We start from the raw sequence: 113,597 nt of genomic DNA, 5'->3' as shown, positions 1-113,597 counted from the left end.
GGCGATCGCCACCGAATCCGACGGCCGTGCCGAAACCTTGATGTCACGATCGAAGATGAGGTCGGCGTAGAACGTGCCTTCCTGCAGATCGACGATCCGAACTTCCTTCAGCGAATGGCCAAGGGCCGTAATCAAATCCCGAATCAAGTCGTGGGTGAGCGGACGGGCCGGCTCGACCCCCTGTTGCTCCAGCGCGATCGCCTGCGCCTCCGTCTGACCGATCCAGATCGGAAGATACCGGTCGCCATTGGACTCTCGCAGCAGCAGAACCGGCTGGTTCTGAGGCTGTTCCACGCGAATGCCGATCACTCGAACCTCGCCCATCTGTGTCTGCCCTCCGCGCCTGAAAGCCGGTCGTCAAACCGTCGAGCCGAGTCTAATCCTCAGCGATCGAGAACGTCGCGCACGGCGGACTTGATCAGCGAGGTATGCAATGTAATCGCCAGCGCGGCGACCTCCCGCGCGAGGTCGTCGGCGCGATCTCGCGCGCCCGCCTTCACCACCGGCCCGGCGATCTGGGCGATCAAATCCGACTGCCGATCCGCCGCCGACCGGAACGCCCGCAGGTGCCGGGGTTCGACGCCGTAGTCGGCCAGCGCCTTGGCGCACTGCGCGGTGACCACCATGTGCTCGTCGAAGAAACCACCGGGGCCGGACGTCACGACGCCGGCCTTGATGAGGGCGCCGAGCAGTTCCTCGTCGACGCCCGACCGCGTCAACAAATCCTCGCGGCTCAGCCTGACCTGTGCAGGCGCCACCGCGGCAGTGTCGTACGCGCCGTGGTCGCCGTCCGACACCTGAACCAATCGCGGTACGCCGTAACTGGATCCGGTCTCGGGCAGTGCCCCGTCAGACTGCGAGTCGAGCTGCGCCTTGATGACCTTGAGCGGCAGGTAGTGATCCCGCTGCGCGGTCAGGATGAACCTGAGGCGCGCACAGTCGTAGGCGGTGAAACGTCGGTATCCCGACCCCGAGCGCTGCGGCGTGACCAGTCCTTCGGCCTCCAGGAATCGAATCTTGGAGATGGTCACGTCCGGAAAGTCGGGTCGCAGCGATTCCAGGACCGCTCCGATCGACATCCCGGCGAGCGCTGGGGTGTCGGGGGCGGTCATCAGCTACCGGAACCGCCGTCGTCGTCGCCCTTGGGTCCGGTGAGGAAGACCAGTCGGAACTTGCCGATCTGGACCTCGTCGCCGTTGGCCAGCACCGCGGAATCCACGGGCTCGCGGTTGACGTAGGTGCCGTTGAGGCTGCCGACGTCGACGACCTGGAATTCGCCGCTCTCGAGGCGGAACTCCGCGTGCCGGCGACTCACCGTCACGTCGTCGAGGAAGATGTCGCTGTCGGGGTGCCGACCGGCCGACGTCCTGGCCTGGTCGAGCAGGAATCGCGACCCCGCGTTGGGGCCGCGCTTGACGACGAGAAGTGCCGAGCCAGCGGGAAGTCCCTCGACTCCCGACACGGCGCCTTCACCGCTGGTGGCTGGCGGTGCGTCCAATTCGTTGAGGAAGTCCGACCGGAAGACCGAGGTCGTCTCGACCGTCACTTCCCCTTCGGATTGATCCGCTCCCGAACTGGTGTCGTTGTCCGTCACGCGGTGCTCCTTACTGGCTGCTGTGGCGATGGTTTGCAGACGCGCCGGCGTAACGCCAGCCGTCATGCATCTCGATACGACCGTACCGCGGACCGGCGGCATCCGTGACAACCACCACCGGATCACCGGCCGCACTTCTCATTCGTCGAGCGTCGCACCATAGGCGTCGGCGTCGAGCAAACCGTCGAGGGCCAACGACAGCTCTGCGGCGTCAACCTGCAGGTCGATGAGCCATCCGGCGCCGTACGGGTCGGAGTTCACCAACTCCGGGGAGTCGGCCACTTCGCCGTTGACGGCAACCACTTTGGCGGTGATCGGCGCGAACAAGTCCGAGTTCGACTTGGTCGACTCGACGGTGCCGAACTCGCCGCCCGCGGTGACCTCGGCGTCGACGTCGGGCAGTTCGACGAAGACGACGTCACCGAGCGCCGCTTGGGCGAAGTCGGTGATGCCGACGCGGACGGTGTCGTCACCGGTCCGACGCACCCACTCGTGGTCTTCGGTGTAGTACAGGTCGGACGGAATCTCGCTCACTGGGCTCCTCGTGTGCTCACTTGTCTGGCTGAGCGTATTGGCGGGGTTTCGGTTGCCGCAAGGCGGTCACGTTGACCACGTCCGCCTGCTGCACCGACATTGTGCCGCCGACGCGTTCGACGCTGTCCACGGCCCCACCCGGGATGTTCATCGCCGCGGACAACGTGGCCGGATCGCCAATGGCGAGAACCGAATAGGGCGGGGACAGCGTGGTGCCGTCGACGACGAGCGCACCGGGTGATCCGACCACCCAGGTGTCGACGCCGAGGCGGACCGGCGGTTGGCCGGCCGAGCTGATCTGCATGGCCTCAGCACCGGCCGCCCGCAACTCGTTGACGACGTCGAGCATGGTCTCCGGCGACACCCCCGGCGCGGTGTCGTCGACGACGATTGTCACACCGGGCCCCGTCGCGGCGACGGTTCCGATCAGAATCGACAGTGCGGCCAGCCGATCGCGGGCGTTCTCGATCGCCGCCTGGTCGTTGCTCCCGGAGGACCTCAGCGACTCGAGCGTCCGCTGAAGGTCGGCCACCTCGGTGTTGAGCGCGGCTTCGCGTTGTTGCAGCGAATCGAGCAGGACCAGGAGGTCGGCCGGCCGGGCCGTTTCCAGCGAGTCACCGGATTCGGTCTGCCGGGCCTGTGTGACGATCGCGACCCCGAGCAGCAGGCACAGCACGACGGCGAGCGCACCGAAGCCGATCTGCCCGCGGCGCGGGCGCGGGCGCGGGCGGGGTGCGTCGTCGGGCAGTTCGTGCCTGCCGTGCTCGGGGGCCGGGTCTGGTTCGGTCACGTCTCACGCCCCGAAGAGTCTGCGCCGCAGGGCGGCGGCGTTGCCGAAGATCCGGATCCCGAGGACGACGATGATCGCGGTGGAGAGCTGCGTGCCCACCCCGAGCTGATCTCCGACGAAGACGATGAGCGTGGCGACGAGCACGTTGAAGACGAACGACACCACGAACACCTTGGCGTCGAAGATGCGCTCGAGGTACGCGCGCAGTCCGCCGAACACCGCGTCGAGCGCGGCGACGACCGCGATCGGCAGGTACGGCTGGATCACCTCGGGCACGCTGGGGTGAAACACCAAACCGAGCACGATGCCGACGACGAGTGCGGCTATTCCGATCATTTCGGCCCAATCTGCTTGGCGAAGTTGACCTCTCGTACCGAACCGGCGGGCAGCGCGAGGTCGTCGGCTTCGCTGACGTTGACGGCGACGCCGTACGTTGCCTCGAGGAGCCGGAGTCGATGAAGCGCCGGGCTCTGGTCGAACGCGTCGTGCATGGCGTGCGGAGGACCGACGGCACGCACCTCGTACGGGTTGCCGACGGGTTGGTTGTCGACCAGAAGGCCACCGCCCGCCTGGCGGATCGTCACGTTGGGCCCGATGCGGACTCCTCCGATGGCGACGGCCTCCGCGCCGCTGTCCCACAGCGAGTTGACGACCAGTTGGAGGTCGCGGTCGAGGATCACCTGCGGGCTGCCTGCGACGCGTTGCTTGGTCACGTCGCTCAGGTCGCGGGCGGCACTGGGTTCGGTGACGGTGACGTTCAAGCCCGGTCCGCGGACGGCGGTGGCCCCGGCGGCGAACTCGGCGACGTCGAGGTCGGCAAGCAGTTGCCGACCCGTTTGGTCGCCCGCGAGCCGGGCGCGCCGTTCGGATTCGACCTCACCGGCGAGCGCGTCGCGCCGGGCCGTGCCCCGATCGGTCGCCTGTTGGGCGTTGTGGACGCCGGTGGCGAGTACTTGCCTGGTCTCCTGGGTGGCGGGGGCGACGGACGTCGCCTGGGCGACCGCCGCGGCGAACACCGCGGTCACGAGCAGTCCCGCCAGGATCTGCCAGGCCAGGTTCGCCGCCGGACGGGTGGTGGTGCCCGTCGTGGCGCGACGCTCGGCTGCGGCGGCGTAGCCGGGGTCGAGGTGGTCGGACAGCAGCGATCGCAGCAGCGACGGCACCGGGATCGTCGTCGGCGCACCCGCGAGGTGAGCGTTGCGTCCGGCGTCCGGGCTGTAGCCGCCGAGCGCGCGCTCGCCGTCAGCCACTTCTCCCGGCAACTCGGCGGGGCACTTGCCCGACCACCATCGCGGTTTGCACGAGGTACAGCACCCCCGACCAGAGGTACATGGCCATCCCCCACCCGAGGAAGGCCCATCCGATGGCCAGGATGACCCTGCTCCAGAGAGCGTCCCACTGCCCGAGGAGCACCAGCGGGAAGCCCGACATCAACGCGAACGTGGCGGCCTTGCCGATGTAGGTGACGGTCAGGGCGGTCAGCCCACGGCTGCGCAGGACCGGCAGCGTCAGCGCCAGGACGACGTCGCGGCCGATCAACGTCCCCACGAACCACCACGGCACGATGCCGTCGACGGCCATCACGACCGGGATGACCAGCATGTAGATGCGGTCGACCGCGGGGTCGAGCAGCGCGCCGAGGCGTGAGGACTGGTTGTCGAAGAGGCGGGCGATCTTGCCGTCGGCCCAGTCGGAGAAGCCACTGAACATCAGGACGGCGACGGCCCATGCGTTCGCGTCGACGACCAGCAGGAGGTAGATGAAGACGGGGACGAGGAGCAGCCGCAACACGCTGAGCGCGTTGGGGATGGTCAGGACGCGGTCGCCGGCATCTTCCGGAGGCTCCATGCAGATGAACCTAGCGGAATACTCCCGGCAAGCTCAGTGCAGACATGGAGTCCTCGGACAACGGGTTGTCGTGGATCATGTACGTCCACGTCGAGGTCGGCCGCGCGAGTTTCGACAGATCGAGGCCCTGCTCGTCCTCGGCGACGTTGGCGGTCTCGAAGGTCTGCTGCGCCGCCTCGATGGCGTCGGCGGCCAGTGAGCCGAACGCGTCGACTGCCAGGCGGTGGAACTCGTCGAGCGGGTTCTGCCTGCCGAGCGCCCGCAGGTGGATGCTCTCGCGGATGTCGGACAGGTAGGCCTGGTGGTCGGCCCACCCGCGGTCGAGGTGGTAGAGCATGATCTTGCGGCTGATGACCTCCAGCCGCTCCTCGTCGAGCTTCTCGAGCAGTTCCTCGTAGCGTTCCGGCGACCGTTCGGCCAGCTCCTCGCGGGCGGTCGCGGTGCGCAGCAGCGTGTTTCGCCGTTCCACCAGAATGGCGCGCTGCTGGGCGACCAGTTGGTTGTAACGCCAGGTGTTGGCGTGCACGTCGAGCAGCCTGCCCTCGGCGATGCGCTGGGCGTGTTCCAGGAGGAGGCCCGCCTTGTCGCCGACGATGCGGCCGTCCTCGTCGGTGGCCAACGGGAGCTTCTCGGGATCGAGGTGGGAGACGACGACGTCGTCCTCCCAGCTGGAGAAGAACAGCGACGAGCCGGGATCACCCTGGCGGCCCGCGCGGCCGCGCAGCTGGTTGTCGAGGCGTTCGGTGTGGTGCCGGCCGGTGCCGATGACGTGCAGTCCGCCGAGCTTGGCGACGTCGTCATGGCTGCTTTCGTCGGAACCGCCGAGCCGGATGTCGGTACCGCGACCGGCGATCTGGGTCGACACGGTCACCGAGTTCAGCGTCCCCGCCTCGGCGATGACGCGCGCTTCCTCTTCGTCGTTCTTGGCGTTCAGTACGACGGCCGGGATGCCCGCCTTGACGAGCCGCTCGTGGAGTTCCTCGGATTCGGCGACGTCGCGGGTGCCGACGAGCACGGGCTGACCGGTCGCGTGCACCGTCTTGATGTGGTCGATGACGGCGTCGATCTTGGCGGCGGCGGTGATGTAGACGCGATCGGCGTCGTCCTCGCGGATGTTCGGCGTGTTCGGGGGTATCGGCGAGACGCCGAGCTTGTAGAACTGTCGCAGCTGCTCGCCGGCGGCCAGCGCGGTTCCGGTCATCCCGCACACCCTCGGGTAGCGGTTGATCAGCGCCTGGACGGTGATGGTGTCGAGCACTTCACCGGTCTCGGTCGTCTCGATGCCCTCCTTGGCCTCGACGGCGGCCTGCAGCCCGTCGGGCCAGCGCTGCAGCTGCGCGATGCGGCCGCGGGAGGCGTTGATGAGCTGCACCCGGCCATCGCGGACGATGTAGTGCACGTCGCGCTGCAGCAGCACGTGGGCGTGCAGGGCGACGTTGATCTCGGTCAGCGTGGTGCTGACGTTCTCCTCGGAGTAGATGTCGACGCCACCGAGCGCCTTCTCGAGCTTGCGGGCGCCCGCGTCGGTGAGGTGCACGTTGCGGCGGTCGGCGTCGGCCTCATAGTCCTTGCCAGACACCAACTCCCCGACCATCCGGATGATCTCGAGCCGCGGCTGCTCGCGGTGGGTGGTGCCTGCCAGCACCAGCGGGACGAGGGCCTCGTCGACGAGCACCGAGTCGGCCTCGTCGATGAGCGCGACGTCGGGGTCGGGCGAGACCAGGTCGGCGACGTCGGTCACCAGCTGGTCGCGCAGCACGTCGAAGCCGATCTCGTTGACCGAGGCATAGGTGACGTTGCAGCCGTACGCGGCGCGACGCTCGTCGGCGGTCGACTCGGCGGTGATCCAGCCGACGGTCAGGCCCATCGCCTCGAGCAGCGGCCCCATCCACTCGGCATCGCGTCGAGCGAGGTAGTCGTTGACGGAGATGACGTGCACGCTGCGACCCGCAATGGCGTAGCCGGCGGCGGCGATGGCGCCGGCCAGGGTCTTGCCCTCACCGGTGGCCATCTCGACGACGTCGCCGGCCAGCATGCGCAGCGCGCCGAGCAGCTGAACGTCGAATGGACGCAACGTCGTCGCGCGCTCGGAGGCCTCACGGGCGATGGCGAGGAACTGAGGGATGTCCGACGACTCTGCGAGGCCGGCGAGGTTGAGCAGCTTCGCGGCCTGCTTCAGCTTGTCGTCGTCGAGGGCGGCGGCCTTCTCGTCGAACTCGGCCGAGGCGTGCACCAGGTCCATCGACTGGGCCTGGTTCTTGTCCGTACTGGCGCCGAGCAGCTTCCAGAATCGGTTGCTCAGGCGACCAGAGTTTCGGTCTTTCGTCTTCGGCGCGATCTTTGGCACGCGTTCACGGTACGCGGTAACTTGCCGCACACAGCGGTGCCGCCGAACGCCCGCAGAGGAGTGGCGATGAATTCGGACGGGTTCGCCCCCTCCGTCGACTGGAGCAACGAACTCCTCGCATCGACGTTGTGGGTAGCCAAGACGTTCGGCGTCACCGCCGTCTGCCTCGCCGTGATCCTCGTCCTCCTAGGCCGTTACACCGAGTGGGGCCGCCAGTTCTGGCGCATCAACGGCCCGTACTTCACCGCGTCGGCATCGCGGGTGACTGTGTGGCTGATGCTGGCGGGGTTGTTGGCGTCGGCCGTCGTGTCCGTTCGGATCGCGGTGTTGCTCAGCTATTACGCCAACGACCTGTTCTCGTCGTTGCAGGTGGCCTTCGAAGGGGCCGGGCAGCCCGACGGCTCACGCAAGGGCACCGGGGTCGACGGGTTCTGGCAGTCGATGCGGATCTTCGCGGTGCTGGCGACGGTCGCGACCGTGCGTTCCCTCTGCGACTTGTATCTGCTGCAGCGCTTCACCATCCGGTGGCGGGTGTGGTTGACCCACCGACTGCTCGACGACTGGCTCGGGGGTTACGCCTACTACCGCGGGCAGCTGACGAGCACCCCGATCGACAACCCGGACCAACGCATCCAGCAGGACGTCGACGTCGTCACCACCGGAACGGGGGAACCCAACACCCCGTCGCACGGGTCGGGCAACACCCTGCTGTTCGGTGCTGTCGAGTCGGTGCTGAGCGTCGCGTCCTTCGGCGTGATCATGTGGCAGCTGTCCGGTCCGCTGACCGTCGCGGACGTGACGCTGCCGCGGGCCTTGTTCTGGATCGTGATCGTCTACGTGCTGGTCGCCACGGTCCTGGCGTTCTGGATCGGCCGTCCGCTGATCCGGCTGAGCTTCCTCAACGAGTTCCGCAACGCCAGCCTCCGCTACGCGATGATCCGGCTGAAGGAGGCCGCCAGCGCCGTCGGCCTCTACCGCGGCGAAGGCGCCGAACGACGCCAGCTCACCACCCGCCTCGACGCGGTGATCCTCAACTACCGACACTGGCTCAACCGCATGGTGATGTTCCTCGGCTTCAACCTCTCGGTGAGTCAGGCCATCAACCCGCTGCCGTACATCGTTCAGGCCCAACGGCTCTTCGCGGGTCAGATCTCCTTCGGTGACGTCATGCAGTCGGCGACGGCCTTTCACGCCATTCACGACGCGCTGTCGTTCTTCCGCAACGCCTACGACGCGTTCGCCAGCTACCGTGCCGCGCTGATCCGCCTCGACGGCCTGCTCACCGCCAACGCGGGCACCAGGATCGTTCCGCAGCTGACGGTCGGGCAGTCCTCCGACGGCGCGGTTCAACTGGAGGACGTCGACGTCCGCACCCCCGACGGGCGGGTTCTGGTGAAGGCACTCGACGTACGACTCGACGCCGGGGAGAGCGTGGTGATCACCGGACCGTCGGGCAGCGGCAAGACCACCCTGCTGGAGAGCCTCGCGGGTTTGTGGCCGCACGCCTCCGGCCAGGTGCGGTTCCCGGTCGACGACCGCGAGGTCATGTTCGTCTCGCAGCTCCCCTACATCCCGCTCGGTGACCTGTGCGCCGCCGCGTCCTACCCCCGGCCCCCCGGCGAGGTCGACGCCACCCGAGTGCAGGAGGCCTTGGTCAAGGTGGCGTTGCCCCACCTCGTCATTCGAATCAACGAAATCAAGGACTGGGCCAAGGTGCTGTCGGTCGGTGAACAGCAGCGCGTCGCCTTCGCCCGGATTCTGCTCAACGCGCCACGGGTGGTGTTCCTCGACGAGTCCACCTCGGCGATGGACGAGGGCCTCGAATTGATGCTCTACCGGCTACTTCGGGACGAATTGCCCGCCACGATCATGGTCAGCGTCAGCCACCGAGACACCGTCGAACAGCATCACGACCGCCAGCTCGCGTTGCTCGGTGCGGGCGGCTGGCGACTCGATCCGGTCTCCACGGCGAGTTGACCCCGCGGACCAGCTGTCACCAGCCGGTCAAGGTACGTTCTCGGGATGACCGGAATGGACATGTGGACTCCGACGCTGGATTGGAGCAACGAGTGGCTCACGTCCCTGTGGTGGATCGTCAAGGCGTGGGCGATGGCAGCGGTGTCCACGATGATCATCTTGACGCTGATCGGCCGCTTCACCACGTGGGGCCGCCAGTTCTGGAAAGTCACCGGCGCGTACTTCACCGGCCGCTCGAGCATCATCGTCTGGGCCTGGTTGGCCGGGCTGCTGTTGTCGGTCATCCTCGGCGTTCGGCTGTCTGTTCTGCTCAGTTACTACGGCAACGACCTGTCGACCAGCTTCCAGGTGGTTGCCGCCGGACTGGCGAGCGGCGACGAGGCGGTCAAGAACTCCGGTAAGCACGGCTTCTGGTTCTCCATCGCGGTCTTCTGCGTCTTGGCGACCATCTACGTCGCGCGCGTCATGCTGGACCTGTTCCTCATGCAGCGGTTCGTCCTCCGCTGGCGTGCGTGGCTGACCGATCGCCTCACCGGCGACTGGCTCGACGGCAAGGCCTACTACCGCGCCCGCTTCATCGACGACACGATCGACAACCCGGATCAGCGCATCCAGACCGACATCGACATCTTCACCACCGGCGTCGGCCCGACACCCAACACCCCGAACATCACCACCGGCTCGACGCTGCTGTTCGGTGCGATCAACGCCATCGCCTCGATGATCTCGTTTACCGCGATCCTCTGGAGCCTGTCGGGGCCGCTGACGCTGTTCAACGTCACCCTCCCCAAGGCGATGTTCTGGATCGGGCTGGCCTACGTCCTGTTCGCCTCGGTGATCGCCTTCTGGATCGGCAAGCCGATCATCTGGTTCGCCTTCGACAACGAGAAGTACAACGCCGCGTTCCGCTATGCGCTGGTCCGGTTGCGCGACGCCTCGGAGGCCGTCGCCTTCTACCGCGGCGAGATCGCCGAGCGCACCGGGCTTCGGCAGCGCTTCGCGTCCGTCGTCGCCAACTACAAGCGGTACATCAACCGGATGATCGGGTTCTACGGATGGAACCTCTCGCTGAGCCAGGTGATCCAGCCACTTCCCTACGTGCTGCAGTTCCCGCGGTTCTTCTCCGGTGAGATCCAGCTGGGTGACATGACGCAGTCGGCGTCGGCCTTCGGCAGCATTCAGGACGGACTGTCGTTCTTCCGCAACGCCTACGACCAGTTCGCCGGCTACCGTGCCGCCATCATCCGACTCGAGGGTCTGGTCGTCGCCAACGAGGAGGGCAGGGACCTGCCCACCGTCACGACCGCGGCCTGCCAGGACGGCACCGTGCACCTCGAGCAGATCGAGGTCCGCACCCCCGACGGCAAGCAGCTCATCAACCCACTCGACCTGCAGTTGGACATCGGCGACACCCTGGTGATCACCGGCAAGTCGGGCAGCGGCAAGACCACGCTGCTGCGCAGCCTCGCCGAACTGTGGCCCTTCACCTCCGGCACGCTGACCCGGCCGTGTGGACCCAACGAGACGATGTTCCTGTCGCAAATGCCGTACGTGCCGCTCGGTGACCTACGGGCCGTCGTCTCCTACCCGGGTGAAGAAGGCAAGATCCCGGACTCCGAGCTGCAGTCGGTCCTGACGCGCGTCGCACTGCCCCATCTCAACGACCGGCTCGACGAGGTCCAGGACTGGGCGAAGGTGCTCTCTCCCGGTGAGCAGCAGCGGATTGCCTTCGCACGCATCCTGCTGACCAAGCCGAAGGCCGTCTTCCTCGACGAGTCGACGTCGGCCCTCGACGAGGGTCTGGAGATGACGCTGTACCAGCTCGTCAGGAGCGAACTGCCCGACATGATTCTGGTGAGCGTGAGCCACCGCAAGACCGTCGAGCAGCACCACGACAAGGAACTGAAGCTGCTCGGCGGCGGCGAATGGCAGCTCACCGACATCGGCGAGGAGCCCGCGCCCGTTCCGGTCTAACCCTTGCGTGTCCGGGGGTAGCTTCCCCGCATGGAGATGTTCACTCCGTCGCTCGACTGGGGCAACGAGGTCGTCGCGTCGCTGATCTGGGTGGCCAAGGCGTGGGTGATCAGCGCAGCAGTGCTGCTCGCGGCGCTCGCGGGGCTGGCGCGCTTCACCACCTGGGGGCGGCAGTACTGGCGCATCACCGGCCCGTACTTCATTGGGCGACAGAGCGTTCCGGTCTGGGCGATGGTCGGCGTCCTGCTGCTGTCGGTGATGGTCTCGGTGCGGATGGACGTCCTGTTCAGCTACTACGGCAACGACCAGTACTCCGCGTTGCAGGTCGCATTCGAGGGTGCCAGCGCGGGCGACGACGCCATCCGCGACTCGGGCATCCGCGGCTTCTGGTTCTCGATCGTGGTCTTCGGCCTGCTGGTCGTCGCGTACCTGGCGCAGACGCTCTTGGACGTTTATCTGATGCAGTTCTTCATCATTCGGTGGCGGGTGTGGCTCACCGACCGGTTGACGAGTGACTGGCTCGACGGGCGCGCGTACTACCGGGGGCGGTTCTTGGACGGCGAGCCGGTCGACAACCCCGATCAACGCATTCAGCAGGACGTCGACGTGTTCACCACGGGGACGGGACCCGAGACGAACACTCCGACCGTTGGCACGTCCACCACCCTGTTGTTCGGGGCGGTGTATTCGATCGTATCGGTGGTGGCGTTCACGCCGATCCTGTGGAATCTGGCCGGTCCGTTGACCTTCTTCGGGGTGACGGTGCCCAAGGCCCTGTTCTGGATCGTGCTGCTGTTCGTGGCGGGTGCGACGGCGGTCTCGTTCTGGATCGGCCGGCCGATCATCCGGTTGAGCTTCCGCAACGAGCTGACCAACGCCGCCTTCCGGTATGCGTTGGTTCGGGTGCGGGACGCGGCGGAGGCGGTCGGCTTCTCGCGCGGCGAGCCGGTTGAACGACGCGGCTTGGCCGAGCGGTTCGGCAGGATCATCGTCAACTATCGGGCGTTGGTCTGGCGTGGGGTGGCGTTCCTCGGCTGGAACAAGGCCATGTCCCAGATCGTCGACCCGCTGCCGCTGATCGTTCAGGCTCCCCGTCTCTTCGCGGGCCAGATCACCTTCGGTGACGTCAGCCAGTCCTCGAGTGCGTTCCGTTCGGTGCAGGCGTCGCTGTCGTTCTTCCGCGCCGTGTACGACTCGTTCGCCAGCTACCGCGCGACGATCATCCGCCTCGACGGCCTTCTCACGGCCAACGAAAGGGCAAGGGCGCTCGGCACTCTCGCGGTGGGCGTCAGCGCGGGCGGCGGCGTGGAGATCGACGACGTCGCCGTGCTCTCGCCGACCGGTGAGTCGCTGGTCGACGGGCTCGCGGTGCGGCTCGCCGCGGGTGGTTCGCTTGTCATCACGGGCCGCTCGGGGACCGGCAAGACCACCCTGCTGCGGAGCCTCGCCGAGCTGTGGCCGTACGCGTCGGGCACCGTGCGCTACCCGACCGCCGCCGGCGCCATGTTCCTGCCGCAGCTTCCCTACGCCCCGTTGGGCGACCTGCGAACCGTCGTCTGCTATCCCTCGGCGTCGGAGTCGTTGGGCGACAGCGAGATTCGCTCCGCGCTGGATGACGTGACGCTCGGGCACCTCGGGCTCCGTCTCGACGAGGTCGCCGACTGGTCGAAGGTGTTGTCCCCCGGCGAGCAGCAGCGCGTCGCCTTTGCGAGGGTGCTGCTCAACGCTCCGAGTGCGGTGTTCCTCGACGAGTCCACCTCCGCCCTCGACGAAGGCCAGGAGTTCGCGCTGTACCGGCGGCTACGCGAACGCCTCCCCGACTGCGTCGTGGTCAGCGTCAGCCACCGCAGCACCGTCGAGCAGCACCACGACGACCGGCTCGAGCTACTCGGCGCCGGCGAATGGCGGCTGGCCGCAACGGCTTAGCTAGCACTCGCCTCCGACAATTTCGGTGATCCATGCGAGGTTGTCCACAGGCTGGCAAGTTATCCACAGAACGCTTGCAGCGGAATGACTTTCGTCGGTCCACGTCTTAAAATCGAAACTATGTTCGACAGCTTGGTGGACGCGACGGCCAGCACCTCCGGTGCCGGTGCAGTGGAGTCGTGGTCGCGGGTGGAGTCCGCGTCGTATGCCCGCAAGGTGGCGGCGATGGCAGCTATGTTCGCGACCGCCCATGCCGCCGACGGGGCGGATGAGCGGGACCTGTGGTGCACCGACACCTGGGACGCCGTCGCCGCCCACATCGGTGCCGCGCTGCGCATCACCCATGGCGCCGCGTCCAACCAACTCCTGATCGCCGTCGCGCTGCACGAGCGCTTTCCCCAGGTGGCCGCGGTGTTCGCTCAAGGTTTGGTCACCTACCAACTGGTGCGGATCGTGGTGCAACGCGGCGCCCTGGTCGTCGACCCCTTGGCGCTGCACGAGCTGGACGCGTTGTTGGCCGAGGCGCTGAGCAATCGGGAGCCAATGTCGGTGGCGACGGCTGAGAAGACCGTGGACGCGTTCGTCGCCCAGGTCGACCCGCAGGCTGTGCACCGGACCGAGACTCGGGCGCGGGGCCGGTCGGTGGACGTCGGGGAGGACGACGGCAGCGGGATGGCGACGGTGTTTGCGACTTTGTTCGCCACCGACGCGAAGGCCTTCGACGCCCGCGTGGACGCCCTGGCCCGCACCGTCTGCCCCGCCGATCCCCGGACCAAGGACCAACGCCGCGCCGACGCCATCGGAGCCATATCTCACGGGGCTGATCGTCTCGCCTGCCTTTGCGAAAGCGACGACTGCCCCGCGGGTGAGAACCCACCCTCGACCGGAGTGGTGGTCTACGTGATCACGAGCACGGACACCCTCCGTGAACCCGAGGCACCGGCCCCACCGCCACCTGCACCCGAGCCCACCGTTCCGGATGTTCCGCCGCCTGATGGACCGGTTAAAGGGCCTGGCGATGCCCCCGAGGGCGCGGAAGACGTCGTGTCGGGCAGCGCGATCCACCCGAGTGATGCTGCGGCACAATCTGAGTCGCGCGTTGGCATCCCCGCCGACGAACGCACCGCCCTCGACGGCGAACCCCCGGCCATGTTCACCAAGCCCCTGCGCGAGCTGACACTCGCCGAAGCCCTCACCCCCACCCCGGGGCGGCTGGCCCAGCTTCGGCCCGCCGCGTTGATGGGTGGACAGTTCCTCCCCGGCGCGATCGCGTGCCGCGCCACGGTCGGGGCCACGATCACCCGCATCGTGCATCCCGGGCAAGCCCCACCGGAACCCCGCTACCGACCCTCCAAGAAGCTCGCCGACTTCGTCCGCTGCCGAGACATGACCTGCCGCTTCCCCGGCTGCAAAGTGCCGGCCACGAATTGTGACGTAGACCATACGATTCCATGGCCACACGGGCCGACCGCGGCATCCAACCTGAAATGTCTATGCCGCCGACATCATTTGCTGAAGACGTTCTGGGGCGGCCAAAGTGGTTGGCGGGATGAGCAACTCGACGACGGGACCGTCGTGTGGACCGCACCCGACGGCCTTAGGTACATCACGACACCGGGCAGTCGCCTGCTCTTCCCCGAGCTGTCCACACCCACCGCCACAGTGGTCGCGACCCGGGTGCCCACAGGGCAAACGTCGGGGCTGACCATGCCGCGGCGCAAGACCACCCGCGCCCAGGACCGCGCCAGACGCAACGCGCAGTCGGGCCTAGGACCTTAGCGTGCGGCGGCGTGCTCACCGGCGCGGCGGCCGAAGAACGACCCCTCGCCGAGCTGGGTGCCGCTGCAGTACCCCTTACCGTCCTGGGCGATGTTGGACGCGCAGGCGCCTGCGGCGTACAGACCGGTGACCACGCTGCCGTCCTCGCGGAGCACCTCGCCGTCGAGTGACGTGGCGAGACCGCCGACGGTGAACCCGGCGTACATCGCCTTGCCAAGCGACAGGTCGAAGGCGCCCCACGGCCCGGTGTCCTGGGCGGCGAGGAATTCCGGCTGCTTGTGGAAGTCGGGATCCTCACCCTTGGCCGCGAATTCGTTGTAGCGGTTCAACGTTCGCACCAGGTTGCCCTCCGGAATGCCGAGCGCCGCCTCCATCTCCTCCACGGTCTCCCATCCGTCGATCAGCGGAATCAGCGGCACTTCCGGCCGCTCCAAATGGTTTTCGTCGACGATGAGGAAGGCCGCGCTGTCGGGTTGGTCCATCACGAAGGCCGACGTCCGCGAGTGATAGGAATCCTCGGTGACGAACCGCTCGCCGTCCTTGTTCACGATGATCCCGGTGAGCAGAATCTCCGGCGGGTACGGCGGCGCGGTGATGAAGATCTGGTCCATGTGCTTGGTGGCACCGCCCACCGATTCGCCGAGGCGGATGCCGAGGCCGTCGTCGTAAGTGCTGCCGAGGACGAAGGGCTTCTCCGCGAGCTTCGGCGTGAACACGGCCACCATCTCGGGGTTCATCACGAACCCGCCTGCCGCGACGACGACGCCCTTCGCGCGGATGACCCCGGTGTCCTCGAAGTGCTTCCAGGACAGTCCGACGACGGCACCATCGTCGACGACCAACGCGGTGGCGCCGGTCTCGTAGCGGACGTCCACCCCGAGTTCGGCGGCGCGCTTGACCAGGAGGTCGATCACCATCGCCGCGCCGCCCAGTTCACCGGGCATCGGGACGGAGTGTCCGCGCGGTGCGGGTGCCGCCTGCTCGAAGTAGGGCCACACCTTCTCGTTGCCGGTGTACGACAGCCCCTCGGTGCCGGGTGGCACGACGACCTTCCCCGGGTAGTAGCTTCGCTCGAACTGGAACCCCAGCTCCTCGAGCCAGTCGAAGTGCTCGACGCTGCCGTCGCAATAGGCGCGGATCTTGTCCAGCTCTGGCTCGCGCGCGGTCGCGACGAGGTAGTCGTACATGGCGTCGGCGGTGTCGTCGTGGCCGGTCGCCTTCTGGACGGCGGTACCGCCGCCGAGGTAGAAGTGGCCGCCGGCCATCGACGTGGTTCCGCCTGCCGCAGCGGCGCGCTCGAGCAGCACGACCCGCGCACCGGCCGCGGCCGCGCTGACCGCCGCACAGCCACCGGCGATGCCGAAACCGACGACGACGACGTCGACCTCGTCGGACCAGTCCGCGACGTCTGCTGCGCTGACGGAGTCTGGAATCTGCATGCTCACACTTGCTCCTGTTTTACGTAGTCGAAGAAGGCTCGAATCTCGGACGGAATGTGCGCGACCTCGAGGTAGGGAATGCCCGCCTGCTCAGCGGACAGATACGCGAAGCGCATCCCGCCGGGCATGACCCCGCGGCACACCACCGAGCCACCGTCCCGTTCGGCGTCGACGAGCATCTCGTCGAAGCGCTCGGGGCTGGCGGCCTCGATCGCGACGTGATGCAGTCCTGGCCCCGAACTGTCGAGGAATTCGGAGTAGATGCTCTCGCCCCTGACGGGCTCGATCAGTTCGAGCTGGGTGTCCCCGGCGTAGGACAGTGACACGTGGGCGACGAAGTCGGCGGGCTGCCCGCGGTAGGTGCAGGTGTCGGGGCCGAAGTGGACGTCGGGCATGCGGACCCACTTCTTGGCGCCGAGCAGGTTCGTCAACGCCACCTCGGTGGCGCCGAGGTCGCGCGTCACCCAGGCGATCTGGACAGGTGTCTGGTCAGGCATCGCATTGAGGATATCTCCGGCGGCGACCGCTGGCTAGAACGTGTTCTAGTTCAGCGTGGCGGCAGCGATGAGCAGCCGAATCTGCCCGTCGAACACGTCGGCGGGATCCGACAGCGTGTCGGCGCCGTACTGACCGAAGGCCTCCAGGCTGATCGCCCCGACGAGCGCCGCCCACAGCAGGAAGCCCTTCATCATCGGCCCGTCTCCACCGGAAAAGGCGAACTCTTCACGGACGGCGGCGAAGTCAGCCGACGTCGACCGCGACGGCGCAGGGCCGGAATCCGGCACGTCGCCCGCGGCCACGCCGTCGGCCACCACGGCCAGGAGTGCGCCGACGACGCGGGTACCAGGACCGACGGTGACGTCGGCTGGGGCGTGATAGCCCGGAACCGGGCTGCCGTAGATCAGCGCCCAACTCGCGGGCTGGTCGAGCGCCCAGGCGCGGGCGGCGCGCGCCATGTGCAGCAGCCGGTCCTGCCACGATCCCTTGGCCGACGCTGCAGCCAGGTCGACGGTGTCGGCCAGGTCGGTGTAGGCGTCGACGATCAGGAGTGTCAGCAGGTCGTCGCGGCTCGCCACGTAGCGGTACACCGCCGAGGACACCATGCCGAGCTCGCGGGCGACGGCCCGTAGTGACAATCCGGAGGCCCCCTCGGTGACGAGATGCCGCCTGCCGACCTCGACGATCTCGCGCTCGATCCGTTCCCGGGTTTCCTGACGCTTGCCCATGGGACGAGTCTCGCACAATTCGAGAGCAATGCTCTTGCTTTCATTCGATCGATGTGTCACCGTCTAACGAGAGCATTGCTCTCTTTTCACTACTTTGAGGAGCTGGATATGACCATCCGATACGACGAACCCGACCTCCTGGCACGCGCGACCAACGCCGTCTTCCGCTGGCTGGCCGAAGCCGGAATCAGCATCGCCGGAACGCGTGCCCTCCGCGTCCGCGGCCGCACTACCGGCAAGTTGCGAGGGGTGGTCGTCAACCTCATGACGGTCGACGGTCGCGACTACGTGGTGTCGCCGCGCGGCAACACCCAGTGGGTCCGCAACGCCAGGGCCGCAGGCGAAGTCGAGATGGGGCCCCGGTGGCGAGGCCGGACGGTCCGGATCGTCGAGATCGCCGACGACGCCAAGCTCGATTTGCTGAAGCGTTACGTCGACCGCTGGTACTGGGAGGTCAAGGGACACGTCGGCGGCCTGACCCCGCAGTCGACCGACGAGCAGATCCGCGCCGTCGCGCCGTCCATCCCGATCGTCGAGCTGCTCTGACGGTCGTCAGGTGCCGTCGCGCAGCATCTGCGCGATCGTGGCGGCCGTGGTGGCACCGAGCTCGCCGGAGATCTGAATCGACTGCCCGTCGACGGGCTGACTGATGGCGGGTGCGGCGAGCACGACACCGTTGCGCACGAACGCCAGCTGCTTGCCGATGTTGGCACCGGTGTACTGCGCGAAGGCGGTGCTGGACGCCGGATCCATCGACATCTGCACGGTGTGGAACTCGCTGGTCGGCAACTTGGTCTCGGTGGCCCCAGTCAGGTTGAGCGCCAACGCAACCGGGCCCAGCTGGTACACGGCGGCACGGTCGACGTCGCACACCACGATCGGGGCCTCCGACGGCGTGGGCGGCGGAACCGGCGGGCAGTCCTCGGGATTGGCCACCAACGGCGGCGACAGGACGGGCCGCACCGCCAGCGGAATGCCGATCACCGCGGGAGTCGGCGCCGTCGGCATCGTCGTGGTGCGCTGGGCGGCCCTCCCCTGGTCCTTGGTCAGGAAGGCCATCGCGACGCCGACGACGATCGTGCTGACCATCGCCAGGATGCCGACCGTCGCCAACAACGCGACCGCGATTCGACGAGCCGACCACGGCTCCCCGGAGGAGAACCACGAGAACCAGGAATAGAGCCGGTACTTCATCAGTGGCTACGCCGGCGGCGGGACGGGCACGGTGTCGGCCGCGGGACTGAAGACCTCTTGGCGAATCTGTCGATCCGTGACGTCCCACGACACCGCCGCGGGGTACTGACCCCAGGTGCTGTTGAACATCCCGACGATGACGGCACGCCCGTCGTCGGTGAGCACGTATACGGGGCCACCCGAATCACCCCTCTGACTGACGACGCCGTTGGCCATCGTGAACCACCCGTTGTTGACGGCCTCCACCGTGCCACAGCTCTCACTGGTCACCACCCCGAAATGGCAGACGGGTTGTCCTTGCCGAGGCACCACCGCGGGGTCGAACGACAACGTCCTCCCGCCCGGCAGGATGTCGTTGATCTGGACGTCGGGCGCCAACGCGATGGCCTCCCAGTCCGAGATCATGTGGTCGGTGGCGACGACGGCACCATTGGGGGTGTCGTCGCGAAAGCTCGTCTGGCGACCAAAGACGTTCCCGTCCTTGTCGGTGACGGCACCACTTCCCCGGCAATGGCCCGCGGTGTATGCGGTTCGCGTCGCGACGTCGACGAATCCCAGCGTGCACCGATTGGTGTCCTGCCGAATCTCCATCCCCGGGTACACCAGAACGCCGGGGGCCGCTCCGGCCGGGCCGGCGGGTGAGAGCAGGGATGCCGCGAAGGCGGCTGCCACTACGGCCGCGCGCACACACCTTCGGCGCAACGTCGTCTCCGCTCGCTAGGGGTCGGTGAACGGCTAGCGTACCGACGCCCCCGCCGGTCCGCATCGATCAGGAGTCGAAGCCAAGACCAAGGGCGTCGAGCGTGCGCAACAGGACGTTGCGGTGACCGGCCGAATGATCGGCCCGGTCCAGCGACCAACGCGTCGCCTGGATGCCGACGCTCGCAAGGGGTTCCGGCGGAAAGGGCAGCGGCTTTTGGCGCACCATCTCCAGCTCCGTCCGCGGCGTCGGCGTCCCGCCAAGCAGGTCGAGGCAGACGTCGGCGGCGAACCGGGCGGCGCCGACGCCGAGCCCGGTGAACCCGTTGACGTAGGCGACCCGGTCATCACGGGCTAGGCCCCAGTGGGCACAGAACCGGGTGTTGGTGTCGATGGCGCCTGCCCACCGGTGGCTGAAGCGGACGTCCTCCAGCTGCGGGAAGGTGATGAAGAAGTGGGCGGCGAGCCTGCGGTAGGTCTCCTGCCGATCTTCGTACTTCGCGTCGACCTTGCGGCCGAAGTGGTAGACGGCGTCGTAGCCACCGAAGACGATCCGGTTGTCCTTCGTCATGCGGTAGTAGTGGAACTGGTTGGCCGAGTCGCCGATGCCCTGGCGGTTCTGCCAGCCGATGCTCTGCACCTGGGCGTCGGTCAGCGGTTCGGTGGACAGCACGTAGTCGTACACCGGAACCGTGTGAAACCGGTTGCGCCGCAACAGATGCGGGAAGACGTTGGTGGCCAGGACGACCTGCTTGGCCGTGATGACGGCGCCGTTGGCGGCCACCTGAATCGACGCGGTGCCGGAGCTCAGCGACGTCGCGTTGGTGTGCTCGTAGATGGTGACGCCGGCCTCGGTGCACGCGCGGGCCAGTTCGAGTGCGAGCTTGGCGGGGTGCACTATCGCGCACGTGTCGGCCTCTAGCAGCCCGGCCAGGAACGTCGGCGAATGGACCTCCGCACGCACCGCCTCCCCGCCGAGGAATTCACCGTGTCCCTCGGCCGCGGACTCTTGAAGCCACGTCACCTGGTGCGGTTCGGTCGCGACCGCGAGCATTCCGCTGCGTTGCCATTCGACGTCGAGGCCGAGTCGTTCGATCTCGGCCTGCATGCCGTCGAGGTTCTCCACCCCCATGGCTTGGAGCCGGTCGATCTCGTTGGGCCAGCGCGTCTTTCCGTTCTCGTGGCCGTGGGTCAGGCTGGCCTCGACGAAGCCGCCGTTGCGACCGGAGGCGGCCCACCCGACGCGGTGGGCGTCGATGACCACGATGCGCCGATCGGGGTCGCGCTGGGCGGCATGCAGTGCCGTCCACAGTCCGACGTATCCGCCTCCGACGACCAGGAGGTCGCAGCTCACCGATTGGGACAGCGTCGGACGCTCGGGCCGCTCGAGGTCGAGCCACATCGACCCGAACGCACTGCCGGCAAGTGACCGCTCGACGAGCGCGGGGTCGACATATCCATCGAAGACGGTTTCCACGTGTCGATCCTACTGACGGCCGTTACGGACGCGAGGGCGACCAGCCGGGAGGTCCGAAGGCGTAGCCGAGGGCGTCGCGCAGTCGGCCGGCATGGCTGACGTCGCGGGCCATCGCCACGTATTCGTGGGTCTGCAGCTTCCAGACGTCGTACGTCGAGACCTGTTTGGTCAGCCCGTAGTGCGGTCGGAACAGCTCGTCCTGATAGGTGCCGAAGAGCCGATCCCACAGGATGAGGATGCCGCCGTAGTTCTTGTCGAGGTACTCCGCGTCCATGCCGTGGTGCACGCGGTGGTGCGACGGTGTGTTGAAGACGTACTCGACGGGCCGCCACATCCGGTCGATGCGCTCGGTGTGCACCCAGAATTGGTAGATCAGGTTGACCGAGAAGCTGGCGAACACCATCCAGGGTGGAATTCCCAGCAGCGGCAACGGAATCCACGCGAGGATTTCGCCGCTGTTGTTCCACTTCTGTCGCAGCGCCGTCGCGAAGTTGAAGTACTGGCTGGAGTGATGCGCCTGGTGTGTCGCCCACAGCAGGCGGACGCGGTGCGCCGTGCGGTGGTAGGCGTAGAACAACAGGTCGACGCCGATCAGCGCCACGGCCCACGTGTACCAGGCGGTCGACGGCAGGTGCCACGGCGCGACGTAGGTGTAGACGACGGCATAGCCGAGCAGCGCAAGGAACTTCCACGCGCCCGTCGTCGCGATCGACACCAGTCCCATCGAGATGCTGGCCCATGCGTCCCGCCGCAGATACGCCCCGGCCGGCGTGCGGTCGTCCAGATCCAGACTCTCCAGCTTGCGCGCCGCAGTCCACTCCAAGACCAGCAGCAGCAGGAAGAACGGCACGGCGAACAGCACCGGGTCGCGCAACGGTGGCGGCAACCAGTCCACGTCGACCTCCACTCATCCGCTCGGCTAGCGGAAGCTCAGCACGTCGTTCCCCCACGCCGCACGCAGCGGCCGGTCGGGGTCCTCGACCACCACGTCGCTCTTGTCGAGCAGCAAGGTGGCGCGATCGTCGTCGCGGTAGGGCCGCCAGCGCGGCTCCCCCGCCAGCCCGGTTGGCTCACCGGTGGCCGCGAAGTTCACCCACCGGGTGCGGATGCGCTCCGAGAGGGCGGTACCCGCCTTGAGCCCACCCAGCTTGAACGTCGGATCCTTGGTTCCCGCAACGAGATTGCCCCACACGTAGGGCAGCTCGGTGGCGTGCGCGGCACCGAGGCGCAACAGCTTCAGCATCGGCGTCGCCCAGTCGAAGCGATAGGTGAACACCGGTGCAACGGCGGCGTGGCCCTCGGCAAACCAGATCGTCGGCATCCGGAAGCCGATGTCGCGCGCGACCCCCATGCCGGGTGTCTTGCCCCGCCCCGGATACGCCGACATCAGATCCGCTTCGCTGGGCAGTTGCAGGCTGGGCTGCTCGGAGGCGATGCCGTCGAACATCGACTTGATGGCCGTCGGGGTGATCGGCATCAACGGCGACTTCATGAAGCGGAACAGGGCCGCCTCGTGCTTGTTGGTACCGATGATCAACGGCACCGGGTGCGTGCCGCCGGCGCGCGCGACCGCCACGGGATAGTCGGGCACCAGCTCCCCGTCGACGATCGGCGCGTAGGCCAGCGTGCCGGGGGTTCGCACCGGCACCTCGTCGAACAGTCGCTTCGAGGCGAGCAACAGCTCGCTCATCGGGGCGTCGGGCAGGCGATCCACGTCGTCCGCGCCGATGCCGAGGGTGTCCAGGAACTGCTGCGCGATTCCTCGGGAGCGGCTGGCGTCGTAGACGGAGGTCACCGGTGAGCTTTGCGCGATGGCAGCGGAGAACAACCCCTTCGCGGCCGGGCTGGCCAGCAGCGTCGTCACGATGCCGCCCCCGGCGGACTCGCCGAACAGCGTGACGCGCGCAGGATCGCCGCCGAAGGACCTGATGTTGTCGCGCACCCACTCCAGCGCGAACAGCACGTCCCGCAGCCCGAGGTTGCTCTCGAACCGCGTGCGATCGGTGCTGAACGACGACAGGTCGAGGAACCCGAACGCCCCGAGCCGGTGGTTGACGGTGACGATCACCGCACCGTCGGCGGCCAGGGCGCGCCCGCGATAGAGCGACTGCGCAGCGGATCCGAGGACGTACGCGCCGCCGTGCACCCACACCATCACGGGCTTGCCGGCGCCGGCGTCGGTGTCGGAGCTCGCCCACACGTTCAACGTCAGCGAGTCGTCGCCCTGTGGTGCGCCGAGGTCGAGCGGTATCCGTGGGTCGGTGGGCTGGTAACAGGCCGGTCCGACCCGTGATGCGTCCGCGGGTTCGGTCCAGTTTTGCGGCGCCTGCGGTGACCGCCACCGCAGGTCGCCGACGGGCGGCGCCGCGTAGCGAACGCCCCGCCACGACTTGACGGTCCCGTCGTCGATCCCGCGGACGGGACCGTACGCCGTGTCGACGATCGGAGCGCGTACCGATTGGGTCATGAAGGCGACGATAGCGCGCCGGGCTACGTTCATCCCGTGCGCAAATGGGTGCTGCTTGGCGCGGCCATCGTGAGCGAGGTCGCGGCGACGCTGGCGCTGCGGGCGGCACACGACCACGGCGCCTGGCTGGTGGCCGTCGTCGCGGGGTACGCCTGCGCGTTCACGCTCCTGACCCTCGTCCTGCGCGAGGGCGTTCCCGTCGGCGTGACCTACGGGATCTGGGGTGCGACGGGAACGGCGTTGACGGCGGTGCTGGCCTCGATGATCTTTCGCGACCCGTTCACCTGGCCGATCGCGCTGGGCATCGGCCTGATCATCGCCGGAGTGTTGTTCATCGAGTTCGGTTCGCGGCCAACGGCTCCCACGCCGTGATGTGGTTGGTGCTGGCGACGGCGATCGGCGTCGAGGTGTTCGCGACGCTCGGGTTGCGCGCGTCGGACGGTTTCCGCAAGCGGGCGTGGATCCTTCCCGTCGCCGCGGGCTATCTGGCGTCGTTCTATCTGCTGTGGCTGACGCTGGGACTCGGGATGCCCGTCGGCATCGCCTACGGGGTGTGGACGGCGTGCGGAGTGGCCCTCGTCGCGGTGCTCGCGCGCTACCTCTTCGGGGACCCGCTGACGGTCAAGATGCTGATCGGAATCGGGCTGATCATCGGCGGCGTCCTCACGATCGAACTGGCCGGCGTCGTCCACTGAGCACACCAGCCGCGGCGGCGATGGCCAGCCCGACGACCGGCACCACCAGCAGCCCGCCCCTCAGGCTGGTCGCGTCGGCGATCATGCCGACGATCGGGGGCGCGCCGACCGAGCCAAGGCGCATCAGCCACGCCAACGCCGTCAAGCCGGTGCCCGCCCTCAGCCCCGGCAAGTTGTCGGCGGCGTGCATGGCGGCCGGGATGGCGGTCGCGGCGCCCAGCCCGGCGACGGCGAAGCCGGCGATGGTGCCAGGGATGCTCGGGAAGGCCAGCGCCAACCCCATGCCTGCCGCGACCAGCAATCCTCCGCCGCGGGCGACCGCGCGTTCCCCGAAGCGGTCGACGACGCGGTCGCCCACCACCCGTCCGATGAACTGGAAGCCCAGCAGCGCGACGTATCCGAGCGCGGCGATCGCCCCCGCGGCCCCCAGCCCGCTGCCCAGGTACAGCGCCGCCCACGAGCTGCCGGCGTCCTCGATGACGGCGCCGGCCATCGCGATGACGACCAAGACGGCCAGTGCGCCGTACACCCGCCAGCCGGGCCGTGCGGCCGTTCCGGCGTCGGCGGCCGAGTCGGCGGCCTCGTCGGGCCCCTTCAGCAGGAACGGGTAGGCGGCCAGCGCGACGCCGACGAACACCGCGGCGCTCACCCCGAGGTGGACGCCGATCGGGACGTGCAGGGCGATCGCACCGGCGGCCATGCCCGCACCGAGCATCGCTCCGACCGACCACACAGCGTGCAGCGAGTTGATGATCGACCGTCCGTAGGCGCGCTGCACTCGCAGTCCGTGAGTGTTCTGTGCGACGTCGGTGATCGCGTCGCATGCGCCACCGCCAAACAGCAACGCCGCCAACAACACCGGGGTGGTCGACAATCCGGCCGCGCACACCAGCGCGGCGATCCCGATGGTGCACAGCAGCCCGGTGCGAGCCGAGGTGAGCCTGCGGATCACCGCCCCCGCGGCGATGCCTGCCACCAACGCGCCGATCGGGAAGGCGGCGACGACGATGCCGTAACTGGTGTTCGACAGGGCGAGCTCGGTCTTGAGTTCGGGGAACCGCGGCACCAGGTTGGCGAAGATGGCGCCGTTGGTGAGGAACATCGCCGACACAGCGATGCGGGCCCGGCTGGTGCGGCGCTCGACGTCGGCTGTCACCACTGCCCAGACGATACGGGTACGCGGCGACGCGGCTGAACCGGCAAGATCGTCGCCATGACTGAACTGGCCGGCTCACTGGTCGAACTCGCCCGCCGCTATGGCGTGGCTGCCACCTACGACGATTGGACGGGCGGCCACCAGGTGGTTTCGGAGTCGACGCTGGTCTCGGTGCTGACCGCGTTGGGGGTCGCGGCGGGCACCGAGGACGAGCGTCAGGGCGCGCTGCGTGCACTCGACGAGGATCACTGGCGACGGGTCCTGCCGCCGACGGTCGTGACGCGCACGGGTCGGGCGACGTCGTTCTGGGTGCACGTCACCCACGGTGGCGACGTGGGCGGCTGGATCCGGCTGGAGGACGGCACCGTCCGCACCGGCCTTCGCCAGCTGGTGAACGACACACCGCCCCGCGAGCTCGACGGCCGGTTGATCGGGGAGGCCAGCTTCGAGCTGCCTTCCGACCTGCCGATCGGCTACCACCGGCTGCACGTCACCGCGGGTGGGGTCGACGCCGACGCCGCGCTGATCGTCGCCCCCGACGCGGCGGTCTTGCCCACCTCGCTGGGCGGCGGGCGGACCTGGGGCGTGGCCACCCAGCTCTACAGCGTGCGGTCGGAGCGGTCCTGGGGCATCGGCGACCTGACCGACCTGACCGATCTCGCCGTGTGGTCCGCCTCGCAATACGGGGCCGGTTTCGTCCTTGTCAACCCGCTACATGCAGCAGCGCCGACCCCGCCGATGGAGCCGTCGCCGTACCTGCCGACGTCACGCCGCTTCGTCAACCCGATCTATCTGCGGGTCGAGGCCATTCAGGAATTCGCCTACGTCGGGGACCGCGGGGAGCTGCGCAAGGCGCGGTCGGTCGCCCAGGCCCGGGCCAAGAAGTCCACCCTGATCGACCGCGACTCGGTGTGGAAGATCAAGCGGGCAGCGCTGCGGGCGGTGTACCGCGTCAAGCGATCCGCGGGTCGCGACCTGGCCTACGCCGCCTACCGGGCACGGGAGGGACGCAACCTCGACGACTTCGCCATCTGGTGTGCGCTGGCCGAGAAGTACGGCAGCGACTGGCATTTCTGGCCCGAGGAGCTGCGCCATCCGGGCAGCCCCTCGGTCGCCGCCTTCGCGGCCAAGCGCGCGGACGCCGTCGACTTCCACCGCTGGTTGCAGTGGCAGCTCGACGACCAGCTCACGGCTGCGCAGGCGACCGCCGTCCAGGCGGGCATGGCGCTGGGCGTGATGCACGATCTGGCCGTCGGGGTCGATCCCAACGGGGCCGACGCGTGGGCCCTGCAGGACACCCTCGCGCTCGGCGTCAGCGTCGGCGCGCCCCCCGACGAGTACAACCAGCTCGGGCAGGACTGGTCGCAGCCCCCGTGGCGACCGGACCGACTGGTCGAGCAGGGGTACGAACCGTTCCGCGCGCTCGTCAACGCCTTGCTTCGCCACGCCGGTGGCATTCGCATCGACCACATCATCGGGCTGTTCCGGCTGTGGTGGATCCCGAAGGACGCCGATCCGAGGGAGGGCACCTACGTGCGCTACGACCACGAGGCGTTGATCGGCATCGTCGCGCTGGAGGCGTATCGGTCGGGCGCCGTCGTCGTCGGCGAGGATCTGGGCACCGTCGAACCGTGGGTCAGGGACTATCTCGCCGAGCGGGGTCTGCTCGGCACCTCGATCCTGTGGTTCGAGCTGGACCGCGACGGGGACGGCGACCCAGCCGGTGCACCGCTCGCGCCGCGCAAGTGGCGGGAGTACAGCCTGTCGTCGGTGACCACGCATGACTTGCCGCCGACGGCCGGTTATCTGGCGGGTGAGCACGTCCGCATCCGTCAGGAACTGGGTCTGCTGACCCGGCCGGCCGCCGACGAGCTGGCCGACGACCAGGCCGAGCAGGCGGCGTGGCTCGCCGTGCTGCGGGAGATGGGGCTGCTCGGCGACGATCCGAGCGTTCAGGAGATCGTCAGCGCCTTGTACGCATACCTGGGGCGGACGCCGTCGCGCCTGCTGGCGCTGGCCCTTCCGGATGCGGTGGGTGACGTGCGGGCCCAGAATCAACCGGGAACCACCGACGAATATCCGAACTGGCGGGTCAAGCTGGCCGGCCCCGACGGCAGGGAACTCCTACTGGAGGACGTGTTCGCCAGTTCGCGGGCGGCGGGCCTGGCCGAGGTCATGCGCGCGCAGGTAACACCGGCACGCGAGTGACCGAAGTTTCTCAAGAGGCTGAACTGCGATATGTTCGCAGCCGCACCGAGACATACGGAGGGCACGTGAAGAAGATCATTGGGCTGGGGGCCGTCGGGCTCTTCGTTCCGGCCGCCATCGCTTCTACGGCCATTGCGTCCGTGGCTCTGCTCGGTCCCGCCACCGCCGTCGCGGCACCGGCGACCTCGAGTTCGGCCAACGTCGTCGGCGAGCCGTACTACAAGGCCGTCGGCATTCTGAAGAGTCAAGGGATGCGCGCGACGTTCGGCGGCTCGTTCGGCAGTGACCTGCCGCAGTCGCAGTGCATCGTCAGCCAGCAGAAGGCGCTGAAGAGCAAGATGATCCTGATGCTGGACTGCACCACTGCGGCGGCGAAGGACGCAGCGGGGGCCGCTCCTGCTGCACCTGCCGCCCCGGCTCCCGGCACCTCTGGCAGTGGCCAGGGCACCTACGGTGGCCCCATCGGGGTTGCCGTCCCCGTCGGCTGACGCCTCAGGAACCCGGTACCCGCGGTCCCACCTAGGGGCTCGAACCGCGTAGACTCACCTTCCGTCACCTGACGACGAAGGGGCTGCGATGTTGCGACCACGGCGTTTCCACACGGTCATCGATCCCGGGCCCGTGCAGATCCAGGCACGGCAAGTGCACTTCGACATCCACGACGTTCCTCTGCACTGGATCCCCGACCACCCCGTGGCGTCGAACATGATCAGCCTGCTCAACGTGATCTTGCCGGCCGCGGAACGCTGGTTCGTCGCGGCCTACAACGAGGCGCTGCCGCTGGTCAAGGATCCCAAGCTGGCCGAGGACATGCGCGGATTCATCGGCCAGGAGGCAACCCACGCCGACGTGCACGACAAGGTGCTGCACGAGTACATGGTCGGCCACGGGGTCGACGTCAAACCCATCCTCGACCAGATCGAGTTCGTGTTCGAGAAGGTGTTGGCCCCGGACCCCTCGATCACCGATCCCAAGCGCAAGCTGAACCACCTGTGCGACCGACTGTGGTTGATCGCCGCGATCGAGCACTACACCGCGGTGCTCGGCGACTTCTCGCTGAACTGCACGTGGGACGACCACGGTGCCGACCCGACGATCGTGGACCTGTTCCGTTGGCACGGCAGCGAAGAGGTCGAGCACCGCATGGTGGCCCACGACGTCGCGCACTACTTTCACGACAGCTACCTCGACCGCATCCGCGCCATGTCGATCGCCGTCATTCTGATGGCGACGTTCTTCCAGCGCGGCGCCTGGTATCTGTCGAAGAACGACCCGACCGTCGAGTTGGGCTGGTTCGAGATGCAACGCCTCCGGATGCGCGACTCGAAGTTGGGGCTGCTGCCCAAGTACCGGAAGTTGTTCGGGTCCAACACCTTCATGTACTTCCGGCCGGGCTTCTCGCCGGACGACATGGGGTCGACGGCGCAGGCCGTTGCGTACCTCGCCACCTCCCCCGCGGCCCGGGCCGCCCACCTCTGATGTTCGCGCGATTCCGGGAGGTGCCGCCGAGCGCCTCGGGCCGATCGCGCCACGACGTGCCGCTGGGCGTCGCAGCCACCATCCTCACCGGATTCTTCAATCTGTCTGCGGCCGTACGTAATCCAGCGCCGCTGCCCGATGTCGACCGTGAGTTTCCACTCGTCGTGACCGACCGTCGGGTCGTCGCCCACGACCAGGACGTGATCGCGTTGACGCTGGCCGCCCCCGGCGGTGGCGTGCTTCCGCGTTGGCACCCTGGCGCGCACGTCGACGTGCACCTGCCCAGCGGTCGGGTGCGGCAGTATTCGCTGTGCGGCGATCCCGGTATCACCGATTCCTATCGGATCGCCGTGCGCCGCATACCAACCGGCGGCGGGGGATCACTCGAGGTGCACGACTTGGCCGTCGGGGCGACGATCACCACCAGCGGTCCCCGCAACGCCTTCCCGTTGACCGTGCCGGGATACGGCTCGCCGGCTCAACGGTTTCGGTTCATCGCAGGCGGCATCGGGATCACCCCCATCCTTCCGATGCTCGCGCAGGCCGAAAGCCTCGGCGTGGAGTGGTCGATGGTGTACACCGGCCGCCGTCGCGACACGCTGCCGTTCCTCGAGGAATTGGCCCGCTTCGGTGACCGCATCCAGATCCGCACCGACGACGAGGCCGGTCTGCCGACACCCGCCGACCTTCTCGGCGAGTGCCCCGGCGGCACGACGGTCTACGCGTGCGGACCTGCGCCGGTCCTGACCGCGCTGCGGTCGGCGTTGGCCGGACGCGACGACGTGGAATTGCACTTCGAGCGCTTTGCCGCTCCCCCGGTCGTCGACGGCACCGAGTTCTCGGTGTCGGTGGCCTCGACGGGCGCCGCGGTCCGGGTCGGCGCGGACGAGACGTTGTTGGGTGCGCTCAAGCGCGAGGGCGTGCACGCGCCGTACTCGTGCCAGCAGGGTTTCTGCGGGACGTGTCGCGTCCGCGTGCTCGGCGGGGACGTCGAACACCGTGACACGTTGCTCACCGACCCCGAGCGGGACGCCGGGATGATGCTGGTCTGCGTGTCACGGGCGGCCGGAGACGCGGCGCTGGTGCTCGACCTGTAGTGGGGTCAGGCGTCGCCGAGGTGGGCCAGCAGGTGGTCCAGCAGCGGGCGCTGGCCCTTGAGCAGTTTCACGTAGGCCTCGGCGACGGAGAACCACGCCACCCGGTCCATCTCGGGGAACTCCTTGATGGTTCCCGACCCCTTCGGCCACTCCAGCTCGAAGGTGTTGCTGACACTGTCGGTGACGTCCAGGTCGGCCGCCACCGCGAAGGCGGTGACGATCTTTCCTCCCGACTGCTTGACCGGCGGCAGTGCCACCCGCGGCCCCTCGGGAACGGGAAGGCCGATCTCCTCGACGAACTCACGCTGGGCGGCGACCCACGGATCCTCGTCGTCGGTGTACTCGCCCTTGGGGATCGACCACGCCGCCTCGTCCTTGCGGGCCCAGAACGGGCCGCCCGGATGGCCGATCAGGACGTCGTACCCGTCGGCGCCGCGCCGGTACAGCAGGAGGCCTGCGCTGGTGCGAGGCATCGAGCTACCACTCCTTGAGTATGCGGAGCTTGCCTGCCTTGACCATGGCGTCGCGTCGGAGACGCTTGAGCTCCTGATGAAAGGCGGTGTCGCCCTGCAGGTTCAGCGGCAGGACGAGGTTGGTGGTCAGTTCCTCCTCGAAGACCCACGGCTCGGGACGTACCACCCAGGACACCAGGGTGTTGTCCGACATCCACTGGTTGAGGACGGCCTCGCCGCCGGCGAGGGTGATCTGCTTGCCGGAGCCGATGCGGCGTAGCTCGAGGCCAAGCTCCTTGGCTAGCAGCACCCCGAGCGACTTGCGCAGTGACGAACCGTCGGCGTTGCCGCGGGCGCCGCCGAAGTGGTAACGGATCCGCTTGTGCAGGTCTTGGCTGACCGGTCGCTTGCCGCTCGCAGGCGGAGGCGTCGGGCTGATTCCGACGTGCAGCAGCGTGAGGCCGTCGCGTACTTCGCACCCCGTCGCGTCGACCGCTTCGGGCAGGGTACGGAACCACCACCCGTAGGCGCCGGGGGCGTTCGGCACGGGGCTGGGCTCGGCGAACACCTGCTCACGTGTAAATCGCTGTGCGTCAAGAAAACCCGCGACGGTGTCCGGGCGTGCTGCGTCAGGCATACCTCAGCCTTTCACATGGCCGTCGCACGTCCCCGCTAGAGTGCGCTCGTGGCGTACGAGTCATATCAGCGATACGTCGCCATCGGCGACAGCCAAACCGAAGGCCTCTGGGACGGTGACGACACCGTCGGCGTGGCGGGCTTCGCCGATCGACTGGCCGTCCGGCTCGAGGAGTTGCACCCCGGCGTCATGTACGCCAACCTCGCCGTGCGCGGGCGTCGCATCCGCGACGTGCTCGACAACCAGCTGCCGGCAGCCGTCGCGATGCGGCCCGACCTGATCACCAGTTGCATCGGGATGAACGACGTCACCAGGCCGGGAAAGTCCTTCGCCACAGCGCTCGAGGACGTCGACCTGTTGCACGACCGGCTTGCCGAGACCGGCGCCACGGTGGTCACCACGACGTTTCCCGACCTCGAGCAGATCCTGCCGGTCGGACGTTTCCTCGGGGCGCGGGTGCTGCAGATGAACGCGGTGGTGCGCGCCGCGGCGGCCCGGCACGGTTTCCGGCTGGTCGACCTCCACGACGCGGAGTCGATGGGTGACCCCGACGTGTGGAGCCCCGACCGTGTCCACGGCTCACCGGCGGGACACGCGCTGTTCGCCGCCGCTGCGGCCGAAGCGCTGAATCTGCCGGGTAGCAACCATGATTGGGCGACGTCGACGGCCGAGGTCGTCAGGCCGGGCTTCCGGTCGCGGATGTACTCACAGGCCCTGTGGACGCAGAACCTGCTGATGCCGTGGGTGTGGCGGCATCTGCGGGGGTTGTCCAGCGGCAACGGGCGCGGCGCGAAGCGCCCGCAGCTGACGCCGGTGGCCCTAGTTGCCGAAACCGCCGAGGCCGCCGAGTAGGCCGAGTGGGATCGGCGACTCGCCGTTGGCCAGCGAGCTCATCGCACCGGGGCAGAACGCGGAGATGGCAAGCCCGGTGAACATCGTGGCCGGTCCCAGCGACATGCCACCGGCGTCGGCGACTCGGGAGGCCGCGTCCGCCACGTCCTGGCCGGGCTGCGACAGCATCGGGCACACCGAGCGACCGAGGTCGGCCGCCTGCCCAGGGTCGACGGCGCCGATGCCTGCGTTGTCCACCGAGTTGATGAAGTCCGAGGTCGGGTCCGCCGATGCGGGCGCCGCCACCACCATGGCGGCGCAGACGGCGCCCCCGGTGATCAGTGCGATCCGGGTCGCCGCGCTCTTGCGGCCCGCGAAGAAAGAGTTGCTGTCCACGCTCGAAGGGTACGGCGAATCGCGGTGATCGGCCGAATCAGACGCCGGTCCACACCTCGTCGATCTGGCTGTTGATGTCGATGACCTTGGCCTTCGCCGATTCGGGGCTGTCGATTTCGCCTGCCACGTGCTGGGCGACGAAGCGCTTGATCTCGGCGTCGACGCCACCGACGATGCGCACCAATTCGGCCCGCAGCGTCGTCGAGGTGATGTGGATGGAGATGTCGGATGGTCGGGGCTTCTCGACGTCGAGGATCAGCGACAGCGGATGGGCGGCGATCGCGGTGGCCCGCAGGGCGATCTCGCCGAAGACCTTGAAGCGCGGCTTGTCGATGCGCAGGTCGATGATCAGTTCGATCTCCAGGGGGATCTGAATGTCGAAGGTGAGCTGTTCGCCTTGGTGCCGCGTCACCGCCGGGTCCTGGACCCGGACCTTGGCCGTGACCTTGGCGAACTTGCCGGGCCCCTGGGCCATGGGCCCCATCGTGAATTCCTCGCCGGCGATCTGACCGATCGCCGCGGCGACGCGCTCCTCGGTGACGGCGATCTCGAAGAACCGGCGGCCGAATTCCTCGTACGTCATGGAGTCATACGCAGTGGAGTCGAAGTCAGACATGGTTCAAATACCTTGTCACGTCCACTGGTCGTCGGCGAACACGCGCACCCCACCGATGCGCGTCGGCCGGGCCTCGACGCCGGCGACGACCACGAGGTGACGGCCGTCGCGGCGGACTCGCGCGACGGTGACGTTCCCGGCGCGGACCATGCCGTCCCACTGCCCGCCGTGCAGCAGCGCGACCAGGTCGGAGGTCCCGATCCGCTCGTCGTCTCCCCTGGTCAGCTGCGGGGCGTCGCCCAGTCGTCGCTTGACCGCGACCTGGTCGCCTGCACACGCGTCGTCGAGCAGCGCGCCGACGTGCCGCTTCCCACGACTCGTCGCGCCACGGAAGCCGGCCAGGAAGCCCACCGTGCCGGCCACTCGCTGATTGCGCAGCAGCGCCAGGGACAGCTGCAGACCCGCGGGCAGGGCGCCGACCCCGTTGCCGGCGAACTGCCACACCATGGCGGGCAGCTCCCAGAATGCTTGCAGCCGAGCGATGTTCAGCGAGTCGTCGAGGTCGTAGCGCAGGAAGGCGGGGATCGTCATCGTCACCGAAGCGCCCATCTTCACCTCGAGGGTCAGGTCCCGGATGACGGCGGAGCCGGAGACGACGTCGTGGCCGCGGTGGAACGTGATGTCGCGGGGGCCGATGAACGTGTCGTAGAAGCGTGCGATCTGGGCGCGCCCGACGTGGGGCCGCGAGCCGACGGGATCCTCGATGCGGCCGTCGGGGGCGAACAGCGCGACCCAGCCGTCGCGGTCGTGGGCGCCCGCCGCCTCCGGCGAGCGTTCGACGGCGGCGAGCATGTCGGCAATCGGCGGGACCATACCCATTCACTTACCACCCCGATCGGCCTCCGGTGGACGTCGTGGCGAACTTGGCCGTGGACCTGCACACTGGTGTGGTGCGGTCGACTTCGCTTCGGCGCAGATGAGTCGGCGCAGATGAGGAGTAGTCATGAGCCAGAATCCGTTCGGAATCGACCCCGAGGATCTCGACCGCGTCATGCGCGAAGCCGGCGACGGTCTGCGTGACGCGCTGGGCCGCATGGGCAGGCAGGCCGGGTGGTCCACGCTTCTCGACGAGTTCACCAAGGGCACCCGCCCCAAGAACGAACCCGAAACCGCGGGTGAGACGGGCGACGGCGTCTGGTCGATCTACACCGTCGACGCATCGGGCGGCGCCCACATCGAAGAGGTGTATCCGACGGAGTTGGACGCGTTGCGCGCCAACAAGAACAACACCGATCCGGGCCGCAAGGTCCGCTTCCTGCCGTACGGCATCGCGGTCAGCGTCCTCGACGGCGAGTAGGCCGGCAACCGGGCGCGGTCGAAACGACGCGCCTCCTGGGCGACACCCGTTAGGCTTTGCCCGCAGCGTCGCCGGAGGCGACCGTGTTCCAGGAGGCACATCATCATGATTCGCGAACTGACGGTCGCCACGGCGATCGCCGGGGCCGCCATTGCGCTGGCACCGTCGGCAGCGGCCGACCCGGGTCCGATGTTCCCCGACGATCCCAGCCACTACGACACCTCGGCCACCGACGTGCCCGGCATGAACTACCAAGCGGCGCTCGGTGCGCCGTGCGACAACTACCAGCTGTTCACCTTCGGGCGCAGCCGTGGCGGTTCCACCGTGGTGTGTCACTACATTCCCAATCAGTGGCCGCCCGTCTACACGGGCTTCTGGGTGTCGTCGTATCCGCTGAAGGGCGTGCAGGACATCGGAGCTCCGTGCGACGGCCCCAAGGGGGCGGCTCAGGCACCGGACGGTCGTCCGATGGTGTGCCTCGGTGAACAGGGCTGGCAGCCAGGCACGTTGACGGGTGCGGGGTTCTTCCCCGGCTGATCCGCCAAGTTCGACCATACGGATGCACCTCACCTGTATGGTCGTGCCATGGATAGCGGGACTAACTTCAATTTGTCCGACGTCTTCGGCACCGTCGCCGAAGCCATTGCCGATCAGATCTTCCTGGTGTGGCGGGGCCGACGGCTGTCCTATGGCGAGGTGAACCGCAGAGTCGACGGCTTCGCCAACTATCTGACGTCGGTCGGGCTCGGTTGCCACACCGAGCGCGACGGGCTGGAGGGCCACGAGTCCGGCCAGGACCATCTCGGCATCTATCTACGCAACGGCAACGAGTACCTCGAGGCGATGATCGGGTCCTACCGGTCCCGCGTCGCGCCGTTCAACGTCAGCTACCGCTATGTCGAGGACGAGCTGCTGTACCTGCTCACCGACTCGAAGGCGAAGGCTCTGGTCTACCCCGCAGAGTTCGCGCCGCGGGTGGCCGAGATCCTCGACCGGCTTCCCGACCTCCGGGTCCTGATCCAGGTCGCCGACCACTCCGGCCACGAGCTGCTGCCCGGCGCCGTGGACTACGAGACCATCCTCGCCACGCCGCCACCCGCGGAGATGCCGACCCCGTCGGGCGACGACCTGTACATCCTCTACACCGGCGGCACCACCGGCATGCCCAAGGGCGTGCTGTGGCGCCAGCACGACATCTTCCTGTCCTCGATGGGTGGCCGGCCGTGGGGCAGCGACCAGCCGCTTGCCTCGCACGAGGAGCTAGCCGAGAAGGCCAGGGCGTCTGCCGGCGCGGTGTCGATGATGATGATTCCGCCGTTCATGCACGGCGCCGCGCAGTGGGCGGCCTTCAACGCCGTCACCATGGGCGGCCGAGTGGTGATCCCCGACGACGTCGAGCGGATGCGGCCCGCCGAGGTCCTGCGCCTGGCGGCCGAGGAGAGGGTGCTGAGCATGCCGGTCGTCGGCGACGCGATCGCCCGCCCGCTGCTCGACGAGATCGAGGCCGGTGACTACGACCTGTCCGGCTTGTTCACGATCACCAACGGTGGCGCGCCGCTGTCCCCCACGGTGCGCGAGCGCCTCCTGACCGCGCTGCCGCATCTGATGCTGCTCGACGCGGTAGGGGCGTCGGAGTCCGGAGCTCAGATGAGCACGGCGACGACGGCGGGCGCCGAGGTGCAGCCCGCCACGTTCACCCCGCAGTCCGACACGGCGGTCGTCTCGGCCGACCTCGACCGGGTGCTGGCCCCCGGTGAGGGCAAGGGCTGGCTGGCCCGTCGGGATCTGATCCCACTGGGCTACCTGGGCGACGCGGCCAAGACCGCCAAGACCTTCCCGACGATCGACGGGGTACGCTGGTCGGTCCCTGGTGATCGGGCAAACGTGTTGTCCGACGGCCGAATTCAGCTGTTGGGTCGGGACTCGGTGACCATCAACTCTGGTGGCGAGAAGATCTTCGTCGAAGAGGTCGAGCGGGCCATCGCCGCGCACCCGAGTGTCTACGACGTGGTCGTGGTTGGCCGCCCGTCGGAGCGGTGGGGCAGCGAGGTGATCGCCGTGGTGCAGTTCGCCGAGGGCGCCGAGGCCACCGACGAGGACCTCGTCGAGGTGTGCCGGACGTCGATCGCGCGCTACAAGATCCCGAAGGCGTTCGTCAGGGTGCCGAAGGTCATGCGCTCCCCCGCGGGCAAGGCCGACTACCGCTGGGCCAAGGACGTCGCCGTCAACACCGGTGCGGCCACGGCGACTGGTGGGGGCGGTCTCGTCCGACCATGAGCGCCTATTCGCATCCGCAGGCACTGGCGGGCCGCGCGGTGATCGTCACGGGCGCAGCTCAGGGCGTCGGCAAGGGCATCGCCGGTGCGTTGCTGGAGCGCGGCGCCCAGGTGTTGCTCGTCGACGTCAAGACCGAAACTCTGGTCGCGACCGTGGACGAATTCGCCACGGCTGGTTGGTCTTCCGAGTTCTTGGTGGCGGACTTGCGGGATCCGAGCAGCCCGACGGCGATAGTCGACGCGGCGACGGCGCGATTCGGCAAGGTTGACGCGCTGGTGAACAACGCGATAGCCACCAACGAGCCAAAGGCGTTGGTGGACATCACCACCGAGGACTACGACCTGGTGTTCGACGTTGGCCCACGGGCAACCTTCTTCCTGATGCAGGCCGTCCATCCGGTGATGAAGGCTGCAGGAGAAGGAGTGATCGTCAACCTGGGGTCGGGATCGGGCACCGGCGGCCAGTCCCAATTCGCGGCCTACGGTGCCGCCAAGGAGGCGATCCGGGGCATGTCGAAGGCGGCCGCCCTGGAATGGGGTCGCGACAACATCAAGGTGAACGTGATCTGCCCCTTTGCCGATTCTCCCGGTGTCCAGTTCTGGCAGGACATAGCGCCAAAGGACTTCGACCGGGCACTTAGGTCGGTGCCGCTCAACCGGGTAGGGCGGACGCACGAGGACATTGGGGCGCTAGTGGCGTTTCTGGTTGGAGACGACGGTGGGTTCATCACCGGCCAAACCATCATGGTCGACGGTGGAATGGGCGTTTTCCGGTGACCGGCCGGTCCCTCACACCAAACGCCCAGTAACGGAACGGCATCGAGCGCTTAACCGATTCAGTGGCCCGTCGGAGCGTCGTCGTGGACCGATGCGACGACGCCCATGACGACAACCCCGCACACTGTGCCGTCCGAGTCATAATTTGCGCTTTGACATGGTGTTTCGTAGAGTCGGCGGCACGTCCGACGAATTCGATTCCGGCGCTTGAGACGTCGCGAGATCAGCTCTCCCGCAACGACATTTGAGACTTCTCCGGCCTCCACCTCGAGAAGTGATGGGTGCCACAGATTTTGGCGGTGCCCAAATTCCGTTGTTACCGTCCGTCGTCATGATCGATGCAATTGCGACCACAGCCCTGTTGACTCTGGTCAACCAGGTTTCGGGGACGCCGTACCGCACGGGTGGCGATTCACCGTCCGGTACGGATTGCTCGGGACTCGTGTCGTGGGTGGCCAACGCGGCCACCGGCCGCCCGATCTACGGCGACCGATTCCACACCGGCAACGAAGAGCAGGCCCTCCTGGCACGCGGCTTCCAGTACGGCACCCAGCCGGGAGCCCTCAACATCGGCTGGAATTCCGGTCACACCGCAGCCACGCTGCCCGACGGCACGCCGGTGTCCTCGGGTGAGAGCGGAGGAGGGGTCAGGGTTGGCGGCGGCGGCGCCTACCAACCCCAGTTCACCAAGCACATGTACCTCCCGGTCGCCCAAGATCAGCCCGCTCAAGACCCCCTGGCTCCGCCGCCACCCCCGCCGGATCCGTTCGCACCGCCGCCGCCCGCCCCAGGGCCCGCCGACCTCCCCCCGGTGGACGGCATGACCAACGAACTGCCGCCTCCTCCGCCCGGTCCCGAGCTGCCGCCGCCAGGACCAGAACTTCCACCCGCCCCCGACCTTGGCCCAACAGCCATCTAGGGACCGTCCGCGCGGCCGGTACTCTCGGACCCGTGGGCACATCCCCGGTAACACCGTTGCCTGGGCTTCGTGACCGCAAGAAGGCCCGCACCCGCCGCCTGTTGATCGACGCGGCGGTGGACTCATGCCTCCTGCACGGGTACGAAGCCACCACCATCGACCAGATCGCCGAGGCCGTCGAGGTCTCGACGCGCACGTTCAGTCGGTACTTCGCGTCGAAGGACGCGGTGTTCATCGCCGTGATCGACGACCTCGCAGGGGAGATCACCGCCGAACTGCAGGCCCAACCGCCGGACCTCGGCCCGATGGAGTCGCTGCGGGCGGCACACGTGGCCGTGCTCACCAGGATCGCCGAGCGGCGCCCCGTCGCAGGCCTGACGGCCGAACGCATCGTGATGATCCTGCAAATCGTCGCGTCCGCGGAGAGCCTGCGCCACGCAGCGGTCGACTATCGAAGCCCCGCTGCGATGGCGATCCTCGCCGACCGCATGGGCGTCGCACCCGACGACAAACGTCTCGCGTTGGCGGTCACGCTCTTCTCGACCACGATCGTCAACGCGTGCACGGACGTGGCCGCCAGTGATTCCGACGTCCCGTTGGGACCGGCGTTCGTGACGGATCGGCTCGAGCGAGCACTGACCGACCTGGCTCAGTTCACCGCAGAGCTTCGACTGCCCTGAGCGCGAGCTACTTTCGCGTTCGCGCGCCGTAGCCCGCGATCGCGATGCCGATCACGGCCACGATCGGACCGATGACCGACCACGTGGTGGTGTTCGACATCGGGCTTCCGCCGACGACGCCGAAGCCCTGGAGGGCCCACAGCACGCCGAAACACGTGACGACGACACCAAGGCCGAGAATGGCTATGCGCATGGTTCGACAGTAGACGGCGCGGAGACGGGCCGCCGCGTCGCGCCCCACAGTCCGACGCCGATCCCCACCACCGCTCCCCCAAGCCCGATGACCTGCTGGGACCGCCGCATCTGGTGGTGGGCGTTCAGACCGCCGAGCAGATCCGCGGCGTCGGCTCCGCCGGAGGCCAGGAACCAGCCCCTGGTGTCGCGACCGCGCATCGCGGCCGCGGTCAGCAACCCGCCGATGAGGGCGTCGCGATAGCCCATCGACGACAGCAGGAGGCGCGCCCCGCCCACCGGTTCCTCCGGGTCGCCCCACCACCGGTTGGCCCGGACGGGGTCGACGAGGAACGACAAACCCGAGGCAAGACGGATGCCACCCACGACGAGTGCGGCGCGATCGATCGACATGACGGGAGCCTAGAGCCTCCCACCGGCGCTCGTCGGCGGTTTGGCTAGCGCCCGAAGCCCGCGTTCCGCAGCGCCTCGGCCATCGATCCCGACGGTGGTGCCGACTCGCGCCGGCCGGAGTCCTTGGGTCGGTTCGACTTTGGCCGATCGCCCCGGGGCTGCTGCTGCCCGGGTGGCCGACCCTGGCCCCCACCCTGCTGCTGTGCACCTCGCTGCTGCGGGGTGTCGTTGAGGCGCAGCGTCAGCCCGATCCGTTGCCGGTCCACGTCGACCTCGAGAACCTTGACCTTCACCACCTGACCCGACTTCACCACCTCATGGGGGTCGGAGACGTATCGGTCGGACATCGCCGAGACGTGCACCAGACCGTCCTGATGGACGCCCACGTCGACGAAGGCGCCGAACGCGGCGACGTTGGTGACGACGCCTTCGAGGACCATGCCGGGCTTCAGGTCGGCCACCTTCTCCACCCCGGCGGCGAAGGTCGCGGTCGAGAACGCCGGCCGCGGATCGCGGCCCGGCTTCTCCAATTCGGCGAGGATGTCGGTCACCGTCGGAATGCCGAAGCGCTCGTCGGCGAACTCGGCGGGTTTGAGGGAGCGCAGCGACCGCTCGTCACCGATGAGCTCGGCGAGCGTCACCCCGGCCCGGTCCAGAATACGCCGCACCACGGGGTAGGACTCCGGGTGCACACCGGACCCGTCGAGCGGGTCGTCGCCGCCGTTGATCCGCAGGAAGCCGGCGCACTGCTCGAATGCCTTGGGGCCCAGTCGCGGAACCTTCAGCAGTGCCTTGCGATTGCGGAACGGGCCCGTCGACTCGCGGTGGGCGACGATCGCCTCGGCCATCGTGTCCGTCACCCCGGAGACCCGCGCCAAGAGCGGCACCGACGCCGTATTGAGGTCAACGCCAACGGCGTTCACCGCGTCCTCGACCACGGCGTCGAGACTGCGGGCCAGCGTGCCCGGCGTGATGTCGTGCTGGTACTGGCCGACGCCGATCGACTTCGGCTCGATCTTCACCAACTCGGCCAGCGGATCCTGCAGTCGCCGCGCGATCGACACCGCACCGCGGATGGTGACGTCGAGCTCCGGAAGTTCGTGCGCCGCGTAGGCCGACGCCGAGTACACCGACGCACCGGCCTCGCTGACCATGGCCTTCACCGGCGCCTTGGCCCCGGAGGTCGTGATGTCGGCGATGAGTTCGCTTGCGAGCGCGTCGGTTTCGCGGGACGCCGTCCCGTTGCCGATGGCGATCAGGTCCACGCCGTGACGAGCGATCAGCGCACCGAGCATCGCCTTGGACTCGTCCCACTTCTGCTGCGGCTGGTGCGGGAAGATCGCGCAGTGGTCGAGCACCTTGCCGGTGGCGTCGACGACGGCGACCTTGACGCCGGTCCGGAAGCCGGGGTCGAGTCCGAGCGTCGTGCGGGTGCCCGCCGGCGCCGCGAGCAGCAGGTCCTTGAGGTTCTTGGCGAACACCGACACCGCGTCCAACTCGGCGCGCTGCTTGAGCTTGATCCGCGCGTCGACCGCCGCGGACACCATCAGCTTGACCCGCCACGCCAGCTTCACCGTCGTCGCCAACCACGGCGTCGCCGGGGTCTTCGCGGTCAGGTCTACGCCAAGGGTCTGGGCGACCATCGCGTGGTAGACGTCGTCGTCGCCACCGTCGAGGTTGAGCGAGAGCACTTGCTCCTTCTCACCGCGCATGACGGCCAGCACGCGATGTGACGGCATCTTCTCCAGGGGTTCGGAGAACTCGAAGTAGTCTCGAAACTTCTGTGCGGCAGGATTTTTGGCGGCATCGGACGACGAGAGTGACGTGCGAAGGGTGCCGTCGGCCCAGAACTTCGCGCGGACGGCGCCGACGAGTTCGGCGTCCTCGGCGGCACGCTCGATGACGATGTGCCGCGCACCGTCGAGCGCGGCTGCGGCATCGGCGACGTCCTCGCCGAGGAAGTCGGCGGCCGCGACCTCCGGCACCAGCGTCGGATCCGCCAGCAGCCGGTCGGCCAGCGGCTCCAGCCCGGCTTCGCGTGCGATCTGCGCCTTCGTCCTGCGCTTGGGCTTGTACGGCAGATAGATGTCCTCGACCCGGGACTTGGTGTCCGCCGTCAGCAGGGCCGTGCGCAGGTCGTCGGTGAGCTTGCCCTGCTCCTCGATGGACGCGAGCACCGCGGTGCGGCGAGCGTCGAGCTCGCGGAGGTAGCCGAGACGTTCCTCCAGCGTGCGGAGCTGCCCGTCGTCGAGGCTGCCGGTGATCTCCTTGCGATAGCGGGCGATGAACGGCACCGTCGCGCCCTCGTCGAGCAATCGGACGGTCGCGGCCACTTGGGCTTCGCGGACCGCCAGTTCGTCAGCAAGGCGGGCATTTACGGACTTGACGGTAGGGCTCGGAGTCACGCCGAGACCCTACCCAATGCCCCCGACGTAACCCGGTGGGCAACGCCCGTGTGGTCAAATCAGCAGGCCATGACCAGAGAACTCCCCCGGCAGGTCTTCGTTCGCGGCGCGCTCGGCGCGGTGGCGACGGCGGTCCTGGGGGCGTGCGGGGCGACGACGGCGTCCGCGCCTGCGCCGACACCGGCCGAGCCGGCCCCCTCGGGTCCGGACTGGCCTGCGCTCGCCGCCGCGGTCGACGGAGCGGTCGTCCTCCGTGGCGACGGTGGCTACCCGGCGGCCAAGAACGTCTTCAACAGCCGCTTCGCCGGGTCGACGCCGGCCGCCGTCGTCACGGTCACCTCGGTCGAGGACGTTCGCGCCGCCCTGCGGTTCGCCTCGTCCAACGGCGTCGCGGTCACCGCCCGAAGCGGCGGCCACTCCTACGTGGGTGCATCGACGGCGGACGCCACGCTGGTGGTCGACCTACGCCGCCTTCCCGGCGGGGTCACCTACGACGACCGCACCGGACGGGTGACGGTGTCCCCCGCGGCGGACATCAGCTCGATTCAGAACGCGCTCAACGCCTTTGGCCGGTCCATCCCCACCGGTAGCTGTCCGTCGGTAGGGGTCGCCGGATTGACGTTGGGTGGTGGGCTCGGCGCCGACGCCCGCAGGTACGGGCTGACGTGCGACGCACTCGTCTCCGCGACGGTCGTCCTCCCCGGCGGCGAGACGGTCACCGCTTCCCCACGCGACGACGCCGACCTGTTCTGGGCTCTGCGCGGCGGCGGCGCCGACAACGGCGTCGTGACGTCGTTCACCTTCGACACGTTCCCGACCACCGGCCGCGACGTCGTCACCCTGGTCTTCGGAGAGGACGCCGCCGCACGGGTGCTCGTCGGCTGGCACGAGTGGCTCGTGGCGGCGGATCGCGCGGTGTGGGGCATGGTGAACCTCACCGTCGGCCCGGGACGTGGACGCTGCTCGGTGGTGCTGGCCACGCCGGCCGGTGACGGACCTGCTCGGGCCGCAGGCGTCCTGGCGACGATCGGCGTGCCCACCGTCGGCCAGACCATCCGGACGTTCGACCACCTGGGCGTCGTCGCGTACTTCGGCGGCGGACCCGACGCGGTGCGACCGCGGGCGTTCGTCGCGGGCTCCGACGTCGTGACGCGGATGACACCGGCGGCGGCCGAGTCGATCGTCGCGGCGACCTCGGCCTGGCCGCGGGCTGGCGGTGCGGCGACGGCGGTGGTCGAGTCGCTCGACGGGGCGATCGGCGACGTCGACCCGGCCGCCACCGCGTTTCCCTGGCGGCGCCACGCGGCGAACGTGCAGTGGTACGTCGAAACACCCACCCCTGAGCTCACCGACGCGGCGGACCGCTGGCTGACCGCGGCGCACGCAGCGCTGGGCGACCATTCGGCCGGCGGATACGTCAACTACCTCGAGCCGTCGACCCCTGCGGCGCGCTACTTCGGGCCGAACCTGCCACGCCTGGCGGCCATCCGTCGGCGGTGCGACCCGCACGGGGTCATGTACTCGAGCCTGCGGTTCTGACGACCGCGCAGGTCCTGGCGGCTGCCGTCGCCGCGACGAACGCCCCGAGTGCCGACCAGCCCTCGACGCCGGCGAGCCCGTCCTTGGCCATCAGCAGCAGGGCGATGCCCGCCAGCCCCACCAGCACGCCCGCGGCCGCCGACCGGACGCCCGTTGCCCGGGCCGGGGCGTCCCACCACGGAAGCCGGCGATGCTCCAACGGCGACAGCAGCGCGAACGTCAGCGCCATGACGACGGCGAACACGGCGGCCCGCAGCGCGAGGCGGCCCCAGAACCCGGGTTCGTGCACGTCGTAGGCGTCGACGCCGACCGCGTGCAGCGCAAACGTGGCCACGGCGATCGCGGGAATGTGCCAGAGGTAGAGCGTCATCGCTCCCCCGTTGCCGAGTGCGACGGCGCGCCAGACCCTCGGCCGCGCGGCCCAGCGGCGGATGGCGCCGGCGGCGAGGACGAACGCGCACGACATCCAGGTGCAGTGCAGTGCGAGCAGCAGCGTGGGCGGCGACACGTTGGACAGCCGCTCGGCGCCCGTCACGACCAGGGAGACCTCATAGGGCCCGAGGGCGACGGCTACGATCGCGGCGGCGAATGCGACGACCGCCGCTGCGAGCGCCGCCCGTGGGTTGACGAGGTTGCGGGCGTAGGCCACGCCGATCACCACCGGTATCAGCCAAACGAAGAGGAAGTTGGCCACCCCGGCTTCGGGTGCGCCGACGGCGAGCCGGATCGCGTCCATCCCCGCCGAGGCGACGAGAAGGGCAGCCACGACGAGGGCGACCGCGCGCCCGGACCGCAGCCGGGTCATGGCGGGGACGAAGGCGAGCACCACCAGGTACACGCCGAGGAACCACAGCAGGGCGACGGATTCGCGCCCCAGCCCCGCCGCGGACTCGGCTCCGAGTACCAGCCGGGTCACCAGCAGTCCGAGCACCCATGCCGCGAGATACCAGAACACCGGGCGGCACAGTCGCTGGCTTCGGGTGAACAGCCAGGTGCCCCACGCCGTTCCCGGCCGCCAGCCGTAGGCGCCCGCGGCACCGCCCGCCAAGAAGAACAGTGGCATGACCTGCACGATCCACGTGATCGGGGCGATCGCGGGCAGCTCGCCAAGCAGGTTGCCGATGCGCAGACCGCCGGGGCCGATGGTGGCGAGCAGGAGCGCGCAGTGCCCGAACATCACCACGACGAGAGCGCCGAGCCGGGCGACGTCGACTGCGCGGTCTCGGACGGGTGCGGAGTCGTCGGCGACCGTGGGCGCGCCGGTGGTCGACTTGGTCTGTGCCATGGTCCCAGCATGCCGGGCAAACGGCTGCGGTGGATGAGTAGGACTACGTGAATTTTGGGCCGTCGGGTCGGATTCGCCTACATTGCACGTGATGCGTCCGTTACTCATTCTTCTCACCGTCCTGGTCGGCGTCCTGGTGTCGCCCACCGCTCCCGCCGGTGCCGACGCGCAGGCAATGCCCGATCTGAGCGGCTACGCCACGGTGTCGACGTACCCCTTCGTCATGGGCAACGAGGTGTACTTCCAGACCCCTGACGGTCTGCTCTGTGCGATTCAGCCGGCCCGCGGCGCCGCGGGGTGCGACGGACGCCTACCCGGCACGCCAGACGAGGTCAACGAGATTGCCCTGAGCCCCGACGCCAGCACCCGGGGCCTGCTCGCGACCGCCAACCATCGCTTCGTGAAGTCCACCGGAAATGCCGCCCCCCTGTTGCGCGAGGGTCAGAAGATCGTCTTCGAGGACTTCGAATGCGCCGTCGGCGCAGGGTCGTTCACCGCGTGCATCAAGGGCCAGCCTGCATCGCAGTGGATGGTGGTGTCTCCCAACGGAACCGGCGTCGGCCCCAGAACTGCCGGACTGCCGCCGGGCTTCCCGGACCCGAACGACTTCGTCGTGGGCGACGAGACATACATCGTCGGCCAGGGCGCGAAGAACCTCTTTCCGGTGTTCACCGTCGATGGCGGTCTCACCTGTTCGATGATCGTGTTCAGCGGTGGTGAAATCGGTTGCGACGGGCCATTACCGCTCGTGCTCGGCGGCGAGAACGAGGTGTACGCACAGCTGCCCGGCGCGGCCGGCATCCGCCGCACCGACGCCCCGAAGTTCACGACGCCGCGGTATCCCGGCCCGGTGAAGCAACTACCCGTCGGCCATCGCGTCCACGGCATCGACTCGATCTGCATGGCGATCTACGGCGGGGTGGCGTGTACGGCCACGTTCAACGGTGCGGTGCACGCCTTCGAGGTGACGCCCTCGGGGGTGTCGACGTTCGGCGGGTGATCCGCGCGTCAGGGGTTGGGCCGCTGGTGTTCCCACGTCTGAAGCACGTTGACGTACGGGTCGGGTGGGACCGACAGCGCACCGACGAACGGATGCTCTAGCGCGAAGATCAGGTAGATCACGAAACCCATCAGGCCGGCGGTCAAGCCGACCGCGCAGGCGTGCACGACGAGGTCGCGGGTGCCGAAGAGGAACGTGAACGCCATCACCACGGCGCCGCCGCCGATCAGCAGCACCCAGAGTTCGCCGGGAACCGCCGCGTCACCGGCCGTCACCCGCATCTTGCGGTTGGCGCTCAGGTCGTTCAACTTGACGATGTCGTGGTCGAAGAACGCAATCTCGTTGCGGCTCTGCGGTTGAACGCTCAGGTAGGCCGACCAGACGTCGGTCATCGGGCCGGATTCCTCCTCGATGGTCTCCCCACGTCGCATCCGGGGTAGTTCGTCGTCGATCACGTCCCTGGTGTAGGCGATGAGGCTCCGCTGAACCTCCGCCCGGTCCGTGGGTGGAATCGCGACGGAGTCCCTGAGCAGCTCCGCGATGGCGCTGGCCTCGGCCTGGGTGGCGTCCTCGGCGTCACCGAACTGTTCCCACACCACGACCACCAGGAACGCCACCAGCACCGCGTACAACACGCCGGCAAGTTGGAAGACCTGCGAGGACACCAGATTCGCACTCTCGAGCCTGGTGTGCGACACCAGCTTTCGGAAGACGATCAGTCCGCCGACCGACAACCCGACCACGACGGACACGGCGAGGAACCCGAGTAGCGGGGCGGGCATCTGTAGCAGCCAGATCACGGGCAGTGTCCCCCAGTTCGGCGGACGCGAGCCGTCCGCAGCGCCATTATGGCCAACCAGGCCGGTGCGAGCGGGGTAACGCCGAGATGGGCCTCAGATGACCGAGCGCAACCCGAGGGCGGTGGACACCTGCGCCGCGACGACGCATACGCCGGTGGCTAGCTGCCGACCCACGGGGCCGGGCAGGTCGTCGACGTGTCCGCACGCGGAACCCAGCACGCCGCCCCTGGGCAGTACCGCGACCACGCCCGGAGTCAGTTGCAGGACAACGGCATAGCCGTCGTGGTCGCCGGTGGTGAAGGTGCCGTCGTCGTAGGCGTTGCCGAGCGGGACGACACCGACCACGGTCGCGGCGCCGCTGGCGACGAGCCGACGAGCCAGCGCCGCGCGAGCCTTGTCGGACGAGACGTACTCGTGGGTGAAGGGGTTGGCGGGGTTGAGCTGTTCGGTGCTGAACGCCCCCGACCACACGTAACCCGCACCGTTGGCTGCGGGAGCGGCCCCGAACATCCGGCCGTGGTCGTTGGGGACCAGGAAGAAGTTGTCGGAGAACGCCTGGAGGAAGCCGGTGGGCTTCTGACCGTAGACGGCGCCGTTGATGATTCCGGAGAAGCCGGTGCTGTGAATGGGTTGGGCAGGGAAACCGGCTCGAGTCATCGCGGCGTCGAGCCGGGCGGCGGATTCCGCGGAGCTCTTGGACGTCGGGTCGAGGATGATGACGTTGACGGGTTCGAGGACCGTCTTGCCGCCGTGCCGAACTCCGCCGAAGTTCGAGATCTTCCCGTTGGGTTGGAGCAGCCAGGCCCCGATGTCGCCGTACACGGTGTGCGCGACGTCGGTGGGGCGTGGCACGCCGGGTGCGGCCACGGGCGCGGCTGCATTGGGTTGAACGGTGGTGACCGCGGCGGCGGGCTTGACCAGCGAGGTGGCGCCCTCGATCTCGCGACGAATCAGCTGAAGCGCCCCGAGCACGACCTGTCCCGGAGCCACCGGCGCGCCGCCGGTGCGCGTCGTCGAGGTGCTCTTGGATGCTGCCGGTGAACCGGTGACGGCGGTCGTGGCCGGCGCCTCCTTGGTAGGCGCGGTGACGGTCGCCACGGGGGACGAATGCTTGATCGCCCGGCCGTTGCCGAAACCCGGCTTGCGGGTGGGTGGTCGGGTCGACTCGGCGTCGGGAGATTCGGGTGAGTCAGCCGCGGACGTCCCGCCGGAGATTGCCTCGCCCGCGCCCGCGCCCTCGGTCGTCTGGGACGTCTTGGTCGTCTGGGACGTCTTGGCCGTTTGGGAGCTGCTGCCGCTCGCGGGACCGTCGGTGCCGGTGGTCCCCTCGGCGTTGGCGACTCCGGCGCCACCGGCGACTGCCGCGCCGATGCCCAGTGCCAGCGCCAATGCCCCGATTCGGCCGACGTAGTTCGCCGCGCCCGCATCGGCGACCGCCGCGTGCCGTGGTGCATGGCTGGATCTGCTGTGCCGCCCCATCGCCGTCCCCTTGAGTTCGTTCGTCTCGAGGGACTTCGCGTGCTTCTCAGCGGTCCTCGACCGACGAAGCGTATACGCATCGCGCCGGCCGTTGGCAAAGGAACCGCGACAACGCGCGGTGGGGCGGCAAGGGGGAGCGAGACGCCCGACCTCCCCTGCAGGCACGTCGAATTGCCTCACCCCTTGCCTGTCGAAGGTGGTCGATCGGACGCAATCTGCCCTGACTGCCTTCGCCATCCGATGGGTAGACCAAATCCGTTTACAGCAAACCGCTGACGGCTGTGATGATCTCGGGGCGTCGTTTGCCACCCGCGAACGTTGGGGGGTCGAGCACCGCAGCCGGGGGCGGCCGCCGGCGACCGTTTGAGGGCGGGGCCGCAGGCCACGTCACCGCAGCCCCGCGAGACGCAACTTACCTGCCCGTCAACGGTTCGGCATGTCGAGGACGGCTGCGGCACTTCCAGCTGCGTCACTTTCGTCGGTGTGCAGGCCGTACGGCACTGCGGTCACCATCGTGACGGAGAGGTCGGCGCCGTTGGGCAGACCGTAAGTGCGTCTCTCCCCCGCGCGGGCGCCGACGATCGCCGCCCCCAGCGGCGACTGGACCGAATAGACCTCTAGGTCGCCGTGTTCGGCGCCACGCACGCCGAGCAGGAACGTCTCCACGCCACCGGTGTCGCCGTACCGCACCGTGACCACCATTCCTGGTTCGGCGATCCCGTCGTCGGGCGGATCCTCGCCGACGACCGCGTTCAGCAGCAGGTCGTGAATTCGTTGGATGCGGGCTTGGCGGGCGCGCTTGACGGCGATGGCATTCTCGTCGGCGTCCTGGTCGCCGGGAGCGCTGGCACACAGTTCGCGCAGGGTGTCGAACTCCCGTTGCAGCCGCTCGTGGGCGCCCGCCGATATCCACACGCGGTCGGTCATGGTCGTCATTCGAGGTTCCTTTCGTGGGTTGCCGTCAGGGGCGGGCGGTGAACGGTTGCGCCGCCCCTGACGACTCGCAGCGCCCGAGGTGGGCGAAGGTAGGACGGTCAGGCGACGGCGCGTCGCCGCGGATCGAAGGGCCGCAGCACTTCGGGTTGCTTGCCGGTGGTGATCTGTTCGGCGAGAAGGCGTCCCGTCACCGGACCGTGGGCGAGTCCCCACATGCCGTGGCCCCCGGCCACGTACACGTGTGGCGACAGTTCACCGATCACGGGGCGACCGTCGGGGGTGACCGGACGCGGACCCACCCAGACGTCGCTGCGCTCGTCCCACCGAACGCCGTCGAGCAGCGGGCTCGCGGAGGCGACGATCGCGCTGACTCGGTCGGCGACGACGGGGTGGTGCGGGGCGCGGAACTCCATCGTGCCTGCCACGCGCAGGCCGTCGCGGTAAGGAGTGCACGCCACCCGGACGTCCGGCAGGTAGACGGGTCCGGGCAGCGGACGGTCGACGGGAACGGTGAACGAGTAGCCGCGACCGGATCCCACCGGCACGCGCAACCGTGGGCCCGCCAGTCGGGACAACCAGGCGCCGGTGGCGATCACGGCGGTGTCGGCGGTCAGGGGCGGCCCGCCGGCAAGCTGAACCACGACGCCGGGGCCAGAGCTGACGACGTCCTTGACGTCCTTGGTGAGCAGGGTGGCGCCGCGGTCGACGACCGCCCGTCCCAGTGCCGTCACGAAACGCCCCGGGTCGACGAAGCGCTGCCCGTTGACGTTGACGCCCGCGGTGATCGCCCGCGACGCGAGCGGCACCTGGGCGCGGAGCGCTTCGCCGGTGAGCTCGGTGACCGACAGGCTCTGGCCGGCGTCGGCGAGGCTGCGTAGTTCTCGCATCAGGTGTTCGGCGTCGTGGGCGCTGCGGAACAGCGCGGTGATCGGCGCGTCGGTCACCGGCGCGTCGACCCCGTTGGCGACCAGGACGTCGAAGGCCTCCAGGCAGTCCTCGTTGAGAGGCACGTTGGCGTTCATGGCGCGGTCCCAGACGGACTGACGGCAGTTCGCGGCGAACTGGACGAGGAAGCGCCACAGTGCGCGGTCGGCGCTCATCGGGATGTGCAGGGGCGCGGAGCGGTCGCGCAGCGAGCGCAGGCCGTAGCGCAGCACCGCCGGGGAGTTCAGGGGCAGCGTCAGTGCCGGTGCCACCCAGCCGGCGTTACCCCAGGAGGCGCCGGTCGCGACACCGCAGCCGTCCACGACGGTGACCTCGACCCCGCGCTCCTGCAGGAACCACGCCGTCGACAATCCGACGATGCCCGCACCGACCACGATCGCCGACCGTGGTCCCCCGTCGATCCGCTCGTCGCCCATGTCGCTGCCTCCGTCGTCGAAGTCGTGTGTCTGTGACTCCATGGTGCGGCGGGCGGCGTGCCATTACTTGGGGCAGACGGACAATGACGGGCGGTCCCGTTGTCGAGGCTCGACAACGGGGTGCCCCTTACTGTCAGTCAGCGTCGACGGCGGCGAGTTCGACCATCATGGCCAGCCGCTTGCGGGCGTCGGTCAGGGGCAGGTCGGTGACGTCACCCATCTTGCGCAGGCGGTATCGCACGGTGTTCTCGTGGATGCCCAGCCGAAGACCCGCCGCCGCGGGATCCCCGAGCGCCTCGAGCCACGCCCTCAGCGTCGTCGCGTACTCCGTTGCATGGGCCTGGTCGTGGCGTCGCAGCTCGGCGATCGGCCCTCGGTCGGGGGTTCGGCCGGACCGTGCCGCGGCGCGGAGCCGTTGCAGCAATATCTCGTCCCAGGATTCGTCGTAGGCCGGGGGCTCGGAATCGGCGGGCTTGCTTTCGTGGAGGGCCAGGCATTCGTCGGCCTCTTGGCGGGCCGCCGGTAGGTCGGTGGCGGTTCCCGACTTGCTGATGCCGGCAGTCACCGTCGTCCGGTCGGGCAGAGCCGCACGCAGGGCCGCGACCCACGTGCGCGCCGCGGTTGCCGGCTCGCCGGGCAACAGGGTGTAAACGGTGTTGCCTGCCAGCGCGCTCCGTCCTGGGCGCGACCATCCGAACCCGGCGGTGGCGCGTTCGAATGCCAAGAGCAGAGCCGCATCCCGTTCCGCGTCGATCGAGGCCTGTACGGCGATCACCCGCATCGGCCCCTGGGGAAGCCCGAGCCTGCTGGCCGATGCGGCGGCGTCGGCGCTGCCGTCCAACAATCGGATCACCAGGTCGGACTCCACCTGACGCTCCAGGTCGGCGCTGGCGCGTGACCTCAGCAGGTGCAAAGCCACGGTGCGGGCGCCGTCGGCCAGCGCGGTGCGTTCGGGGTCGACCAATGGTTCGCGGCAGGAGACCCACACCGACCCCATCAGCTCTCGCCCGGACCGCACCGCGACGACCATGCGGCCGGACAAGCCGTGGTCGTCGTCAGGACTGACGAACAGGGGTTCGTCGGAGACGGCCAGGTGTGCGAAAACGCCTCGCGCCGAGAAGAAGTCGCGCAACCGGTCCGACGCCTGCCGACCCATGATCGTCGCCACGCGCGCAGGGTCGGCGCCGCCCTGCCTGCTGGAGTAGGCGAGTACCCGCGCCAACGCATCCTCGATGGTGACCGCGCCGCCCGTCGATTCGGCGAGGCTGTCGGCCAGGGCGAACAGATCGGTTGGGCCGCGGCCGGATTCGGTCTCGCGGCCTTCCAGCACCAGTCCGTAGACCACCGCCGCGAGCTCGCTCCATCGCACCGCGGGCTCGACGACCAACACCGCGACTCCCGCCGCCTCCACCGTGGATGCAGTGTCGTCGTCGTCTCGGACGAGTACCGCCGTCGCGCGCGCCGAGACCGCCCATCGCACCGCCTCGTCGACCGAGCGCGCACCGACGGCCAACAGCACGTCGCCCGTCACCGGTCCCCCGCCGGCGACCTCGTGCAGCACCACGCTGCCCAATTCGGCGGAGCGCGGCATCGGACAGACGCGAAGCTGGACGCCGTAGCCGCCCAGCACGTTGACCAGTCTGTCCAGCGTGATCACGCGCGCCTCCCATCCGGTACCGAACTCGAACCACCCGATGGTCAGTCAATAGTTCGCAGCGCCGGAACTCAAGGCGCACGACGGTGTCACCCCCGCCGGTTGATCAGTTCTGCGGTGAGTAGCCCGGCCTGGCCAGCAGGTCCCGGATGCCGGCGTCGATGAATGCGGTGTCAACGGGGTTGGGCCCTCCCCCGGCGAAGTGACCCCAGATGCCGGGAATCACGCGTACCTCACCGTCGGCGATGAACTGCGTCGCCCAGTGCTCGTCTTCGGGAGGAAAGTAGAGATCCTTCTCGGCGGGCATTGCCAGGAGCGGGCATCGGATCGAGGCAAGTGCCTTCTCGACGTCACCACCGAATCCCGGTGTGTTGCCCACGTTTCCGCTGTGCCAGGTACGGAGCATGGTGATCAGGTTGTTGGGGTCGCGCCCGTCGCGGAAGAAGTTCTCCCAGAACCCGTAGAGGAAGTCGTCGAACGAGGTGAACCCCATCTCGCGCCACGCCTCCTCCCAGTAGAACGCCTGTGAGAAGCCCCAGCCCGAGTACACCCGGGCGAACGCACGTAAACCCTTGACCGGCAGCGCATCCGGGGAGTAGTCGCCGTCGGCCCACACCGCGTCGGCGGTGAGCGCGGCGATCAACGACTCGAGGAAGACCTTGTTGTGCGGTGAGGTCTTGCTCGACCCGCAGAACGGTGCGGCGCGTTGCACCATCTCCGGGTGGCTCACGGCCCACTGGTAGGTCTGGCCTGCTCCCATCGACCATCCGGTCACCAGCGCGATCGTCGACACTCCGAACTTCTCGGTGACCAGTTGGTGTTGCGCCTCCACCTGGTCGTAGAACGTGACGGCGGGAAAGCGGGCCCGGTCGTAGGGCGACGGGGTGTTGGACGGCGACGAGGAGAGTCCGTTGCCGAGCATGTTGGGCACGACGATGAACCACTCGTCGGGGTTGAGCGCCTTGTCGGTGCCGATCAACCATTCGTTGTCGGTGTGCCACCCCGAGTACCACGTCGGGTAGACGATGACGTTGGTCTTGTCGGCGTTGAGCGTGCCGTAGGTCTTGTAGGCGAGCGTCGCCCCTCGCAGCGTGGCGCCGCTTTGGAGCGTGAAGTCGCCGAGTTCGAAGTGCTCGGCATCGGTGGGAGCAGGCATGACGGATCCCCTTTGGCTCTAGGTGCTGACCGCGCACTGTCCGCGGTCGACGCGTTGCGGACCCTGCGCCGACGGCCGCACGTCGATGTCGAAGATCGCCGTCGGAATGTAAAGCGTGGCACAGGAGTTCGGGACGTCCACGACGCCTGACAAGCGACCTTCGACCGGAGCGGCGCCAAGCATCAGGTACACCTGCTCGCGTGTCCAGCCGAACTTCGAGAGGTACTCGATCGCGTTCAGACAAGCGTTTTGGTAGGCCAGCGTGCTGTCCAGGAAGTGCTGCGTGCCGTTGCGGTCGACGGAGAAGCCGACGAAGGTGAGGAATTCGGAGTATCGCGGCTCGACGTTGCCCGGCATGAAGATTGGGTTCGTGGTGACGCCGTAGGTCTCCATCCCGCCCTTGATGACCTCCACTCGAAGGTCGATGAATCCACCCATTTCGATGGCGCCACAGAAGGTGATCTCGCCGTCGCCCTGGGAGAAGTGCAGGTCGCCCAGCGACAGGTTGGCCCCGTCGACGAACACCGGGTAGAAGATCCGGCTGCCCTTGGAGAGGTTCTTGATGTCCTGGTTGCCGCCGTTCTCCCGCGGGGGCGCGGTTCTGGCCGCCTCGGCGGCGACGCGCTCGTAGTCCGCGCCGGTCAGACTGCCGAGAACCGCGTTGGACGGCAGCGGCGGCAACGCCAGTGGCGGAACACGTTCGGGGTCCGTCGCGATCAGCGCGCCTTCTCGGGCGTTCCAGTTGGCGAGCAGGTCCGCGCTCGGCGCGGTTCCCATCAACCCCGGATGGATGAGCCCGGTGAATTCGACACCGGGAATGTGCCGGCTGGTCGCCTTTTGCCCGGCGAAGTCCCACACGGCCTTGTAGGCCTCCGGGAACCAGTCGGTGAGAAAGCCACCACCGTTGCTCTTCGCGAAGAGTCCCGTGTAGCCCCAGCCCTGCCCGGCGACCGGACCGCTCTCCTGCGGAACGGGGCCGACGTCCAGGATGTCGACGACCAGAAGGTCGCCCGGCTGGGCGCCTTCGATGGCGAAGGGCCCGGAGAGTTGGTGCACCATCGACAAGTCGCAGTCGCGGATGTCGTTCGCGTCGTCGGAGTTGACGATGGTTCCGTCGAACCACTCCTTCGATTCGACACGGAACGTGTCACCCGGCTTGACGGTGGCGACGGCGGGAATGTCTGGGTGCCAACGGTTGTGGCCGACAAGCTCCTGCTCGCGGAACGGCTTGCTTTGATCGACGGGAAATATGACGTCGGGCACGGCGGTCTCCTCAATCAACCTGATGGACGGGCGGAACTCTTGCGCGTAGCTAGGGGCGCGGCAGACGCGACGTCGGCGAGGCGGTGCCGCGGGTGGATCGGTACGTCTGGTCGTTGGTCGGCCTGGTGACCACCCCTGGCGAGGATTGCGACCTTTCGTGCATGTCGAGTGCCTTCACCCCGGGGGCATCTCGGCTCGTCAGCGCCGGTGACGAGAACACCCGCCGGGCCGGACCGCGACACGAATCGCACTCCACACTGGTGGGAGCGGTGCCAATCGGAAACGACACCTCTACGAATCCATCTGTAAGACAACGATATTGGTAACCAGCCATGGCGCGCCTCCCGCTGACCGACGGCATTGATCCCAAATGGGATCAATATGGCTGAACCTACACCCCCACCGGGGAACGTCAAGCGCAAGCGCAAGATCTGCGCCCGTTCGCAGGGAGCTCTACGGTAGAGAGGTCTCCGTCAGGTGAGACGAACAGATCTGCGCGATCGTCGGTTCGACGTCTCGGAGGAGCCCTTGGCCATGGGAGGACAGTCGCAACGTCGTCCTGCGACGATCGTGCGGGGACAGCGTCCGGAAGACGGCGCCAATGTCGACGAGAGAATCGACGATGCGGGTCGCCGAGGTCGACGGGACGACCAACGCGTCGATCACGTCGGACATCGAGCAGCCCGGATTGGATTCGATGTGGGCCAGCGCGCGCCAGCGATCCACCGTGAGATCGGTACTCGACAGCGCGGTTTCGAGACGTGCGGCCACGACGGCCGCCCGCCTGAGCAGTTCGAGAGTATCCGCGACAGCTTCCATGTCCTGCCTTCTGCAAACGACTCCACCCGCGGTCAGACCGCATCCCGAGCCAGCATGCCAGATGGCGCCCCGGTTCTCGAACCTCGAGCCTCGTGCCCCAAGGACTTTCGTGTCGCGCTGGTGTTGCCCCGGCGGGGTCCGGCGGGGATCTTCGGTCTGGAGTGTCACGCCGCCGCGGAGTTGGCGGCCGCCGAGATCGACGCCGCGGGCGGTGTCGCCGGTCGCACCGTGGAATTCGTGCACGTCGACGGCAGCGGCGACCCGGCGGCGGTGGCCGCCACGATCGGGGCACTCCTGGAGTCCGGCTCGATCGACGCCGTCACGGGGTGGCACCTGTCGAACGCGCGCCAGGCCATTGCCAAGGTCGTCGGCGGCCACGTGCCCTACGTCTACGCCGCGGCCTACGAGGGCGGCGAGCGCAGCGACGGCGTGCTGTGCAGCGGGGAGGTCCCCGGCGATCAGATCGTGGCCTCGTTGCACTGGTTGCGCACCGAGGAGCGGCTGAGTCGGTGGTTCATCGTCGGCAACGATTACGTGTGGCCCCGCGGAACGGCGGCCGCCACGCGAGTTGGGTTGCGCGACACCGGTATCGAGATACTCGGCGAGAGGTTCCTGCCGCTGGACACCCACGACCCGGCGTGCTGGGATCGCGTGCTGAACGAGATCGAGCGCAGCGGCGCGCACGGAGTGATCTCACTGTTGGTGGGATCGGACGCGGTGCGCTTCAACCGGGCCTTCGGAGACAAGGGACTGGATGCGACGGTCACCCGCTTCAGCCCGTTCACCGACGAGACCGTGATCCTCGCCAGCGGCGCCGATGCAACCGCGAACCTGTTCGTATCCGCGGGGTGGTTTGCCGGGCTGGACTCGGCGTCGGCCGTCGAATTCACCGCCGGCTTCGGTCGCGCGTTCGATCTGGTGAACGGGATCGGCCCGGCCGACGAGTCGGCCGCCCCACCCCCTGGCACCATGGCCGAGACGACCTACTCGGGGGTCCACCTGCTCGCGGGGATCGCCGGCACGTCGGTACCGACGGTCGAGGACGCGCGACGTGCCTTCGGCAAGTGGGGATGGGACTCGCCACACGGGCCGGTCGACCTGCACCACGGGTCCGCGCGACATCCCGTCCACATGGCGAAGGCGCGCGGTGTCGAACTCGACGTCATCGCCCGCGTTCGCTGACTGATCCCGAACCACGCCGGTCAGAGAATTTTGGTGCACGGACACCGTTGCCGGCGGACTTAGGATCGTGTACGTGGAAGGAGTCTTGCGAGTCGACCCGGCCCGGCTTCGGACCGCTGCAGCGGCGCAGAGCGACGTCGGAGCCTACGTGTCGGGTATGGCCGCGGGGCCGTCGATGGCGAACGCAGGCACCGGCATGTCGGGTCTGCTCGTCGAGCAGGCCTGCCACCTCGCCGGCACGATGTTCGACGCCGCCGCGACTGCCGTCCACGACGAGATCGCCGCCCACGCAAGGAATCTCTCGGCGGCCGCTGACAGATACCACCACACCGACGGCGACCTCGGCCGTCGGCTAGGCACGACCGCATAGTGACTGCGGCCGCGGGACCGTCGCCGTGACCGTGACGATTCCCCAGGTCGAGGCGTCCCGGCCAGAGGGGTTGACGCAGTCGGCCACGCAGTTGGGCGAGAAGGCCTCCGGCCTCGCGTCGCAGATCGACACCCAGCGCGCCACGCTGACCGAGCTGAGGGCCGGTTGGCAGGGCCCCGCCGCGGATGCCGCCGTCGCGAAGGCCCAACCCATCCTCCGCCAGATGCGGCAGATCCACGACGCGCTCAGCGCGGCGCAGACCGTGCTGAACGAGGGCGGATCCGCGCTGATCCTGACGCGAACGACGGTCCTCCAGACCGTCGCCCAGCTATCCGGCCAGGGATGGCACGTCGCTCCAGACGGGACCGTTTCGGTTCGACCGGGCAGTGCACTCGACCAGTACGCCAAGGTCAGCCCTACCAACGCCATGAGGCTGCGGCAGTTGGCGGCCGCGAACACGGTGAACGTCAAGGCCCTACTGGCGGGCTTCGACGCCACCGATCGGGCGGTCAGCCAGAAACTCCGCACCGCCGTCGGGGGGCTCGACGGCACGCCGGCTCAGTTCGGCAGCGGCGACGTGCCGCAGGCTCCGCCGTACGACACCGGCGCGCAGATCCCCGTCGGAAGGAGTGCGGAGGAGGTCAACACGTGGTGGAAGTCGCTCGGCGACGACGAGCGCACGAGACTGCTGAACACGTGGCCCGAGAAGTTGGGCAATCTCAACGGCATTCCCGTGGCCGACCGCAGCATCGCGAACAAGGCCATCCTGCAGCGGGATCTCGATCGCCCGGCCGAAGTCGCCACGTCAAGAGGGGTGACGAAGGAGGAGGTCCTGGCTCACCCCGAGAAGTACGGCATGGCCGGGCCGATGATGGACCGCTACGAGAACGCCGGCAAGGTCCAGGATGCGTTGGACACCGACGCCGCGGACGCCAAGAACCCCTACGGCAAGACGCCCGACATCTTGCTGATGAAGTACGACCCCGAGGCGTTCGGCGGCGACGGAGCGGCCGCGATCGCCATCGGCGACCCCGACAAGGCCGCGAACACGTCGGTGATGGTGTCCGGCCTGACGACGTCGGTGTCGGCGGGAACGCTGTCCGACGGCAGTGGGGTCAACGTCTACAACGAGGCGAACAAGGCGGACTGGGACGACTCGACCGCCGTCGTGCAGTGGATGGGCTATGACGCACCGGATGATCTGGCGGTGGCGGAGCCGAACATGGCGCGCAACGGTGCTCAAATCCTCGCCCCCGACGTCAACGCACTCGGCGTCACCCACGACGAAAGCCCGTCGCATACGACGGTGATCGGGCATTCCTACGGGTCGACGACGGTCGCGGACGCCGCGGCGGGTTACGGCATGCGCGCCGATGACGTCGTCCTGGTCGGGTGCCCGGGAACGGACTTGGCCAGATCGGCCGCCGACTTCCACCTCCCGCCCAACGGGCACCTGTACGTGGGCTCGGCGTCGACCGACTTCGTCACCAATCTTGGACGCGAACACCTCCACGTCCCCGGCGTCGGTCTGGGGGCAGACCCCGCCATGGACGGTTTCGGGTCCACCCGGTTCCACGCCGAGGTGGCGGACTTCAGTCCCAACCCGATCAACGAACACACCTCGTACTTCAAGGACGGCTCGGAGTCCTTGTTCAGCGTCGCCGACATCGTCTCCGGGCACGGGGATGCTCTGGAGCACGACGGAATGACCGCCGACCACCGCGTGAAGACTCTCGGATTCCCCTTCCCCATACCGGGATTGCCGCCGTCGATCGTGATCGACCCGGAATTGGTGCACACCTCCGACAACGACAACCATCACACCGGGCCGGGCGGCTGACCATGAACATCAAGAGAACAGGGGTACTGACCGTTGAGGCTCGTACATCTACCCGTCGCGGCGGCGCTTGCGCTGCTCTGCGTGACGGGATGCGCTGACACCGTGTCGAATCCGATTTCTCCACAGGATGCGCGTCGTCAGGTCGTCGATGTGTCCCGCCAGGTGGTGTCCGATCTCGGAGGCGAGGTGGCCGAGGCGACGTTCGGGTACAAGTCCTGCAACGACCAGGGTGAAGCGCCGTTCCGAGGTCACGGCTATCTGTTGCTCTGGATGCCGGGAGCCGATCGCACTCGCGAGGTGTCCCCCGACTCGGTGATCGAACGCTTGCGGCAACACGGCTGGCAGGCCAGTTCCGACTTCAAGTCCCATGGCACCTCGTTTACGCGCGACGGAGTAGACGTGAACGTGTGGGTGATACCGCCACCGAAGCCCGACGACCCACCCGTCGCGCATCTGAGCGTCGACGTCCTCGGCGAGTGCCGAGACACCTTCGACCATCGGACCGACCACACGAACAGGCTGTCCCAAGACATTCGGGGGGACGTCACGTCCGGGTGACAGGCGGCCTCGCACGCCTCCCCCGATCGGCGGAAACCCGAGTCCCCCGACCTTTCCGCCAGTCGGCGGACAGACTCCGGGTCGTCGACGCGACATAGTCGATTCATCGCCGGATCGGAGCAAATGATGACCTACACAAGAGGTTTGACCAGGATGACGAACGACGAATTCGAATGCCACACGGAGGCCGACCGCCATGCGGCACTGTGGTGGGCGACGAAGGCCGCCGTCGCCGCGTTCGTCGACGACCGACAGCCGCCCTACGACGATTGAGGCCTGCCATGTTCGACGTCCTACTAGGGGTTCCGTCGGACTGCTCCGGCCGATTCGCCGGCTGCCAACTGATGCCCGCCGAGCTGCGCGCAGCCGGTCTCGTCGACGCCCTCGGGGTGGAGGACCTCGGTAACCTGCAAGTCGCGATCGCCGACCCTCGCCGCGACGCCGAGACCGGTGTCATCGGACTAAAGGATCTACTCAACCAATCACGGGTGATCCGCGACAGCACGCAGGCGCTGCTCGCCGAGGGCCGTCGGCCCCTCCTCGTCGGCGGCGACTGCACCGTCCTCATCGGCGTCGCCGCGGCGGTCGCACGCACCCATCCCGAGGCCGGGTTGCTGTTCGTCGACGGGCACCTCGACTGCTACGACGGAGCCACGTCGACGACCGGCGAGTGCGCCGACATGGAACTTGCGATCCTGCTTGGCGTCGGCGCTCAACCGCTGGTCGAATTCGCCGACCGGACACCGGCATTCGCACATCGTCGCGTCGTCGTCCTCGGACCGTTCGACGAAGCGGATGCCGCCGCAGAAGGCTCGCCCGACCCACGCGCGTTCGCGCCCGAGACGACGATTGTGCCGATCGACGAGCTGGTGGCCGACCCCGGCGGTCACGCGCGACGCGCCGTCGCGGCCCTCGACGCGCGGGCAGTCGGATTCTGGCTGCACCTCGACCTCGACGTGCTCTCCAGCGACGTCATGCCCGCGGTGGACTACCGGGACCCGCGCGGACTCGACTTCGCCCTGCTCCGTGACGTTCTCAGCGTCGCGTTCGCCTCCCCCGCGCTCGTCGGCGCCAGCGTGGTGATCCTCAACCCCACCCAGGCACCGCCGGAGGACGAGTCGGCCCGACGCGTCGTCGAGATGTTGGCCGCGGCGATCGGGCGCTGAGCAACTACGTCATCGTCACCAGGTTGCGCCACAGGTTGCGAAGGCTGTCGGTACCGCCGAACAGCGTGGTGAAGTGCGTCGAGTCGACGAGGACGATGTCCCCGGCGCGCCGATCCGCCGGCGGCATCCAGATCAACGCGTTGAACTCCGTGGCGCCGTCGCTGGTGAAGGGATGTGGACGGTTCGGGTCGACGCGCTGGCGACCGAGCACCCGCACCGCGTCGCTCTCCGGGACCGTGAGCTCGTAGTGCGGCAGGTGCGGGTGGAAGTTCAAGGTGGTGACGTCGGTGAGCAGCCGCGGGGTGTCCAGATCGCGGATGGCCGTCAGATGTGCGATGTCGTTGGTGCCGTCGTCGACGGCGGGTCGCAACCCCCAGATGTTGCGCACCGGGACGTCGAGCGCGTTCATCAACGAACGGGTGTACTGACCAAAACGCTGCTGGCGTGGCACCAGCCGGTCACCGTGGTGTTCGTACTCCACCTGCCGCTGACCGTAGTCGTCGGTGAAGCCCACGTCGTGATGCGGCGCCAACAGCAGGCACGTGCCCTCGCGTTCGAGCCACTCGGCGATCGCGGCGACTTCTTCCGGCGCGGCCTCCTGCTGGGACAAGAGGTGGTCGAGCCCGAAGATCATCAGCGTGTCGGTGTCGTCCAGGACGCGTTCGTCGATGGGGAGCTTGAAGCCGGCCTGGTCGATTCGCTGGAAGACCGCCACCGGATGGCCGGTGGCCTCCTCGGCCAGCGCTTGAAAGTCCAAGGTGGATCGATGGAACAACTCCAACGTCCCCGCGATGCCCTGGAGGAAGTTCGGGGCGTCGTACTCGGGTGTCTCGTACGCCGGCCACGCGACGTTGCGCACCTCGGTGATGGTCGAGAATCGGTTCTCCATCGCGGCCGGATCTCGTTGCGCCTCCAAGGGATACGCCCAACTCCAGTAGATGCTGACGCGCCGCCCACCGGTACGGGTCCTGGCGAGGTGGTTCTGGTTGTAGGTGCGTGCCCGCGGCATCGTGGTCATGGTGGTCCCTCAGTCGCCCAGCGTCGCGAGGTAACGCATCGCCTTCAGCCCGGGCAAGAAGAAGTAGGCGCCGCCCTTCAACGTCGTAAACGCCGGGATTCCCCGGTGCACCTTGCGGATCGGTCGGTTGGGGACGGTGAAGTCCATCGTCCCGTCCTGCGCGCCACCGATCGGGTCGTGTTCGTTGCCGAGTTCGTGGAACGACTCGTCGTTTATCCAGACGTTTTGAGCGAACTCGAACTGCCGCACCAGGTCCGCGCAGATGATGAACGCCGCGATGCCACGGTCGACCCCGTCGTCGGGCGCGCCCTCTGGCAGCGCGGATCCGTAGGTCGCGCCGCGCCGAATCATCCGCCTGCGGTTCATGTAGTGCGCGGTGTCCCGCGGATTCAGCCGGCGGGCATGCGAGCCGAGTGGACACGCATAGCCGAACGGATCCATCTCCTTGTAGTTGAAGTCGTTGTTGCGCATCGGGTCCGCACCGAGTTCGGGGTCGTCGGCATCCGGCGCCAACACGAGCGGTGCTCCGCTTCGCCAGCGCCCCATGAACTTTGCGGCAAGCAGATCGGCTGCCTCCGTCGTGTCGGAGTGTTCACGGAGATACTCGCGAAAGACGGCGACGTGTTCCTCGAGCCGCCGATAGGCCATGTAACTACCGTTGCGGGACAGGATCTCTGGCTCGGGAAGATTGGCGACGGGCCCGTCCTCGTCGGGGTAGCCGAGTATGAACTCGCCCGGTTCGAGCGCGTCTCCCGACCCGGGAGTCGGGTCCTCCCCGGAACCCTTCATCACCGGTTGCGACAACCGATCGCGGAATCCGAAGTGGTCGTGGGCGTAGTTGAACGGTGGCGTCGCGTTGAGATCGAGATACGAGAGGCTCCGGACACCGTCGGTTCTGGACAGCAGCCCGTCGTGTTCCTCGATCGATCGACGGCATTGTTCGTCGTTGCGGGAGAACAGGATCGCGATCGCGTGCACGTCGTTTCCGGCCAGGCCGCCGACCCACCGCCCGGGGTCGTTGGCGCCGGTGTCCCCCAAGATGCTGGCCCGCGAGGGCATGCCTTCCCGGAACTCGTCGGGAAAGGTCGCCAACGAATCCTCGGGCACTCCCAACGCGCGTAGGCCATTCCACGTGAATGCCAGAGTCACCCAGCGGTCGGATTGTTCCATCTCGTCGACTGCTTCAGCCGCGGACTGGGTCTTGTCCGACAGCTCCGCGAGCCACGCCCGGCCACCGACGGCGGTGTCGAACGTCAAGAACTCGTAGCGTCCCGTGATGGCTGGTGTCCGCGTCAACAGAATGTGCTGGATGTCGTCCAGCTCCAGCGTCGACGTGGGTGCCAATTCACTCATTGCATTTGGTCGAGCATGGTCGAGAAGGACGCCTTCAATCGCAACGCCTTCTTGATCTCGTCGGCCGTCACGTACGGGTACTCGCCGTACTCCAGGAAACTTGGCACCTGATGCTCTCGGACGAAGTTGATGAACGCCTCCGAGTTCTCCTTCCAATCCTCCGGGAAGCCAACGAGATTGGTGAACACCGTGGTGATGCCGGTCGCACTGAAGAGCTGCACCGCGTCTTCGGTGTACTTGTCGAAGTCGGTGTCGAAGATGCCTTGATATTGGAAGTGCAGTCCGGATCCGACGTCGAAGAGCACCCACCGCAGATAGTGCAGGCGCAACGGTGCCAACGCCTCCGGACTCGCGGCGATCGTCTCCTCGATGGTCTTTCCGTACGCCCGCACGGCCTCCTCGCGACCCTCCTTCACCTTCGCGATGATGGAGAATCCGTGGCAGGCCGGAGTCCGCGGAAACACCGGACCGTACCGTCCCCGTTCAAGGTCGAAGTAACCCTCTTTCGGTATTGCCATCGCCGCTGGCGTGGTCCAGTCGCGGTCACCGTCGGCCATGTCGTCCCCCGTTCGAGTCGATCCGAGGCGGACGGTACACCCGCTGCGAGCGAAATCCTCGGACTTCGACAATTTGACGCTCACGAAAGTAGACCCTGGCCGAAGTCCTTGACCAGCAACTATGCTGCGCAGTACCGCTTCGGCGCGGGCCGTGACGGGGGCCGTGTAGTCAGGGGATGCACCATGCGACTGAGACAGTGCTGCACGAGCGTGGGTCTCGTCCTCACCTTCCTGTCCGTGGGAATCGTGGCCTCCTCGCCCGCGTCGGCGGATTGCACCAATGCCGGGGCAGCCACCGTGTGCGCCCAGGGCTCGGTCCGCGGCGGTGGACCCGACGCCCCGATCGCGGGGCCAAGCTACCCGTCGTACTGTGCCGACCCTTGGTACTGCGACGACGGCTGGGACGTGGACATCATCTGGGACCCCGGACGGCCCGGACGGCCCGGCGGCGGAGGCGGTGGCATCGGTCCACGTCGCTGAGCACCGCCCCACGTCCCGCCAACCATTCGATGAAGGAGCCCAACGATGTTCTTCCGCAGCATGATTGGTGTCGGCATGATCGCCGGCGCGATGCTGGTCGGTACCGCCGCGACCGCCACCGCCGACCCGCCGAACTGCACCGCCGCTGATCTCGCCGGGGTCATGTCCGGGGTGAACGCCGGCACGTCGAGTTACCTGTTCACCCACCCGGACGTGAACGCGTTCTTCACCGGCCTCAAGGGCAAGTCGCGGGACGAGATGCGCACGGAGATCGAAGCGTACGGCGAGGCGAATCCACAGGTGCGCGACGAACTTCGGGCCGTGCGGCAGGCCGCCGCCGACTTCCGCGACCGCTGCAACGCACCCATCCCCGACGGCCCCATGGGCTGACGGGCGGCGAGTCACCCCTCGCGGGTCGTGTACGCGTGCTGGTGAATCCACTGCGCGACGTCGGCGACGACGGCGTCGTCAACGTGTTGCGCCGGTTCGTATTCGGCGGGTTCGGATGGTCCGGAGCCGGAGAAGAACAGGTGATTGTCCGCGGGGAGGACGCGGATGGTGACGTCGGGACGACCCGCCAAGCCGGTCTGCCAGCCGACGAGGTCGTCGGCGACGGTCACCTGGTAGTCGCGGCCCCCCTGCACGATGAGCATCGGCTTACCCAGCTGCGCGGCCACCCCGACGGGGTCGTAACCGCGTAGATCGAGCCAGTACGCGAACGGGATGCCCAATGGCGGCGGATGGTTCGGTGTGGACGAGGAGAGCTCGAGGCCGTCGACGAGGGCGGCCTGTCTGCTGATTTCCTGGATGGTGGGATTGTCGTCGAGGTCTCCTTCAGGCTCCTGAAGGGCTGTGAGATAACGGTATTGGCGGACGATCGCGTGATGCATCGGCTGCGTGGCGCCGGCCAGTACGACCAGGCCGGCGACGGCAGGTTCCGCCGCCGCGATGCGTGGGGCCACGGTGCCGCCCTGGCTGTGACCGAGCACGAAGACTCGGCCGGCGTCGACCGATGGGTGGTCTCGGAGTAGCCGTACCGCTGCGACCGCGGGCCGCACGTATTCGTCGACCACGGTGAAGTCGGTGACGTCTGCCAGCGCCTCGCCGTGGGTGTGGGTGACCTTGTCGAAGCGCAGCATCGCGATTCCTTGGCTCGCCAGACCCCAGGCGAGGTCCTTCATCATCTTGTTGCGGCCGATCGTCGCATCGCGGTCAGCCGGCCCGGACCCGGCGAGCAGGACTACGGCCGGCACCGGTCGCGACGAGTTCGGCAGGCTCAGCGTGCCCGGTGTCGCCCACGGCTAGGAGTCGACCGTGACCGGGTGTTCGGTAAAGCTCGCCGGGTCGACGTAGGGCGGCGGCTGCCAGGGGGCCACCGGCTCGGCCGCCTCCGGTGGCGCGAATTGCAGACCTTGCAGACCGCCCGCGTCGTCGACCGACATCACCACGGCGAACGCCCCGCCTTCACACGTGACGAGGATCCTCACCACCGTGTTGTTCGGACCGGCAGACTCACTCGAGGGCGTACCGACCTTGGTTACCGATCCGTACGTCGTGATCAGTTCCTGCCAGGGCTCACGCAGCGCGTCAGCCGAGACCTGATCGCGCAGCGCCGGGACGCGGAGCTCGTCGATCTCGGCGTACCGATCCGCCTCCATCAGTCGCATCACCGCTTCGGCGGTGGTGACGGCATCCTGCTGCATCGCGAAAACCATTGCCTCTCTTGAATTCTCATGGAATGTGCCGAAGGCGTGGCGCGGTCACACTATTCACATGCTAGTCGTCACACCCAGTCCGTAGTCAGTCGGCGTGCGGTGGCACGGCGCCGACCGTCCCTCTGGACGACGGAATCGGATGTCTAGGCTGTTCAGACGATCCGACGTGAGCCCCATCCGGTCGATCGTTCAACTCTGGAGGTAACAAGTGATGGTTCCGGCAACAGTCGACCGGTCGAGGCCCGTCGCGGTGGTGACCGGCGCAGGCAGCCCCACCGGCATCGGATTCGCGTGCGCCCAGGCCTTGGCGCCGACACATGCGCTGCTGATCGCGGCGACGTCGTCGCGCATCGAGGACCGCGTCGCCGAGCTGACCGCGGTCGGGGCTCAGGCCGTCGGTTTCATCGGCGATCTCAGCGACTCCTCGATCGCACAGCGCCTCGTCCGTGACGCCGTCGAACGCTTCGGTCGAGTCGACGTCCTCGTCAACAACGCGGGCATGACGGCGACGACGGGCAGCGAAGAACAAACGCCTGCCGAACTGACGTCGGACGATCAGTGGCACGCGGCGATCTCCCGCAACCTCGACACCAACTTCTTCGTCACCCGAGCCGCGTTGGCCCCCATGGTGCAGCAGTCGTTCGGGCGGATCGTGAACGTGGGTTCGGTGTCGGGTTCGGTAATGGCCTACCGAGGCGATGCCTCTTATCACGCGGCAAAGTCAGCTCTGGTCGGCCTGACGCGGTCGATTGCCGTCGACAACGCCCATCACGGCATCACTGCCAATATCGTTGCACCGGGCTGGATCTCGACGGGTTCGGCAAGCGATCACGAGAACGCGATGGGAGCGGCCACCCCCATGGGACGCTCCGGTCGGCCCGACGAGGTCGCGGCTCTCGTCGCGTTCCTGGCCTCTGCGGCGGCGTCCTACGTCACCGGTCAGGTCTTCGTCGTCGACGGCGGTAACTCCATTGCCGAGGAGCGGGGAGCTCGAGAACTCCTCACGAACTGACGGCACCTACCTCGGTGCTGCCGCGAGGGCTTGTTCCGCCGCCCGGTGAAGGTCGAGGCGCGAGTACACCCCGAAGGCGCTCCCGTTGTCGAGGAAACCGCCGCCCGGCCCCATGGTCGCCGTCAGGATGGCGTTCGCCTGGTCCAGCGAGAGGTAGGGATACGCCGCGGTGAGAAGATATCCGGCTTCCGGCGCCACCTTGCCGACGTCCACGGCGGCATTTGCGTTCTGGCCGAATACCGTTGGCAGACCATAGGTTTGGGTGGTGTCAACGAATCGGGCGTTGTCGTCCGGCCGCGCGAACCGGCTCTGGTCGTCTCTGGCGCACACTGCGACGGCGTTCCCGCACGCATCGGCGAGCGCCCCGGTCAGGTCGGATCGCGCCTCGGCCAGCGCGTGACGGAAGTCGTCGATCCGCACCCCGCCCCGGTCGACGCCGACGTAGTCCGGCGAGTTCGCCAGCAGATGCGCCAGGTCGTAGGTGGCCAAGGTCCGACCCCCGAGCACGTCCATGGCGTAGTGCGCGCCGATGATGACGCGGTCGTTGCCGTATTCGGCGGCGCGCACCATCATCTCCGGATAGCGGTCGGGGACCAACAGGGCGAGCACCAGCGATTCGGTGTAGCCGTAGGTGGTGTGGCCGCTGGGGTAGGACGGGCTGTCGACCAGGTTCTGCTCCGGCCCACGCAGCCACGCCACGTTGTCAGACGGAGCCCCGAAGAAGTCGGGCCCGGCGTAAGTCAGCAGATGCGGCTCGGTTTGGAACGGTCGGGAGTCGCCGTAGGCGTCGGCCCCCTCGGTGCCCGCCGGCAGGTTGTAGGCCTTGCCGAAGATGTCGGTGACCCCGCCCGCCTGGTGCAGGATGGCCAGTGCTTCCGCCGACACCGGTTCCTTGCCGTCGGTGGTCGCGTTGGCGAAGAAGTACTTCCCCGCGTTGGAGTCGGACTTGGTGACAGCCGATGCGTAGGCGATCAGATTCGCGACCGCCGGTGAGACGTTGGTGTAGTCCTCGTCGCGGGTATAGGACGTCAACCTCTGGTAGGCGTCACCGAGCTTGGTCCCCAGGCCGTCGGCGAGTTGATAGGCGTTGCCGTCGGTGATGAAGGCGTCACGCAGTGCCTGCTGCTGCTGATCGGGGAACGGCAGAAGTGTCGGCTGATTGGCGATCCCGTTCTGGATCGCCCCGGTGACCGTGAGGTTTGCCGCCAGGGCAGCCCGGCCCTCCTCGGTGTTGTTCAGGGTGGCGACGGGCGTCAGCCCACGGAGCACGGGCAGGCTCGTCGCGCTCTGGGCCGTGGCGGTGCCGGGGCTCAGCAGCGCGCCAGCGCAGACGATCACGACGAGTAGGCATGCACGCATCTTCATTGGCGATCCTCTGGTTGCGGGAGCAACTCGATCCTAAGGACTCAAGCCGGCCGGCCGCCGACGTTTGGGGCATCGTGCGGTGTGCGCTCCAGTGCGTGGAGATCACCAAGGGACTGGGCCGTGCGCGCAGTGCCGTCCTGCCGGAGGAGACGACGGGACGGCACGGTGGCCGGTACTCGAATGTGGTTGTGGCAGGGCGCTACTTGCTGGTGGGCAGCAGGATGGTCTTGCCGTGCAGGCGGCCGGCGTCGGAGTCGGCGTGCACCGTAGCGGCCTCGGCGAGCGGGCGACGGTTGACCACCTCGACGCGCAGCGACCCGTCGTCGACGCGGCGCACCAGCCCAGCCAATTGCGCGGCGTCACTACGCACGAACACTCGCTGCGAACGGACCCCGCGCCCAGGATCCTCCGGTCCGAAGACCATCGTCCCGACGTGGAAGCCGCCGTCGGCCACCAACCCGATCAACGCCTCGGTCTGCTCGTCGGAGGTGGGAACCAGGTTGAGCACCACGTCGAACGGCGCGCCCTCGACCACCAGCGGGGACTGGGCGTAGTCGACGTAATCGACGATGCGGTCCGCGCCGTAGCCGCGCAGCCGATCGGCATCACGGTCCTTCGCGGTCGCCGTGACCACGGCACCGGCCTGCTTGGCCAACTGAATGGCGTATCCGCCCACCGCACCCGAGGCACCGTTGATCAGGACCGACTGACCGTCGGTGAGGCCGGTGATCTCGAAGAGTGACTGCCACGCCGTCAACCCGGCCGCCGGCAGCGCGGCGGCATCGGCCAGCGGAACCGACGTCGGTGCGGCAGCCAGTGATTCGGCCGGGGCGATCGCGTACTCCGCGGCGGCTCCGTCGGCATCGAGCGGCAGGAACGCCACGACGGCGTCGCCGACGTTCCAGCCCGCCACGCCCTCACCGATCTCGGCGATCGTGCCGGAGACGTCGACTCCGGGAGTGTGCGGGAAGCTGACGGTGTACACCTCGGCGAGGTACCCGCCGCGGATGCCGGCGTCCACCGGGTTGAACGAGGTGGCGGCCACCTCGATCAGCACCTCTTGCGGGCCGGGAACGGGTCGCGGAGCGTCCTCGTATTCCAGAACGTCGCTGTCTCCGTAACGGCGGTAGCGGACTGCCTTCATGATTGCTCCTCGGTTATGTGCTTCGAATGTGAAGCAGTTACACCGCGTACAAGTCGCTTCGACATCGAAGCGATTCCAGATCTCACTGTGAGCGTGGCCACAGAGCTTCGGCATCGATCCACTGGTCGGCGGAGTGGCATCAAACGTGAAGTTTGAGTCCGTCGACGATCTTGTCGACGACCTTGCGTTCGGCACGCACCGCTAGCCCGACGACGTCCAATTCGGCCCGCCGGACCGCTGCCACGGCCGCACGATTCTCGTCATCGTGTCCGGTGCCGAACAACGCCGAGGTGAAGATCGCCGGCGACACCCCACGATCCAGCGCTCGGTTGAGAGTACGGACGAGGCGCGCACTGTCGGCACCGAAGACCATGACCGGCTGCCCGAACATCGGCGCGTAGTCGGTGCCGTCGGCGTCGGCGTAGTTCAGGCCGATCGCATCGACCGACGTCGCCGCGATGCCGCTGGCCAGGAACGCCGTGACGTTGAGCTTCTGCCACACGGGCAGACCTTCGTCGAGGATGACCGCAATCTTGGTCTGCAGGCGATCCATTTGCCCATGTGCCCGGAGAGGCGTCGTTAGTTCGCTCATGACGCCCAAGGTAGGCAATATCAAGCCCACACTCCACCACAGCCGAATTTTGTTCGATCAGCAGTACCATCGTGGCGGTATGGACGAATTAGATTCCGCGATCGTCGCCGCATTGCAAAGAGATGGTCGGCGCAGCAACCGTGACCTGGCCGCCGCGCTGGGGGTCTCACCGTCCACCACGCTGGAGCGCGTGCGCTCGCTGCGGGAGCGTGGCGTCCTGGCCGGGGTTCACTACGTGGTCGACCCCGCCCAATTGGGACGTCCCGTGCAGGCGATGATCACCGTCCGGTTGCGCCCCCAGTCGCGCGACGTGGTGCTGGGTTTCCGCAACTTCGCGGTTCAACTACCCGAAACCTTGCAGGTGTTCATCACCACTGGCGCCGAGGACATCGTCATGCACGTCGCGGTCCCGTCCACGGAGGCGTTGCGCGACTTCGTGCTCGACTCCCTGACCAAACGGCGCGAAGTCGCCGGTGTGCGCACCGAAGTGGTCTTCGACCACGAACGAAACCACGTCCTCGCCCCCGCTCCACGGCAGGGTTGAGGTCGGCGAAACGATTGGGCGCGTGCTCAAGTCAGAGTGACGACGACCTTGCCGGCACCGCTCTCGGCCAATTCGTGCGCCTCCCGGACGGAGGCAAGTGACGCAGACGGCGCCGCGTGACAGGCCGCATGAACGCCCTCGGGTGCCAGCGCGCCGACGCGTTCGGCCAATTCCGGTCCGTAGGTCGTCGCCACGGCTCCGAGATCGGCGAGGAACCGATGGTTCGCGGGTCGGGCAGTGCCGATCACCCGAGCCCCCGCAGCCAACGCGAAAACCGTTGCCGCGCTGCCGACGCCGCCGGAAGCGCCCTCGATCAGCAGTGTCCGACCGGTCAGATCCCCGTGCGTGCCGCGGGTGACACAGCTGTTCCCACTCTGGTGGCCCGCCAGACTGGATGCAACCGAGGTCTTGCTATGCGAGGTCCTCCGGCCGCGTCCGCAACTTTTCGGCAATTCGCGCCAGCGCGCGTTCATCCGTGGCGTTGAGCGGATCGAGCACGAACCGGCGCACGGTGGCCAGGTGGGTTGGTGCCGCCGCCACGACCTTCTCGTATCCGGCATCGGTGAGCGCCACGATCGTATAGCGGCCGTCCTCGGGATCGGGAAAGCGGACCACCCAGCCGCGCTGCTCGAAGCGCTTCACCACGTTCGACAAGCGCGAAAGGGATCCGTTGGCCAAGTAGGCAAGTTCACTCATCCGCAATTGTCGCTCGGACGTTTCCGAGACCTGGCTCAGGGTCAGGTACTCGAACAGAGTCAATCCGGCAGCCTGCTGCAATGGAGCCTCTAGCCGGCCCGGCAGCAGCAGGACCAGAGAAACCAGCCCCGTCCAGGCCTCCTTCTCGGCTGACGTGAGCCATTGGGTGTCGTCGGACATACGAGAACGATACCCAGGCGCACAAACATTTCACGCGTGAAGTCATCCCGTGGTACGTTGACTTCACACATGAAGTCAATAAGAGAGGCCTTCCCCCAATGGGTACAACACCAGAGTTCTTCGTAACCCCCGGCTACGGCGACACGCTGTTGGCGAACTTGCGCTACAGCCAGGCCGTGCGGATAGGCGATCACGTCGAGATTTCCGGGCAGGGTGGCTGGGACGACCACTTCAACTTCCCCACCGACCTCACCGAGGAGATCGTCGCGGCCTTCGACAACGTCGAGCGCACGCTCGCCACCGCCGGTGCCACGTGGCGCGACGTGGTTTCCGTGAACTCCTATCACGTGGCCGAGACAGACGTTTCGATCGGCGACGAGCACAACCGAGTCATGGTCGAGCAATTTCGTAAACGCATGGGTGAGCGCGCGCCCATCTGGACCCAGATCGGCGTTGCCACTCTCGGCGCACCCAAGATGCGCGTCGAAATTCGCGTTACCGCCGTGGTGGGCCAAGACGCGTGATCGACGGCCACGCGGCAGCGTCGTAGATTCCCGTTGAGCCGCAACATTTTTGGGGCGTCGAGCCTGGAGGAGTCGCATGACGTGGACCTTGAGCAAATCAGCCGAGCTCGACGACGGAGTAGTGCGCTGGGACGAGTTGGGCGACGGCCCGCCGATCGTGCTCGTCCACGGCACGCCGTACTCGTCGTTCCTGTGGCGCGACGTTGCGCCGGCGCTCGCCCGCCGTGGCCGACGCGTCTACGTCTTCGACCACCTCGGTTATGGACAATCCGACAAGCACGAGGGTCAAGATCTCACCCTCGCGGCGCAAGGGCGCAACTTCGCCGATCTCCGACAGCGATGGAACCTACAGCGCCCCAGCATCGTTGCCTGTGACATCGGCGGTGCGATCGTGCTGCGCGCACTGCTGCTCGAACACGCCGCCTACTCAGATCTGGCCCTCTTCGACGCCGTCACGGGAGGAACCTGGGAGCACGGCCTGTTCGGCCTGATCCGCCAACACCACGACGTGTTCGAACAACTTCCCGCCTACGCCCACGAGGCACTGGTCACCGCCCACCTACGCAACGGCACGCATCAGGGCTATCGCCCGGGAATCCTCGAAACATATTTGACCCCTTGGCTCGGCGCCGACGGGCAAGCCGCGTTCTACCGGCAGTACCGACAGCTCAGCGAAGACGACACCGCCGAGTACGAACACCCGCTGGGCAGCATCGACGTCCCCGTCACGCTGCTGTGGGGTCGCGACGACCAAATTCTGCCCTCACCCCACGGCGAGTGGATCGAACAACGCGTCACCAATCGCGGGCTGACGTGGATCGACGACGCCGGCCATCTGCTATCCGAGGATGCACCTGCCCAACTGGTCGAGCGATTGACCGCTTGAGGTCAAGGGCCCACCTCAGAGCGCAGCGAGGAGATCGATTGTGCGCGATTGAGTCTCGGCGTCGCCCACCGGTGTTCCGACGAACTCGGTGACGCCGATGTCGGCGAGGCGGTGCAGCTGCGCCTTCACGGACGCCTCATCGCCGACGATGCTGACGACACCGGGTCCGCTGACACCTTCGCGTTCGAACATGGCGCGGTAGGCGGGCATCGACCCCGCCGCGGCGAAGTCGCCGTCAATCGTGGCGCGGACGGCGTCGGCATCCGTAGTCAGCGCGACGAGAAGGCCTGCGATGACCCGCGGCGCGGGACGACCCGCATCAGCGGCCGCCTTGGTCAGCGAGGGCACGATGTGCTCGTCGAGAGTGCGCGGACCGACCCAGCTGGTGACGGTGCCGTCGGTGCGCGACCCCGCGATGCGCAGCATCCGGGGGCCCAGCGCGGCGAGGACGACCGATGGCACGGGCGCCTGCGACACCTCGAGCTGACCGACGGCGGTGAGGAAGTCGCCGTGAACGTCGACGGGCTGCCCGGCGAGAGCGGGTAGTAGCGCGGTCAGATACTCGTCGAGGAATGCAGCGGGCCGGTCATAGCGGTAGCCGAGCGCCTCCACCACGGCGGGGTGGCTCACGCCGAGCCCCAGAGTCAGCCGTTCCCCGACGGCCGCCGATGCGGTCGCCGCCAGCCGGGCGAGCGTGAAGGGATGCTGCCCGTAGATCACGCTGACCGCGGTGCCGAGTTTCACCTCCGGCGCGCGCTGGCCCACCAGAGCCAGGGCGATCAGCGGGTCCCAGCCCGACGACCCCGGTCCCGCGGGCAGCTGCGGCAGCCAGAGCGAGTGGAAACCCCTGGCGGCGATGTCGCTCAAGCCGTCGATGACCTGCGAGAGCGGATGCGAAGGATCGGGCATGGGCATGGTGCTGATGTGCATGTCTCTCATACCTCGCTAGAATTCGGAGAATGTCTCCGGTAACCATACGGAGAGTGTCTCCGCTTGTCGAGAGAAGGTGTCCGCGTGGCTAGTTCAACCGCCCCGTCACGGCCGTTGCGGGCCGATGCCGTCCGCAACCGGCGCGCCCTGCTCGACGCCGCGCTCGCGGCGTTCCAGCGCGGCGGCGTCACCGCATCCCTCGACGACATCGCGAAGGCCGCGGGCGTGGGGGCCGGCACGCTGTACCGGCACTTCCCCAGCCGTGACGATCTGGTGCTGGCGGTCATCGACGACGGCTTGCTGGGCCTCGCCGAACGCGGCGAGGGACTATTGAATGCCACAGATCCCGTTGCCGCGCTTGCCGATTGGCTCGACGCCTTCGTCGCCCAGGCGGGTCTGTTCGAAGGCCTGGCCCGCACCCTCGTCAACCCGGAGGCTGGTGACGACACCACGTGCAAGCGCAGCAAGCGCGCCGGGGCGGCCCTCCTGGACCGCGCCGTGAACGCGGGGCGGCTGCGTGATGACGTCTCGAGTGCGGATCTGCTCGACGTCGCCGCTGCGATCGCCTGGCTCGGGGATCAGGGCCGTGACGACGCTCAACGGTCCCGACTGTTGACACTCGTGATCGACGGGATGCGCCGGGCCCCATCCGCCTAGCCAGACCATCGCCGCCCGCGTGATCGCAGGCTCAATGTCATCCGACACCCGCGCCCGCGGCGGCAGGACCGTACCTGGTCACGCTGATCGGTGAGTCGCCGAAGGCCAGAAGCAAACCGCACCCGCCGCACGCCCTCAACGTCATCGCCGCCGCGCACGTCGAATCCGTACGAGGCCGTTGGACTCCTCGGCCGATACCGAGATTCCGCGGTCGCCATGTTGCGGTCGGCGGTGCGCGAGGATGCGCCCGCGACCGCGCTAAGGACAGTTTTAGTACATCTACTGGCATAGTCGACATTTTTAGGCCCAATGTTGACATTTTGTACTTAAATTGTATCGTGAGTCAGGTCACAAGCACCGGACCACCGAGTTGAGGTAACGATGAAAATTGGAGTCGTAGGCGTCGGCGCAGTAGGCCTCTGTTGGGCCCGCGACGTGGTGAAATCGGAGTTCGCGGTCGTGTCGCTCGCGGACCCGTTTCCGTCAGGGGCAGCCCAAAGTTGGGCCGCTGTGCAGGGGATTGACATCGCCGGTCAGCCAGCGGCCGCAGCGGAAGGTACTGAGATCGTTCTGATGTGCGTGCCGGGAGCGGCCCTGACGGATTCAGCATTGGCGGTGCAGGGCTCGGCAACAGCAGGCGCCGTGATCGTCGACCTGACGACCGCCGATCCGGAATCCAAGGCGCAGAGCGCGCGCGCCGCTGTGGCGGCAGGGCTGCGGTACGTCGACGCCGCCATCACCGGTGCGGTCGGATTGACCGGCGCGCGCACGCCGTTGCTGGTCGCCGGACCCCGATACGCAGACGTCGACGCACTATTCGCCGCAGTTGGCGCACCGGTCCAGTACCTGCCCGACAGCCAGCCGGGCGACGCGGTGCGGGTGAAGCTGTTGCGGTCGGTCGTGACCAAGGGCATTGAAGCGTTGGCAGTCGAGGTGCTGCCCGCTGCTCGCCGCTTCGGACTGTTGGATCAGCTGTTCGCCGCGATGGGTGACATCGACGAGCGCCCCTTCACCGAGCTGTTGACGGCGATGGTGTCCAGCCACCCCGCCCAGGCCAAGAGGAGATGTGTTGAAACCACCTCCGCTGCTGACCAATTGGAGGCCGGCGGCTACCCGGCCACGCTCACGGAGCACGTCGGCCGCGCGTTCGCCCACACCGCCGCACTCGTGGCCGACGTGGGAGTACCCGAGGCAGCGACGTTCTCCGCCACCCTGGACTGGCTTGACCGAAGCCAATACCGATCAACCGCCACAGTGGACATGCAGGAGGTGCGGGCATGAGCACCGCGATGGTGGCACCCGTCGGCGCGACGGCGCTGAAGAAGATCAAGTGGCGGATTCTTCCGTTGCTGATAGTGCTCTACGTCATCGCGTTCATCGATCGCGCCAACGTCGGATTCGCTGCCCTGGAAATGAACGATGACCTCGGAATCAGCGAAACTCAGTTCGGCCTGATCGCCGGGCTCTTCTCGATTGGTTACTTCCTTTTCGAAGTGCCGAGCAACATTTTGATGCGCCGCGTCGGTGCCCGCCGCTGGATTACCCGCATCCTCGTCACCTGGGGCGCGGTGGCCATGGGCACCGGCTTCGTTCAGGACGTCACTCAGCTGGCCATCATGCGGACCCTGCTCGGCGTCGCCGAGGCCGGCTTCTTCCCCTGCGTGATCCTGTATCTGACGTTCTGGTTCCCCGAACGCGACCGCGCGCGCGTGGTCGCCACCTTCATGATCGCGCTGCCCTTGGCCACCGTCATCGCCGCACCGCTGTCGGGGGTGATACTCGACAACGTCCATTGGTTCGGATTCGAAAGCTGGCGCTGGGTGTTCATCCTGCAGGGATTGCCCGCCGTGGTCCTGGCCGGCGTCGCCATAAAGGCCTTGGTTGACAGTCCCGACAAGGCCAAATGGCTCACATCCGACGAAAAGGCATGGCTGACTGACACACTCGACGCGGAAGCGGCGGCGAAGGCGGAGCGTCACGGGACGATGTCCTTCTGGCGCAGTCTTGCCGGTATCCGCGTCCTCGCCTTGGCGTTGATCTACTACAGCAAGTCCGTGGCCATCTACGTGCTGGCATTCTTCACCCCGACCATCCTTGCCGCAGCCAGTGACCGGCTAAGTCATTCCGCCATTGGGTTCATCACCGCTCTGCCCTATGGCATCGCCGCGGTCGTCATGGTGTTCTGGGCCCGCCACTCCGACAAGACCCGGGAACGACGGTGGCACGTGGGGATACCGCTAATCACCGCCGGTATTGGCCTAGCGCTAATGCCCTTCGCCACCAACAACCTGTTGTTGTCGATAGCGCTGCTGACCATCATCACCGTCGCGGTCTACGCCACATACGGTCCGTTCTGGTCTCTGCCATCCATGTTCCTCACCGGCAACGCCGCCGCCGTCGGGCTGGCCTCGATCAACTCGCTGGCCAACCTCGGGGGATTCATCGGCCCATTCGGCTTCGGCGCGCTCAAGGACGCGACCGGTACCAACAACTGGGGCTTGGCCGCCGTCAGCATCACCTGCCTGATCGCCGCCGGCCTCGTCGTCGGCCTGAAGTTCGTCCGCGATGCAGAAGCCACCATGCGCAGCGCCGCACTCGACTCAGACACCACTGCCGAAGCTCTTTCGCCCTCAAAGGAATCCAGACTATGACCACCACTCAAGCCACGCCGATCGCCCGTCTCGCCGAACTCGGCGCGGCCACCGTCTACGAAGCCAACGGACAACGTGACGCGCTCGACCCTGTGCTCAAACCGCTGGATCCTCGCACCAAGATCGCAGGAACCGCCGTCACCGTGGCACTGGAGCCGGCCGACAACTGGTACGTCCACGTGGCGCTGCTGGAAGCCGGGCCCGGTGACATCCTCGTCGTCGACGCCAAGGGCTACACCGATGCCGGCCCGTGGGGCGACGTCCTCACCTTGGCCGCGCAGCAACGCGGTCTGGCCGGACTCGTCATCGACGGTGCCGTCCGCGACAGCCAGCAGATCATCGAATCCGGGTTCGCCGTCTTCACCCGAGGGGTGTGCATCCGCAAGACCAGCAAGGTCCAGCCCGGCAAGGTCAACGTCCCCGTCACCGTCGGCGGCGTGCTCGTCAAACCCGGAGACATTCTCGTCGGCGATGCGGACGGCCTGGTGCGCGTCCACCCCAGCGACGTGGATGCCGCACTGACGTCTGCCGCGGGTCGGCAGGACAAGGAAGACGACATGCGGGCCCGCATCCTGGCCGGTGCATCTACCCTCGACCTGCTCGGACTGCCCCACCCCGACCGGTAAGGTCGCTGGCGACATGGCACCGGCCCAGGAAGGGGACATGGCACCTCGCCGCGAAAGCATCCTGGCCGACCTCCGCGAACGCATCACCAGCGGTCGCATCCCGCCAGGAAGCCACCTGACCGAAACCGACCTCGCCGACGAATACGACCTGAGTCGCAGTCCGATCCGCAAGGCCCTCCGCGAACTATCCGCGGAGGGTCTCGTGGTGCTCGAACCTCATCGAGGTGCCTTCGTCGCCGAATGGACAACGAAAGACGCGGCGGAGATCATGGAGATCCGGGCGCTGCTTGAAGGACAAGGCGCCCGTCTGGCGGCGACGAAGCGCACCACGGATCAGCTGGACGCCCTCACCGAACTCAATGCACGGATGCTGCAACTCAACCGGGACCGCCCAGACGGTTACCGGACGCACATTTCTGAACTGAACCACGAATTCCATCTGCTGATTCTTCAAACTGCTTCTGCTCCAAGGCTTTACGCAATCGCAAAAGACCTTGCTCTGGCGCCAATGATGATGGGCTCATTCCAGTTCTACGACGACCGTCAACTCGAGCGGAGCCTCGACGACCATCGCATGATCCTTGACGCCATCGAACACCACGAACCCGAGCGTGCCCGCATCCTCATGGACGGCCATCTCCGCAATTCCTACGCCGCCCTCAACAGACGTCGCGAGGCCGAAAGTCGTTCGACGAGCTAACGGAGCACGACGCCAGCCGGCGGCACCTACAGCGGCGACTCTGCGGCTCATGACGGCGGGTTGAGCGTTCTAGAGGACGTGACGACCATGGTCCCCTCGGGCGGGCGCAGCGGATCGGCGAACTCCTTGGTTACGAATTGCGCGCCATTGCGGCGACCACGGCGTCATCGGAGAGATCCTCGGCCGTGCACCATGATCACCGCCGAGCTGGTCGCGCTGTGGACACTTACTTCGGCCCGCGACCAGTGGCCGCAGCCTTCGCATTCGCCGAAAGCCTCTGTCTGCCAACACGTGTGAGCGTTCCCGGCAGCTCCAAACCACAGGTCGCCAGCCCCATCACGATGTCTCTGACACCGCCCACGTATCGCAGCGCTCCCCCAAGTCGTCTCTGGCTCACCGTCGGCCCTTCTCCAGGACCGTTTCGGATCGCCGGCATGGTGTCTCCTATGCCGACGCCCCTCGAAGGAATGTTCGCAGGATCGTGGTGACCGCGGTGTGAGCGGGGAGCTCACCGGTGCTCACGTCTTCGCACCCTTGCAATACGAGCGCAAGGAGCGCGTGCTGTATCCACCCTGCATTCAGATCGGACGCGAGGACGCCCTCGTCCTGACCTCGCCGGATGAGTTCCATGACGAAGTCGTCGTCGGGTTGCTCATCCGGCGGAACGTTTTGCAACACCGCCGGGTCCTTGAAAAGGAACACGATCCGGTCACTCTCGGACAAGAACGCCGCGAGCAGGCGATGCAATGCATCGACCGGGGTGCCGTGGGCGGTGTCTGCGCGAACGCCAAGCTCACGAACCACGGCAATGCAGTCGACCGTGACTTCTCGGATGAGGTGATCGCGGTCGGGGAAGTACCGGTGCACCGTCGTACGGCCGACACCTGCGGCCTCAGCGATTACCGGCAACGTTGCAGTCCGGTTCGTTGCCAGTACCGAGACGGTCGCTTCGATGATCGCACTGCGGGTGCGGGCCTGAACGTGGGACAGCGTGTGGGACGGCGTGTTCATCGAACACAGCATAAGTGTGAGCATGCCCTCATAGTGGAGCGTTGAGGTTCCATTCTAGAACTGATACGTTCTACTCGCTTGGCTCGACTCTCCACATCGTGGCGGGGAGGGCGTCGGGCGGCGAGCCTCTCCGAGCGCACCGTCAACATCGGAGACAACCGAAAGTGGTCGAACGTTGAGTCGTGTGTTGCGCGGTCTTAGTCGCCTCTGGATGTCAGTCGTCCTCGCGGTCGTCGTTGCTCTGACGACGGTCGCCGTCTACCGGTTGCACGGTGTCTTCGGCTCCGACAACGAGCTCTCGCGACCCGGCTCCGAAGCTCTGGAGAACACCGGCTTCAACCCCAAGAAAGTTCTGTTCGAGGTGTTCGGCTCGCCCGGGTCCGTCGCGACCATCAACTACTTGGACGTCCATGCCCAGCCGCAGCGCGTCGCCGACGTCCCGCTGCCCTGGACGCAGACGCTGACCACTGACGACCCAACGCTCTACGCCGACCTACGGGCCCAAGGCGACGGCGACACCATCAGGTGCCGCATCACCGTCAACGGGATCGTCAAAGACGAAAGGTCTTCCGACAACGTGAACGGATACATCGCATGCTTGGACAAGACGGCATGAGTCGACACCAGGTCGACACGCACGTCAAAGCCCCACTGCCGGCCCGGCTCATCCGCACCTTGTCGGTGCCGATCATGCTCCTGTGGATTGTCATCGCAGCGTTGTCCAACACCCTCGTGCCCCAACTCGAGGTCGTCGGCGCCGAGCGCTCGGTCGGTCTAAACGCCGCGGACGCGCCGAGCATTCTCGCCATGCGCCATATCGGCCAAGTCTTCGGTGAATTCGACTCCGACAGCGCAGCGATGGTCGTGATCGAGGGCGACCAGCCCCTGGGCCAGCAGGCGCACGAGTTCTACGACAGCCTGGTGGCGAAGCTCAAGAAGGACCCCGAACACATCGAGCACGTCCAGGATTTTTGGGGCGACCCACTCACCGCCGGCGGCTCGCAAAGCAAGGACGGCAAGGCCGCCCTGACCCAGGTCTATCTACGCGGGAACCAGGGCGAAGCCCAGTCAAACGAATCCGTAGACGCCGTGCGCAAAATCGTCGCCGACACACCTCCCCCTCCCGGCATCAAGGCCTACGTGACCGGTGCGGCACCGCTTCAGACCGACAACTTCGAGGTGGGCAGCGCGGGTACCAACGAGGTCACCGCGATCACCTTCCTGGTCATCGCGATCATGCTGCTGTTCGTCTACCGCTCCCTGATCACCATGCTCATTGTCTTGGTGACCGTCGCCATCGAACTCGCCGCCGCCCGTGGTGTCGTCGCGATGCTCGCCCACTCCGGACTCATCGGCCTGTCCACCTACGCGACCAACATTCTGACGCTGCTTGCCATCGCCGCGGGGACCGACTACGCCATCTTCGTCGTCGGCCGGTACCAGGAGGCTCGCAGCAACGGGCTGGAAAGGATCCCGGCCTATTACGACATGTGGCGCGGCACCGTCCACGTCATGGTCGGGTCAGGGCTGACCATCGCCGGCGCGGTCGCGTGCATGGCATTCACGCGACTGCCCTACTTCCAGACCCTCGGCATCCCCGCCGCCATCGGTGTCGTCGTCACGCTGGCCGCCGCGCTGACGCTAGGCCCAGCAGTGTTGTTGACCGCCAGCCGCTTTGGGCTGATGGAACCCAAGGGCAAGCTGCGCGCCAGGGGCTGGCGTCGGATCGGCACCGCCATCGTGCGCTGGCCCGGACCGATCCTGGTGCTGACGTGTGGGATCGCCTTGATCGGTACGCTCGCCCTGCCCGGCTACGAGACCAGCTTCGACAACCGGCCCTACATGCCGGGGGACGCACCCGGTGTCGTCGGGATGCAGGCCGCCGAAAGGCATTTCAGCCAGGCTCGGATCAACCCCGAACTGCTGATGATCGAAACCGATCACGACATGCGCAACCCGGCAGACATGCTGATTCTGGAGCGCGCCGCCAAAGCGGTGCTGCATACGCCCGGTGTTGCTCTGGTGCAGTCGATTACGCGACCACTCGGCACACCGATCACGCACACGTCCATTCCGTTCCAAATCAGCGCGACAAGCGCGAGCCAAATCATGAATCTCGGCTACCAGAAGGACCGCGCCGACGACATGCTCACGCAGGCCCAGGAGATCGACAACACGATCAACGTGCTCAACAAGCAACTTGCGCTGCAGCAGCAGAGCGCCGAGGCCACCCACGAGCAGACCGAGGCCTTCCACGACACCGTCGCCACGGTGAACAGTCTGCGCGACAAGCTGGCCGACTTCGACGACGCATTCCGACCGCTGCGCAACTACTTCTACTGGGAGCCGCACTGTTTCGACATCCCGATGTGCCAGGCTTTCCGGTCGGTCTTCGACTCAGTGGACGGAATCTCCGAGCTGTCCGACAAGTTCACCAACATCACCGCAAGCCTTGACAAGCTCGACGCATTGCAACCGCAATTGGTTGCCCTGTTGCCACCACAGATCGCCATTCAGGAACGCAACCGCGATCTCACCCTGACGAACTATGCGACCGCCGGCGGCACCAATGCCCAGAGCGAAGAGGCGCTCAAGAACGCCACCGCGATGGGTCAGGCATTTGACGACGCCAAGAACGACGACTCGTTCTACCTCCCCCCGGAAGCCTTCGACAACGCCGACTTCAAGCGCGGACTCAAGTTGTTCCTTTCCCCCGACGGCAAGGCCGCCAGGTTCATCGTGACCCACCAGGGCAATCCGGCAGATCCCCAAGCGATCCCGCATATCGACGCCATGAAGAACGCGGTCTTCGATGCACTCAAGGCGACCCCGATGTCCGACGCCAAGATCTACGTCGCCGGACTCGGCTCCACCAACAAGGACCTCCAGGAGGGGATGACGTACGACCTCCTGATCTCCGCAGTAGCCGCAATAGCTCTGATCCTGCTGATCATGATGTTTGCGACCCGCAGCATCGTCGCCGCACTCGTCATCGTCGGCACCGTCGCACTGTCCTTGGGGGCGTCGGTCGGACTGGCTGTCCTGGTGTGGCAATACATCTTCGGGATCCGCCTGTTCTGGGTGGTGATACCGCTGGCCGTCGTCCTACTGCTGGCCGTGGGCGCGGACTACAACCTGCTACTGGTCTCACGGTTCAAGGAGGAGATCCGCGCAGGCCTCAACACCGGCATCATCCGGTCGATGGCGGGTACCGGCCGCGTGGTCACCGCCGCCGGACTGGTGTTCGCGGCCACGATGGGGGCGTTCATCTTCAGTGACCTGGTGATCTTGGGGCAAATCGGCACGACCATCGCTCTTGGTCTGCTGTTCGACACACTGATCGTGCGGTCGTTCATCACGCCGTCGATCGCCGCGCTGCTGGGCAAATGGTTTTGGTGGCCGGTACCGGTGCGTCAACGTCCGGTGTCCTCTGCCTGGCCGGTCCCGAACCGCGAGGAGCCTGAGGAGTCGCTGTCATGAAGTACATCGTCGCCGCCCTGATCATCGGTGCCGCAGTCGTTTTGGCTGCACCCGCAGCTGCTGACCCCGACACCGACTTCTCCCAGGAACTGCACACCTACGGCATCTATGGGCAAAAGGACTACAACGCCTGGATCGGCAAACTGGTCTGCAAACGGCTGAACGACAACGTCGACCACACCGCGTTCGACTCGGCCACGTTCCTCGGCGACAACCTCGACCACAACAACACCACCGAACAGAACTGGCAATTCCTCAACGCCGCCCTGAACTACTACTGCCCAGACAACCGCCCCATCCTCGCCCACGCCGCCATGGCGCAGCACTGAGTCGAACAGGATCAGAACAGAGCCATGAGCCACAAAGCAATTCGATTCGGTGTCGCCGCGGCGGCCCTGACAAGCGCGCTGTCCACTTCCGGGATCGCCTCAGCCGACGCCACCGACGACTACCCCATCCCCCACCGGATGATCATCACCACCTGCAACACCGAGCAGTACCTGCAGGCCGCCCGCGACACCAGCCCAATCTACTTCGAGCGGTACATGATCGACCGGAGCAACCGCCCTACGAGAACGTGGCGACGCACTGGGGCAACTGGGCCAAGGTGTTCTTCAACAACAAGGGCGTCGTCGCCAAGGCCACCGACGTCTGCATGAACTACCCCGCCGGCGACATGTCCGTCTGGAACTGGCATTAGTGATGGCATCAACCGCCTCGCTGTGGATGGCTTGCCCTTCTGCAATACATCCGGGATTGCGTAGTGCCGGTCGTCCACCGAGTACCGTTCGGCAGCAACCGATTCGGCGCGGTCACTTTACGGTGTCGAAACCTGCGAGAGACCGAGATCGACAGCCTTTGTTCCGAGGAGACACGGCACTTCTCAGAAAGAACTGTCGCTGGCCGAAAACCCCTTCTCGCCCTCAGCGCTGCAATGGCCAGCGTCTCTCGCTCGCTGTTAACGACATCCTGCTTTCATCTGCGAGGATCACGACGTGTTTCCCGTGCGCGACGGCGAGTTCCATCGCGGACCGGTGTGCATCATCACGGCCCGTAGCGACCGCCGGATGGACATGAACGGCGGGAGGTCTTAGCCCACCGACGAGCCTGGTAGCGGGTCGCGGGTGAGCCGGTGGTGTCCCATGCGATTCTGCTTCGTGCGCAAATAGTGAATGTTCTCTGCGGTTGGCCGCGTCACCAAAGGGACGTATTCGTCGATGACGAGTCCGTGAGCTTCGATCGCTTGACGCTTGGCGGGATTGTTGGTCAGTAGTCTCATCGCGCCCACCCCGATGTCCGAAAGTATCTGCACGCCAACGCGATAGTCGCGCGCGTCAGCGGGATGGCCGAGTTGAAGATTGGCGTCCACGGTATCCAGACCACCGTCCTGTAGGCGATAGGCCCGTATCTTCTCCACCAGACCGATGCCCCGCCCCTCGTGGCCGCGCAGGTAGACCACCACCCCTCGTCCTTCGGCGGCAATCATCTCTAGCGCCAGATCCAGCTGGGCACCGCAGTCGCAGCGCTTGGAGGCAAAGACGTCGCCGGTCAGGCATTCGGAGTGAACTCTCACCAGCACGCTTGGTTCGCATTGGACGTCACCGAGGACCAATGCCATGTGCTCGTTGCCCTGGACGTCGCGGTATCCGAGGATCTGCCACAGTGCATCGCCGATCGGCATCGTTGCCTCGGAAAGACGCTGCACGACCTGCTCCTGCGAGCGTCGGTACTCGACCAGGTCACTGATCGTCGTGATCAACAGCCCATGCCGTGCGGCGAACTCGATCAGCGCTGGCATCCGCGCCATCTCACCATCGGTGTCGGCGATTTCGCATATGACGGCCGCGGGGGCCAAACCTGCCATAACCGCCAGATCGACCGACGCCTCGGTGTGACCGGCGCGCCGAAGCACGCCGCCATCGACGTAGCCGAGCGGAAAGACGTGACCAGGCTGAGTGAAGTCACCGGGCCGACTCGTAGAAGACGCCAACGCGCGAATGGTGTTGGCGCGTTCAGTGGCGGAGATTCCCGTCGTAGACCCCACCGTCACGTCGACACTGACGTGGAAGGCAGTTCCATTGGGGTCGGTGGAATTCTGGACCATGGCCGAGATTTCGAGCTCGGTCAACCGAGACCGCAACATCGGAATGCAGATCAGTCCACGACCGTGTGTGGCCATGAAGTTGATCGACTCGGCACTCACCAACTCCGCAGCCATCACCAAGTCGCCCTCGTTTTCGCGATCGGGATCATCGACGACGACGACCATCTCACCGCGCGCAATTGCCTCGGCAGCCTCGACGGGGGAGGTCAACCGCAACTCGTTCATTTACAGATCTCCTGACAGGCGGACTGAAGTAACTGTGTAGCAGGCAGTTTTATCTCAGTGCGTACATCGGGCGAGGAAGGTCGTCCACCCCCAACGGCGGCCGCGAGCCCGGCACTGTCCAGTCAGCGCTGATCGCGGACTCCAACGTCGCGCTCACGGCGAGCCCCTTCCACGCTTTGGTCGTGCAAGCTCGAGAACTTCGGCGTCGGGCAGCACAGACGACATCGGGACGCTGCTGGCAGCTTTGAGGTGACGAACGACCGCTGATGCGGCGTTGCTCCTAGTCTTACATCGAACGCGAACGTCATCGTGTGTCGAAATGGAACAGCCGTCAGTCGGCATCGTCAACCGTTCCGATTTCATGCCAGCTTTACGGTTGAGGTGTCGCCGGCTGGGCTCGCTGATTCAGAGGCGTATGGCAACACGCCAGAGCCGAGTGAATTTGGGTAGGAGCATCTTTGACGCCACCGCTCCCCCGCACGCTTTTCAGGCGAAAGCGGCGCGAGTATCGTCTAGTCAGGGAATGATTCTCTGTTCGGGCAGATGAACTGAGTCGACCTATTGGCGAATGTCAGCGCTTGATCGATAGTCCAATCCGGCTGCTCTGACTTGACTTTGAGAGCGGCGTCCCATAGAGCTCCACCGTCCGGTGGCTTCATGAACCTACAGATGTCGTAGCCCTCTCGGATTGCAGTTTGACCACTGACTGTGATGCCGTCGAGTTCGAGCTGCTTGAGGAAGTCGCGGGTGTTGGCCGGGGTGGCATGCGCCTGCGCCGCGAGGCCAATCATCATCGGCAGGGCGGCTGTCGCTAGAAGTTTGCTCCACATGAACTTTCACGATACCGGTTCCGACACCAAGATCGATCGAATCGACCAACTCAGGAATACGAAAGTCGTTGATAGATGGTTCACCAACGTCCTGGTCTCCTGATGACGGGCGATCTCTCGCCAGAAGTCCCATCGTACGTGCGCGCAGATGTCACCGGTTAACTGTGCGCAGCCTCTTCGGGGTAGCGCGTCGAAATGGCAACGCGCGAGCAACTTCTGACGCAGTCCCGGTCCTGCATGCACCGATGCAGTTTGGGGTCGATACGTGCAGAGCCGCGATCGCAAGTGGCCGTTGATGATCCGTGTCTACGGTATCGAGGGAGTCGGCAAAGATGCGTCGGGGACTTCACCACCCGGGACGACGACTGCCTCGATAGGGGGCGCAACGGTCGGGACCGCTGTCGTCGTCGGATCTTGCGCGGGTTCGTCCGGGCTGATCGCAGGAGGCATGCTTTCACCGGTTGCTTGCTGCCCGTTCGGTCCGGACTGGTCATCGAGACCGTCGACGACCTTCTGCAACCCTACGAAGAATTTCGGGTCGATTTGATCTGTCCGCGAATCTACCTCTGAAGCATCAGTTTTCGGCGCCGGACTCACGCTGGTCGGAGCCTCGGGGGGTGTTGCATTCGAGACGGCGACAAGATGGTCCGTCGTGGTCGGTCGAACCCGAGGAGCATGAGACGTCAACGCACCGATGACGCCCCAGGCGCTCACGACGTAAAAGGCTACTGCAACTCCAAACGCGGGCGTTGAGAAGATGCGAGCAATTCGTTGTCCCACGTGTTCATGGGCGGGGAGCAGGTAAGTGACCGGGTGCACCGACGCCCTCGTGTAGACACCGACTGACCACCGAGGCCGTATCGTCGAAGTGGCTCGAACGCTTGACGATTCGGACGCGACCAGGCGATGCCCTGCATCCTGACGTCCCGAGTTTCGAAGGTCCACGTGGGCCTTCATGCTTGGACGCCGGGCAGTCGGGAGCGCGTGCTTTGCCTTTCGTCTGACCGTAATTGGACGTCTCGTTCCCATCTTCTTCTCCTTCTCGGTCGGTCGGTAGCGATGGGCACGATGGGCGGTCCGCCTGCGCGGTGCCGAAGGGGGCGCCCTAGGGGCCGACGAGGTCAGTGAATTGAGGGCAGTACGTTCTGACGGCCAACACCAAGAACGGATGAGCTTGACTCGATGGATCGACTCTGGTGTAGCGCGCTATGCGCGCTTCCACTTCGTCGGGAGACCTGCGGCGGATGAGGAAGTAGCATGCCGACTCCGCTTGGCTGATCAGATTGTCGGAGGCGTTGTAGAAGCCCATGGCTTTGACGTCACGGACGAAGTCGGCATCATCCGCATGCGCCGCTGGCGACGCCAGCGCTCCAAGTGTCATGAGGGCTGCGACACAACCCGTCATCAGCACACGCATCCTCATTGTGTCTCGTTTCCTTGGGAATTGATCACGGGCACAGGTAGATCAGCGCCAGTTGAATGATTGCCGGAGACTGGAAGGTTGCATCGGACCCGACTTGACCAACAGCGCGCTTGTCACAGACGAATCGACCCCTGGTCAGCAACTCGCCATCGCTACGGAATGCCGCGGGATCGTGCTTGATCGCAAAGACTTTGCGCAACTGGTCGAGGTACTGCAGTTCGCCCGGCGTCAACGGAGTCAGCGGTTCGGCGTGGACTGCCGGACCGGCGGTCACGCAGACGATCACGGCCGCGAGCGCCCCCACCATCAGCCTGTTTCGACTGTTCACCATGTCTCCCATCGAGGTGACGAAATTATCTGTCCGCCAACGGTTTTTCTTAGCTAGTCCAAAGGTTCGTCACCTCCCGTCGATGCGGCTGATTGCCGATGCAACGCCCGAAGGCGCCGCGCCTTCTACGGAGGGGCCAGCCAGGTGCGGTTTGGCGTGACGAGGAATCTGAACGGACCGCGTTGGCAGTACGTGCTGGTGTCAGCCATGGTGGCGCATCGAGTCCCGTTGTACTCGACGTAGTTTCGCTGCGGAAGTTCTCGCTCCGCCCGCCCCGGGGGGATCTGCAGACCAAGCGCCCAGTCGTAGCGTGGTTGGATCTGTCCGGTTATCCATCCCACGTTCGTCGTCCCCGGCGGGGCACCGCGAATGTCGCCGGTGCACCCGAAGCTGCCGCGATCCCAGATGCCGCAGTTGAGACCCAGCGGGGTTGAAAACCACACGCCGCCGGAACTGCTGGTGAAGTAGTCGTCGTACTTGACCTTGTCGTAAGTGCTTAGGATCAAATTGGTTACTGGAAACGGACTCGTAGGATCGCCGGTGTCCGGCTCCGCGTGCGTCGCCGGTGCTGTCGCGAGGACCAGCCCGGTCGTGCAGCCAAATACCGCCAGCCAGTGGGCGAGCCGTCGAGCGGTGCTGCCGACTCCCCGGGTCACGGCAGGTTTCCCGGCGATGATTCGTTCTCCGCGGTGTGTGGCACGCCGCCGTAACACGTGGCGTTACCGATATCCAGGATGCTTTCGCAGAGCACGTCGTTTCCTCTCGTGATGCGGACGGTCACGAAGTGGCCTCGCAAGACCCGTCCGACGGTTGCCGCCGTGCGGAAGTTGGGTCGCCAATCGGCTCGCACCTCTGCACCGTCACTGGTCGGGCTAGTGGCGTCGACCACCGGCACGGTCAGCGTCCAAGGCAACGGCACATCCTCGATCAGATGCTTGCCCGTGGTGTCGCGGTACTCGACACCGGCCAGTTGCCCGACCGAGTCAGAGAAGATCTCGTAACGCACGGTGTCCTCGGCGTGCGCCGCAGGTGCATGTGCCAAGGCGGTGAGGCCAACGGCCAACGCAACCGCCACCAGTTCAAGAGATCTCACGTGGCTCCTTCGGCAGTTGTAGAGCAGGAGGTGAATGCGGAATGCACACGGACTTCTCAACCAACTAGAACGGCGGTCACGAGGACCACGTCCTTCTTGGCGTTGTACTTCGTGGCAACGCCGTAGGCGCTCAACGAGCAATCCGGGAGAACGGCGTAGCCCTGGAGCAGGGCTGCCTTGATCGATGAGCCGGCGCTCGTCGCGGAGCCCGACAGGATCCTTGCCTTGCTGGCCCCGACGTAACCGCGGTCCGTCAGCAATGGCATCGCATCTTCCAGCGGAACAGCCCGCGCAGTGAAGTTGATGTATCCGTCGGTGCTGTCGTTGATGTCCGTGGCCACCTGATCGATCAACGGGTCAGATCGAATCGGTCCGCATGCCGGCGGGCGTGCTGCTGCTACCGCGGCTCTCAGTCCATCGGTGGCATCGGCTGATGCCGCGGGCGCAACTGCGATGCCCACAACCGCCAATGCGGATGCCGCAAAGCACGTTCCGAACCGCGCGTAGTGGAGGCTCATCCTTCGCACACGTGCGAACGGTGAATGTCCGAGCCCCAGCGCTTTGCTTTCTGCACCGAGGGGCCGGTGAACCAGTCGGGTTGGTGAGCCAGAATGCCGTTGTTGACGTTCGACAACTGCTCCCAAAGCTTGAAGAAGGCCTCGCCCTCGTAGACGGCGAAGTAGTGATCGCCAAAGGGATTCTGCGGCTGGCTCAGCGACTGGGCACGCGGCCCCAGGAAGTCGACGGCCTGACCGATGTTCGTACTGACGATGTCGACCTGCTGCTGGATGTTGTCTCGCGTGTAGTCGAAATCCTTGCCGGTGACGTCGTCGATCCGGTTGGTTTGCAACCTGTCGATTTGCGAACGCAGCGTGGCGTATTGCGCGTTGTACCACTGACACATCTCGCCCATGGCAGTGATGTCGTTGGGGCCCACCATGTTTCTCGTCTGATCGTAGGGATATGGAAACTTGGGCGCCCATGACGTCGCCCGCGGCACGACTATGGGCAACGGCCTGATCAGCGAGCTATCCGACGGAGGCGACGGGAGCGGAACCACGTCGTCCGTGTCGATCTCGGGGTCAGCGCTTACCGATGCTCCCGTGAGAACCACCGTCGCCAACCACAGCGATGCACAGATCGCTGCGCCTGCTCCGCCTCGGACCTTGGCTCTCATCGTCGCTCCCGCTCAATCTCATTGACCACGTGCACGAGCTACTTCTGCCCCATGGCCGAGCCAATACCGCCGACGTCTGTGATCTGCCAGTTGTTGTTGCTGTCGATCGTCGTGCTGTAGGTAGCCGTCGATTGCAACGCCTCCGGAGCCTGAACGGTCTTGGTCTGGACGCTGACGAAGCTGTCCACCACGTAAATGCCGCCGTTGCTAGACCTGACCTTCGCTACCAGGGGCTGTGCGTTCGAACTCCACTGCAGCGGCACCAGAACCTGTTCCATCGACGTTCCTGCCTCGGAGAGTTTCTTGCTGAGCTCAGGCGAGGTTCCCGCGGTGAGCTTGACCTTCCATGCCTGCAGGTCCTTGTAATCCATGGACGCTGCGTTGACCGCGTAATCGAGTGCGGTCTTCTCGGCTCTCTCATCGTTGGCCGACTGGGTGGCTTGAGCCGTGAGTTGTTCACGCGCACCTACGTACAGCCATCCCAGCACGGCCGTCGCGGCCACCAGTGCGACGATGACGCCGGCACCGATCAGTCCCCTCACACTGATCGACACCGACTTCGATCCACGACTCGACTTCAATTCGTCGGTCGAAGTTTCCGCCCTAGCCTCGTCGGACGGGGTGGTCTTCGACTTGGTGGCGCCTGCTTCGGTGGCATCCGAATCGGGGGCCGAGTCGACGTCCGATTCGCGCCGCTCCAGCGCTTCGGTTTCATTGATGGTCATTGTCGAACCTCTCTTGATGGATATCCGCGTACGGGCGCTGTCGCCGTTGGAGTTCATGGCCTGACGCGAAGGGTGATCATCCCGTCGGCCGGCACCTGGTTGAGGAAGTTGTCCAGGATTTGCCCGCTGTCGAAGTTCATCAGCGTGGCCGCGATGGCGTTGAGCTTCGGTTGAAAGGCCTCACCGAGCACTTTCAGATCGCCCCCATTGGTGTCCAACAGACCCTGAACGCGATCCAGCAAGTGGTTGAATTGCCTTTGATTGTCTGGCCCGTCCCGCGAGTACTGAATGCCCAGATGCTTGAAGAAGTCCTGCCAATACACACCAATCAGCGTCACGTTCGGGGTGAAGGCGGTGAGATCTGGAGAAATCCACTCCGAATTGCGAATCAGGGTTCCGAAGTTGCTCAGCAGTACGCGTCCCTCGCCATTGAGGCCGTTGAGCATGTTGTTGAACAGGGTGGCCGTCCGGGACAGGTTGGGAAGCACTCGCACTGGGTCTGGGAAGGCGACGTCCGCCTCGGCGATGATGCGCTGCAGGGCGCCGGGTTCGAGTTGATTGAGGATTCGCGTGGCGGTTGCCGCCAACTCGGTCACCGACGCGGGGGCTACCACCGACTCGGTACTTATCCGTTGGTTGTTCGTCAGTACGGGTCCGCCGTCGCTGCGCGGCACCAACTGAATGTAGGACTCGCCAAGCGCCGACAGGTTCTGCAATTCCACCTGGGTGTCGACGGGAATCTGGTACTTGCCGTCGACCCAAAAGTCGACGGATGCCGAATTCGTGTCCGTGCTGGTCTTGGTCACCTTCCCGACGGGAACGCCACGAAGCAGCACGTTCGAGTCGGGGACCAAGCCATTGATCTCAGGCACGTCCATGGACAGATTGGTTCGGTTGGACGGTGCGCCGACTCGCAAGCCGAGCGAACCGAAGTAGAACAAGACCACGGCGATGATGAGTCCGAAGACCACATATGAGACGACGTCTCTGATCTTTATCGCATTCACGGTGTCGCCCCCAGAATCCGCAAGACTTCCTGAACATTGCCCGACAGCTCTCGACCATCGGGACCGATGATCGACCGGATGTTGATGGCGGGATATTTCTCGGTCGCCAGGAACATGTCGTTGAAGATGTTTCGGTACTTCGGAATTTCCGTCTCGCCGGCCACTTTTGATTCCTGAAGCGCACCGGAGGCGTCCGCGGCCGAGTTCAGAAAGGGCACCAACCAATAACCGCCAAGGGTGATGCTGCCGATGCCGGGGAGGACGGTGGCTACGTAATTGGCGATCTGGGCGAAGTGTTTGGCTCCGCGTTGCCCTGTCGGTGAAGCCAGATACTGCAAGTCCGGAACGCGGGCGTCGACGACATCTGCCGTGTTCGCCAATCCGTTCAACACCTGGTCGACTGAGTCGAGATTGTTCGCCAGCGCTGAAAGGTCCGTCTTGATGCGACCGGTCAGAACTCTGGTTTCTTCGCTGGAGGGAGCGATCCGGTTGATCTTTATGAGGGTGTTCTGGAAGCGCTGAATCGATCCGCTCGAGACGAAGTTCGCCAGGCTGGCGATCGTGTCCTCAAGCTGTGGCGGAGACGTCGTCTGAGAGATCGGAATGGCTGCGCCCGCCGCGAGCGCTGGTGGCGACGACCGGGTGGCGTCCGGCGTCGGACGCTCGAGCGCCACGTAGATGTCACCCAGGACGGTCGCCTGCTGCAGCACCGCGTGGATGTCGGACGGGACGGCGACACCTCGGGCCATCCGCGCCGTCACGTCGACGTCACGGTCGGTGAGTGCGACGTTGGAGACAACCCCAACGGCCACCCCGTCCAGTACCACCTTTGCGCGTTCAGGCAGGTTCAGAACGCTTTCGAATTGCATGACCAGGTCGTACCCGTCGTCGTAGGACGGACCGGGCGGCGGCAACGCATTCACGTTGATGGCCGCGCATGACGACACCGAAAGGACGGTGGCCGTGGCCATGGTGGCGGCGATCGCCAGGGTTCGCGAGGTCATTTGCTCGCCGCCTGGGTGAGTACGTACTGGAGTAGTGCTACGTCCACCGCGTATGGGGTTCCCTTGACGTTTGCGCAGCTACCGGGCACTTGAGCATTCATGATGTTGCACGCAGCGACCCCCTCGGGCGCCCGGAGGCGATAGGTCGGCGGTCGATAATGCAGGGTGAAGTCGTGGTTGTTCGACAAGTTGATCAGCCCGTTGATCACGCGTGGAGTTACGTTCAGCAGGCTTGCGTAAAACGGGGCGCGCGGGGTCGCCTTCCTGATGACCACCGACATCGCGTCGAGCAATTGCTGAACCTGCGGACCCAGTTCCCTTTCGACGTCCTGCGCCGCGAGGGTGAGGTTGATGATGCCCTCGAAGGCGTCAGCGGAGCCGAGCAGCGTCTCCGCCAGGTCCCCACCGACAGGGGAGGCCAAGTTGTCGAAAACTTGTTTCGTCGAGGGGTTTACGTCGTTCAACGTGCCCACGAGCTGCCCAAGGTTACGCGTCACGGAAGCCATGTCGGCGATGGCCTGATCAGGTGAGTCAAACGCCGACGACGTGGTGTTGAGCAACGTGTTGACGTTCGATCCCTGATTGCGAGCGGCCTCGTCGAGACCGTTCACCAGACCGGCGATGTTGTTGGATCCTGCCGGATTGATCGAGTCGAGAAAGGTGGTCGACGCTCCGATTACCTCCGAGAGGGTCTTCGGTGTCAACGACCGGTTCAGGGCGATGCAGCTCTCTGGGGATAGATGCTCACCCTTTTCGTAGTCGCCGACGAGTTCAAGCGCTCTGTCGGCCAGAATCGAGGTCGACCTGGTCACAGCCTTGGCGTCTGCCGGAATGGTCTGTCCCCCATGGATTGTGAAATTCACGCGGACGGACTGAGCCGACGGGGTGATGGACGAGACCTCGCCGATGGGATAACCGAGATGGGTGACGGGGTTGCCGACGTAGAGCCCCACGCTGTCGGGCATCGTCGCGCAGTACTCGGCAGCGCTTGGCCCGGTGGACGACGAGCACGAGGCGCCCCCGAGTACGGCCACAACCGCCACGGTCACCGGCAACACCCGTCTGAACTCTGGAATTTGCAGCCGCATCAGCAGGCACTCCCTGGAGTCGGCACACACAGATCCGTCGCCAAGAGTCCTGGTGGCGCGTCCTGCGCGTTGAGGACCCGGTCGAACAGATTTTGGGTGCGCCTGAGCGCCCGGATCGTGAGCCCGTTGCGCTCGACGAACAATCGGCCTCGGTAGAGGAAGTTCCTGACTTTCTCGATGAACTCCAACCGGTGACCGTCGTAGAAATCGCCCACCGGCTTGAGGGCCAACAAGACGTCCCCGAGGCCGCGAAGCGTCGCGGAGAAACCCTTGTCGTAGATTTCCAACGTCTGGGTGGTGATCGACAGTTTTCTCACCAGCGACGCAAGGTTCTCCTTGTAGTCGTTGAGCGCTTTGACGTACTCATCCGAGAGGTTGAGGATGTTGGTCACCTGGCCCCGCTGCCGTTCGACCGTCGACATCAGAGCATTGCCGGCGTCGATGGTCGCAGCGACCACCTGAATGTTTGTTCCCGACAGGCCGGTTTGGATTTGATTCAGCGATTCGTTGATGGGCTTGGGGTTGACCTTCTGGGTGATCTTGGTGGTGTCGACCAGCGTCTGAATGAGGTTGTACGGCATGGTTACACGCGATAGCGGGATGACTTCCTTGCCCAACGGCAAGCTGCCCGTCGAGACGACGTTGACGTAGTAGCCGCCGACGATGGTGAGCATCCGTACGTCCACCTGCGTTTGATCGCCCACGAAGGCAGAGTCGTCGATCTTTGCCGTGACGAGCACCTGATTCGTTTGCAGTTTCAGGTCAGCCACCGTCCCGACTTTGATGCCGGCCATCCGCACCTCGTCCCCGGTGCGTATCGAGTTGGCATCGTCGGTGTAGAACGACACCGTCTGGTTCTTGCCCGGGGGGTTGAAGTGAATGTAGGACAGGACCAAGCCCACGATGACTGCAAGCACCATTGCCGTCACACCCCAGGTCGCGGGGTTGCGGAACACCGGACTCGATTTCAACGATTGCACAGCACCACCCGTTGTCCGTTTAGCAGCACGTCCATTGTCTCCGGTAATTGAAAGTTGCCACGCGCACACGGCTCCACCGCGGTTTCGTCGTCCTCACCCGGCGGTGGGATGTTCTCGTTGACCACCGGCACCAATTTGAATGCGTCGAAGAAGTTGTCGAGGTTGCTGAATGCTTTGTCGAGCGAGTCGTCAATGTTGATGCCGTTCCTCAACCCGAGGTTGTGCATTAGGCGCACGGTGGGATCGAAGAAATCCTTGCTGTACAAGTAATCCTTTCGAAATTCGTCCAACGCCGTGTTGACGGCGTCCACGTTTTTGTTCAGCAAGTCCACGATGTAGATGAATTTGCCAGATTTCCCGCCGATGCCGTCGGCGATGTGTGACAGATTTCGTATCAGTGTCGCGACCACCTGCTGACGATCCGTCACGAATTCGGTCAGCTTGCGGATGCTGTCCAGAAGCGGCGCCAACCCACTTCCGTCACCGGTGAGGAAGGACGAGGCATTGTCGGTGAACGTGTTTATCTCGTCCGGGCTCAGGGTGGCCAGCACCGGTTGCAGGCCATTGAACAGTGCCGTCACGTCGAAGGACGGCTGGGTCATCGACGTGGGTACCTTCGATATGAGGTCGCGGTCGCGGTATCCCTCGGCGGGGTTCGTGACGTCTATGTAGCGCACGCCGGTCAAGGCCTGAAACTTGATGGCCAGCCGCGTGTCCGCGACGATTCCGTACTTCTTGTCCAGGGTGAACTTGACCTGCGCGACGTTCTGTCCGTTGACCCGGGCTAGGTCGACGGAGTCGATCTTGCCGACTCGAACGCCGCGCACCCGGACGTCGCCGTCGCGATGTAGCCCGGACGCATCGGTGTATTCGGCGACGTAGTCTCGGGTCGTACCAGCGACTGGGTTCACCAAGGTGTTCGACAGCAGGATGAAGAGAAAGACCGCGACGACCAGCGTCACACTGATGCGCCAGGCAGAAGCTCGTGGACTCATGGCGTCCTCTCCGGGACGATTCCCATTGGTGCCGCCACGCCGGGCAGGCTGTCCAGTAGAAGACGGACCGAAATTGCATGCTGATCACCGTTGCCGGCATAGAGCTTCTCGAATCGGTCGCGCAATTCGGCCAGCTTCTGCGCGACGTCGCGCGGGCGCAGCAGGGCCGGCACGGTGTCGGTCAGGGCCTTGAGCCCGGAGATCAGTGGATAAAGGTCGTCCACGTGACTCGCGACCAATTTGCCGATCGATTTGAATACGCCGTTCTGGATCGCATTTAGGCTCGGGTCGAAATATGCGTCGAAATACTCGTCGGTCATGTCGCCCAAACTCGGGGTCACCACATCCGTGAGGTATGGCGGGGCCAATTTCACCGCGCTCGACTCCGCGGGCTCACGAGTTTTGCCTGGATAGAAGCTGAAGTCCTGGACGCGCCTCAGTGCGATGATCAATTCGTTGGCGAATGGCGGCACGGCGGTAAGCGCTGTTCCCAGTCTGCCGACCTGTTCCTGGGTCGGCTCGGTCTGTACGGCTTCGACTGCCCTGGAAATCGTGATCAGAGATTCGAACAACGGGTTGAGCCCGTCGGTGTAACGGGTTATTCGATCGACAACACTGATCAGTTGCGGTGTCAACGACGCCTGCGAGACATCGCCCAGCTGATAGAGCAATTGGGCGAGGGTGAAGTTGCCGGTGGGCACCAGGCTCAGCTGGCTGCCATCGCGGAGCACTTGCCCGCCCTCCTTCGGAATCAGGTTGACTCCGGGAACACCGAAGTAGTTGACGGGTCGGTAGTCGATGCCCATCTCATTCGTGAGGCCCTTGGTGGGTTCGGTTTCGAGGTCAGTCTCCAGCCGAACCTCCCCACCGGCGGTGGTCATCACGTTGGTCACTTCGCCGACCTTCACGCCGTGAAGGACGACCGCCGTCCCCTTCACCACGCCCTGACCGACATACGTCGTCGTAATGCCCACTGAATAAAGGCCTTTGGCGCGACCACCGAAGGGATTCAGGTAGGAGACGACCAAAGCCAGGACGATGAGCAGCACGACGCCTCCGCCGATGCCCAGCAGCACGCGCTCCTGGTGTTGCTCTGAACCTCTCAACATCAGAGCCCCCTATCCCTTGAAGATGAACACTGGTTGAAGGCCCCAGATGAGGATTGACGTCACGAGGTCCAAGGTGACGATCGTGACCAGACTGGCGCGAACCGCGCGACCCGACGCCATGCCGACACCGACCGGCCCCCCAGAAGCGAAGTATCCGTAGTAGCAATGGATCAACGTCACGGCCACGCAGTAGACGGCCACCTTGATCGTCGAATAGAGCAAATCCATTGGGGACAGGAACATTACGAAGTAGTGGTTGTAGGTGCCGCCGTGTTCGCCGTTGAACAGAACCACGACCAATTGAATCGTGTAGAAGGTCCCCATCAGCGTCAGCAGGTACCCGGGGACGACACACGTCAGCGCGCCGATCAGCCGGGTGCCCACGACGAATGGGATGGGCCGCAAACCGATTGCCTCGACGGCGTCGATCTCCTCGGAGATGCGCATGGCACCGATCTCTGCGGTCATGCGAGTGCCCGCCTGAGACATGAATGCAATGGCAGCGATGATGGGGCCGAGAACACGGACCGAACCGATGCCGCTGATGATGCCGGCCAACGGCCCGAAGCCCAAGATGTTCAGGACCGCCAGCGCTTCGATACCCAGAGTGGCGCCTGTTGCGGCACCGAGGAGGAGCAGCACGCTGATGGTGCCGCCGTCGACGATGAGGGACCCTCGGCCCCACGCCATGTTGATCGTCGCCGCGAGAGTCTGCCGGCTGTACCTACGGATGGTGAGGGGTAGGTAGAAGAACACCTGTCCGATGAAGAGCGTCCACTGACCGAAGCCACGGATCGGACTCTTGGCCGCACCGAGGACGGCCGTGCCCGTCCGCCCAAACGTGGAAGGCGCGGCCATCACGCGACCGCCGTCGGGAAGAACATCGTGGCGATCTGTGCGATGACGAGGTTGGCGAACAAGATGAGAATCGTGTTGATCACGACGGCCGCGTTCACGGCGTCGGCCACACCTCGCGGACCGCCCTTGGCTTCCATCCCTCGCATCGACGAGATGATCGCCACGATGGCGGCGAAGACGAGGCCCTTACCGATGGCAAAGTAGACGTCCGTCATCTTGGCGAACGTGCCAAATGATTGCCAGAAACTCCCGGGCGCTACACCGCTGACCGTGACCGAAAGAAGGTAGGCCGACGCCGTACCCGACACGATGATGACCAGCGTCAGGATGGGGGCGATCAACAGCAGTGCAAGGAATCGCGGCACCACCAGCCGGCGAATGGGATCCACGCCGAGCACGCGCATGGCGTCGAGCTCCTCACGGATGGCCCGTGCCCCGAAGTCCGACGCGATGGCCGATGCCGCGGCGCCACCCATCAACAACCCTGCGGTGACGGGCGCGCCCTCCCTCAGCACACCCACCCCGCTGGCAGCGCCCAACAGCGCGGTAGCGCCGACCTGGGCCACGAGACCCGAGACGACGACGGTGACGATCCCGCCGATGGGAATGGCCATCAACACTGCTGGCGTCGCAGTTACCTTGAACAGCGCCCACGCTTGCCAGAGGAACTCGCCGACGGGCAACCGCAACGTAAGGGTGTCGGTGACCGCGTAGCGAATTACGTTGACCGCCATGGCGACACTGCGGCCAGTGGTACCTGCGGCGGCAATCGGCCTCTTGCTCAGGTTCGAAACCTTGTGAAGAGCCGAGTAGCGCACGGACGATGCGCGTGGCGAAGCGTGACTAGCCAATGTGGACGTTCCCCTGATCGTTTACTGGTATCTGCCGACACGACTGGTCGTCACGATGGCGACGGTCGTGACACGAGGCATTCATCGAGCCGCCCGCAATGGTTCGCCGAGGGACGAACCGTCTCGTACTGAGCATTTGGGCCTTCTGATCCCTTGCGTTGAAGCGCTCGTTCGCGACGCCTGTGCCACCAACCTCCAGCGGGGGTCGATCACTCCACGAAATTGGTGGTTGGCGCGCTCCCTCTCTCGTCTCGCTTAGTCGAGGTCGTCCGGCCGACGAGCTCCACCGATGAACGTAGGCGCAGATAGCGGACGTCGAATGTCGCAATATGCGACATACATCACAGTGCTGTCATGACCCTTCAACATTTGCCATCTTCGTATCCCTGAGGAGTTGAGCGGCCGAACGACCCGGCGGCGCACGCTGATGGAATCAGGAGGTATGGGGACAGGACCGATAGCCAGCGCCGACGTTGGAGCCCGTCACCAATTGTCAGTTCCGGTTGAAGAATGCGCAGGTCATTCCAGGGTCGGTTCAAGTCAACGTCGCAACACCGACGGACTTCGTGAAGTTGCAGAGCAGCGAAACATTCAGCGGGACAATGCCCTTGGGGATTTAGTCGCGCAACGGTCCATTGGCGTTCTCGTTTGCGCCACGATGACAGGTGCTCGACCTCATCAGCTCCGGACGTAGGTCCTGCATGCACGCCACCAGGGCGGTGTGCAGCGATGCGGCACCCACCGTTACGGTCCAAGAGAGCGCGAATTCAGTTGGAAGACAGCCTGATAGATGTTCTCCGGCACAGCCCAACGTGTCGAATCACTGCAGGGCCGGGCCGGGAGATGCAATAAACCCAGGTCATAACCCGGGGTGCTGGAAGGGCATATCCGCAACGCCCCAGCAGATTCGCCTGCTAGAGGAACTGCGGAAGTTGGGATGACTCCAGATATTCGTCCACCCTGACAATCCTGCCGTCAGCACCCAGCCTCACGAACATCGCGATGTGCACTTCGAATTCGGCTCCGTCCGGGCCACAGCCCCGCAGTGTGTGCTGCTGAGCCACAACGCCCGGGCCCTCAACCCGGCGGATGTCGCCGTACGAGAGATCCGTCCATCGCGCAAAAACTGCAGCCAAGCGCTCAAAGTTCTCCCCAAGGGGCTCGGCTTGATTGTTCGAGTTGTGCCAGATCAACACATCGGGCGAATAGCAAGCACGAACTGCTTCCACGTCGCCACGTTCCATGGCGCGGAGCAGCCTGTCGACGACGTGCGTTGTGCTAGAACCGCTTTCATCCGGCGTAGAGCTCACAGCCGTATCCATTGATTTCATCGAATTCCTCAATCTGCTAGCAGGTTACGGGACATCATCCATTCCAATGTCTTGTCGACGACCGTGTCGAGCATGCCGTTGTCACCACTGTAGTAATGGTCAGCACCCTCAGCGGCGAAGAACGTCTTGTCCTTACTCGCGCAGGCTGCGTAGAACCGCTCGGAGTGAGGTTGCGGGACAACGTGATCGGCACTGTTCTCGATGACTAAGACAGGCACCGTGATGTTGGCCGCCGCGACATCGGCCCGGGCGCGGCTGTCATCGAACGACCACTGTGACAACCACGATCGCAGCGTGGAATATCGTGCGATTCCCGCAGGGTTGACGTTGGCGGCCTCAGGGTCTCCCATCAAGGATGTGCCGGGCACTCGATCGTTGGGGTCGACCGCGGGATCGAGGCATCGAGGATCGGCCATCGTCCGCTGCGTCAGAATGACACGGTCGGTTTCTTTCCCGCCACGGCTGCGCAACTGCTCGAGCATCTCCTTGACGTACACGGTCCGCCGGCGAACCCGCGCCTTCTGCTCGGCCCGAAAATTCTGCAGATACTCCGTGGAGTACGGGGGCTTCTCAGGGTTCCGCGGATCATATAGATCAAATTCTGGATTACGGATGTCAGGGTTGGCCTCATCGATGACCGAGGGATCGATGAAGTCCGCCAACATGTCTGCGCGAGACAGATGTGCTGCATGAAACACCACGCCGTCTCCCCCGACGAGTTGCCCAAGGTCAATCGGATCACCGGCGGGTGTGTCGACCAGCGTGGGATTCTCGGCCTGGGATTGGAAGTACGACGTCAGCGATCCACCACCGGACCAACCCGCCAGAACCACCTTCTCGTAACCCCAATTCTCTTTCGCATGCCGCACGAACGCCCCGAAGTCGAGCAACACCTTCTCCATGATGAGTGCGGTGTCGTTACGGGTGTAGCGACTCTCGGCGCACAGGACATGCATACCCGCCGCGGCCATGGCCCGAGGGACCGGCAGCCGGCTGATCGTCGCAGTTGGATGCATGTACATGATCAGCGTGGCCGATGGGCGATTCTTCGGAAGGAAGCGCACGCCCTCTAGGGCAACTCGATTCGGCTCGACATAACCATAAGTCTCCTGACCGTGAGTCGTCTCCGTGTGGGTGATCCCCACCCACTCCGTGGCCAATTCAAAGTTGTGACGCGGCGACACAGGTGAGCCTTCTTTCGATTCGGTCTGGCTTGCAACGAAACTTGAATTACTTGTCGAAGCGCTTCGGGATGTCGACCCACTGGGCGGCGTAATTGTCGACCGAGGGCAGGATCGAATGCGCGAAATCGGTGGTTTGCATGGGGAATCGCGTTTCGAACAGCAACATCAGTTGGTCCTCGAGCTTGATGGGACCCCACTCCCCCTCGCGCATCACGCCCTGGGTTTGCGCATCTGGTCCATGAGGCGTGAAGGGGTTGGTCAACGTCACCGAGCCGGGTTGCATCCCGGCAAAACTGCCCTGCAGCAGGATGAGGAACTCGGTGACGCAATTGCGATGAAAACCGGGCGCCAGGAATGTGTGGTCGCCGACGACCCATCGCGGGGTGATCGCCATGACGTCGAAATTCGGCCCGAGGATGGGATCCGACGGGGACGTGAGCAAGCTGAAGATCGAGGGGTCAGGGTGATCCACGGTTGACGTGCTCATTGCCACGAACCGACTCAGGTCGTACTTGTACGGGTACAGGCTTCCTCGCCATGCGACCACGTCCAGGGGGGAATGATCGAGTTGACTGTTCCACACGTTGCCGCCGAACTTCTGGGTCCATTGGACTGGGCCGTCGTAGTCCTCGTACGCAGCGACTGGAATCTTGAAGTCGGCGACGTTGGCAAGGCCGTTGGAACCAATGAGCCCGAGTTCGGGTAAGCGTAAAGGCGATCCGAAGTTCTCGCATACGAAGCCTCCGGCGTAGCCATCGAGAAGTTCGACTCGGAACCGGATACCGCGTGGTACGACTGCGATTTCACCAACGTGGACATCGAGGATCCCGTACTCGGTCACCAGGCGAAGACCACCAGCATGCGGCACGATCAGCATTTCACCGTCAGCGTTGCCGAACACTCTGTTTCGCATCGAGGCAGTCGCCGAGTAGGCGTGGAAGGCAACGCCGGATTGGGACTGCGGTGAGCCTGTACCGAAGATGGTGGCCATTCCGTCGATGAAATCCACCGACGCCTTTGTCGGGGTGAGCGGGCCCCAGCAGTAGTCGAGGGGTGCCGCCGGCTTGGCGAATGGTGGCGTGAGGAAGGTCGACGCTGCCGCGAGCTCGAAGGGACCGTGCAGGACGGACGGGCGAATTCGGAACAGATAGGAGCGACGGTTGTGTGCGCGAGGTGCGCCGAACGTCGTCCCGGACACCAGCTCACTCACCAGTCCATGAGCCACCTTCTGCGGGCTGTTCTGACCGAGGGGCAAAGTGCCCGCCAAAGCCTCGGTCTCGAACTCGTTACCGAGGCCTGACTGATACTCCGTAACGTTCCCGATTTCGACCGATGAACTCTCGGCAGCGACTACCTGATGTGTCATTGCTGTTCACTCCATTCCACAGAAATTTGCCTTGAAGCGCATCCGCTCAGGACATCTCGAATCCCTTGAAGCCCGAATCAACGCATTCGCGCCAGTGCGCAAGATAGGCCGGGACCCCGGCAGGGTAGTTGAGCATCTCGCGTGGTTTTCCCGGGACATTCGCCCCCATGTACCAAGAGTCGGCCCGGTTGAACAACGACTGTTCGGCAACGTCGAGGACATGATCGCGCCACGACTCTTCGGCCTGGCGCGAAGCCTCGATACGTGTGTATCCGTGGTCACGGACGTATACGAGCGTCTCGACGATCTGGTCTCCTTGCAATTCCGCACATGTAGGACCGTTGCAAAATCCTGCTGGACTCTGCGGGCCGTACACCATGAGCAGGTTGGGAAAACCCTCAGTGGCGACACCGAGATGAGCGCGGACGCCATCGTGCCACTTCTGCGTTAGCGCCAGACCCCCCGTACCGCGGATGTCGATGGCGAAGTAGCCGCCCGTGAGAGCGTCGAATCCGGTTGCCAAAACCAAGATGTCGAATTCGTGGTCTGCGACTGTCGTAGCGACACCAGCCGGGCCCACCCGGACGATCGGCGTGTCGCGGACGTCGACCAACGTCACGTTGTCCTGGTTGAACGCTTCGTAGTAGTCCTGCTCGAGGGAGGGTCGCTTCGTTCCGAATGGATGCGGCGCAACCATTGGCGCGAGTATTTCGGCCACGCGTGGATCCTTGATTCGCTCACGAGTCTTGTCCCGCCAGAACGCGTACGCCGTGGCGTTGGCTTCGTCATCGAAGAGGATGTCATTGAATGTGCCCAGCCAGGGATGAAAGCCACCCCTGCGCCAAAGTTGTTCGTAGACCTCAGTGCGCTGCTCGGAAGTAAGCTCAAGGGCTGATTGGTCACGAAAGTCGAGGTCGAATCCTGCGAACGTCTCCGATCGCATGCTGAATCGCTCCGACAGGCCGGCCTTGATCGCGAGCTGGGCGTCGTCGTCGAGTTGCTGCTGGCGCATCGGCAGGGCGAGGATCGGGGTGCGTTGAAACACCGTCACAGCCTTGGCGCACTTGGCCGCCTCTTGCACCACTTGCACACCGCTGGCCCCGGTACCGATCACGCCGACTCGCTTATCGGTGAAATCCAAACCACCCTGCGGCCAAGCTGCGGTGTGGTGACATTCCCCGGAGAACCGCTCGAGTCCCTCGATGTGCGGCACGAACGGCTTGGTGGCAAAGCCGATGCACATCACCACGAAGCGTGGGAAGAACGTCACGCCTCGGTCGGTGGTGACCGTCCAGCGGCGGCTGGTCTCGTCGAACGTGGCAGTGGTGACACGAGTGTTGAACGAAATGTCGCGGCTGAGGTCGAGCTGAGTGTCCACGTACTGGAAGTACTTTCGCACCTCTTCCCATGACGGATAGAGTTCGGTGTAGTCCCAGTTCTCCCAGAGTTGCGGGTCTGAATACTGATAGATCCCACCGAGTGTGTCGACTCGGGCTCCCGGATAGCAGTTCCAGTGCCAGATTCCGCCGAGGTCAGCTGCGGCGTCCACGACGTGGACGGTGAAGTTGGCTTCTCGTAGTCGACGGAGCTGATACAAGCCGGCAAATCCTGCCCCGACGACGAGAACGTCGATATTGGGGTCGGAGTCGAACCCCGTGTCGTGATGCGCGTCGCTGAGATCCACCGCAATCCTTCCGGACGGTTGACGGTTAAGAAGTGAGATCAGGCTATGCCGGGAACTCACATCATTACTGTCCCAATGTCGGTCACTGGCAGTAGATTTCGCGTCCATGATGCCGTCAATACACGGTGTTCTCCAGGTCGGCGCCGGAGTTCTGCAGCTTGCGATAGAGCGTTGACCGGGATAGACCAATCAGTGCTGCTGCCCGTTGCTTGTTGCCGCCGGTTTCTGCGAGCGCGTCCAAGATGACGTGTAGCTCCGCTTGCTCGAAACGCGACAACGCACGCCGCGGCGCGGATCGACGAAGGCTGGCTGGAACGTCGTTGAGATTGAGCGTTTGCCGGGGAGAACTCGATGCCATGCCACGCAGGACCGAGGAGAGTTGCGTTATGTTGCCGGGCCACTGGTAGCGCAGGAACAATTGGAGCACCTCGGGAGCGATTCGCCGGTCTCCCAGGCAGGAGGCAATCAGCGCTGGCAGTTCCCGGGGTCTGTCGCGCAGTGGCGGAACGCGCACGGTCTGGGCCGCAAACGCCGAAAAGGTTGCCTCGTATGATAATTCGCTGCAGGTCCGGGTAATCACGCACCGGGTCCCGCGAGCTTGGGCGGACTGGAGCAGCGGTACCAGCAGCCTCGCGACGTCGTCGTCGAGGCTCTCGATGTGTCCAACGAGCAGTGCATCAGGGGGGTCGCGAAGGATCTCCCTCAGGTCGGCCAGCCACTGCTGACCGCCCTGCACGCCAGCGAGCGCGGAATCGTAGGTGACTTCCGGTCGGCTGCCCAGAAGGCCATCACCCCGCAGCATCGCCCGTCCGAGAGTGGTCTTCCCTACGCCGGATTCGCCGCAAATGAGCACCGCCGACGTGTCGATCGATGTTCTGGCACTTGAATGGGCCTGCGGCAGGTACCCCACCGATGGTTCTGTCTGCGCAGGCTTGCGCGCCGCCGACCGACCTGAAGGTGATTTGCGCCGGCCATGTTCGCGGTCGCCGTTGACCCGTCGGATCTCCATCACCGAGCCAATGGGGTCACCACCGTCTCGAACTGCCGTTGTCCGCGTGGCAATCACCGTGCCGTCGTCGAGTTCGCACTGACCGATGACCGGATCCGTACACGACAGAGCCCGGGATGCATGATCCCACAGCAACGGGTGATCCATCTCCGGAAAGAGCCGCGCTGCTTGGGGATTCGCCATCAGAATGCGATCGCTCAAGACCACCAACCCGGCCCGGGTGCGACGGTTGGCACCGATGAAGTGGTCCAGCAGCGAGCGCTCTTGCCGTGAATGCTGCTCCATGAGGCGCTGTTCGATCGCTCGACCGATCTGTTCGGTCAGTAGTTCGATCGCACCGTTGCTGGCGTCCGCGTAAGTCGTCACGTCCAAAACGCCCACCGGCCGCTGCTGGATCGGGTCGCCAATTGGAACGCCCACGCAGGTGAAGTCGACGAACTTTGTCGAGAAGTGCTCGTGGCCGTCGACCCGTGTCACTTGTCCGAGTTCGATAGCCGTCCCGATTCCATTCGTTCCCACGGCATCCTCGGAGAACAGATGGCCCGGGCTGATGCACAGCTGATCGAGCCGTGACATCCACGCTCGATCGGTCGCCCGCCGATCGACGATGAGACCCGTACCGTCGCTGACGATGACACACATCCCCAACCCGGCCAGTCGATCCTCCATTGCGTTCAAGACGGGCTCGGCGGCACGAAGGAGACGCGATTGCGTACTGAAGTCCGAACTGTAGGGTGGGTCGACCTCGTCAGGCCGTACCAAACACTGTGTTGAACGCGCCCAGGACAGCGCGATGTCCTCACGAATTGCTGTCGCAGGCTCGCCGGAATTCAGGAACTGTTCCCGGTGGCGGGCGACGTCTAGGTCGATCACCGTCTGGACCTCCATGTCATCGACGGCTAGGGCATACGCCCCGGTAGGGATTCGACCGCACCCCCGAACCGCTCGGATGGGTCGTCTTCATCACGGGTTGCTTCCACTGAACTCCCGGGGCTGACTGCCCGCTTCCACTGTCATTGCGGAACGTTCTTCAAGGGGTCGTGATGGATGCTGATTCGAACGGTAGTAGTTGATTGATTTGGTGTCAACGACTTTGTTTCAACCAAATGGCCTGATGCGGCCCCGGGGGCAGGCGCTGCGTCTAGGTGGGCAGCGGGACTGCCAGACAGTCAGGGTCGGCGACGAGCGAAAGATCATCAGTTCGAGGTCGCTTCTGCATACGCAAGCGGATGTCCATGGCAGAAGGGGGGTTTCGCGAAACCGTCGACGAGCGGCGTGAGATCGCGGAGGCACGAGCCGCGAGACGACCGACGCACGACCGACCACGATCTCATCGAGCTGGGGCCGACTTCACCGCCGGATCAGACGGCAATCAAGCAGAGGTTTCGTTCGACCACAGAATCGACTCCGCTGCGTCGCAGTCGATGGTGGGGTCCAGCTCGGACGCAGCGCGGATCGCCGCCAATGCGATATGGGTCAAGCTGTCGACTACTGAGTCGACGTCGAACGGCTGCTCGCTTTCGAGCCAGTGAACTGCGGTGGCATCGAATGCACCGGCCATCGCCCGGCCCATCATGCGCATCGCCTCTCCGTCGGGATTTATGTCGAGTAGCTGTAGTAACCACTGCACCGAATGCCGTCGGCGAGCTTCGAATACCTCCCACGCCTCGGGGTCAACGCTGCTTCCAGCGAGGACGAGGCGCAGCGCGAAGCCTCGGTGGGCGCTGAGATACTCGAAGTGACTCTTTAGGGCGTCCCGAACCTGACGGCCCGGCGGCACGCCGGGTCGGGCCGTGAAGTTGGCGCTCATCTGATCGGCGGCGGCGCGCAACGCCTCGACGTATACGCCGCGTTTGCTGCCGAAGTAGTGGTACACCAGTCCGTAGGCCACGCCAACGGATCGTGCGATGTCCGCTGCTGCGACGTCGTCGAAGTCCCGCTCCGAAAACGCCTCCACCGCAGCATCGAGCAGGCGGCGGCGCGTCTCTGCAGCCTGCTCCGACCGCTGAGTCGTGCGACCGGTAGCCGACTGTGCCTTCACCTGTGCCTTTCAGGGACAAGAGACTATCCAAGCACGGACCCCGTCGGCATGGTGAGCCTCGGGAGTGCGTGTCAAATTGCCAACGACTTGCACGTTGCACGATATCAATCGCAGGGCCGGCCGGGGAGAATCAGCTAGTGGCTTCGACCGGGTCGACGGCACTCGACACGGGCCGCATTTGGTCCTCCCCAAGGAGCGCCGACGACGCGACCTAGTCGTCGAGTGACGGCGACGTGCTGCATGGCGCTTCCACCTAGGCCTCGTCGCCGCCGTGGAACCGCGCTGTGTCAATCACCGGCATGCCATCGGGTTGCGGGGGTGACCTGCAACCCTCCGGGCCATGCCTGGCGAAGTCAACGTCCGAAGGTGGAGATGATGTTGTCGTACGCGTCCTTGCTTTCTTCCTGGGTGAGCACGGGCATGTAGGGCGGATGCAGTAGCACGTGGGGCAGGCAATCGCGGTACTGCTCTAGCTTCTTGCGGCATTCGTCCGGTGTGCCCGTGATGCTGAAGGCGTCGACCAGTTCGTCACTGACAGTATCCACCAGCGCCATCGGACCCCGAGCGGTCATCGCCTCGACACACGCTTCCCGGTCTGCCGCGAGTCCCATGTATTCGGCGAGGGGGGCACACACCGGATGCGAGATGTAGATGCCCACTTGGAGTCGGGCGCGCCGGTAAGCCTCGGCGCGGTCGTTGGATACGCTGCACACCGTCTCACTCGCGATGTCGACGTCGGCAAGGCTCCGACCGGCCTTGTGCGCACCTTCTGCGACGCTGGGTACGAATACTTCTTTCAGGTACCGGGTCGGCAGCATGAACCCGATCACCCCGTCCGAGATTTCACCTCCCAGGCGAGCCATCGTCTCCCGTAGTGCAGATGTGTAGATGGGAATTCTCTTGCGCGCCAATGGACGTCGGCCGAAGGGGTTGATCTCCGGCGCCGTGAACTTGTAGAACTGGCCACCCACCGTCTCGCCATCCGCGATACCTTCGCCGGCGGTCCAGTCCCAGATCTGGCGGAGAAGGTTGACATACTCTCGGGTGCGAGCGGCCGGGCGGGTGGTTTCGAAACCGTTCATGAGATCGGTGAAGGCAGCCGCTCCAGTGCCGATGCCGAGGATTAGCCGTCCGCCTGAAGCCTCGTCCACGTCGGCGGCGGCGTTTGCCATGACGAAGGGGCTGCGACCCGCCGCAGTGACGAGCCCGGTACCCAGGGGAATCGTGCTCGTCGTCTGTGCGGTCATGCCGTGAATGACGAGCGGATTTCGATAAAACTCGTAATCCCATACTGAATCGAATCCGGCGTCTTCAGCCATCTTGGCCATTCTGGGAAACGCATCGATAGGTTGGTTCAGCCCGGGCATGGTCACACCGATTTTGGACAATTGCGCGCCTCTTTTCTTTTCACGGCGGCGGATGCCGTTGCAGCAGAAAGGTTCAGCGGTTGAGCACCCGTAGCCACGGAAAGATCCAATGGGCTAAGGAACTAGGCGCCTTCCGCTGGCGATCTGAGGTGAACTGTCACACTCCGCTGTCGTCACGGGACGCTCGTCGGGTGATCCTGACAAGCGCTGAAATCGACTGTAATGTTTCATTGATTTCGAGTCAACAAGTTCGTCGAGCCAAAAATTGGCTGAGCGAAGCGTGTTGAACAGGGGTCCGTGGCGGCGGATGGCGACGATCGATCTTCGAGGTTGAGGATGACGAAATCTTGTGCAGTTGAATGTGATCGGTGGTATCTCAGGGTCCGCAGTACCGGCAAGCTGGGACAAGCCGGACGCTCGGCACCTCGTCGTCCGTGGATTGAATTGACACAGCGATTCCGTTACGGACGGCCATATGCTTGCCGGATGACTTCCCACTCCGCTGCTGCGGCGTCCGAAACGACATTCGACGTGATTGCCGAAGGTTATGCCTACCTGGAAGGCCCACGCTGGCATGATGGCCGACTTTGGTTCTCCGACTTCTACACTCATCGCGTCGTCTCCTGCGATGAAGCGGGCGGAAACCCACGAGTCGAGGCATGGGTCCCCCACCAGCCTTCCGGGCTCGGTTGGCTGCCCGATGGCCGGTTGCTGATCGTATCGATGCGCGACCACACACTGTTGCGGCGAGAGCCCGACGGCGAACTGATCGTTCACGCCGATTTGACCGGCTTGGCCGCGGGCGTGCTCAACGACATGGTCGTCGACGACCTCGGCCGAGCCTATGTGGGCAACTTCGGTTTTGACCTGATGGGTGGGGACCACCTGGCCCCGGCTCCACTGATTCGCGTCGACCCAGACGGCGCAGTGTCAGTTGCCACCGAGCCGCTGCACTTCCCCAACGGGGCAGTCATCCACGACGGCGTATTGATCATTGGCGAAACATTCGGCAACTGCATCACCGCATTCGACATCAGCGCGGACGGAACCCTTTCAGAGCCTCGCGATTGGGCGCGATTCGGACCGCTACCCGAAAGCACCGACGTAGCCGAGGCACTCGGCGGCCTCGCCCTGGCCTCGGACGGACTTTGTCGCGACAGCGAGAACGCCCTCTGGGTGGCTGACGCCTTGGCCCAACGCGTGGTTCGCGTCGTGGAAGGTGGCCACATCACGCACACCCTCCACCCCGGGACGGGCGTCTACGCCGTCGCTCTCGGCGGCAGCGACGGCAAGACTCTGTTCATGTGCACAGCACCATCCTTCGACGAAAATGAACGACGCGACACCCGCGATGCCCGCATCGTCACGACGCGAGTAGACGTGCCCGCCTGACCAGCCCAACCCACGAACAACGCCCACCCACGTGTGCAACGCAGCCACGTACTGATGACCGTTCGCAGTGGGTCGCCAACGAAAAAGTCGGTCTATACCGAAAGCGTCTGCATCAGTGACCATTTGGGACAGCTGGTGACTGTGGACAAGCCTTGGCGCACATCGCGTTCCGTCAGCGGTCATCACGGTAGAGAAACAGGATGGTTCAAGAGAAGTGAAATCGAAATACGATGGGCACTGCCGACCGTGCACGGGATGATGCAGGACAGCCCGTTGACGATCTCGATGCTGTGGCGTCGGTTGGAGAAGCACTTCGGGCACAAACGCGTCATCACCGGCTTGGTCGACGGCGAAGACGAGCGCACGTGGTTTCAGGTGTCAGCCAGGGCCCGCGCGCTGACCGTGGCACTGGACCTGTTGGGCGTCTCGGCGCAAGGACGCGTCGCCAGCTTCGGGTGGAACACCCATCGACTGTTGGAACTGTATTTGGCGGTGCCTTCTGGTGGGCGCACCTTGCACACGATCAATCACCGCTCGTTTGGCGATCAGATCACGTTCATGGTGAACAGTGCCGGAGATGAGGTCGTGTTCGTCGATCGTTCACTGCTGCAAACTATTTGGCCTCTGGCCGACTCTTTTGTGTCAGTGCGCAACTTCGTCGTCATGGACGACGGCACGGATACACCGATTCCGGCCGATCCGCGCGTCGTCGACTACGAGACGCTACTGGCCAGCGTCACCCACTCAACTACAATCCCGGTCGTCTCCGACGAATACCAATCTGCCACACTGTGTTACACCTCGGGAACGACAGGCGACCCCAAAGGGGTTCTCTATAGTCATCGCTCGGTAGTGCTGCACGCGCTGCAACTGCTGGCCTCGGATGTCTTCGGGATCAGCGAGTCGGACGTCGTGATGCCGATCGTGCCGATGTTCCACGTCAACGCGTGGGGACTTCCCTACGCCGCGATGCTAGCCGGCTCTGATCTGGTGCTTCCCGGGATTGCCACACAGCCAGAACGCATCGCCGACCAGTTGCAGAAACACCGAGTGACGTTTTCAGCCGCCGTCGCCACCGTGTGGCGTTCGCTGGTCCCCATGCTGCCCCGCTACGACCTGTCATCACTGCGCATGACGATCTGTGGTGGTGGTCCATTGGATTCCGCGCTGGCTGAAACCTACGAAGAGCTGGCCGGTGTCATCCTCAGCAACGCATGGGGAATGACCGAGACGAGCCCCGTGGTCACCGTGGCCCACATCACCTCCGGTGATCACGGTTTGACCGACGCCGAACAACGTGCGGTCAGGGCCGCCGCCGGGAATGCCGCGCCGTTGACCGAAATCCGGACCGTGGACGACAGCGGTGTTGAAATCCCCTGGGACGGAGCCACTGCCGGCGAGCTTCAAGTAGCGGGACCGACCATTGCCGCGGGCTACCTCGATACAGAGCGCAACGAGGCCTCGTTCACCGCCGACGGGTGGTTGAGGACCGGTGACATGGCGACGATCAACCATCTGGGATGCGTACGCATCGTTGACAGGACCAAAGACCTCATCAAGTCCGGAGGTGAATGGATCTCGTCGATCGAATTGGAGAACGCGGTCATGGCTCATCCGCTTGTCGCGGAAGCAGCAGTCATTGGCAGATTTGATCAGCGTTGGGGTGAGCGTCCAGTCGTATTCGTAGTGCCTCGAGGCGACCGGAAAGTCACACTCGACGACCTTCGCCAGCACCTACACACACGGGTGGCATCGTGGTGGGTTCCCGACGAGCTCGTGCTCGTCGAGGTCATCGCCAAGACGGCGACGGGCAAATTCGCCAAGCAGCTGTTGCGCGATCAATATCAAAAGAGTTCCAACAACCCACAAAATCTCGAAGAAAGTCGATGAACAGTGCATATCGGAATCATCGCGGGCGACGGAATCGGTCCCGAGGTCATCGACGAAGCACTGAAGGTGCTTCATGCCGTGCGTGACGACATCACCTATGTCAAGCATGATCTCGGCGCTCAGCGTTACCACCGAACCGGCGAGCTGCTGTCGGAACACGATCTCGATCGACTTCGCGAGCATGATGCTCTCATGTTGGGCGCAATTGGCGATCCGTCCGTGCCCAGCGGAATCCTTGAGCGCGGCCTTCTTCTAAAGCTTCGATTCGCCCTCGACCACCACGTGAACCTGAGACCCACACGGCACTCGCAGGGATCAAGCGGTCCACTGCGCAATGACAGACCGTTCGACTTCGTCGTCGTACGCGAGGGCACCGAAGGGCCCTACGTGGGCAACGGCGGCGCCATCCGAACCGGCACACCACACGAGATTGCCACCGAGGTGAGCGTCAACACCCGCTTCGGGGTAGACCGCGTCGTCCGTTACGCATTCGATCTCGCGACCGCACGGGGAGGTGAGATTACCTGGGTACACAAGACAAACGTCCTGACGCATGCCGGATCCCTATGGCAGCGCGCGATTGACTCGGCGGCAGTGGAATACCCCCACGTAACAGTGGGTTACATGCACGTCGATGCGGCCACCGTTCATCTGGTCACAGCGCCCGAACGGTTCGATGTGATTCTCACCGACAACCTCTTCGGGGACATCATCACCGACCTCGCAGCTGCGATCAGCGGAGGAATTGGGTTGGGAGCCAGCGGCAACATCGACTCTACCGGCGCCAATCCCAGCATGTTCGAACCGGTGCACGGAAGCGCGCCGGACATCGCCGGCCGTGGCGTGGCCGATCCGAGGGCGGCCATACTCTCCGCAGCGATGATGCTGCGCCACCTTGGATCTGACGACCATGCCGACATGATCGAAACGGCTGTGGCCGACGACGTAAATGCCGACGACGGAAGACCCGCCGGCACAAAGGTCATTGGTGATCGGATCGTCAAACGCATCGTCGGGTGACACCCCGCCGATCGCCTCGCCAGGGTGCGAATGCAAAGCGTCTGTGCCACTTCCCAACTCATCCTCAGTCCCGATCGGAGCAGTGAGTTGCTGCAACGGCGATGCACAGCCGTCGCCGGCAAAGATCCAAACCGAGAGGATTCACCGTGGGCATCGGTATTCAGGTAGAGGGATTGACGAAGTCCTTCGGGCCCCAGCGAATCTGGGAAGACGTCACCTTCGACATCCCGCACGGTGAAGTCAGYGTGCTGCTGGGCCCCTCCGGTACCGGCAAGTCGGTGTTCCTGAAGTCGTTGATCGGTCTGCTGCGTCCCGAGCGCGGCAAGATCATCGTCGACGGCACNGTGCTGCTGGGCCCCTCCGGTACCGGCAAGTCGGTGTTCCTGAAGTCGTTGATCGGTCTGCTGCGTCCCGAGCGCGGCAAGATCATCGTCGACGGCACCAACATCATCGAGTGCTCCGCCAAGGAGCTCTACGAGATCCGCACCCTGTTCGGCGTCATGTTCCAGGACGGCGCCCTCTTCGGCTCCATGTCGCTGTACGACAACACCGCGTTCCCGCTTCGTGAGCACACGAAGAAGAAGGAATCCGAGATCCGTCAGATCGTGATGGAGAAGCTCGACCTGGTCGGTCTGACCGGAGACGAGACCAAGTTCCCCGGCGAGATCTCCGGCGGTATGCGCAAGCGCGCCGGGYTGGCCCGCTCGCTGGTGCTSGAYCCGCAGATCATCCTSTGCGACGAGCCGGACTCCGGTCTGGACCCCGTCCGTACGGCGTACCTCTCGCAGCTGYTGATCGACATCAACGCCCAGATCGACTGCACCATCCTGATCGTCACGCACAACATCAACATCGCCCGCACGGTGCCCGACAACATGGGCATGCTGTTCCGCAAGCACCTCGTCATGTTCGGTCCGCGCGAAGTGCTGCTGACCTCCGATGAGCCGGTGGTCAAGCAGTTCCTCAACGGTCGTCGTATCGGKCCGATCGGTATGTCGGAGGAGAAGGACGAGTCGACGATGGCCGAGGAGCAGGCCATGATCGACGCCGGTCACCATGACGGTGGTACCGAGGAGATCGAGGGCGTGCCGCCGCAGGTCAACGCGACCCCGGGCATGCCGGAGCGCAAGGCGGTCGGGCGTCGTCAGGCTCGGGTGCGCGAGATCATGCACAGCCTGCCCCCGGCCGCGCAGGAAGCCATCCGCGCCGA

Annotated in this window: 113 protein-coding genes and 3 pseudogenes (1 of these 116 running past the window's edge); 45 read left to right on the top strand and 71 right to left on the bottom strand. The window is 65.8% G+C overall.

Features of this window, described 5'->3' with window-relative positions; all coding sequences use genetic code 11:
• The 9 genes from ASD37_RS00570 to secA2 all read right to left on the bottom strand — a co-directional run.
• Positions 1–324 carry the 5' portion of a bifunctional nuclease family protein gene (locus ASD37_RS00570; protein WP_056546561.1) on the bottom strand. Its footprint begins 171 nt before the window's first position, so the window shows 324 of its 495 coding nt (coding positions 1–324); the start codon lies at positions 322–324; its stop codon lies off the left edge, out of view.
• Positions 325–383: 59 nt separating this feature from the next.
• Positions 384–1,112 carry a MerR family transcriptional regulator gene (locus ASD37_RS00565; RefSeq protein ID WP_056546558.1) on the bottom strand — a complete coding sequence of 243 codons (729 nt, stop codon included), beginning with the start codon at positions 1,110–1,112 and terminating at the stop codon, positions 384–386.
• Positions 1,112–1,594, bottom strand: coding sequence for a glycogen accumulation regulator GarA (garA, locus tag ASD37_RS00560; RefSeq protein ID WP_056546555.1), 483 nt, complete (start codon positions 1,592–1,594; stop codon positions 1,112–1,114). The genes ASD37_RS00565 and garA overlap by 1 nt, the downstream gene beginning before the upstream one ends.
• A 138-nt stretch (positions 1,595–1,732) precedes the next feature.
• Positions 1,733–2,128 (bottom strand): glycine cleavage system protein GcvH, encoded by a 396-nt coding sequence (gene gcvH, locus ASD37_RS00555; RefSeq protein WP_056546553.1) that lies wholly within the window; start codon positions 2,126–2,128, stop codon positions 1,733–1,735.
• 16 nt (positions 2,129–2,144) lie between these two features.
• Positions 2,145–2,918 (bottom strand): DUF881 domain-containing protein, encoded by a 774-nt coding sequence (locus ASD37_RS00550; protein WP_056546550.1) that lies wholly within the window; start codon positions 2,916–2,918, stop codon positions 2,145–2,147.
• Positions 2,919–2,921: 3 nt separating this feature from the next.
• On the bottom strand, positions 2,922–3,254 hold the full coding sequence (locus ASD37_RS00545; protein ID WP_056546547.1) for a small basic family protein: 333 nt from the start codon (positions 3,252–3,254) through the stop codon (positions 2,922–2,924).
• Positions 3,251–4,168 carry a DUF881 domain-containing protein gene (locus ASD37_RS00540; protein ID WP_056546545.1) on the bottom strand — a complete coding sequence of 306 codons (918 nt, stop codon included), beginning with the start codon at positions 4,166–4,168 and terminating at the stop codon, positions 3,251–3,253. The genes ASD37_RS00545 and ASD37_RS00540 overlap by 4 nt, the downstream gene beginning before the upstream one ends.
• Entirely contained in the window at positions 4,161–4,766 is a 606-nt protein-coding gene (locus tag ASD37_RS00535; RefSeq protein WP_056546541.1) for a CDP-alcohol phosphatidyltransferase family protein, read from the bottom strand. Before ASD37_RS00535 ends, ASD37_RS00540 begins: the two co-directional genes overlap by 8 nt.
• Before the next feature lie 10 nt (positions 4,767–4,776).
• The gene (gene secA2 / locus ASD37_RS00530) at positions 4,777–7,104 is read right to left on the bottom strand and encodes an accessory Sec system translocase SecA2 (protein WP_056549558.1); all 2,328 of its coding nucleotides are present in this window, start codon (positions 7,102–7,104) and stop codon (positions 4,777–4,779) included.
• A 75-nt stretch (positions 7,105–7,179) separates the two neighbouring features.
• Here secA2 and ASD37_RS00525 point away from each other — a divergent pair, with 75 nt between their 5' ends.
• The 4 genes from ASD37_RS00525 (at position 7,180) to ASD37_RS00510 (ending at position 14,769) form a co-directional block, all read left to right on the top strand.
• Positions 7,180–9,090 carry an ABC transporter ATP-binding protein/permease gene (locus ASD37_RS00525; protein ID WP_056549556.1) on the top strand — a complete coding sequence of 637 codons (1,911 nt, stop codon included), beginning with the start codon at positions 7,180–7,182 and terminating at the stop codon, positions 9,088–9,090.
• 54 nt (positions 9,091–9,144) lie between these two features.
• Entirely contained in the window at positions 9,145–11,064 is a 1,920-nt protein-coding gene (locus ASD37_RS00520; protein WP_056549547.1) for an ABC transporter ATP-binding protein/permease, read from the top strand.
• A gap of 30 nt (positions 11,065–11,094) precedes the next feature.
• Complete coding sequence (locus tag ASD37_RS00515; protein WP_056546538.1) at positions 11,095–12,990, top strand: ABC transporter ATP-binding protein/permease; 1,896 nt, start codon at positions 11,095–11,097, stop codon at positions 12,988–12,990.
• Positions 12,991–13,110: 120 nt separating this feature from the next.
• Positions 13,111–14,769 carry an HNH endonuclease signature motif containing protein gene (locus tag ASD37_RS00510; RefSeq protein ID WP_056546535.1) on the top strand — a complete coding sequence of 553 codons (1,659 nt, stop codon included), beginning with the start codon at positions 13,111–13,113 and terminating at the stop codon, positions 14,767–14,769.
• Here the strand turns inward: ASD37_RS00510 and ASD37_RS00505 are convergent.
• Genes ASD37_RS00505 through ASD37_RS00495 form a run of 3 tightly spaced genes read right to left on the bottom strand, consistent with a single transcriptional unit; the run spans position 14,766 to position 17,434 of the window.
• Positions 14,766–16,214 (bottom strand): FAD-binding protein, encoded by a 1,449-nt coding sequence (locus tag ASD37_RS00505; RefSeq protein WP_056546531.1) that lies wholly within the window; start codon positions 16,212–16,214, stop codon positions 14,766–14,768. The genes ASD37_RS00510 and ASD37_RS00505 overlap by 4 nt on opposite strands.
• Positions 16,211–16,705: a VOC family protein gene (locus ASD37_RS00500; RefSeq protein ID WP_056546528.1), complete on the bottom strand. Its 495-nt coding sequence runs from the start codon at positions 16,703–16,705 to the stop codon at positions 16,211–16,213. Before ASD37_RS00500 ends, ASD37_RS00505 begins: the two co-directional genes overlap by 4 nt.
• 45 nt (positions 16,706–16,750) lie before the next feature.
• Positions 16,751–17,434, bottom strand: a complete 684-nt coding sequence (locus tag ASD37_RS00495) for a TetR/AcrR family transcriptional regulator (protein WP_056546526.1) — start codon at positions 17,432–17,434, stop codon at positions 16,751–16,753.
• Positions 17,435–17,542: 108 nt separating this feature from the next.
• On the opposite strand from ASD37_RS00495, the gene ASD37_RS00490 reads away from it, so the two are divergent.
• Positions 17,543–17,980, top strand: a complete 438-nt coding sequence (locus ASD37_RS00490) for a nitroreductase/quinone reductase family protein (protein WP_056546524.1) — start codon at positions 17,543–17,545, stop codon at positions 17,978–17,980.
• Between the two features lie 6 nt (positions 17,981–17,986).
• On the opposite strand, the gene ASD37_RS00485 is transcribed toward ASD37_RS00490, so the two are convergent.
• The 5 genes from ASD37_RS00485 to ASD37_RS00465 all read right to left on the bottom strand — a co-directional run bounded on the left by ASD37_RS00485 (position 17,987) and on the right by ASD37_RS00465 (position 23,271).
• The gene (locus tag ASD37_RS00485) at positions 17,987–18,628 is read right to left on the bottom strand and encodes a hypothetical protein (protein WP_056546521.1); all 642 of its coding nucleotides are present in this window, start codon (positions 18,626–18,628) and stop codon (positions 17,987–17,989) included.
• Positions 18,629–18,634: 6 nt separating this feature from the next.
• A complete protein-coding gene (locus ASD37_RS00480; protein WP_056546518.1) occupies positions 18,635–19,330 on the bottom strand; it encodes a hypothetical protein in 696 nt (231 codons plus the stop codon).
• A gap of 67 nt (positions 19,331–19,397) precedes the next feature.
• Positions 19,398–20,804 (bottom strand): FAD-binding oxidoreductase, encoded by a 1,407-nt coding sequence (locus ASD37_RS00475; protein ID WP_056546515.1) that lies wholly within the window; start codon positions 20,802–20,804, stop codon positions 19,398–19,400.
• Positions 20,805–20,826: 22 nt separating this feature from the next.
• Entirely contained in the window at positions 20,827–21,711 is an 885-nt protein-coding gene (locus ASD37_RS00470; RefSeq protein WP_056546510.1) for a sterol desaturase family protein, read from the bottom strand.
• Positions 21,712–21,723: 12 nt separating this feature from the next.
• The gene (locus tag ASD37_RS00465) at positions 21,724–23,271 is read right to left on the bottom strand and encodes a carboxylesterase/lipase family protein (protein ID WP_156720673.1); all 1,548 of its coding nucleotides are present in this window, start codon (positions 23,269–23,271) and stop codon (positions 21,724–21,726) included.
• A 36-nt stretch (positions 23,272–23,307) separates the two neighbouring features.
• Here ASD37_RS00465 and ASD37_RS00460 point away from each other — a divergent pair, with 36 nt between their 5' ends.
• Positions 23,308–23,643 carry a multidrug efflux SMR transporter gene (locus ASD37_RS00460; RefSeq protein ID WP_056546503.1) on the top strand — a complete coding sequence of 112 codons (336 nt, stop codon included), beginning with the start codon at positions 23,308–23,310 and terminating at the stop codon, positions 23,641–23,643.
• Positions 23,643–23,966, top strand: a complete 324-nt coding sequence (locus ASD37_RS00455) for a multidrug efflux SMR transporter (RefSeq protein WP_056546500.1) — start codon at positions 23,643–23,645, stop codon at positions 23,964–23,966. Before ASD37_RS00460 ends, ASD37_RS00455 begins: the two co-directional genes overlap by 1 nt.
• Here the strand turns inward: ASD37_RS00455 and ASD37_RS00450 are convergent.
• On the bottom strand, positions 23,935–25,068 hold the full coding sequence (locus tag ASD37_RS00450) for an MFS transporter (RefSeq protein WP_082569969.1): 1,134 nt from the start codon (positions 25,066–25,068) through the stop codon (positions 23,935–23,937). The genes ASD37_RS00455 and ASD37_RS00450 overlap by 32 nt on opposite strands.
• 111 nt (positions 25,069–25,179) lie before the next feature.
• Here ASD37_RS00450 and malQ point away from each other — a divergent pair, with 111 nt between their 5' ends.
• The 4 genes from malQ (at position 25,180) to ASD37_RS00430 (ending at position 29,906) form a co-directional block, all read left to right on the top strand.
• Entirely contained in the window at positions 25,180–27,330 is a 2,151-nt protein-coding gene (malQ, locus tag ASD37_RS00445; protein ID WP_056546496.1) for a 4-alpha-glucanotransferase, read from the top strand.
• 65 nt (positions 27,331–27,395) lie between these two features.
• Positions 27,396–27,818, top strand: coding sequence for a hypothetical protein (locus tag ASD37_RS00440; RefSeq protein WP_056546493.1), 423 nt, complete (start codon positions 27,396–27,398; stop codon positions 27,816–27,818).
• 88 nt (positions 27,819–27,906) lie between these two features.
• Positions 27,907–28,809, top strand: coding sequence for a metal-dependent hydrolase (locus tag ASD37_RS00435; RefSeq protein WP_056546491.1), 903 nt, complete (start codon positions 27,907–27,909; stop codon positions 28,807–28,809).
• Positions 28,809–29,906: a PDR/VanB family oxidoreductase gene (locus tag ASD37_RS00430; protein WP_056546488.1), complete on the top strand. Its 1,098-nt coding sequence runs from the start codon at positions 28,809–28,811 to the stop codon at positions 29,904–29,906. Before ASD37_RS00435 ends, ASD37_RS00430 begins: the two co-directional genes overlap by 1 nt.
• 5 nt (positions 29,907–29,911) lie before the next feature.
• Here the strand turns inward: ASD37_RS00430 and ASD37_RS00425 are convergent, their stop codons facing one another.
• Both ASD37_RS00425 and ASD37_RS00420 read right to left on the bottom strand, forming a co-directional pair.
• The gene (locus tag ASD37_RS00425; RefSeq protein WP_056546485.1) at positions 29,912–30,379 is read right to left on the bottom strand and encodes an NUDIX domain-containing protein; all 468 of its coding nucleotides are present in this window, start codon (positions 30,377–30,379) and stop codon (positions 29,912–29,914) included.
• Between the two features lie 4 nt (positions 30,380–30,383).
• Positions 30,384–30,995: a GIY-YIG nuclease family protein gene (locus tag ASD37_RS00420; protein WP_056546481.1), complete on the bottom strand. Its 612-nt coding sequence runs from the start codon at positions 30,993–30,995 to the stop codon at positions 30,384–30,386.
• A 48-nt stretch (positions 30,996–31,043) separates the two neighbouring features.
• Here ASD37_RS00420 and ASD37_RS00415 point away from each other — a divergent pair, with 48 nt between their 5' ends.
• Complete coding sequence (locus ASD37_RS00415; RefSeq protein WP_056546479.1) at positions 31,044–31,847, top strand: SGNH/GDSL hydrolase family protein; 804 nt, start codon at positions 31,044–31,046, stop codon at positions 31,845–31,847.
• Here the strand turns inward: ASD37_RS00415 and ASD37_RS00410 are convergent.
• From ASD37_RS00410 to ASD37_RS00400, 3 genes are read right to left on the bottom strand one after another with little or no spacing between them, the layout of a single operon-like run.
• Positions 31,815–32,222 (bottom strand): DUF732 domain-containing protein, encoded by a 408-nt coding sequence (locus ASD37_RS00410; RefSeq protein ID WP_370072021.1) that lies wholly within the window; start codon positions 32,220–32,222, stop codon positions 31,815–31,817. The two genes, ASD37_RS00415 and ASD37_RS00410, sit on opposite strands and share 33 nt — an antisense overlap.
• Positions 32,223–32,259: 37 nt before the next feature.
• Entirely contained in the window at positions 32,260–32,838 is a 579-nt protein-coding gene (locus ASD37_RS00405; protein WP_056546476.1) for a hypothetical protein, read from the bottom strand.
• A gap of 15 nt (positions 32,839–32,853) precedes the next feature.
• Positions 32,854–33,657 carry a nuclear transport factor 2 family protein gene (locus ASD37_RS00400; RefSeq protein WP_370072019.1) on the bottom strand — a complete coding sequence of 268 codons (804 nt, stop codon included), beginning with the start codon at positions 33,655–33,657 and terminating at the stop codon, positions 32,854–32,856.
• Between the two features lie 124 nt (positions 33,658–33,781).
• Here ASD37_RS00400 and ASD37_RS00395 point away from each other — a divergent pair, with 124 nt between their 5' ends.
• From ASD37_RS00395 to ASD37_RS00370, 6 genes are all read left to right on the top strand, one after another.
• Positions 33,782–34,135, top strand: a complete 354-nt coding sequence (locus ASD37_RS00395) for a hypothetical protein (protein ID WP_056546470.1) — start codon at positions 33,782–33,784, stop codon at positions 34,133–34,135.
• A gap of 105 nt (positions 34,136–34,240) precedes the next feature.
• Positions 34,241–34,672, top strand: coding sequence for a hypothetical protein (locus tag ASD37_RS00390; RefSeq protein ID WP_056546466.1), 432 nt, complete (start codon positions 34,241–34,243; stop codon positions 34,670–34,672).
• 48 nt (positions 34,673–34,720) lie between these two features.
• Positions 34,721–36,412: an acyl-CoA synthetase gene (locus tag ASD37_RS00385; protein WP_056546463.1), complete on the top strand. Its 1,692-nt coding sequence runs from the start codon at positions 34,721–34,723 to the stop codon at positions 36,410–36,412.
• Positions 36,409–37,188, top strand: a complete 780-nt coding sequence (locus ASD37_RS00380; protein WP_056546460.1) for an SDR family NAD(P)-dependent oxidoreductase — start codon at positions 36,409–36,411, stop codon at positions 37,186–37,188. Before ASD37_RS00385 ends, ASD37_RS00380 begins: the two co-directional genes overlap by 4 nt.
• Before the next feature lie 331 nt (positions 37,189–37,519).
• Entirely contained in the window at positions 37,520–38,107 is a 588-nt protein-coding gene (locus tag ASD37_RS00375) for an NlpC/P60 family protein (protein ID WP_056546457.1), read from the top strand.
• Between the two features lie 32 nt (positions 38,108–38,139).
• The gene (locus ASD37_RS00370; RefSeq protein WP_082569882.1) at positions 38,140–38,787 is read left to right on the top strand and encodes a TetR/AcrR family transcriptional regulator; all 648 of its coding nucleotides are present in this window, start codon (positions 38,140–38,142) and stop codon (positions 38,785–38,787) included.
• A gap of 7 nt (positions 38,788–38,794) precedes the next feature.
• Here ASD37_RS00370 and ASD37_RS00365 read toward each other — a convergent pair whose 3' ends face one another.
• From ASD37_RS00365 to ASD37_RS00355, 3 genes are read right to left on the bottom strand one after another with little or no spacing between them, the layout of a single operon-like run.
• Positions 38,795–38,980 (bottom strand): hypothetical protein, encoded by a 186-nt coding sequence (locus ASD37_RS00365; RefSeq protein ID WP_056546450.1) that lies wholly within the window; start codon positions 38,978–38,980, stop codon positions 38,795–38,797.
• The gene (locus ASD37_RS00360; RefSeq protein WP_056546446.1) at positions 38,971–39,372 is read right to left on the bottom strand and encodes a DUF4267 domain-containing protein; all 402 of its coding nucleotides are present in this window, start codon (positions 39,370–39,372) and stop codon (positions 38,971–38,973) included. Before ASD37_RS00360 ends, ASD37_RS00365 begins: the two co-directional genes overlap by 10 nt.
• A gap of 44 nt (positions 39,373–39,416) precedes the next feature.
• On the bottom strand, positions 39,417–41,777 hold the full coding sequence (locus ASD37_RS00355; RefSeq protein ID WP_056546443.1) for a Tex family protein: 2,361 nt from the start codon (positions 41,775–41,777) through the stop codon (positions 39,417–39,419).
• A gap of 69 nt (positions 41,778–41,846) precedes the next feature.
• On the opposite strand from ASD37_RS00355, the gene ASD37_RS00350 reads away from it, so the two are divergent.
• Positions 41,847–43,316, top strand: a complete 1,470-nt coding sequence (locus tag ASD37_RS00350) for an FAD-binding oxidoreductase (protein WP_056549541.1) — start codon at positions 41,847–41,849, stop codon at positions 43,314–43,316.
• Here ASD37_RS00350 and ASD37_RS00345 read toward each other — a convergent pair.
• Positions 43,291–44,601, bottom strand: a complete 1,311-nt coding sequence (locus tag ASD37_RS00345; RefSeq protein ID WP_056546439.1) for an acyltransferase — start codon at positions 44,599–44,601, stop codon at positions 43,291–43,293. The genes ASD37_RS00350 and ASD37_RS00345 overlap by 26 nt on opposite strands.
• A 91-nt stretch (positions 44,602–44,692) precedes the next feature.
• Between ASD37_RS00345 and ASD37_RS00340 the strand changes: the two genes are divergently transcribed.
• Positions 44,693–45,601, top strand: coding sequence for a hypothetical protein (locus tag ASD37_RS00340; protein ID WP_056546436.1), 909 nt, complete (start codon positions 44,693–44,695; stop codon positions 45,599–45,601).
• Positions 45,602–45,609: 8 nt separating this feature from the next.
• Here the strand turns inward: ASD37_RS00340 and ASD37_RS00335 are convergent, their stop codons facing one another.
• The 8 genes from ASD37_RS00335 to ASD37_RS00300 form a co-directional block, all read right to left on the bottom strand.
• Complete coding sequence (locus ASD37_RS00335) at positions 45,610–46,401, bottom strand: DUF4239 domain-containing protein (RefSeq protein WP_056546433.1); 792 nt, start codon at positions 46,399–46,401, stop codon at positions 45,610–45,612.
• Positions 46,402–46,494: 93 nt separating this feature from the next.
• A complete protein-coding gene (locus tag ASD37_RS00330) occupies positions 46,495–47,880 on the bottom strand; it encodes a hypothetical protein (RefSeq protein ID WP_056546429.1) in 1,386 nt (461 codons plus the stop codon).
• Positions 47,881–48,303: 423 nt separating this feature from the next.
• Positions 48,304–48,816, bottom strand: coding sequence for a GreA/GreB family elongation factor (locus tag ASD37_RS00325; protein ID WP_056546425.1), 513 nt, complete (start codon positions 48,814–48,816; stop codon positions 48,304–48,306).
• Positions 48,817–48,914: 98 nt separating this feature from the next.
• On the bottom strand, positions 48,915–50,219 hold the full coding sequence (locus ASD37_RS00320) for an NAD(P)/FAD-dependent oxidoreductase (RefSeq protein ID WP_370072012.1): 1,305 nt from the start codon (positions 50,217–50,219) through the stop codon (positions 48,915–48,917).
• 91 nt (positions 50,220–50,310) lie between these two features.
• Entirely contained in the window at positions 50,311–51,834 is a 1,524-nt protein-coding gene (locus tag ASD37_RS00315; RefSeq protein ID WP_056546422.1) for a CdaR family transcriptional regulator, read from the bottom strand.
• Between the two features lie 103 nt (positions 51,835–51,937).
• Positions 51,938–52,987 (bottom strand): alpha/beta fold hydrolase, encoded by a 1,050-nt coding sequence (locus ASD37_RS00310; RefSeq protein ID WP_056546418.1) that lies wholly within the window; start codon positions 52,985–52,987, stop codon positions 51,938–51,940.
• An 18-nt stretch (positions 52,988–53,005) separates the two neighbouring features.
• Positions 53,006–54,250, bottom strand: coding sequence for a formamidase (gene fmdA / locus ASD37_RS00305; protein ID WP_056546412.1), 1,245 nt, complete (start codon positions 54,248–54,250; stop codon positions 53,006–53,008).
• A gap of 453 nt (positions 54,251–54,703) precedes the next feature.
• Positions 54,704–55,069: a MarR family winged helix-turn-helix transcriptional regulator gene (locus tag ASD37_RS00300; protein ID WP_056546409.1), complete on the bottom strand. Its 366-nt coding sequence runs from the start codon at positions 55,067–55,069 to the stop codon at positions 54,704–54,706.
• 54 nt (positions 55,070–55,123) lie between these two features.
• Here ASD37_RS00300 and ASD37_RS00295 point away from each other — a divergent pair, with 54 nt between their 5' ends.
• The 5 genes from ASD37_RS00295 (at position 55,124) to ASD37_RS00275 (ending at position 60,185) form a co-directional block, all read left to right on the top strand.
• Positions 55,124–56,251 (top strand): substrate-binding domain-containing protein, encoded by a 1,128-nt coding sequence (locus ASD37_RS00295; protein ID WP_082569881.1) that lies wholly within the window; start codon positions 55,124–55,126, stop codon positions 56,249–56,251.
• A 73-nt stretch (positions 56,252–56,324) separates the two neighbouring features.
• Complete coding sequence (locus ASD37_RS00290) at positions 56,325–56,621, top strand: type VII secretion target (protein WP_235567931.1); 297 nt, start codon at positions 56,325–56,327, stop codon at positions 56,619–56,621.
• A gap of 25 nt (positions 56,622–56,646) precedes the next feature.
• Complete coding sequence (locus tag ASD37_RS00285) at positions 56,647–58,461, top strand: alpha/beta hydrolase (protein WP_235567930.1); 1,815 nt, start codon at positions 56,647–56,649, stop codon at positions 58,459–58,461.
• A 102-nt stretch (positions 58,462–58,563) separates the two neighbouring features.
• Positions 58,564–59,019, top strand: coding sequence for a hypothetical protein (locus ASD37_RS00280; RefSeq protein WP_156720672.1), 456 nt, complete (start codon positions 58,564–58,566; stop codon positions 59,017–59,019).
• Positions 59,020–59,300: 281 nt separating this feature from the next.
• Positions 59,301–60,185 carry an arginase family protein gene (locus ASD37_RS00275; RefSeq protein ID WP_056546400.1) on the top strand — a complete coding sequence of 295 codons (885 nt, stop codon included), beginning with the start codon at positions 59,301–59,303 and terminating at the stop codon, positions 60,183–60,185.
• Positions 60,186–60,189: 4 nt separating this feature from the next.
• Here the strand turns inward: ASD37_RS00275 and ASD37_RS00270 are convergent, their stop codons facing one another.
• From ASD37_RS00270 to ASD37_RS00260, 3 genes are read right to left on the bottom strand one after another with little or no spacing between them, the layout of a single operon-like run.
• A complete protein-coding gene (locus ASD37_RS00270) occupies positions 60,190–61,203 on the bottom strand; it encodes a hypothetical protein (protein WP_056546397.1) in 1,014 nt (337 codons plus the stop codon).
• Positions 61,204–61,212: 9 nt separating this feature from the next.
• A complete protein-coding gene (locus tag ASD37_RS00265; protein WP_056546394.1) occupies positions 61,213–62,556 on the bottom strand; it encodes a hypothetical protein in 1,344 nt (447 codons plus the stop codon).
• Entirely contained in the window at positions 62,553–63,113 is a 561-nt protein-coding gene (locus ASD37_RS00260) for a hypothetical protein (protein ID WP_056546392.1), read from the bottom strand. Before ASD37_RS00260 ends, ASD37_RS00265 begins: the two co-directional genes overlap by 4 nt.
• A gap of 183 nt (positions 63,114–63,296) precedes the next feature.
• Between ASD37_RS00260 and ASD37_RS00255 the strand changes: the two genes are divergently transcribed.
• Both ASD37_RS00255 and ASD37_RS00250 read left to right on the top strand, forming a co-directional pair.
• The gene (locus ASD37_RS00255; protein WP_056546391.1) at positions 63,297–63,593 is read left to right on the top strand and encodes a hypothetical protein; all 297 of its coding nucleotides are present in this window, start codon (positions 63,297–63,299) and stop codon (positions 63,591–63,593) included.
• A gap of 45 nt (positions 63,594–63,638) precedes the next feature.
• Entirely contained in the window at positions 63,639–63,983 is a 345-nt protein-coding gene (locus tag ASD37_RS00250) for a heme-binding protein (protein ID WP_056546390.1), read from the top strand.
• 11 nt (positions 63,984–63,994) lie between these two features.
• Here the strand turns inward: ASD37_RS00250 and ASD37_RS00245 are convergent, their stop codons facing one another.
• A complete protein-coding gene (locus ASD37_RS00245) occupies positions 63,995–64,846 on the bottom strand; it encodes a S9 family peptidase (protein WP_200959728.1) in 852 nt (283 codons plus the stop codon).
• Positions 64,847–64,894: 48 nt separating this feature from the next.
• The gene (locus ASD37_RS31905; RefSeq protein WP_200959727.1) at positions 64,895–65,296 is read right to left on the bottom strand and encodes a hypothetical protein; all 402 of its coding nucleotides are present in this window, start codon (positions 65,294–65,296) and stop codon (positions 64,895–64,897) included.
• Between the two features lie 223 nt (positions 65,297–65,519).
• Here ASD37_RS31905 and ASD37_RS00240 point away from each other — a divergent pair, with 223 nt between their 5' ends.
• On the top strand, positions 65,520–66,320 hold the full coding sequence (locus ASD37_RS00240; protein WP_056546387.1) for an SDR family NAD(P)-dependent oxidoreductase: 801 nt from the start codon (positions 65,520–65,522) through the stop codon (positions 66,318–66,320).
• Positions 66,321–66,326: 6 nt separating this feature from the next.
• On the opposite strand, the gene ASD37_RS00235 is transcribed toward ASD37_RS00240, so the two are convergent.
• The 3 genes from ASD37_RS00235 to ASD37_RS00225 all read right to left on the bottom strand — a co-directional run bounded on the left by ASD37_RS00235 (position 66,327) and on the right by ASD37_RS00225 (position 69,421).
• Positions 66,327–67,685 (bottom strand): phosphatase PAP2 family protein, encoded by a 1,359-nt coding sequence (locus tag ASD37_RS00235; RefSeq protein ID WP_200959726.1) that lies wholly within the window; start codon positions 67,683–67,685, stop codon positions 66,327–66,329.
• Positions 67,686–67,884: 199 nt separating this feature from the next.
• A complete protein-coding gene (locus ASD37_RS00230; RefSeq protein WP_056546383.1) occupies positions 67,885–68,829 on the bottom strand; it encodes an NADP-dependent oxidoreductase in 945 nt (314 codons plus the stop codon).
• Positions 68,830–68,968: 139 nt separating this feature from the next.
• Complete coding sequence (locus tag ASD37_RS00225) at positions 68,969–69,421, bottom strand: DUF2000 domain-containing protein (protein ID WP_235567929.1); 453 nt, start codon at positions 69,419–69,421, stop codon at positions 68,969–68,971.
• Positions 69,422–69,500: 79 nt separating this feature from the next.
• On the opposite strand from ASD37_RS00225, the gene ASD37_RS00220 reads away from it, so the two are divergent.
• The gene (locus ASD37_RS00220) at positions 69,501–69,965 is read left to right on the top strand and encodes an Lrp/AsnC family transcriptional regulator (protein ID WP_056546367.1); all 465 of its coding nucleotides are present in this window, start codon (positions 69,501–69,503) and stop codon (positions 69,963–69,965) included.
• Positions 69,966–69,991: 26 nt separating this feature from the next.
• Here ASD37_RS00220 and ASD37_RS32640 read toward each other — a convergent pair.
• Positions 69,992–70,360, bottom strand: a pseudogene (locus tag ASD37_RS32640) (hypothetical protein); the annotation flags it as partial.
• 16 nt (positions 70,361–70,376) lie between these two features.
• Entirely contained in the window at positions 70,377–70,841 is a 465-nt protein-coding gene (locus tag ASD37_RS00210) for a MarR family winged helix-turn-helix transcriptional regulator (protein WP_056546361.1), read from the bottom strand.
• Between the two features lie 98 nt (positions 70,842–70,939).
• Here ASD37_RS00210 and ASD37_RS00205 point away from each other — a divergent pair, with 98 nt between their 5' ends.
• Complete coding sequence (locus ASD37_RS00205) at positions 70,940–71,365, top strand: Rid family hydrolase (protein WP_056546358.1); 426 nt, start codon at positions 70,940–70,942, stop codon at positions 71,363–71,365.
• 76 nt (positions 71,366–71,441) lie between these two features.
• A complete protein-coding gene (locus ASD37_RS00200) occupies positions 71,442–72,251 on the top strand; it encodes an alpha/beta fold hydrolase (RefSeq protein ID WP_056546355.1) in 810 nt (269 codons plus the stop codon).
• Positions 72,252–72,266: 15 nt separating this feature from the next.
• On the opposite strand, the gene ASD37_RS00195 is transcribed toward ASD37_RS00200, so the two are convergent.
• Complete coding sequence (locus ASD37_RS00195; protein ID WP_056546352.1) at positions 72,267–73,190, bottom strand: TIGR03564 family F420-dependent LLM class oxidoreductase; 924 nt, start codon at positions 73,188–73,190, stop codon at positions 72,267–72,269.
• Positions 73,191–73,265: 75 nt separating this feature from the next.
• On the opposite strand from ASD37_RS00195, the gene ASD37_RS00190 reads away from it, so the two are divergent.
• The 5 genes from ASD37_RS00190 (at position 73,266) to ASD37_RS00170 (ending at position 77,815) form a co-directional block, all read left to right on the top strand.
• Complete coding sequence (locus tag ASD37_RS00190) at positions 73,266–73,838, top strand: TetR/AcrR family transcriptional regulator (RefSeq protein ID WP_162253206.1); 573 nt, start codon at positions 73,266–73,268, stop codon at positions 73,836–73,838.
• Between the two features lie 381 nt (positions 73,839–74,219).
• Complete coding sequence (locus tag ASD37_RS00185) at positions 74,220–75,119, top strand: NAD(P)-binding domain-containing protein (protein ID WP_082569878.1); 900 nt, start codon at positions 74,220–74,222, stop codon at positions 75,117–75,119.
• The gene (locus ASD37_RS00180; protein ID WP_082569877.1) at positions 75,116–76,489 is read left to right on the top strand and encodes an MFS transporter; all 1,374 of its coding nucleotides are present in this window, start codon (positions 75,116–75,118) and stop codon (positions 76,487–76,489) included. Before ASD37_RS00185 ends, ASD37_RS00180 begins: the two co-directional genes overlap by 4 nt.
• On the top strand, positions 76,486–77,115 hold the full coding sequence (locus ASD37_RS00175; RefSeq protein WP_056546343.1) for a 4-carboxy-4-hydroxy-2-oxoadipate aldolase/oxaloacetate decarboxylase: 630 nt from the start codon (positions 76,486–76,488) through the stop codon (positions 77,113–77,115). The genes ASD37_RS00180 and ASD37_RS00175 overlap by 4 nt, the downstream gene beginning before the upstream one ends.
• A 13-nt stretch (positions 77,116–77,128) precedes the next feature.
• Positions 77,129–77,815, top strand: coding sequence for a GntR family transcriptional regulator (locus tag ASD37_RS00170; protein ID WP_056546339.1), 687 nt, complete (start codon positions 77,129–77,131; stop codon positions 77,813–77,815).
• A gap of 444 nt (positions 77,816–78,259) precedes the next feature.
• On the opposite strand, the gene ASD37_RS00165 is transcribed toward ASD37_RS00170, so the two are convergent.
• Entirely contained in the window at positions 78,260–78,826 is a 567-nt protein-coding gene (locus tag ASD37_RS00165) for a TetR/AcrR family transcriptional regulator (protein ID WP_200959725.1), read from the bottom strand.
• 187 nt (positions 78,827–79,013) lie between these two features.
• Between ASD37_RS00165 and ASD37_RS00160 the strand changes: the two genes are divergently transcribed.
• The 4 genes and pseudogenes from ASD37_RS00160 to ASD37_RS00145 all read left to right on the top strand — a co-directional run bounded on the left by ASD37_RS00160 (position 79,014) and on the right by ASD37_RS00145 (position 83,006).
• A complete protein-coding gene (locus ASD37_RS00160) occupies positions 79,014–79,442 on the top strand; it encodes an MmpS family transport accessory protein (protein ID WP_370072445.1) in 429 nt (142 codons plus the stop codon).
• A complete protein-coding gene (locus tag ASD37_RS00155) occupies positions 79,439–82,306 on the top strand; it encodes an RND family transporter (RefSeq protein WP_056546332.1) in 2,868 nt (955 codons plus the stop codon). The genes ASD37_RS00160 and ASD37_RS00155 overlap by 4 nt, the downstream gene beginning before the upstream one ends.
• On the top strand, positions 82,303–82,635 hold the full coding sequence (locus ASD37_RS00150; protein ID WP_056546328.1) for a DUF732 domain-containing protein: 333 nt from the start codon (positions 82,303–82,305) through the stop codon (positions 82,633–82,635). The genes ASD37_RS00155 and ASD37_RS00150 overlap by 4 nt, the downstream gene beginning before the upstream one ends.
• A gap of 24 nt (positions 82,636–82,659) precedes the next feature.
• Positions 82,660–83,006 (top strand): annotated as a pseudogene (locus ASD37_RS00145) (DUF5078 domain-containing protein).
• Positions 83,007–83,396: 390 nt separating this feature from the next.
• Here the strand turns inward: ASD37_RS00145 and ASD37_RS00140 are convergent.
• The 24 genes from ASD37_RS00140 to ASD37_RS00025 all read right to left on the bottom strand — a co-directional run bounded on the left by ASD37_RS00140 (position 83,397) and on the right by ASD37_RS00025 (position 108,085).
• Positions 83,397–84,635 carry a bifunctional 3,4-dihydroxy-2-butanone-4-phosphate synthase/GTP cyclohydrolase II gene (locus ASD37_RS00140; RefSeq protein WP_056546326.1) on the bottom strand — a complete coding sequence of 413 codons (1,239 nt, stop codon included), beginning with the start codon at positions 84,633–84,635 and terminating at the stop codon, positions 83,397–83,399.
• 512 nt (positions 84,636–85,147) lie between these two features.
• A complete protein-coding gene (locus ASD37_RS00135) occupies positions 85,148–85,465 on the bottom strand; it encodes a DUF732 domain-containing protein (RefSeq protein WP_056546323.1) in 318 nt (105 codons plus the stop codon).
• Between the two features lie 1,105 nt (positions 85,466–86,570).
• A complete protein-coding gene (locus ASD37_RS00130; protein ID WP_162253205.1) occupies positions 86,571–86,882 on the bottom strand; it encodes a DUF732 domain-containing protein in 312 nt (103 codons plus the stop codon).
• A gap of 31 nt (positions 86,883–86,913) precedes the next feature.
• On the bottom strand, positions 86,914–87,228 hold the full coding sequence (locus tag ASD37_RS00125) for a hypothetical protein (RefSeq protein ID WP_235567928.1): 315 nt from the start codon (positions 87,226–87,228) through the stop codon (positions 86,914–86,916).
• A gap of 113 nt (positions 87,229–87,341) precedes the next feature.
• Positions 87,342–87,722, bottom strand: coding sequence for a hypothetical protein (locus ASD37_RS00120; RefSeq protein ID WP_200959724.1), 381 nt, complete (start codon positions 87,720–87,722; stop codon positions 87,342–87,344).
• Between the two features lie 146 nt (positions 87,723–87,868).
• Positions 87,869–88,309 carry a hypothetical protein gene (locus ASD37_RS00115; RefSeq protein ID WP_056546316.1) on the bottom strand — a complete coding sequence of 147 codons (441 nt, stop codon included), beginning with the start codon at positions 88,307–88,309 and terminating at the stop codon, positions 87,869–87,871.
• A gap of 56 nt (positions 88,310–88,365) precedes the next feature.
• The gene (locus tag ASD37_RS00110) at positions 88,366–88,662 is read right to left on the bottom strand and encodes a hypothetical protein (protein WP_056546311.1); all 297 of its coding nucleotides are present in this window, start codon (positions 88,660–88,662) and stop codon (positions 88,366–88,368) included.
• Positions 88,663–88,823: 161 nt separating this feature from the next.
• Positions 88,824–89,486: a hypothetical protein gene (locus ASD37_RS00105; protein ID WP_156720671.1), complete on the bottom strand. Its 663-nt coding sequence runs from the start codon at positions 89,484–89,486 to the stop codon at positions 88,824–88,826.
• 38 nt (positions 89,487–89,524) lie between these two features.
• A complete protein-coding gene (locus tag ASD37_RS00100) occupies positions 89,525–90,211 on the bottom strand; it encodes a hypothetical protein (RefSeq protein ID WP_056546308.1) in 687 nt (228 codons plus the stop codon).
• A 53-nt stretch (positions 90,212–90,264) separates the two neighbouring features.
• Entirely contained in the window at positions 90,265–91,218 is a 954-nt protein-coding gene (locus ASD37_RS00095) for an MlaD family protein (protein ID WP_056546305.1), read from the bottom strand.
• Positions 91,215–92,222 (bottom strand): MlaD family protein, encoded by a 1,008-nt coding sequence (locus ASD37_RS00090; protein WP_200959723.1) that lies wholly within the window; start codon positions 92,220–92,222, stop codon positions 91,215–91,217. The genes ASD37_RS00095 and ASD37_RS00090 overlap by 4 nt, the downstream gene beginning before the upstream one ends.
• The gene (locus tag ASD37_RS00085) at positions 92,219–93,310 is read right to left on the bottom strand and encodes an MlaD family protein (RefSeq protein ID WP_056546302.1); all 1,092 of its coding nucleotides are present in this window, start codon (positions 93,308–93,310) and stop codon (positions 92,219–92,221) included. Before ASD37_RS00085 ends, ASD37_RS00090 begins: the two co-directional genes overlap by 4 nt.
• Positions 93,310–94,230 carry an MlaD family protein gene (locus tag ASD37_RS00080; RefSeq protein ID WP_056549525.1) on the bottom strand — a complete coding sequence of 307 codons (921 nt, stop codon included), beginning with the start codon at positions 94,228–94,230 and terminating at the stop codon, positions 93,310–93,312. The genes ASD37_RS00085 and ASD37_RS00080 overlap by 1 nt, the downstream gene beginning before the upstream one ends.
• Positions 94,231–94,277: 47 nt before the next feature.
• Complete coding sequence (locus ASD37_RS00075; RefSeq protein WP_056546299.1) at positions 94,278–95,285, bottom strand: MlaD family protein; 1,008 nt, start codon at positions 95,283–95,285, stop codon at positions 94,278–94,280.
• Positions 95,282–96,361: a mammalian cell entry protein gene (locus ASD37_RS00070; protein WP_235567926.1), complete on the bottom strand. Its 1,080-nt coding sequence runs from the start codon at positions 96,359–96,361 to the stop codon at positions 95,282–95,284. The genes ASD37_RS00075 and ASD37_RS00070 overlap by 4 nt, the downstream gene beginning before the upstream one ends.
• A gap of 42 nt (positions 96,362–96,403) precedes the next feature.
• On the bottom strand, positions 96,404–97,252 hold the full coding sequence (locus ASD37_RS00065) for an ABC transporter permease (protein ID WP_056546292.1): 849 nt from the start codon (positions 97,250–97,252) through the stop codon (positions 96,404–96,406).
• Positions 97,252–98,070: an ABC transporter permease gene (locus tag ASD37_RS00060; RefSeq protein ID WP_235567925.1), complete on the bottom strand. Its 819-nt coding sequence runs from the start codon at positions 98,068–98,070 to the stop codon at positions 97,252–97,254. Before ASD37_RS00060 ends, ASD37_RS00065 begins: the two co-directional genes overlap by 1 nt.
• Positions 98,071–99,017: 947 nt before the next feature.
• A complete protein-coding gene (locus ASD37_RS00055) occupies positions 99,018–99,434 on the bottom strand; it encodes a nuclear transport factor 2 family protein (RefSeq protein WP_082569876.1) in 417 nt (138 codons plus the stop codon).
• 8 nt (positions 99,435–99,442) lie between these two features.
• Entirely contained in the window at positions 99,443–100,579 is a 1,137-nt protein-coding gene (locus tag ASD37_RS00050) for a S9 family peptidase (RefSeq protein WP_200959722.1), read from the bottom strand.
• Positions 100,580–100,664: 85 nt separating this feature from the next.
• The gene (locus ASD37_RS00045) at positions 100,665–101,984 is read right to left on the bottom strand and encodes a homogentisate 1,2-dioxygenase (RefSeq protein ID WP_082569875.1); all 1,320 of its coding nucleotides are present in this window, start codon (positions 101,982–101,984) and stop codon (positions 100,665–100,667) included.
• A gap of 46 nt (positions 101,985–102,030) precedes the next feature.
• The gene (locus tag ASD37_RS00040; RefSeq protein WP_056546281.1) at positions 102,031–103,668 is read right to left on the bottom strand and encodes an NAD(P)/FAD-dependent oxidoreductase; all 1,638 of its coding nucleotides are present in this window, start codon (positions 103,666–103,668) and stop codon (positions 102,031–102,033) included.
• 115 nt (positions 103,669–103,783) lie between these two features.
• Positions 103,784–105,565: a sigma-54-dependent Fis family transcriptional regulator gene (locus tag ASD37_RS00035; protein WP_056546278.1), complete on the bottom strand. Its 1,782-nt coding sequence runs from the start codon at positions 105,563–105,565 to the stop codon at positions 103,784–103,786.
• Positions 105,566–106,049: 484 nt separating this feature from the next.
• Positions 106,050–106,718, bottom strand: a complete 669-nt coding sequence (locus ASD37_RS00030; protein WP_082569873.1) for a TetR/AcrR family transcriptional regulator — start codon at positions 106,716–106,718, stop codon at positions 106,050–106,052.
• Between the two features lie 353 nt (positions 106,719–107,071).
• Positions 107,072–108,085: an LLM class flavin-dependent oxidoreductase gene (locus ASD37_RS00025; protein WP_156720670.1), complete on the bottom strand. Its 1,014-nt coding sequence runs from the start codon at positions 108,083–108,085 to the stop codon at positions 107,072–107,074.
• Positions 108,086–108,529: 444 nt separating this feature from the next.
• On the opposite strand from ASD37_RS00025, the gene ASD37_RS00020 reads away from it, so the two are divergent.
• The 5 genes and pseudogenes from ASD37_RS00020 to ASD37_RS00005 form a co-directional block, all read left to right on the top strand.
• Entirely contained in the window at positions 108,530–109,477 is a 948-nt protein-coding gene (locus ASD37_RS00020; RefSeq protein ID WP_370071995.1) for an SMP-30/gluconolactonase/LRE family protein, read from the top strand.
• A gap of 54 nt (positions 109,478–109,531) precedes the next feature.
• Entirely contained in the window at positions 109,532–111,367 is a 1,836-nt protein-coding gene (locus tag ASD37_RS00015; protein ID WP_235567923.1) for a long-chain-fatty-acid--CoA ligase, read from the top strand.
• A gap of 3 nt (positions 111,368–111,370) precedes the next feature.
• Positions 111,371–112,387: a 3-isopropylmalate dehydrogenase gene (locus tag ASD37_RS00010; protein WP_056546251.1), complete on the top strand. Its 1,017-nt coding sequence runs from the start codon at positions 111,371–111,373 to the stop codon at positions 112,385–112,387.
• A 146-nt stretch (positions 112,388–112,533) separates the two neighbouring features.
• Positions 112,534–112,730, top strand: a pseudogene (locus ASD37_RS32635) (ATP-binding cassette domain-containing protein); the annotation flags it as partial.
• Position 112,731: 1 nt separating this feature from the next.
• Positions 112,732–113,597, top strand: an 866-nt coding sequence (locus ASD37_RS00005) for an ABC transporter ATP-binding protein (RefSeq protein ID WP_235567922.1), incomplete at both ends; no start/stop codon positions are given.

The organism is Mycobacterium sp. Root135, from assembly GCF_001426545.1.
GTDB lineage: Bacteria > Actinomycetota > Actinomycetes > Mycobacteriales > Mycobacteriaceae > Mycobacterium.
Note: the sequence above shows the minus strand (reverse complement) of the source record. Positions and strands in the feature narration are given on the sequence as shown.

What these genes read in the sequence shown, in the direction of transcription:
- ASD37_RS00565 (WP_056546558.1), bottom strand. Translation starts at nt 1,112, where the DNA reads ATGACCGCCCCCGACACCCCAGCGCTCGCCGGGATGTCGATCGGAGCG.
- ASD37_RS00545 (WP_056546547.1), bottom strand. Translation starts at nt 3,254, where the DNA reads ATGATCGGAATAGCCGCACTCGTCGTCGGCATCGTGCTCGGTTTGGTG.
- ASD37_RS00535 (WP_056546541.1), bottom strand. Translation starts at nt 4,766, where the DNA reads ATGGAGCCTCCGGAAGATGCCGGCGACCGCGTCCTGACCATCCCCAAC.
- ASD37_RS00525 (WP_056549556.1), top strand. Translation starts at nt 7,180, where the DNA reads ATGAATTCGGACGGGTTCGCCCCCTCCGTCGACTGGAGCAACGAACTC.
- ASD37_RS00520 (WP_056549547.1), top strand. Translation starts at nt 9,145, where the DNA reads ATGGACATGTGGACTCCGACGCTGGATTGGAGCAACGAGTGGCTCACG.
- ASD37_RS00515 (WP_056546538.1), top strand. Translation starts at nt 11,095, where the DNA reads ATGGAGATGTTCACTCCGTCGCTCGACTGGGGCAACGAGGTCGTCGCG.
- ASD37_RS00510 (WP_056546535.1), top strand. Translation starts at nt 13,111, where the DNA reads ATGTTCGACAGCTTGGTGGACGCGACGGCCAGCACCTCCGGTGCCGGT.
- ASD37_RS00500 (WP_056546528.1), bottom strand. Translation starts at nt 16,705, where the DNA reads ATGCCTGACCAGACACCTGTCCAGATCGCCTGGGTGACGCGCGACCTC.
- ASD37_RS00495 (WP_056546526.1), bottom strand. Translation starts at nt 17,434, where the DNA reads ATGGGCAAGCGTCAGGAAACCCGGGAACGGATCGAGCGCGAGATCGTC.
- ASD37_RS00490 (WP_056546524.1), top strand. Translation starts at nt 17,543, where the DNA reads ATGACCATCCGATACGACGAACCCGACCTCCTGGCACGCGCGACCAAC.
- ASD37_RS00485 (WP_056546521.1), bottom strand. Translation starts at nt 18,628, where the DNA reads ATGAAGTACCGGCTCTATTCCTGGTTCTCGTGGTTCTCCTCCGGGGAG.
- ASD37_RS00465 (WP_156720673.1), bottom strand. Translation starts at nt 23,271, where the DNA reads ATGACCCAATCGGTACGCGCTCCGATCGTCGACACGGCGTACGGTCCC.
- ASD37_RS00455 (WP_056546500.1), top strand. Translation starts at nt 23,643, where the DNA reads ATGTGGTTGGTGCTGGCGACGGCGATCGGCGTCGAGGTGTTCGCGACG.
- ASD37_RS00450 (WP_082569969.1), bottom strand. Translation starts at nt 25,068, where the DNA reads ATGTTCCTCACCAACGGCGCCATCTTCGCCAACCTGGTGCCGCGGTTC.
- malQ (WP_056546496.1), top strand. Translation starts at nt 25,180, where the DNA reads ATGACTGAACTGGCCGGCTCACTGGTCGAACTCGCCCGCCGCTATGGC.
- ASD37_RS00435 (WP_056546491.1), top strand. Translation starts at nt 27,907, where the DNA reads ATGTTGCGACCACGGCGTTTCCACACGGTCATCGATCCCGGGCCCGTG.
- ASD37_RS00430 (WP_056546488.1), top strand. Translation starts at nt 28,809, where the DNA reads ATGTTCGCGCGATTCCGGGAGGTGCCGCCGAGCGCCTCGGGCCGATCG.
- ASD37_RS00425 (WP_056546485.1), bottom strand. Translation starts at nt 30,379, where the DNA reads ATGCCTCGCACCAGCGCAGGCCTCCTGCTGTACCGGCGCGGCGCCGAC.
- ASD37_RS00420 (WP_056546481.1), bottom strand. Translation starts at nt 30,995, where the DNA reads ATGCCTGACGCAGCACGCCCGGACACCGTCGCGGGTTTTCTTGACGCA.
- ASD37_RS00405 (WP_056546476.1), bottom strand. Translation starts at nt 32,838, where the DNA reads ATGTCTGACTTCGACTCCACTGCGTATGACTCCATGACGTACGAGGAA.
- ASD37_RS00400 (WP_370072019.1), bottom strand. Translation starts at nt 33,657, where the DNA reads ATGGGTATGGTCCCGCCGATTGCCGACATGCTCGCCGCCGTCGAACGC.
- ASD37_RS00395 (WP_056546470.1), top strand. Translation starts at nt 33,782, where the DNA reads ATGAGCCAGAATCCGTTCGGAATCGACCCCGAGGATCTCGACCGCGTC.
- ASD37_RS00390 (WP_056546466.1), top strand. Translation starts at nt 34,241, where the DNA reads ATGATTCGCGAACTGACGGTCGCCACGGCGATCGCCGGGGCCGCCATT.
- ASD37_RS00385 (WP_056546463.1), top strand. Translation starts at nt 34,721, where the DNA reads ATGGATAGCGGGACTAACTTCAATTTGTCCGACGTCTTCGGCACCGTC.
- ASD37_RS00380 (WP_056546460.1), top strand. Translation starts at nt 36,409, where the DNA reads ATGAGCGCCTATTCGCATCCGCAGGCACTGGCGGGCCGCGCGGTGATC.
- ASD37_RS00375 (WP_056546457.1), top strand. Translation starts at nt 37,520, where the DNA reads ATGATCGATGCAATTGCGACCACAGCCCTGTTGACTCTGGTCAACCAG.
- ASD37_RS00365 (WP_056546450.1), bottom strand. Translation starts at nt 38,980, where the DNA reads ATGCGCATAGCCATTCTCGGCCTTGGTGTCGTCGTCACGTGTTTCGGC.
- ASD37_RS00360 (WP_056546446.1), bottom strand. Translation starts at nt 39,372, where the DNA reads ATGTCGATCGATCGCGCCGCACTCGTCGTGGGTGGCATCCGTCTTGCC.
- ASD37_RS00350 (WP_056549541.1), top strand. Translation starts at nt 41,847, where the DNA reads ATGACCAGAGAACTCCCCCGGCAGGTCTTCGTTCGCGGCGCGCTCGGC.
- ASD37_RS00345 (WP_056546439.1), bottom strand. Translation starts at nt 44,601, where the DNA reads ATGGCACAGACCAAGTCGACCACCGGCGCGCCCACGGTCGCCGACGAC.
- ASD37_RS00340 (WP_056546436.1), top strand. Translation starts at nt 44,693, where the DNA reads ATGCGTCCGTTACTCATTCTTCTCACCGTCCTGGTCGGCGTCCTGGTG.
- ASD37_RS00330 (WP_056546429.1), bottom strand. Translation starts at nt 47,880, where the DNA reads ATGGGGCGGCACAGCAGATCCAGCCATGCACCACGGCACGCGGCGGTC.
- ASD37_RS00325 (WP_056546425.1), bottom strand. Translation starts at nt 48,816, where the DNA reads ATGACGACCATGACCGACCGCGTGTGGATATCGGCGGGCGCCCACGAG.
- ASD37_RS00320 (WP_370072012.1), bottom strand. Translation starts at nt 50,219, where the DNA reads ATGGAGTCACAGACACACGACTTCGACGACGGAGGCAGCGACATGGGC.
- ASD37_RS00310 (WP_056546418.1), bottom strand. Translation starts at nt 52,987, where the DNA reads ATGCCTGCTCCCACCGATGCCGAGCACTTCGAACTCGGCGACTTCACG.
- ASD37_RS00300 (WP_056546409.1), bottom strand. Translation starts at nt 55,069, where the DNA reads ATGGAAGCTGTCGCGGATACTCTCGAACTGCTCAGGCGGGCGGCCGTC.
- ASD37_RS00295 (WP_082569881.1), top strand. Translation starts at nt 55,124, where the DNA reads ATGCCAGATGGCGCCCCGGTTCTCGAACCTCGAGCCTCGTGCCCCAAG.
- ASD37_RS00275 (WP_056546400.1), top strand. Translation starts at nt 59,301, where the DNA reads ATGTTCGACGTCCTACTAGGGGTTCCGTCGGACTGCTCCGGCCGATTC.
- ASD37_RS00270 (WP_056546397.1), bottom strand. Translation starts at nt 61,203, where the DNA reads ATGACCACGATGCCGCGGGCACGCACCTACAACCAGAACCACCTCGCC.
- ASD37_RS00265 (WP_056546394.1), bottom strand. Translation starts at nt 62,556, where the DNA reads ATGAGTGAATTGGCACCCACGTCGACGCTGGAGCTGGACGACATCCAG.
- ASD37_RS00260 (WP_056546392.1), bottom strand. Translation starts at nt 63,113, where the DNA reads ATGGCCGACGGTGACCGCGACTGGACCACGCCAGCGGCGATGGCAATA.
- ASD37_RS00255 (WP_056546391.1), top strand. Translation starts at nt 63,297, where the DNA reads ATGCGACTGAGACAGTGCTGCACGAGCGTGGGTCTCGTCCTCACCTTC.
- ASD37_RS00250 (WP_056546390.1), top strand. Translation starts at nt 63,639, where the DNA reads ATGTTCTTCCGCAGCATGATTGGTGTCGGCATGATCGCCGGCGCGATG.
- ASD37_RS31905 (WP_200959727.1), bottom strand. Translation starts at nt 65,296, where the DNA reads ATGCAGCAGGATGCCGTCACCACCGCCGAAGCGGTGATGCGACTGATG.
- ASD37_RS00240 (WP_056546387.1), top strand. Translation starts at nt 65,520, where the DNA reads ATGGTTCCGGCAACAGTCGACCGGTCGAGGCCCGTCGCGGTGGTGACC.
- ASD37_RS00235 (WP_200959726.1), bottom strand. Translation starts at nt 67,685, where the DNA reads ATGAAGATGCGTGCATGCCTACTCGTCGTGATCGTCTGCGCTGGCGCG.
- ASD37_RS00230 (WP_056546383.1), bottom strand. Translation starts at nt 68,829, where the DNA reads ATGAAGGCAGTCCGCTACCGCCGTTACGGAGACAGCGACGTTCTGGAA.
- ASD37_RS00225 (WP_235567929.1), bottom strand. Translation starts at nt 69,421, where the DNA reads ATGAGCGAACTAACGACGCCTCTCCGGGCACATGGGCAAATGGATCGC.
- ASD37_RS00220 (WP_056546367.1), top strand. Translation starts at nt 69,501, where the DNA reads ATGGACGAATTAGATTCCGCGATCGTCGCCGCATTGCAAAGAGATGGT.
- ASD37_RS00210 (WP_056546361.1), bottom strand. Translation starts at nt 70,841, where the DNA reads ATGTCCGACGACACCCAATGGCTCACGTCAGCCGAGAAGGAGGCCTGG.
- ASD37_RS00205 (WP_056546358.1), top strand. Translation starts at nt 70,940, where the DNA reads ATGGGTACAACACCAGAGTTCTTCGTAACCCCCGGCTACGGCGACACG.
- ASD37_RS00200 (WP_056546355.1), top strand. Translation starts at nt 71,442, where the DNA reads ATGACGTGGACCTTGAGCAAATCAGCCGAGCTCGACGACGGAGTAGTG.
- ASD37_RS00195 (WP_056546352.1), bottom strand. Translation starts at nt 73,190, where the DNA reads ATGAGAGACATGCACATCAGCACCATGCCCATGCCCGATCCTTCGCAT.
- ASD37_RS00185 (WP_082569878.1), top strand. Translation starts at nt 74,220, where the DNA reads ATGAAAATTGGAGTCGTAGGCGTCGGCGCAGTAGGCCTCTGTTGGGCC.
- ASD37_RS00180 (WP_082569877.1), top strand. Translation starts at nt 75,116, where the DNA reads ATGAGCACCGCGATGGTGGCACCCGTCGGCGCGACGGCGCTGAAGAAG.
- ASD37_RS00175 (WP_056546343.1), top strand. Translation starts at nt 76,486, where the DNA reads ATGACCACCACTCAAGCCACGCCGATCGCCCGTCTCGCCGAACTCGGC.
- ASD37_RS00170 (WP_056546339.1), top strand. Translation starts at nt 77,129, where the DNA reads ATGGCACCGGCCCAGGAAGGGGACATGGCACCTCGCCGCGAAAGCATC.
- ASD37_RS00165 (WP_200959725.1), bottom strand. Translation starts at nt 78,826, where the DNA reads ATGAACACGCCGTCCCACACGCTGTCCCACGTTCAGGCCCGCACCCGC.
- ASD37_RS00155 (WP_056546332.1), top strand. Translation starts at nt 79,439, where the DNA reads ATGAGTCGACACCAGGTCGACACGCACGTCAAAGCCCCACTGCCGGCC.
- ASD37_RS00150 (WP_056546328.1), top strand. Translation starts at nt 82,303, where the DNA reads ATGAAGTACATCGTCGCCGCCCTGATCATCGGTGCCGCAGTCGTTTTG.
- ASD37_RS00140 (WP_056546326.1), bottom strand. Translation starts at nt 84,635, where the DNA reads ATGAACGAGTTGCGGTTGACCTCCCCCGTCGAGGCTGCCGAGGCAATT.
- ASD37_RS00135 (WP_056546323.1), bottom strand. Translation starts at nt 85,465, where the DNA reads ATGTGGAGCAAACTTCTAGCGACAGCCGCCCTGCCGATGATGATTGGC.
- ASD37_RS00130 (WP_162253205.1), bottom strand. Translation starts at nt 86,882, where the DNA reads ATGCGTGTGCTGATGACGGGTTGTGTCGCAGCCCTCATGACACTTGGA.
- ASD37_RS00125 (WP_235567928.1), bottom strand. Translation starts at nt 87,228, where the DNA reads ATGGGAGACATGGTGAACAGTCGAAACAGGCTGATGGTGGGGGCGCTC.
- ASD37_RS00105 (WP_156720671.1), bottom strand. Translation starts at nt 89,486, where the DNA reads ATGAGAGCCAAGGTCCGAGGCGGAGCAGGCGCAGCGATCTGTGCATCG.
- ASD37_RS00100 (WP_056546308.1), bottom strand. Translation starts at nt 90,211, where the DNA reads ATGACCATCAATGAAACCGAAGCGCTGGAGCGGCGCGAATCGGACGTC.
- ASD37_RS00090 (WP_200959723.1), bottom strand. Translation starts at nt 92,222, where the DNA reads ATGACCTCGCGAACCCTGGCGATCGCCGCCACCATGGCCACGGCCACC.
- ASD37_RS00085 (WP_056546302.1), bottom strand. Translation starts at nt 93,310, where the DNA reads ATGCGGCTGCAAATTCCAGAGTTCAGACGGGTGTTGCCGGTGACCGTG.
- ASD37_RS00080 (WP_056549525.1), bottom strand. Translation starts at nt 94,230, where the DNA reads ATGGTGCTTGCAGTCATCGTGGGCTTGGTCCTGTCCTACATTCACTTC.
- ASD37_RS00075 (WP_056546299.1), bottom strand. Translation starts at nt 95,285, where the DNA reads ATGAGTCCACGAGCTTCTGCCTGGCGCATCAGTGTGACGCTGGTCGTC.
- ASD37_RS00065 (WP_056546292.1), bottom strand. Translation starts at nt 97,252, where the DNA reads ATGGCCGCGCCTTCCACGTTTGGGCGGACGGGCACGGCCGTCCTCGGT.
- ASD37_RS00055 (WP_082569876.1), bottom strand. Translation starts at nt 99,434, where the DNA reads ATGAAATCAATGGATACGGCTGTGAGCTCTACGCCGGATGAAAGCGGT.
- ASD37_RS00045 (WP_082569875.1), bottom strand. Translation starts at nt 101,984, where the DNA reads ATGACACATCAGGTAGTCGCTGCCGAGAGTTCATCGGTCGAAATCGGG.
- ASD37_RS00035 (WP_056546278.1), bottom strand. Translation starts at nt 105,565, where the DNA reads ATGGAGGTCCAGACGGTGATCGACCTAGACGTCGCCCGCCACCGGGAA.
- ASD37_RS00025 (WP_156720670.1), bottom strand. Translation starts at nt 108,085, where the DNA reads ATGCCCGGGCTGAACCAACCTATCGATGCGTTTCCCAGAATGGCCAAG.
- ASD37_RS00015 (WP_235567923.1), top strand. Translation starts at nt 109,532, where the DNA reads ATGACCGTTCGCAGTGGGTCGCCAACGAAAAAGTCGGTCTATACCGAA.